This window comes from Allgaiera indica (genome assembly GCF_900106675.1).
Taxonomy (GTDB): Bacteria; Pseudomonadota; Alphaproteobacteria; order Rhodobacterales; family Rhodobacteraceae; genus Acidimangrovimonas; species Acidimangrovimonas indica.
The window spans coordinates 168,117-278,988 of sequence record NZ_FNOB01000001.1 but is presented as its reverse complement, the minus strand read 5'-3'; the positions used below and the strand labels follow the sequence as shown (position 1 = coordinate 278,988).

Sequence of the window (110,872 nt, the reverse complement as noted above, 5' to 3'; positions counted from 1 at the left end):
GAGGAATTCACCCCCTCGTTCTGGCGCCGCCCGTCATCCGCGGCCCGTGCGCTGACGCAAGGTCTTGGCGATTGGCCGATGCCCCCCGCCGGCGACCTTTACGAGCGCGACGGGGCCTATGACATCACCGCCGAACTGCCCGGCATCGCGCCCGACGCGATCGAGGTCAGGCCTCATAGCCAATTGATGACGGTTGCAGCGGGTGCGATTGCTGAGAGGAAGACCTTCGGACAGCGGTCGTATCTTGTTGCCACACGCCGCCAATCCTTGAGCCTGCCGAACATGATCTCGATCCGGTTGCGTCGTTTGTATCGGCGCCTGTCATACTTCACAGTTTTCTTGCGCTGTTTCCGACCTGGGTGCATGCGCGTATCCCTTTGTCTTTCAACGCACCTCTGAACCAGTCGGCATCGTATCCGCAGTCCCCGAGCAGCCAATCGACATCCGGCGGGCTGCGCAACAATGCCCGTGCTCCGATGTAGTCACTGACTTGGCCGGCAGTCACGAACAGGTTGAGCGGTCGGCCCTGGCTGTCGCAGATCGCATGTAGCTTGGTGTTCATGCCGCCTTTCGTCCGGCCAATCACGCGTCCACGCCCCCCTTTTTCACGCCCATGCTGGTCGCGGTCCGGTGAGCTTTTGAGGTCCTTGCGCAGGCTCACTCGAACGCACGGCGTTCGCCTGCTCACTTCAATCATGATGGTCTTCTGTTCGCCGTGCGCGGCGGCCAAACCCACCATCATCCGCGCAAGGATGCCCTTGTCGCTCCACCGCTTCCAACGGTTGTAGAATGTCTTTGGCGGGCCGTAAGCGCTTGGAGCGTCACGTCATCGTAAGCCATTGCGATTGAAGAAGATAATCCCGCTCAACACAGATCGGTCATCGACCCTTGGTTTACCGTGTGACTTTGGGAAGAAAGGCTCAAGACGCGCCATCTGCGCGTCGCTCAGCCAGAAGAGATCAGGCATGTTCACCGCTCGGTCTTCGAACCGTGAATCACGCCCCTACGCGGAGATCAATGGGTCAGGACCATAGCACCGGCAGGCGGCGGATCTTGCGCTGGTCCATCAGATGGATCGCGTCATCGACGGCTTCATCCGTGCGACAATAGACGATGCCGGCGGTCATCGTCTCTTCGGCCAGGGTGGAGGCCGGATCGCGGCCCGAGGCCACTATCCGCAGCGCGATGTCGCGGCCGGTGATCACGCCGATCAGCCGGTCGTTCTTGCCCACCGGTACCGCGCCGATATCCCCCTTGGCCATCAGACGCGCGATCTCGGTCACCGGCGTGTCGGCGCTGACCCATTGCGCCTTCTTGTGCATTGCCTCCGAAACGTTCATCGCTGCTCTCCTTGTGCTGTAGTGTTGTGCTGGTGCGGCCTTCACCCCGCCGCCGCCCGCCTGCGCAAACATTGACGCCGCGCAACGCGGCATCGCGCGCGCCGCCGGCGCCTTCGTTTTGCGGCCTGGAAACGGCGGACAGGTCATCGCCGGGTACAAGGCGCGGCCGAGGCGGGGCTTGGTGATCCGGCATCGAAACCCGCCAGGAAGCGTGGCGAAACGCCTGCGGGCCGGGCGCTGGACGCTTTCGCGCAGCTTCGGTGTTGCGCAGCGCAGGGTTTGCTCAGGATCAATGGCCGGTGCCGCGTCTTCCAATAGGCTTGCGGCAACCGTCCGGTCCCAGCCAGGAAGACGCAGCGTGGCAAGCCAGCACATTCCTGCCCTCCCGTATCACGCGTTGACGGCGCAGGAAGCCCTCGATCAGCAGAGGGTCACGGCCGCCGCGGGCCTGTCCGAGACCGAGGCCGCGCGGCGCGGTGCGATGTTCGGGCCGAATTCCGTCGAGGTCAGGCACAGGGTCGGCAGCCTTGCGCTGTTGTTGCGTCAGCTTCAGGGCCCCGTCGTATACATACTTGCCGGGGCTGCGGTCCTTGCCGCCTATTTCAAAGAGATCGAAGAGGCGATCGCCATCGCGATCGTCCTGTCCATCAACACCGTCATCGGCTTCTATACCGAGTTCAAGGCGACCCGATCCATCGAGGCATTGAGCGCCCTCGAACCCCGGACAGCGCGGGTACGCCGGGATGGCCGGGATAGGTTGGTCCGTGCCGAGAAGCTGGTGCCGGGAGATATCGTCCTGCTCGATGCAGGGGACGCGATCCCCGCGGATCTGCGCGTGCTTGAATGCTCGGGGCTTCAGGTCGACGAATCCGCGCTGACAGGCGAATCCGTCGCCGTTGCCAAGGCCGTATCGCCGGTGCCGCCAGACGCGCGGCCAAGCGACCGGCATTCCATGCTGTACAAGGGCACGGCCATCACCCGCGGCACCGCTCTTGCCGTTGTCATGGGCACCGGCCTTTCGACGCAGATCGGTCAGGTGTCGCAACTTGTCGCGCAGGCGGGCGGCGGAAGTTCTCCGATCGAAAGGAAGCTTGCACATCTCTCGGTGCAGTTGGTCTGGGCGGCGCTGATACTGGCGGGGGCGATCGCGGGGTTCGGTATCCTGACCGGAAGGGACGCGTTCCTGATGGCGGAGGCGGCGGTCGCGCTTGCCGTCGCCGCCATCCCCGAAGGGCTGCCGATCGTGGCGACGCTTGCCCTGGCCCGCGGCATGTGGCGAATGGCGCGGAAGAACGCGCTGGTCGAGCGTCTCTCGGCGGTCGAGACCCTCGGCGCGACGACCGTGATCCTGACTGACAAGACCGGCACGCTGACAGAGAACAGAATGGCCGCGCGTCGGCTTTGGCTGCCGGCGGGAATGGTGCGGATCGGCGAGGAAACGAAGACGCTTTCGCCGGAATGCGCGCGCCAACGCGCCGCGCTGATAAAGGTCGCGGTGCTTTGCAACGACGCGGCGCTTGACGAAACCGGAGAGGCGGGCGCCGGCGACCCGATGGAGCTTGCCCTGTTGCGCGCGGGCCTTGCGACCGAACAGCGGCGCGGCGATCTGCTCGAACATTTTCCCATCGTCAGAAAGGTCGCCTTCGACAGTGCCACCAAGATGATGGCGACCGTCCACCGGCGCGAAGACGGCCACTTCTATGCGGTCAAGGGCGCGCCGGAGCCGGTGCTGGCGGCAGGTGCCTATCTGTCCGTGGATGGGCAGCTTCACCCCTTCACGGCGCAAGACCGGCGCGTATGGACCCGCAGGGTCGAAGAGCTTGCGCGTCACGGTCTGCGCGTGCTGGCCTGTGCCGCCAAGACCGAGGCTGGAACCGATGCGAACCCCTACGAAGGGCTGACGTTTCTTGGGCTGATCGGGCTTGAGGATCCGGCGCGCCTTGACGTTCCGCCCGCGATAGAGGCCTGCCATCGGGCCGGCATCAAGGTTGTGATGGTCACCGGCGACCACGCCGCCACCGCGCGCAGCATCGGCCGCAAGGTCGGCCTGCGCTTCGACGCGGGCGACGTGGCCGAAGGCATCGAGATGACAAGGCCCGAGGGCGACGGCGGGAAGGATTTCACGCGGGTCGGAATCTTCGCCCGGGTCAGCCCGAAGGACAAACTCGACCTCGTCCGCGCCTATCAGGACAGGGGCGAAATCGTCGCCATGACGGGCGATGGTGTCAACGATGCCCCGGCTCTGCGCCAGGCCGATATCGGGGTGGCCATGGGGCTGCGCGGTACCGATGTGGCGCGCGAGGCGGCGGCGATGATCCTGCTCGACGACGCTTTCGCGACGATCGTCGCGGCCATCCGCGAGGGGCGGAACATCTTCGGCAACATCCGCCGCTTCGCCGCATATCTGCTGGCGTGCAACCTGTCCGAGATCCTGGTGGTCGGGGTTGCGGTCCTTGCCGGTTTGCCTCTGCCGATCCTGCCCCTGCAGATCCTTTACCTGAACCTGATCACCGACGTCTTCCCCGCCTTTGCCCTTGCCCTGGGAGAAGGCGAAAGCGACGTGCTTGATCAACCGCCGCGCCCCCCGCGTGAGCCGCTTCTGGGCCGCCCCCAATGGACACGGATCGCCGGGCAAAGCCTGTTGATGACGGCCGGAACCTTTGCCGCGATGGGCACCGGCCTGTGGCTTGGCTACAGGCCGGATACGATCGTCACCGTAACCTTCCTGACGCTTGCCTTCGCCCAGCTCTGGCAGGTGTTCAACATGCGGTCGGACCGGACACGGGCCTTGAACAACGAGATCACCAGGAACCCCTGGATATGGGCCTCGCTCGCGCTTTGCGTGACCTTGCTGGTTCTGCCGCCCCATGTCCCGGCGCTCGCGGGGTTGCTTGGCCTCGTGCCGCTCGACGCGGCGCACTGGCGGTTTGTCGTCTTCTTCAGCGCGCTTCCGATGCTTCTGTGGCAAGTGGCCACGATGCTGCTCCAATCAGTGCGTGGCGCGCAGGCTCTGCCGAAAACCGGGCCATGATCCGAAGGCAGCCGGCGTTCGGGCGCGAACATGAGGGGCTGATCGCGCGGGCGGGCAGCCCCCAACGGCCTGTCTCACCGCGCCACCGGCAAAGGCTGGCCCAGGGCTGCGAGCGCCCCGATCCCGCCCAGCACCTCGCACAGCGTCGCGCCACTATCCGCTGCGCGCTGGGCCGCAACGGTGGTATGCGCGCGCGGACCCAGGGTCGGCGGCAGGTTCAAATCCGCGCTCAACCCGTCGATGGCGGCCAGGCAGGCCTCTGGCATCGCCTCGTCCAGAATGACGGCATGTGCCAGAACCGCCCAGCCGGAATGCGGGTCCGCACGGGGTTGCCAATGCTGCGCCGTGCCGGCGATCTTGCGGCCCTCCGCAAGCAGGTTCCACCGGCCGTCGCAGAAGCTGCCGGGCAGGGGGCCGGTTTCGGTCGTGATGCCCAGCGTCGCCAGCGCCGCGCCGACCGTATTGCACAGGTCTTGATAGATGGCCTCGGCCGATCGCCCAAGTGCCGGGCCCGCGCGCGAAAGGTTGACGATGCCCGGCCCCTGCGGCGCCATCCCGCCGCCGGTCGCGCGCAGATGAACCGGCCAGCCCCGGGCCGCGCTGGCCCTTGCCGCCGCCGCAAAGCCCGGCCGTCGCGACATCGCGCGCGGCACCACCAGGCCGGGCCGTTCAGCGCCCCAGACCAAGGCGCCGTGCTGCCCGTCGCGCGCCGCCTGCAACAGCGCATGCTCAGCCGCGATCCCCTCGGATGCGGTCGCGAAACGGTGCGATCCGGTCGCGGCGTCGGGTCCGGTCACGTCACCTCGCCGATGACCGCGCCCTTGGCCACGACCGCGTCGACATCGTGCAAGATATGCAACCTGCCGCCCGCCGGGGCGTGGATCTCATACTGGGTCTTGGCTGTCATGATCTCGGCGATCAGCGCGCCTTCCGACACGGTCGCGCCCTCGCTGGCAAACCACGCGGTGATGACGGTCTCGTCATCGCCTTCCCACAGGTCGGTCGGGATCGTGATGGCGGTCATTGCGTCCTTCCTTTGAATGGCTTGGCTTATAGGTATGCCGGGGGACAATCATGCGGCCCCCGGCGGGGCGTCAGGCCGCCCTCATCCGGCCCCAGGCATCGACGATCTTGGCGGGGCTGGGCAGGAAGAATGCCTCCATCTCGCGCGCATAGGGGATTGGCGCGTCGGGCGAGGTCACCCTCTGCGGCGCCGCCTTGAGGACCGAGATGTCATGCTCGACGACCGAGGCGATCACCTCGCCGGAAACGCCGAAGCTGTGATAATCCTCGTCCACCACGATCAGGCGACCGGTCTTGGCCACCGAGGCGCGGATCGTGTCGCGGTCCAGCGGGACCAGCGAGCGCAGATCCACCACCTCGGCGCTGACGCCGGCCTTTTCCAGTTCCGCCGCCGCCTTCAGCGCGTGATGCACCCCCATCGCCAGGCTGACGATCGTGACATCGCGGCCCTCGCGCACGACCTTGGCCTTGCCGAAATCGACGATGTAATCCTCTTCCGGGGTATGGACCGAGGCGCCCTGTTCGGTGCCCAGCCATCCCATGCCCTGAAGCGACTTGTGGAACATGTAGACGACGGGGCTGTCGTCGCGGATGGCGGCGGTCATCATCCCCTTCGCGTCGTAGGAATTCGACGGCATGACCACCTTCATGCCCGGCAGATGCGCGAAGGTGCCGTAAAGGCATTGCGAATGCTGGCCGGCGTCGGAATAGCCGCCCCCGGTCGATGTCATCACCACCATGGGCACCTTGAAATTGCCGCCCGAAAAGAAGGTGTTCTTGGCCATCAGGTTGTAGATCGCGTCGAAGCAGACGCCGAAGAAATCGGCGAACATCAGTTCGACCACCGGGCGCATCCCGTCCTGCGCGGCCCCCACCGCCGCCCCGATGAAGCCGGTTTCGGAAATCGGCGTGTCGCGGATGCGGTCGCGGCCGAATTCATCGACCAGGCCACGGGTGTTGCCGAAGACGCCGCCAAGCGCGGCAATGTCTTCGCCCATCACGAAGACGCCCGGATCGGCGCGCATTTCCTGGGCGATGGCCTCGGCCATGGCGCGGGCGATGGTCAGTTTGCGTTCGTTGCTCTGGGTCATGTCATGTCCTCCTGACCGGTCCTCACGCGAAGATTTCCGTCAGCGCATCCTTCGGCGCCGGGGCGGGGCTGGAGCGGGCGAAGTCGATCGCCTCGGTCACGCGGGTCTCGGCGCGCGCTTCCAGATCCTTCAGCTGCGCCTCGTCGGCAGTGCCGTCTGCTAGAAGGCGTTTGCGCATCGCGGGGATCGGGTCGCGCGCGAACAGCGCCTCTTTCTCGCCCTTGGGGCGGTAGCCTTCGGCATCGCCCATGAAATGCCCGGCAAGGCGAAAGGTCTCAACCTCGATCAAGGTGGGGCCGTCGCCCGCGCGGGCCCGCGCCACGGCGTCGCCCGCGGCCTCGAAGATCTTCCAGGGATCGTTGTCCGCGACATAGACCCCGGGCACGCCATAGGCCGACGCGCGCACATCGTTGCGCGGCACCGAGGTCGAATCCGCCTTGGCGACCGAAATGCCCCAGCTGTTGTCCTCGATCACGCAGATAAAGGGCAGCTTCCACAGCGCGGCCAGGTTCATCGCCTCGTGAAAGGCGCCCTGGTTCGCCGCGCCTTCGCCGATGAAGGCCACCGCCACGCCGGGCTTGCCCTGCATCTTGCGCGACAGCGCGGCGCCGACGGCGGGTCCCATGCCCTGGGCGATGATCCCGGCGCAAGCAAAGTTCACCTTCGCGTCGAACAGATGCATATGGCCGCCGCGCCCGCCGCTTAGGCCGGTCGCGCGGCCGAAAATCTCGGCCGCCATGCGCTTGAGGTCGACACCCTTGGCGATGGCTTCGTGATGCGGGCGATGCGTCGCCGTGACGATGTCTTCGTCGTGAAGATGCGCGCAGACGCCCACGGCCACCGGCTCTTGCCCGTTCGACAGGTGCATTTCGCCCGGGATCGGGCCGCTGGCCATGTTGAAGACGGGCTGCTTTCCTTCCAGGTAGATCTTCTCGATCGTCTCTTCGAAACGGCGGCTGGTGACCATCGTCTCGTACATCCAGTGCAGTTGTTCCTTGGACGGTGTCATCGTGTCCTCCTCCCGTGCGGTCCTGCGTGACGGCGTTCCCCTCACCACTTTCGGCGGGCTTGGCGGTTGGTGCCAAACGCTGTCGTCGGGGGGGCGGCGGTGTCGCAGGCGGCTGCGACAGGTGTCGCGGTGGCGTCCTGTCAGGAGGGTCGGCTGCCAGGGCGTCCCAACCCCAGGCGGCGGATCTTGCGGTGCAGCGTCGCGCGGCTGATGCCCAGGCGCCGCGCCGCGGCCGAGACGTTCCATCCCGCCGCGTTCAGGGCATGAAGAATGCGGGCCTCCGGTGGGGCACAAGCCGCGGCGGAGGCGCCGCAGGCCGAAAGATACGACGGCAGATGCGCCAGGCGGATGGGCCCGCCATGCGCGCGGCTGCAGGCCAGGGCGATGACGCGGCGGGCTTCGCGCAGGTTGCCCGGCCAGGCATGGGCCATCAGGGCGGCCAGGGCGTCCTCGCGGATCGGGACGTTCCAGCCCGCTGCATCCTGCGCCAGGCGGATCAGCGTTTCCCCCAGCGCGACGGCATCCTCGCGCAAGGCGGGCAGCACCACGCGCGTGCCCTGCATCCGGTAAAGCAGATCGTCGCGCAGCACACCGGCAGCGATCAGCGCTTCGGGCGGGCGGCCGCACAGGGCGACGATCCTCGGGGCCGGGACCCCGCGCAAGGTCTCTGGCTGGTCTTCGAGCATCGCCAGGATCTCGACCAGGAACCCCTGCGGCGCGGCGCCCAGCGCTTCCAGATGGTCCAGGATCACGGTGGACGCGGCGCCGGTTTCGCGGGCGGTCTGAAGGGCATGTTCAAAGACCAGGCGAATGCGCAGCCGGCCTTCGGCACTTGGCTCGATCTGCGCGCAGTCGATCGTGACCAACTTCGCGACCGGCGCGCGGGCACGCGAATGAAGCGTCTGTGCGAAAACGCTCTTGCCGGTACCTGTCTCGCCGATCAGCAGAACGGGCAGGCCTTGCCGGAACGCCGCTTCGGTCTCGGCCATGGCCTCGGTCCAGCCGGGGCGGGGCAGCAATGGAACGGGTGGCATCCTTGCGCCGGCATCGGGTGTGGCGCGGGGCGCGAAACCGGGCGCGGCATGGATCCCGATCGGCAATGTCACATGAAGGCCGATGGCGGAGGGATGGTTGCCTTCGCTGCGCGCGAACCAGCCCGGCGCGTCCAGCAACCGGTCCAGCCCGACGCCGAACAGCGCCGCGATGTCCTGACCGACCATCGCATCGGGGCGCTGGCTTCCGGCGATCCGCGCCGCCCGCCGCGTCGCGGCAAGGATACGGCCCGTTTCATCAAGTGCGACAAGCGCGTTGACCGCGCCGTCCAGTTCCGGGCTGCCGAGCGGCGCGAGCGAGAGCATGATCCGCCCGGCATGGCGGCGCCGGAACATCGCCGCTTGCAGGCGGCGCGCGGCGATCTGCATGACCACGGCGGCCAGCGGCTGCCCGGCGCCGGCGCTTTGCTCGACTGCTGCCGATGTAAGGGTGCCGATGATCCTGTTGTCGCCATCGAGAAGCGGGACCGAACAACAGATGAACTGCCTTAGCCCGACAAAGAAATGCTCTGCCCCGCGCACCGTGAATGGGCCCTGCGACGCAAGTGCCATCTGGATGCCGTTGGTTCCGGCGATACGTTCGTCCCAGCAGCTGCCCGGCACGATACCGCGCTGCACCAGTGCCTCGTCGGCGGGCGGGGCGGACGAAAGCGGCAGCAGCACCTGTTCGACATCGGAAACCAGAAGCGCCCCGCCTCCGCCGGCGACCGCATTTCCCAGCGCGCCGAGATGGCCAGCCCCGTCGCCCAGCGTGTCGGCGAAACGTTCGGCCCGCAGGCGGATCTCGCTTTGCCGGTAGCGCAGGATCGGACGCAAGACATCCGGGACAAGGTGATACCGGTCTTCGCAACGCCGCCAGGATGCGGCGAGCAACGGATGCGGGGCGTTGCGTGCCGAAGGGCCGGTAGTGTCCTGGTGCTGACGCATTCACGCCCCCCCCCGCTGGTCGTGGACAGCTTGGAACGGATCGTTCCGGTGCCTGTCCGGCCCACGCCCCGATGCCCCGGCCCCGATTCGGTGCCGCCGGCAGGGCCATGGGTCGCGACGCCATGTCCAGCCTATCATATCCGCGGATTTCCCGCATGGCTTCCTGGCGCGCCGCGAAAAGGGCGGGTCGTGGCTTGGTCGGGCATGTCGCCTGTGCGCGGGAGAAGCGGGCGTGACGCCGTCGTCCGACATCCCAAGCACGCGCTCGGTGGCTGTTCGAGGTGCGCCGGGCCGGTCGGCCGCATTGGTGCGTCAGAAAAATCTTGCAAAAGAGGGGCTGCCCACAAATTACCGGACATATGATACAAACAAAGAAAAGCAGGCAGGGCAGGTAGACGGATGAGCACAACCGCAGAACCTTCGTATGACGCCCCCGCCCGCGTCGCCGCCAACTGGGGAATGCTGCTCGTCATCTATGTGGTTCTGTCATGTTCGGGGCTGGTTCTCAGGCCGTCCTATGCCGATGCGCTGGCACTGCCGCGCGGCGCGGCGCTCGCACTTGCGATCCTGCTGCTGTTCGGCCGCAGGCGATGGCCGATCGTCCTTCTTGGCGCGATCCTGGCCCGGCTGATCGTATCAGCCGCCTCCGGGGCCGGCCTCGACGCCGTCCCGATCGCCAGTGCGATCGCCATCGCGCTGCTGACGACCCTTCAGGCGGTGGCCGGCGAAGCCATCCTGCGGCGCTGCTTCGGTACACCGATCAATATTCAGGGGCGGGCTCATCTGCTGCGCGGTTTCCTGTTGGTGGGGCCTGCACTTGGGATCATGACCGCTTCGGCGGGTATCGCCATCTTCGGGCTCTTTGGTCAGATCACCCTGTCGGGCCTGATTGGGAACTGGCTTGCCTGGTGGGTCGGCGACTCGATCGCGATCCTGACCGTCACCACCCTCATCATGCTCTGGCCCGGCCAGGCGCCTTCCCCTATCCGATGGCAAGGCGATCCACTGCCCCGCCTGCAGCGCGCGTCGCTGGCCTATGTGCTGGGGTCCTTCGCCATCACGCTTGCCGCCTGGCAGGTGATGACCGCGCTGATGGTGCATGACCAGCGAAACCAGTTCGACACCAGGGTGCGCGACCTGCGCCATGTCGTGGAACGCCGGCTAAGCGCCTATGCGCTTGGCCTGGCCGGCGCGGCGCAGCTGTTCAAGGCACAGGGGCAGGTCTCGGCGGCGCAATGGCAGGGTTACCTGCATGCGATCGACCTGTCCAAAAGATTGCCTGGCCTGGGCGGGATCGGGTTCGCCGTTCCGGCGGGCGGCGGCGTGGGCGCCGATCGCACGACAGGGGCGACGGTGGATGCGGCCCCCGCCGCCGCCGCGAAACACCCCGGCGGCGCGACAATCGCGATCCGGCAGTTCGCGTCCGGCGCGGCCTATCCCGGCCTGCCGCGCGCCGGCATCGCCTTGGTCCCGGCCTGGCGCGCGGCGGCGGAGGCCGCACGCGACAGCGGCGAGATCCGGCTTTCCGGTCCGGGGCCGTCGTCGTCGTCATCGTCATCGGCGCAGGCGGGTGCCGGCGTGTCCCAGGCGTTGCTATTCGCCCCGGTCTATCGCCCTGCGCCGGATGCCGGCGGGCGGCCGGGGGCGGCGCGCGACCGGCGTGGAACCTTCCTTGGCTGGGTGTTCGCGCCGGTCGTCTATGCAAAGCTTTTGTCCAGCGCCGCATCGGCCGGTTCGCGTGACCTGCGCGTCGCGCTCTACGACGGCGCCGCCACCGGTCCCGACAGCCTGGTCAATGCCGAGCCCGGCGACGGCCGCCGGCCGATCTACCGGGATGTCAGCCGGATTTCGGCCTTCGGGCGGACCTGGACCCTGGCATCGCACAGCACGGCGGCGTTCGAGAACACCGCGAACCGGATCGGGCCTTCCTCGATCCTTGCCGCCGGGGTCGCGTTCACGACGATGCTGACCATTTATTTGCTGTCGCTTGGCCGCCGCGAAGACCGCATCAGCCAGGAGGTGAGGGCCCGCACCCGCGAACTTGCCGCCCGGATCGAGGAAAACCGGTCCATCATCCAGACCCCGAACGCCAATATCGCCTTGCTCGATGGGGCTGGCACGATCCTGTTTGCCAACGAATCCTTCAAGAAGCTGTTCGCCGCGCCCGGCGATATCCTTACCGGCCGGCCGTTGCCCGACCTGCTTGGCGGCGCGGTGCGAGACCATTTCGACAGTACCCGGCAGCAGCAGTCGCCGGCTGATTTTCGCGCCGAGGTGCGGGCCACCAGGACCGGCGGCATGGCGCTGGTGCTCGATGTCCAGATCAACACCTGGAATACCGCCGACGGGCTGCGGCGCCACACCTGCCTGATCACCGACGTCAGCGACAAGCGGCGGGTCGAACAAGCTTTGCTGGAGGCGCGCAATCGCCTGGATCTTGCCCTGACAGGGGCCAAGATAGGTGTGCTGGAGTTCGATCTCGCGACGGATACCGCGGTCGCCTCTCCGACCTGGATGCGGATCTGCGGCTTCGACCCCGCCGCGCAGATCGACCCGCGGGCTGAATTCATGCGCCATCTGCGTCCCGAGGACCGCGCCAAACTGGAGGCCAGCGACCGCGCCTGCATCGAAGGCCGGACCGAACGCTCGATCTGCGAGGTCCGTTTCCGCCGGGCAGAGGGGGATTGGCGCTGGATCAGGTCGGAATCGGTGGCCGGGGCCCGCGACGCCGAAGGCCGCGCCGCGAGCCTGATCAGCGCCATGACCGATGTCACCGAGCTAGAGCAACACCGCGAGGCGCTGCGTCAAAGCGAAGAGCGGTTCCGTTCGGCGTTCGAGGCCGCCCCAGTCGGCATGGCGATCATCGCGCCGGACGGGCGGTTCCTGAAGGTAAATGACGCATTGACCCGGATGGTCGGCATCCAGGCCTCGATGGCCGACAGCCAGCCTTTCCACCATTTCCTGCATCCCGACGACCGACGGCGCGTACGCGGCATGGTCGCGTCGGTGCTGGAAGGCCGGCGTGAAAGCTTCGAGACCGAGCTGCGCGCGCTCCACGCCAATGGCAGCGCGATCTGGGGCAAGCTCAGCCTTGCTGCGGTTCGCAACCACGAAGGCGCGCCCGCGACATTCGTGATCCAGGTGCATGACCTCACCGATCAGCGCCGCGCCGAGCGCATGAAGAACGAGTTCATCGCGACCGTCAGCCACGAATTGCGCACCCCCCTGACCTCGATCAGCGGTTCTCTCGATCTGGTGGCAAACGGGGCGGCCGGAACGATGCCGGAGAAGGCGCAGTCGATGCTTTCGATCGCCCGCCGGAATTGCAGGCGGTTGATCCTGCTGGTCAATGACATCCTGGATATGGAGAAGCTTGCCTCCCGCAAGATGACCTTCGATCTTGCCGAGGCCTCGATCCCGACGCTGGTTCATCAGGCGGTTGCGAACACCCGCCCCCTGGCGGCGCAGGCGCAGGTCGACTTCACCCTTGCTGCGCCGGACGAGGACCTGATCGGCCGGGTCGATGCCAACCGTTTCCAGCAGGTGCTGACCAACCTGCTTTCGAACGCGGTGAAATTCTCGGAGTCCGGTGGCTCGGTCGAGATCGCGACCCGGCGCCAGGGATCCATGGCATGCGTGTCGGTGACCGATCACGGGCCGGGCGTGCCGGATTCGTTTCGCGCCAAGATCTTCACCGCCTTCAGCCAGGCGGATTCCTCCGCGACCCGCGCCAAGGGCGGGACCGGCCTGGGCCTGTCGATTTCGCGGCAGATCGTCGAGGAAATGGGGGGAGAGATCGATTTCACCTCCGATCCCGGCACCGCCACGACCTTCTGGTTCACGGTGCCGCTGGTGGCCTCGCCGGCATCCTAGACGCCCGCGCCCCACCCCGGCAGAAGGGGCGTGCGGAGCCCGTCAAGCCGGCCCGGACCGGTCGCGCCCGCCGAAGGGGGCACGTCGCCCGATGGCGCGCGCCGGATCGCCGCGACCTCTTGTCGGGAGGGGCCCGCCGCGCGCCAGAAATCCGCCCTGGCGCCGGGTCCAGCGGCCAAGCCCCGCGGCGTAGTCCTCAAGCTGGGTGACCATGGTGCCCCAGCCTTCGAAAAAGCCCATGTCTTCGTGCGTTTCGCGTGTCTCGGGGGTGGGGAGCCGGACGATCGCGGTATAGCTTGTGACGCCGGGGCTTGCGTCCTCAAGCAGTACGATCGCCGTCATGAACGGGGTCTCGCTGGGCCTCCAGTCCTTGCTATAGCCGTCGGTGAAGACAAGCTTCTTCCCGGGGATGATCTCCAGATAGACGCCGGGGTTGTGTATCTGCTTGCCGTCGACTTCGAAGGTCGTGTTGAAGCGGTCCCCGACCCGCAGGTCGATCTCGCAGGCCGTCACCCGGTGCGGCCGGGGTACGAAGAATTGGGGGATATGTTCGGGCCGGGTCCAGCATTCCCATATAAGGGCCCGCGGCGCGTGGATGCTGCGTTCCAGTTTCAGGTCAGTCTTCGGATCCAGGTCCATCGTCGCGTCTCCTGGTGATGTCGCGGACGTAGTCGTCAAGCCGGTCGAGCCGGTCTTCCCACATCTTGCGCTGCGCGCTCAGCCAGTCCTGAACCGGCACGAACGGCTCGGGCGCCAATGCGCAGGAACGGATGCGCCCCTCCTTGACCGAGGTGATCAGCCCCGCCGCCTCCAGCTTTCGCAGATGCTTCATCAGCGACGGCAGCGCCATGTCATGCGGCGCGGCCAACTCGGTCACGCTGGCCTCTCCCCGTGCAAGCCTGGTCAGGATCGCCCGCCGCGTGGGATCGCCGAGGGCGGAAAAGACAGCGTGATTATTGCCAATTGGCAGAAATGATCTATATAATGCCATATGCAGGAGGCGCTGATGCAGCTTCACCCGATCGAGCCCACCCCTTCCCGAGACCAGATCGGCGCGATCACCGATGCCGAGGGCGGCGCGTTGGCGCGTGCCACGGTGAACCTCTTGCGGGCCTGGGGCCTGACGGATGCCGAGGCGCGGACGCTTCTGGGCGGCATGTCCGCCCGGACCTGGGCGCGCTGGAAGGATGGCACGATCGGCCGCGTGGACCGCGACCTGAAGATGCGCATGGCCCACCTGATGGGTATCCACAAGGGGCTGCGCTATCTGTTCAAGGATCCGGCCCGGGGCTATGCTTGGGTGCGCAAACCCAATGCCGCCTTCGGCGGGCAGTCGGCGCTTGACTATATGCTGCGCGGAGAGCTGGCGGATCTGGCGCGAATGCGCGATTGGCTGGATGCCGAGCGCGGCGCATGGTGACACCACAGGCGCCGCTTGTCCGCGTGTCCTGGGCGAAGACCTGGCGCATCATCCGTTCCATCTACCCGCCGGTCGATCTGTTCGAGGACATCGCCGATCCCCGCGACTGGGAGGCCCTGGCCGCCGTCGAGGCCAAGACCAACCCCCGCCTGCGTGACGAGATCGGCGATCTCGGCAAGGTGCCCCCGGCGCGGCGCGTGTCGGGCCCGGGCGCAAGCTTGGTGATGGCGCCCTTCGTGCATTGTTCGTCCGACCGGCCGGGGCGCTTCACCGACGGCTCTTACGGCCTTTACTATGCCGGCGATCGCGAAGAGGTGGCGCTGGCCGAGACCATCCACCACCATCAGAGGTTCATGGCCGCGACCAGGGAACCGCCGGGCTGGACCTCGGATTTCCGCGTGCTGATCGGCTCGGTCGACCGCGATCTGCATGATGTAAACGACATACCCGATGTGCGAAATCCCACCGATTACGCGCCCTCGCAGAAGGTCGGCGCGGCCCTGCGCGCGGGCGGCAGCGATGGGCTGCTGTGGAACAGCGTGCGCTTGCCCGAAGGCCGCTGCATCGGTGCCTTCTGGCCTGATGTCGTGTCGATCCCGGTCCAGGGCGCGCATTTCTGCTACCACTGGAACGGCGCGCGGGTCGATTATGTGAAGCGCTACGATACCGCCCAGGTCTGGAGCGTCGGCTGAATGGGGCCTCCGGGCCTTTGCAGCAGCGCGCGGCCGTGCTGGATGCGGGCCAGGATGATGCGTCGATGGCGGAACGCGCTGTGCCATGCGACGCAAGCGCCGGATCAGCCGCGCATACCCCCCGGGGGCGGGTCTTTGGCCAGCTGGCGGGCCGGTCTAAGCCGGGGCCAGGACTAACAAGGCGGCTAGCGCCGCGCCCGCGACGGCCCGGCCATGCCGCGGGTCCGCCACCCGACGCGGCAGAAAATTTCCGCAGCCCAGGGATTATTTTCGCGCCGCGCGCGTCATTCATGTCGGGCCGCACCAAACCGGCCCGCGACGGCAACCAAGGAGACCCCGCCATGACCTTCCGCCAATTGATCCTGCCGCTTGCGCTGGCAGTCGCGCTTCCCGCCGCCCTGTCCGCCGCGCCGGCGATGAACGGCAAAAGCCCGAAGGGCACGATCCTCACCGACAGCCACAGCATGAGCCTTTACACCTTCGCCAAGGACAAGCAGGCACGTTCGGCCTGCAACGGCGATTGCGCCGCCAAATGGCCGCCGCTCACTGCCAAGCCCGGCGACAAGCCCGAGGGCCGCTTCGGCATCATCGCCCGCGACGATGGCGCGCTGCAGTGGACCTACAAGGGCAAGCCGCTCTACACTTGGGTGAAGGACACGAAATCCGGTGATGTCAGCGGCGACGGCGTCAAGGGGGTCTGGCACCTCGCCCGGCCCTGAACGAAAGCCCGGAACAGATGACCATCCTGGACGAGATCGAGGCCGCGATCCCCGCCCTGCGCCGCTATGCCGGGGCGCTGGTGCGTGACCGCGACGCGGCCGACGATCTTGTCCAGGACTGCCTGGAACGCGCGGTGGCGCGACGCGATGCCTGGCGCGGCCAGGGCCCGGTGCGGGCCTGGCTGTTTCGCATCCTGCTCAACCGTCATCGCGATCTGCGCCGCGCGGCGCCGCGTCCGGGCCATCTGGTGCCGGTCGAGGGGCTTTTCCCCGAACCTTCCGCACCGCCGCCGCAGGACGGCCATCTCGCCGTCGCGGAAGTGCGCGCGGCGATGGAACGCCTGCCCGACGAGCAGCGCCAGGCGCTTCTTCTGGTGGCGCTGGAAGGCCTCAGCTTCGAGGCCGCGGCCGCGGCGCTGGACATACCCAGGGGCACGCTGATGTCGCGTCTGGCGCGGGCAAGGGCCAACCTGCGCGCGCTGACCGGTCGTGAGCCCAGTTCGAAAGGCATGAGCCGATGATTCCGCTGAGCGACGAAGAACTGCTGGCCTATCACGCGGGCGCGCTGTCCGAGGCCGAGCGCGCGCAGATCGCCGCGCGTCTGGCTGCGGACCCGGCGGCGCAGGCGCGGCTGGTCGACTGGGTGGCTCAGGACGCCGCGCTGGCCGCGGCCTATGGCGCGGTCGCCGAGGATCCGGTGCCCGCGCGGCTGACTGCGGTGGTCGCTGCCGCCCGCAACCCCGCCCATCCGGGGGCGCGCGGGTGGCGTGGTGCCCTGACCCGCTCTGCGGCCGCGCTGGTGCTGCTGGCGATGGGCGCCGGCGGCGGCTGGCTGGCCCGGGGTCCGGGGGCGCCGCCGCCCGGCCGCAGCCTGGCCCAGGCCGCGACCGAGGCCTACCGCACCTATGCCGTCGAAGTCGTCCATCCGGTCGAGGTGCCGGCCAGCGACGGGGCGCATCTGACCGGCTGGATTTCGAAGCGTCTTGGCCACAAGATCCATGCGCCGGCCTTCGGCAAGCTCGGCTACCGCTTGATGGGCGGCCGCATCCTGCCGGGCGACACCGGCACGGCGGCTTTGTTCATGTATGAAAACGATGCCGGGGGTCGGGTCACGCTCTATGTCGCGCCGCGCGGGGGCAAGACGGGCGATACCGCCTTTCGTTTCTTCAGCAAGGGCCAGGATCAGGGCTTCTGGTGGACCGATGGGCCGTTCGGCTACGCGCTGGTGGGTGAAATCGGCCGCGAGGACCTGCGCCGCATCGCCATCGCCGCCTATGACCAGTTGACCTGATCGCGCATCGGCGGTTTCGCGAGGACCCGGTCCTGGCGGCGGTTGCGGCGCGGCCGGCAGAGGCCCTGCGAAGGGCCATCCTGGGAACGAACCTGGCCGGCGCGCGTGACCAACCCCCTGTCACGACCGCCATTGGGTCCAAGGTGTCCGATGTCTTGGATCCGGCAACCCGTTGTCACAGCGAGATCTTGTAGCGGACAAAACCGTCTGGGCCCGTGCCGAAGGGGGTGATGTTCAGCGACGTCAGATCCTGCACATAGGCCTGGGCTTTGGGGCCGGTGTCGAACAGCACGGATGTTCCGGGCATCGGGCTGAAACGCCAGGTGTCGGCGGCACAGGGGCTGATCGTACGCTTTTCCATAATGTGGCGCAGCAGGACGTCGCGGTTGGTATCGGGTCCTTCGAAGATGATCGTCTCGACGCCGGTGCCCGGAAAATTTCCACCGCCGTTCGCCCGGAAATTGTTCGTGGCGATTACGAATTCCTGCGCCGGGTCGATCGGTGTGCCACGGTAGGATAGGTCCACGATGCGGCTCGCATCGGGATCGGCCAGCACGCCATCGACATCGTATCTGGATGGCTGGGACAGATCTATGCAGTAGCTAACCCCGTCAATCACATCGAAATTGTAGTTGGGGAAATCCGGGTTCAGCAGCAGCTGTTCCGGCTGGCCCGGAACGATCCGATTGAAGGCCCCCGCCGAGCGTTCAAGCCAGTTCTTGAGTGACGCCCCCGTGACCTTCACCGCCCGCACGGTGTTGGAATAAAGGTACAGATCGGCCACGTTGCGGATGGCCAGATCACCCGCCGGTACATCGCTGTAATAGCCGGGGCCGCCCCGCCCCCCCGCCTTGAAGGGGGCCGCCGCCGACAAAAGCGGCAGCTCCGCGTAGGGGCTGCCTCGCAGCATCTGGTGCATGTACCAATGCTGCGCAATCGACACGATCTGTACGGACGGATCGTTGGCGACCAGCGCGAAATAGCTGTGCAGCGGCGCCGTGGTGCGGCCAACCGGACGACGTATGTAGGTCAGCGCCGCCTCGTGATCGGCCCGGGCAGAGTCGAGCACCTGCGCCTCTGACACGACGGTTGCCCTCACCTTATGGTCCTGGCCGCGCAGGTAGATTGGGCGGGCTTCGGATTCTGCCGAGATCACCTTCCAGCAGTTTCCATCACGTTCCAGAAGCAGGTCGATCAAGCCCATATGCGACCCCCAGCACCCGCCCATGACAGCGGGCGTTCCGCCGATCGTGCCAGCCCGGACGTCGACCTCTTTCATGTTGGCGAAGCTGGCGGACGGAAAGACCAGATGCTGATGCCCGGTCATCACCGCATCGACGCCCGCTATCCGCCCGACCGGTATCGCAGCGTTCTCGGCCCCTTCAACATGGTCGGGACGGCCGATGCCGGAATGCGCCAGCGCGATGATCAGATCTGCGCCGCGCTCCTTCATTTCGGGCACATAGGCCTCGATTGCCCAGACGATATCGCGCGTGACGATGTTGCCGTGCAGGTGCTGATGATCCCATTGCGTGATCTGCGGCGCCACCGCACCGATAAAGCCGATCTTGATCGGATGCAGCTGGCCGGCTCCGTCGCAGATTTCGCGATCGAGGATCACATAGGGCGGTAGCAGCGTCTGATCCTTGCGCGGCGTGGCGCCCGGTGTCTTGATCACATTGGCCGAAACCACCGGAAAATTCGCGCCGGCCAGGGATTTTTCCAGAAAGCTCAGGCCATAGTTGAATTCGTGGTTGCCCAGGGTAGAGACCTCGACCCCCAGGGTATTCATCGCCGCGATGACCGGATGCACGTCACCGAGCTTCATGCCCTTTTCGTAGGCCATGTAATCGCCCAGCGGATTGCCTTGCAGGAAATCGCCGTTGTCGACCAGGACGGCATTCGTGGCCTCGGCCCGGATGCCGTTGATCAGCGTCGCCGTGCGTGCCAGTCCCACGGCGTCGGATGGGCGGTCGCCATAGTAATCGTAGGGGTAGACGTGGACGTGAATATCCGTCGTCTCCATGATCCGCAGATGGGCCAGTTGGCAGGCCCTAAGGGCGGAATACGGATGTAGCGCGATCAAGCCTGCTCCTGCGGTATTTCCCGCAAGGATGACAAGGCGGGTCGTTGCTATGGTGTGTCGCCATCGCGATGGCCCTGATGATCCGCCGCTGGCAGAGCGTCAGGAAGGTTGTCACGATTACGTGATATAGGTGCGAGGCGCGATCCTGCCAGACCGCAACATGCGGCTCAATGCATTTTTGCGGGTCTTGGCGCACCGCGATTCAACCGTAAAGGGAGTTTGCCGCACCCCGGCTTGGCCGGTCGGCGGGGGTTTTGCACCTACCTGCAACCTATGGCAGGAAAGGGAAAACTGAAAGGGCAGGGCATGCGGATCGCGGAAGAGGTGACGTTTGGCGGCTCGTCGATGGATCGGGCGGCGCATCTTCGGGGCGACGAAATGGCGCAGGCGCGGATCTGGGCGCAGCCAGAGGCACAAGTGCTTGCCTTTTGGCGCGGCAAGCCGCTGATCGGACCCGAAGGCCTGGTACGGCTGCCCACCGATCACCCGGCCTTGCAAGAGGCCGGGCACGGGGCCTTGAGGATCTTTCTGGGGTGCGATGGCGGGGCGCCGGTCTTCGCGCTGGATCTGTCCGCATGGCAGCCCGAGAATCTCGAGGCGGCGGCGCTGGACGGCTTCCTCGACCGAAGCGAACAGCGCCACCCGGCCTTGGCCGGCGATCAGGCCTTTGCCGAACTGCGCGCCGTGATGACGCGGCTCAGCCCCCGCGATGCCGAACTGGCCGCCACGGCGCGCGCGCTTTTCGCCTGGCACCACAGCCATGGCTTCTGTGCCCGCTGCGGCGCCGCAAGCGAGGTGTCACAGGCGGGCTGGCAGCGGCAGTGCCCGGCCTGCGGGGCGCCGCATTTCCCGCGCACCGATCCGGTGGTGATCATGCTGATCACCCGCGGCAACAAGGTGCTGATGGGCCGCTCGAACGGCTGGCCCGACAGGATGTATTCGCTGTTGGCCGGTTTCGTCGAACCGGGCGAGCCGATCGAGGCCGCCGTGCGCCGCGAGGTGGCTGAGGAAACCGGCATCCGGGTCGGGCGCGTCGATTATCTGGCAAGCCAGCCCTGGCCGTTTCCGGCGTCGCTGATGATCGGCTGCCGGGGCGAGGCATTGTCGGACGCGATCACCATAGATCCGCACGAGATCGAGGATGCGCTGTGGGTCCCGCGCGAGGAAATGCTGACGGCCATGGCGGGGTCGCATCCCCGCATCACGCCGGCGCGGAAGGGGTCGATTGCTCACTTCCTCGTGTCCAACTGGCTTGCGGACCGTCTTGATTGACCGCAGATTGAAGCGGGACGGAAAGGGATTGGCGGCCTATGCAATTCTCGACGCGGGAGGAAATCGAAGCCCCGATCGGCTTCGTGTTCGAGCAACTGACGAATTTCGACCGCCACCAGCGTGCGGCGCTGTCGCGCGGTGTCGAGGTAGAGCGCATTGACCGGCGAACCTCTCGCGGGGCGGGGATGTCCTGGCGCTGCCTGTTCATGCTGCGCGGCAAGCCCCGACGCCTGGAGATCACCTTGCAGCAGTTCGAGCCGACGACAGTGCTGGTGTTCGATGGTGAATCGCAGAATCTGTCGGGCGCTCTTACGGTCGAATTGACCGAAGTGTCGCCGCGCCGGACGCGGGTTCTGGTCAAGCTTGATGTGCGGCCGCTGACGCTGGCGGCGCGGGTGGTGCTGCAATCGCTGAAGCTGGCCAAGGCGCGTACGCGAGCAAGGTTCAGCAACCGGGTGCGCAACCAGGCGGGCGAGATCGAGCGTCGCTACCGGGACGGCCGGGCCTGACGAGACGGGGCGCTCGTGCCGTCCATGCGGGAAGCTGGCGGTCGATGCCCCCCCCCCTTGCGCGTCGCACGGGGCTGACGGACCGGCGCGCGCGGCCCTTGCGCTTCCAGCCTGGCGGGCGAAAGCGGCGGAACCGGTCCGGGCGCTCGGCTAGGCAGCCATCTCGTGGCGTTTGGGATCGGCCGGGTAGACGCCCAAAAGCTTCATCTCGCTGGTGAAATAGGTCAGCTCTTCCAGCGCAAGCCGGACGCCCGGATCGTCGGGGTGGCCCTCGATATCGGCGTAGAACTGTGTCGCGGTGAACGAGCCGTCGACCATGTAGCTTTCCAGCTTGGTCATGTTGACGCCGTTGGTCGCGAACCCTCCCATCGCCTTGTAAAGGGCGGCGGGGATGTTGCGGACACGGAACACGAAGGTGGTCATCATGCCGCTTTCGCCGCGCCGCGACAGGTCCGGCTGGCGCGACATGATCAGGAAGCGGGTGGTATTGTGGGCATGGTCCTCGATATGGCGCGCCAGGATGTCGAGGCCATAGACCTCGGCCGCCAGTTCCGAGGCCAGCGCGGCCTCGGCCGGGTCGCCGCCCTCGGCCACCTCGCGCGCGGCGCGGGCGTTGTCAGAGCTGATGCAGCCCTCGATGCCGTGTTCACGCAGGAAGCTGGCGCATTGCGGAAGCAGCACCACATGGCTGTGGGCGCGCTTCACCCCCGCCAGCGTGGCGCCGGGCGTGCCGAGCAGGTTGATATGCACGCGCACGAAGGCTTCGTCCACGATATGCAGGCCGGATTCGGGCAACAGCCGATGGATATCCGCCACCCGGCCGTAGGTGGTGTTCTCGACCGGTAGCATCGCCAGGTCGACCTGACCCGAGCGGCACATCTCGACCGCCTCCTCGAAGGTGCGGCAGGGAACGGCCTCATGATCGGGCCGGGCCTCGTGGCAGGCCTGGTGGGAATAGGCCCCCGGTTCGCCCTGGAAGGAAATCCGCCCGTTCATGGTCACCTCGTCTGATTCTGCATGGCTGCACCGGCATAGCCGAACCGGGGCCATTGGTCGCGGTAACTAAAACTTGAAAACGCGGTTTGGAAGGGCGTAGATATTCCAAACTTCGAAAAACGGGACACAAAATGTCTGACACCATGACGTTCACGAAGATTTTTGGGGCGCTCTGCGGGTCGCTTCTGGTGTTCCTGCTGATCGATTGGGCGGCGGGGGCGATCTATCTGGAGGAAGGTCAGGGTGGGGATGACGGCGAATCCCATCAGGCCTATGTGATCGACACCGGCGAGACCCAGACCGCCAGCAAGGCCGCCGGACCCACGTTCGAGGAGCTTTTCGCCAAGGCCGATGTCGCCAAGGGCGAGAAGATCTTCGGCAAGTGCAAGGCCTGCCACAAGGTCGACGGCAACAATGCCGTGGGTCCGCATCTGGATGGGGTGGTCGGGCGACCCGTGGCCTCGGTCGCGGGCTATTCCTATGACGCCGCGCTGAAGGGGCTGGGCGGAGACTGGACACCCGATCGCCTGCAGCAATTCCTGCATAGCCCGAAGAAATTCGCACCAGGCACCAAGATGGGCTTCGCCGGGTTGCCCAAGGCGCAGGACCGGGCCGACGTGATCGCCTATCTGGCGTCGCTCAAGCAATAGGGCTGGGACGACCTGCCCGGGATGCTCTGCCGTGAAGGCCGCCCCGGAGGCGGCCTTTTGCGCCCTGGGCGATTACGGATTTGCAACTTGCACATTCGGCAGGGGTCAATAGCCTGTCTGACAAGTGCGCCCGGTCGGCGGGCGCCGCCCCGCGACCGGAGGATTGGATGACAACGACCCCAGCCGCCACCCAGAATGCCGCCTTCGGGCCCGGGCCCCACCGGCGTGCAGCTTTCGGGGCGGCCGGGCTGTTGGCGGGTCTGATGCTTGCCGGCGCCGCTGTGGCCCAGTCCGCGCCAACCCCATCGGCGTCGGCCCCATCCGCGCAGCCCGCCGCACCCGCCGCGGATCAGGCGGCGGCGGAGGTGATCACCTCCTACGGGATCTCGACCTTCGGGCCATTGAAATACGCCAAGGGCTTCAAGCATCTGGATTACGTGAACCCCGACGCACCAAAGGGCGGCGAGATTTCGGAATGGGCGTTCGGCGGCTTCGACAGCATGAACCCCTATTCGGTGATGGGCCGGTCGGGGGCGTTGTCGTCGATCTTCTACGAATCGCTGATGACCAAGACCGATGACGAGGTCGGCGCCGCCTATTGCCTGCTGTGCGAAACGATCGAATATCCCAAGAATCGCGCCTGGGTGATCTTCACGCTGCGCCCCGACGTGACATTCTCGGACGGCACCAAGCTGACCGCCGAGGATGTGAAATTCTCCTACGAGGAGTTCCTGCGCCATGGGCTGCCCAGCTTCCGCGCGGTGCTTGGGTCGCAAGTCGAAAGCGCCCAGGTGCTGGGCCCGCTGAAGATCAAGTTCACCTTCAAGAAGGGCATCCCCACCCGCGATCTTCCACAGACGGTGGGCAGCCTGCCGATCTTCGAGAAGGCCGAGTTCGTGCGCGATCACCGCAGCCTGGACAAGAGCGGCCTCAAACCTTTCGTGGGCACCGGGCCCTATGTGCTGGACACGATGAAGACCGGGCAGGAACTGGTGTACAAGCGCAATCCGAAATACTGGGGCTGGAACAACCCGCTGAACGTCGGGCGCTGGAATTTCGACAAGATCCGGATCGAATATTACGCCGATTACAATGCGGCGTTCGAGGGCTTCAAAGGCGGCTCCTACACCTTCCGCAACGAGGCGTTGTCGAAGCTTTGGGCCACCGGTTACAACTTTCCGGCGGTCGAGAAGGGCTATGTGAAGAAGGTCAGCCTGCCCAACGGCAACATCGCCTCGGGGCAGAGCTTTGTCTTCAACCTGCGGCGGCCAAAGTTCGACGACATCCGCGTGCGCGAGGCGTTGGCGCTGATGTTCAATTTCGACTGGTCGAACAAGACGCTGTTCTACGGGCTTTACCACCGGATCAATTCCTTCTGGCAGAATTCGGACCTTCAGGCCAAGGGCAAGCCCAGCCCGGCCGAGCTGAAGCTGCTGGATCCGGTGGCGAAATACCTGCCCACGGGCGTGCTGACCGAGGATGCGGTGATGGCGCCTACCTCGGGGCCGCGCCAGCTTGACCGGCGCAATCTGCGCAAGGCCTCGGTGCTGCTGGACGAGGCCGGCTGGAAGGTCGGCAAGAACGGGATGCGCCAGAACGCCAAGGGCGTGCCGCTGCGGATCGAGATCCTGAACGACAGCCCCAGCTTCGACCGCATCCTGGTGCCCTATGTCGAGAACCTGCGCCGCCTGGGCGTGGAGGCGCGGCTGACGCGGATCGACAACGCCCAGATGGCCGACCGCGAGCGCACCTATGATTTCGACATCGTCACCGCGCAATTCTCGATGGGCTATACCCCGGGCGCATCGCTGCGGCAGTACTTCGGGTCGCAAAGCGCGGACAGTTCGATCTTCAACCTGATGGGGCTGAAGAACAAGGGTATCGACCAATTGATCGACGACGTGACCGAGGCCAAGTCCCAAGATCAGCTGGACACCGCCGTCCATGCGCTGGACCGCGCGCTGCGGGCGATCCGCTTCTGGATCCCGCAATGGTACAATCCGAATTACAATGTCGCTTATTACGATATCTTCGACCATCCCAAGACCCTGCCGCGCTATGCGCTGGGCGAGTTGGACCTGTGGTGGTATGACGCCAAAAAGGCCGCCGCGCTGAAGGCCGCGGGCGTGCTGAACTAGGGCAGGATCGGATGGGCGCCTATATCCTTCGCAGGCTGCTGCTGATGATCCCGACGCTGTTCGGGATCATGGTGATCAACTTCACCCTCACGCAGTTCGTCCCCGGCGGCCCGGTCGAGCAGATCATTGCCAAGGTCCAGGGTCAGGGCGACGTGTTCCAATCCATCGCCGGGTCGGGCGATGCGGGCCAGCAATCGGGCGGCGCCGGTGTCGGGGATAACAGCCAGTATCTGGGCGCGCGCGGGTTGCCGCCGGATTTCATCAAGGATCTCAAGAAGCAGTTCGGCTTCGACAAGCCGCCACTGGAACGCTTTCTCGATATGATGTGGAATTACCTGCACTTCAATTTCGGGCAAAGCTACTTTCAGTCGGTCTCGGTGGTGCAGCTGGTGATCGAACGGCTGCCGGTGTCGCTGTCGCTGGGGCTGTGGTCCACGCTGATCGCCTATCTGGTGTCGATCCCGCTGGGGATCCGCAAGGCGGTGCGCGATGGGTCGCGCTTCGACACCTGGACCTCGGGCGCGATCATCGTGGGCTATGCGATCCCGGGCTTTTTGTTCGCGATCCTTCTGTTGGTGCTGTTCGCGGGCGGCTCCTACTGGAAGATCTTTCCGCTGAAGGGGCTGGTGTCGGACGACTGGAACCAGCTCGACTGGTTCCACAAGATCACCGATTATTTCTGGCACATCACCCTCCCGGTGCTGGCCTCGACCATCGCCAGCTTTGCCACGCTGACGCTCTTGACCAAGAACTCCTTCCTAGACGAGATCAAGAAGCATTACGTCATGACCGCCCGCGCCAAGGGCCTGACCGAACGGCGCGTGCTGTACGGCCATGTCTTCCGCAACGCCATGCTGATCGTGATCGCGGGTTTCCCTGCGGTCTTCGTCAGCGTGTTCTTCGGGGGCTCCGTCATCATCGAGACGATCTTTTCGCTCAACGGTCTGGGGCGGCTGGGATATGAGGCCGCCGTGTCGCGCGATTATCCGGTGATCTTCGGCACGCTTTTCGTCTTCGGGCTGATCGGGCTGGTGATGGGGCTGCTGTCCGACCTGATGTATGTCTGGGTCGATCCCCGCATCGATTTCGAGACGCGGGAGACCTGACGCGTGGCGCTTTCCCCCCTGAACCGCCGGCGCTGGCGGAATTTCCGCGCCAACCGGCGCGCCTATTGGTCGTTGATCCTGTTCAGCGTGCTCTTCGTGCTGTCGATGTTTGCCGAATTCATCGCCAACGACCATCCGCTGCTGGTGCAGTATCGTGGCCAATATTACACGCCGGTGCTGAACTTCTACCCCGAGACCGCCTTCGGCGGAGAGTTCAAGACCGAGGCCGATTACCGCGACCCGGCGGTCGAGTGCCTGATCAGGACAGGCGGCGTGCAGGCCTGTTTCGACACGCCCGAAAAGGTGATGGAAGAGGCCGCGAAGACCGGCCAGTACGACGGCAAGAAGGTGGATGCCGGCTGGATCCTGTGGCCGGTGATCCCCTATAGCTACGACACGATCAACAACGTCAACGGCGCCGCCCCCTCGGCGCCGGACTGGAAGCACTGGCTGGGCACCGACGACACCGCCCGCGACGTGCTGGCGCGCGTCATCTACGGCTTTCGCATGTCGGTGATCTTCGCGCTGGCCACGACGCTGTTCACCTCGCTGCTGGGGATCACGGCGGGCGCGGTGCAGGGCTATTTCGGCGGCTGGGTCGACCTGATCTTCCAGCGCATCATCGAAATCTGGGGCTCTACCCCGTCGCTTTACGTCATCATCATCGTGGCCGCGATCTGGCGGATGAACTTTTGGTTGCTGGTCGGGCTGTCGGTGCTGTTTGGCTGGACCGCGCTGGTGCATGTCGTGCGCGCCGAATTCCTGCGCGCGCGCAACTTCGAATATGTCCGCGCGGCGCGCGCCCTGGGGGTGAGGAACCGCGTGATCATGTTCCGCCACGTCCTGCCCAACGCCATGGTCGCGACCGTCACCTTCCTGCCCTTCATCATCACCGGCGCAATCTCGTCGCTGGCGACGCTCGATTTCCTCGGCTTCGGCCTGCCCGCGTCCTATCCGTCGCTGGGCGAACTCACCCTACAGGCCAAGCAGAACCTGCAAGCGCCGTGGCTGGGCTTCTCGGCCTTCTTCACCTTCGCGATCATGCTGTCGCTTCTGGTGTTCATTTTCGAGGGCGTGCGCGACGCCTTCGACCCGCGAAAGACCTTCCGATGAGCGCGCCGGTGCTGGAAATCAAGAACCTGCGCGTCAGCTTCCGTCAGGACGGCGGGCTGACCCAGGCGGTCAAGGGCGTCAGCTTCTCCGTGGGCCGCGGAGAGACCGTGGCGCTGGTGGGCGAAAGCGGCTCGGGCAAGTCGGTGACGGCGCTGTCCACGGTGCAGCTTCTGGGCGACAGCGCCCAGGTCGAGGGCAGCGTCACCTACATGGGCAAAGAGATGGTCGGCGCCCCCGAGGCGCAGCTGCGCGCGGTGCGCGGCAACGACATCAGCTTCATCTTCCAGGAGCCGATGACCTCGCTCAACCCGCTGCACACGCTGGAGCGTCAGATCACCGAAAGCCTGTTGCTGCATCAGGGCCTGCGCGGCGAAAAGGCCCGCGCCCGGGTCATCGACCTGCTCACCAAGGTCGGCATCCGCGACCCGAAGGAACGCCTGGGGGCCTATCCGCACCAGCTTTCGGGCGGGCAGCGGCAGCGGGTGATGATCGCCATGGCGCTGGCCAACGGCCCGGACCTGCTGATCGCGGACGAACCCACCACGGCGCTGGACGTGACCATTCAGGCGACGATCCTGGAATTGCTGGCCGATCTGAAGCGCGAAGAGGGGATGAGCCTTCTGTTCATCACCCATGATCTGGGCATCGTGCGCCAGATCGCCGACCGGGTCTGCGTGATGAAGGACGGCGAGATCGTCGAGCACGGGACCACGCGGGAGATCTTCGCCAATCCGCAGCATCCCTACACGCAGAAGCTGCTGGCAGCCGAACCCAGGGGGCGCGCCGATCCGGTGCCGAAGGGCGCCGAGGAAATCGTGCGCACCGACAAGCTGCGCATCTGGTTCCCGATCCAGCGCGGCTTTCTGCGCCGCACGGTCGGCCATGTGAAGGCGGTGAATGCCGCCAGCCTGTCGGTCCGGGCGGGCGAGACGCTGGGGATCGTCGGTGAAAGCGGCTCTGGCAAGACCACGCTGGCGCTGGCGATCATGCGGCTGATTTCGTCGGAAGGACCGATCACCTATCTGGGGCAGGATATCCAGGGGCTGAAGACCGGCGCCATGCGGCCGCTGCGGCGCGACATGCAGATCGTGTTCCAGGATCCCTTCGGCAGCCTCAGCCCGCGCATGAACGTGGGCCAGATCATCGCCGAAGGCCTGGGGGTGCATGGGACCGCGCCGGGCAAGGACGCGCGCCAGATGGTGGCCGAGATCATGGCCGAGGTCGGCCTTGATCCCGCCGCGATGGAACGCTACCCGCATGAATTCTCGGGCGGGCAGCGCCAGCGCATCGCCATCGCCCGGGCGATGATCCTGCGGCCGCGGCTGGTGGTGCTGGACGAACCCACCTCGGCGCTGGACATGACCGTGCAGGTGCAGATCGTCGATCTGCTGCGCGACCTGCAGCGCCGCCATGGCCTGGCCTATCTGTTCATCAGCCACGATCTGCGGGTGGTGCGGGCGCTGTCGCACAAGGTGATGGTGATGCGCCAGGGCGACGTCGTGGAAACCGGCGAGGGCGAGGCGATCTTCGACAACCCGCAAGAGGAATATACCCGGGCGCTGCTTGCCGCCGCCTTCAACCTGAAGTCCGCCGGGGAAATCGGGGAAGGCGCCTGATGCACCCCAATCCCGCCTTTCGCCAGGTGCCGCCCGAACAAAGCCTGGAGTTCGCGGCGCAGCGCGGCTTTGGCACCCTGGCGCTGAACGGCCCCGAGGGGCCGCTGCTGTCGCATGTGCCCTTCGTGCTTGCGCAGGGCGGGCATCAGGCGGCCTTTCATCTGGTACGCTCGAACCCGATCGCGCGGGCGCTGGCCGAGGGTCCGCGCCCCGCGGTGCTCGCCGTCACCGGGCCGCAGGGCTATGTCTCGCCGGATTGGTACGGGATCGAGGATCAGGTGCCGACCTGGAATTATGTCGCCGTGCATCTGCGCGGCCCGCTGTCGCTGCTTCCGCCCGAGGCGCTGCGCGCCCATCTGGACGCGCTTTCGGCCCGGTTCGAATCCGATCTGGCCCCCAAGGCGCCCTGGACCGCGGCCAAGATGGATTCGGCGGCCCTGGACCGGATGATGCGCCAGATCGTGCCCGCGACGCTGGAGATTGCCCATGTCGACAGCACCTGGAAGCTAAGCCAGAACAAGCCCGACCCGGTGCGCCTGGCCGCTGCCGAAAGGCTGCAGGCGGCGGGCATCTCGCCCGAGGCGGCCGCGCTGTCCGACCTGATGCGCGCGCTCGGCCCTGCCTGAGCCGCCGGCGGGGTCTGCGCCCTCGAAAACGCCCCATTGCCCCAAAGCCCGCCCGCGTCCTATGGTCGCGGTTAGCCATCAAGGAGGAACCTATGCGGCTCTATCATTCGCCCACCTCTCCCTATGTCCGCAAGGTCATGGTGCTGCTCAAGGAGACCGGACAGGAGGGGGATGTCGACCTTGTCCCCGCCGCCGGCACGCCGGTCGATCCCGGATCGATGCCTGTCGCGCACAATCCGCTGGGCAAGATCCCGGCGCTGGAGCGCGGCGACGGCCCGACGCTCTACGACAGCCGGGTGATCTGCCGCTATCTGGACGATCGCGGCGGCAAGGGCCTGTACCCGGCGGCGCCGCGCCTGTGGGACACGCTGACGCTGGAAGCCACCGCCGACGGCATCCTCGATGCTGCGATCTTGATGGTTTACGAGGGCCGCCTGCGCCCCGAGACCCATCGTTTCGAGGCCTGGGTCGAAGGCCAATGGGCCAAGGTAGGGCGTGCGCTGGACGCTCTGGAAAGCCGCTGGATGTCGCATCTGCAGGGGCCGCTGGACATGGGGCAGATCGCGATCGCCTGTGCGCTGGGCTATCTGGATTTCCGTCATGGCGCACGCGATTGGCGCAAGGGACATGACGCGCTGGCCGCCTGGCACGAGGGCTTCGCCGCCCGCGACAGCCTGTGCAGCACGGTGCCGCCGGCGTGATCATTCGTGATCTCCGGGCCTGAGCCGGAGTGCGGCCATTAGGTCGCGCGCGGCTTCGAAGGGCGGGGTGGGACCTATTGACCGCTGGACGCAGTAATTTTCGAAGGCTAAACAGCGCAAAAAGGAAGTCTTGCATTCGTTCACGGCTTCGCGATCAATGATCCGGTAAGGATCCCGGGGAAGGAGGATGCCTGTGTCCAACACTGAAGACCAAGGCGGGAGCCGCAGGGATTTCCTGTATTACGCGACCGGCGCCGCCGGCGTCGTCGCCACCGGGGCTGCGGTCTGGCCACTGGTGAACCAGATGAATCCTTCGGCCGACGTCAAGGCGCTTGCCTCGATCTTCGTCGATATCTCGGGGGTCGAGACCGGCACCCAGCTGACGGTCAAGTGGCGCGGCAAGCCGGTGTTCATCCGCCACCGCGACCAGAAGGACATCGACCTGGCACGTTCGGTCAAGCTGAGCGAACTGGTCGATCCGCTGGCCGAGAACGAGAATATCGCCCGCGACGCGCCGGCAACCGATGAGAACCGGACCCTCGACAAGGAGGGCAAGTGGCTGGTGATGATCGGGGTCTGCACGCATCTGGGCTGCGTTCCGCTGGGCAATGCCGGCGATTTCGGCGGCTGGTTCTGCCCCTGCCATGGCTCGCATTACGACAGCGCGGGCCGCATCCGCAAAGGCCCCGCCCCTCGCAATCTCGAAATTCCGGTCGTGAAGTTCGAGGACGAAAAAACCATCAAGCTCGGCTAGGGGAGGGACGCAGGTATGTCCGGTATTCCGCACGACCATTACAAGCCCAGGGCGGGTTTTGAGAAGTGGTTGCATTCGCGCCTGCCGATCGTCGGGCTGCTGTACGACACGCTGATGATCCCCACGCCCAAGAACCTGAACTGGATGTGGATCTGGGGCATCGTGCTGACCTTCTGCCTGGCGTTGCAGATCGTCACCGGCGTGGTTCTGGCGATGCATTACACGCCCAATACCAAGCTGGCCTTCGCCTCGGTCGAGCATATCATGCGTGACGTGAACGGCGGCTACATGCTGCGCTACCTGCATGCGAACGGCGCCTCGTTGTTCTTCTTTGCGGTCTATCTGCACATCTTCCGCGGCCTCTACTACGGCAGCTACAAGGCCCCGCGCGAGGTGACCTGGATCATCGGCATGCTGATCTATCTGCTGATGATGGGCACCGCCTTCATGGGCTATGTGCTGCCCTGGGGGCAGATGTCGTTCTGGGGCGCCACGGTGATCACCGGCCTGTTCGGCGCGATCCCCGGCATCGGCCCCGATATCCAGACCTGGCTGCTGGGCGGACCGGCGGTGGAAAACGCCACGCTGAATCGCTTCTTCTCGCTGCACTACCTGCTGCCCTTCGTCATCGCGGGCCTGGTGGCGGTGCATATCTGGGCCTTCCACACCACCGGCAACAACAATCCCACCGGGGTCGAGGTGCGGCGCGGATCGAAGGAAGAGGCCGCCAAGGATACGGTGCCGTTCTGGCCCTATTACGTCATCAAGGATCTCTTCGCCCTGGCGGTGATCCTGGCGGTCTTCTTCGCGATCGTGGGCTTCATGCCGAACTTCCTGGGCGAGCCCGACAATTATATCGAGGCCAACCCGCTGATGACCCCGGCGCATATCGTGCCGGAATGGTACTTCCTGCCGTTCTACGCGATCCTGCGGGCCTTCACCTCGGATGTCTGGATCGTGCAGATCGCGCATTTCGTCAGCTTCGGCATCATCGACGCAAAGTTCTTCGGCGTGATCGCGATGTTTGGCGCGATCCTGGTGATGGCGCTGGCGCCCTGGCTGGATACCTCTTCGGTGCGCTCGGGCAAGTACCGGCCCAGCTTTCGCTGGTGGTTCTGGATCCTGGTGGTCGATTTCCTGGTGCTGATGTGGGCCGGTTCGCAAAGCCCTGACGCGCTTGGGGGGTGGATGCCGGCGATCTCGCTGCTGGCCTCGGCCTACTGGTTCTTCTACTTCCTGATCCTGCTGCCGCTCTTGGGCGTGTTCGAGCGCCCGGATCCGCTGCCGGCGACGATCGAGGCCGATTTCGACGCCCATTACCCGGCGGCCGATCTGGCCGAACCGGCAGAATGACGAAAGGACCGATGGAGATGATCCGGAAAATCGTTCTCACCACGGCCCTGTCCGTCCTGGCGCTGGCCGCGCCCTTCGCGCTGACTGCCTCGGAAACCGGCAACGTCGCGCTCAGCGCGACCGAGACCAGCCATGCCGATGCCCAGGCGGCGGCCGACCAGAACGCCGGCGGTCATGCGCAAAGCCATGTCACCGACGTGGCCTTCCCGTTCGAAGGCCCCTTCGGCGTGTACGACCGCAACCAGCTTCAGCGCGGCCTGCAGGTCTATACCGAGGTGTGTTCGGCCTGCCACGGGTTGAAATATGTGCCGATCCGCACCCTGGGCGACAAGGGCGGGCCGGAGCTTCCGGCCAAGCAGGTGCGGGCCTATGCCGCCAACCTGGCCCCGGTCGACGACCCAGAAACCGGAGAGTCGCGGGACCGAAAGGCGTCGGATTTCTTCCCGAAGTCGAGCGATCCCCAGGCGCCGGACCTCAGCCTGATGGCCAAGGCGCGCAAGGGTTTCTCGGGGCCATATGGGCTGGGGGTCAACCAGTTGATCCATGGCATCGGCGGGCCGGAATACATCTATTCGATCCTGACGGGCTATACCGGCAAGACCAAGGAGCAGGCGGGCAAGACCTTCTACCAGAACCGGACCTTCCCGGGCGGTTGGATCGCGATGCCGCCGCCGCTGCAGAAGGGCCAGGTGGAATTCGCCGACGGTTCGCCCAACGACGTGCCGCACATGGCCAAGGACGTTGCCGCCTTCCTGATGTGGACGGCAGAGCCGAAGCTGGACAGCCGCAAGAAGACCGGCTTCCTGGCGGTGATCTTCCTGGGCATTCTGGCGACGCTGCTCTACCTGACCAACAAGAAGCTCTGGGCGCCGATCAAGCGCAAGCAGACCCGGTTGTAACCGCTGATCCGGGGGGCGGCGGCGGCCCTGGTGGCCGGCTCGGCGGCGGGGGCGCTGCCCCCTGCACCCCCGGAGTATTTCTGCCAAGATGAAGGGCAGAGGTGCTGTTCGGCCTTCGCTTCCGCGCGGATGTTCTTTGCGGGCTGTGATCGGGTCGGCCGGCGATCGCGCCGTTCGTTCTGACCCTTGCCGCGCCGTGAAGGGCTGATAGGGTCCGTCACCAGGACGGACCGGGGGCAGGCTTGCGGCAGGATATTGGATCGACGGCGGCGCAGGACGGGGCGCGGGGGCTGAGCAACCGCGATATCGTCGAACTGACAGAGTTTCGCCGCGCCCTGCATCGCCGCCCCGAACTTTCGGGAGAGGAGCGCGAGACCGCCCGCGCGGTCGTCGCCGCGCTTGGCCCGACCGCCCCGGATGCACTGCTTACCGATCTGGGTGGTCACGGCGTTGCCGCCGTCTATGCGGGCGGGGCGCCCGGGCCCACGGTGCTGATCCGGGCCGAACTGGACGCGCTGCCGATCGAGGAGGTCGGCACGCTACCCTATCGTTCGGAAACCCCGGGCAAGGGCCATCTGTGCGGCCATGACGGCCATGCCACGATTCTGGTCGGCCTTGCCCGGTTGTTGGGCCGTCGGCGCCCCGCGCGGGGGCGGGCGGTGCTGCTGTTTCAGCCGGCCGAGGAAACCGGCGAGGGCGCGGCCGCGGTGCTGGAAGATCCCGCCTTCGGCCAGATCGCGCCCGATTGGGCCTTTGCGTTGCACAACATGCCGGGCTTGGCCCTGGGAAGGGTTTCGCTGGCCGAGGGGCCGGCGAATTGCGCCTCGGTCGGGTTGCGGATCGCGCTGAGCGGGCGCACCGCCCATGCCTCGATGCCCGAGGACGGGGTCTCGCCCGCCGCCGCCCTTGCCCGGTTGATCCCCGTGCTGACGGCGCTGGGCCCCGGCGGCGCGCTGGTGCCGGGCTTTCGGCTGGCGACCATTACCCATGCGCGGCTGGGCGCGCCGGCCTTCGGCGTGGCCCCGGGCGCGGGCGAATTGTGGCTGACGCTGCGGGCGCTGCTGGACGACGATCTGCAAGACCTGCTGACCCGGGCGAAGGAGATCGCCCGCGAAGAGGCCCGCGCGGATGGCCTTGAGATCGCGTTTTCCGAGCATGACCTGTTCCTGGCCTGCCGCAACGATGCCGAGGCCGTGGTCCGGCTGCGCGCGGCGCTAGGGGCCGAGGGCATCGCCCATGACGCGGAGAACCTGCCGATGCGCGCTTCGGAGGATTTCGGCCGCTTCGGGGCGGTGGCGCGGTCGGCGATGTTCCTGCTGGGGGCCGGGCGCGACCGGCCGGCGCTGCACAATCCCGACTATGATTTCCCAGACGAACTGATTGCCCTGGGCACACAGATCTTCCACCGCACCCTGCGCGATCTTCTGGGGTGACGCAGGCTCAGTTCGTGCCCAGGTAGCGCCGCAGCGCCGGCGGAGGGTCGGCGAACAGGGCCTCGGTCTTCTGCGGTGGGGCGGCGCGCCCGTCTCCGATCACGATGGTCTGGTCGGCGATGCGGCGCGCGTCGCCGGGATCGTGGCTGACCATCAAGAGCGTCGCCCCGGTCTCGGAGCAGATGCTGGCGACCAGATCCAGCATTTCGGCCCGAAGCGCGGGGCCGAGTGCCGCGAAGGGTTCATCAAGCAGCAGAAGCGGCCGCGCCCGCAGCAGCGCCCGTGCCAGCGCCACCCGGCCTTGCTGTCCGCCGGACAGCGCGGCGGGTTTGCGATCGGCGTAGTCAGCCAACCCGACGCGGCCAAGTGCCTCGGCCACGCGGGCCTTTTCGGCCGTCGACAGGCGCAGGTTGGGACGCAGTCCCAGCCCGATGTTCTGCGCCGCCGTCAGATGCGGGAAAAGATTGTTGTCCTGGAAGAGGATGCTGACCGGCCGTTCGCCCGGTGCCAGCTGCGCCAGATCCTGCGCCTGCCACAGGATGCGGCCCCGCGTGGGTGCCATGAAGCCCGCGATCGCGCCCAGAAGCGTCGATTTCCCCGCCCCAGAGGGCCCGATCAGCGCACAGCGGGCGCCCGCGGCCAGGTTCAGATCGGCCTCAAGCGTCCAGTCGCCATGGGTCAGGCGCAGGTTCTCAAGTGTCAGCATCGGCGCGGCCTCCGCGGTCGAAGACCCAAAACAACGCGAAGCTGAGGATCAGGAGCAGCAGGGCGGCGCCCGCGGCCTCGTTCATCCGGTAGGCGCCCATCAGCCGGTAAAGCTGCAGCGGCAGGGTGCCGCCTTCGGGCGGGGCGAACAGCGTCACGACCCCCAGATCCCCCATCGACAGCGCCGCCGCCAGACCCAGGGTGAAGCCCAGGGGCCGGCGCAGGCGCGGCACGATCAGCAGCCGCAGCCGGGCCAGGCCCCGCATCCCCAGCGCATCGGCCAAGCGGCCATGGCTGGCCTCGACCTCGCGCAGGGCGGGGACCAGCGCGCGCAGCCCGAAGGGCAGGGCCATCGCGGCATTCGATAGCGCGGTGACCGGCAGCGCCAGTCGCGACGGGTCGATCACCGGGTTGAGGATCAGAAACAGCCCCGTGCCCAGGACCAGCGGAGAGGTCGCCAGCGGCAGCATCCCCGCAGCCTCGTAAAGCGCGGGGCGGGGGCCGGAGATGGCCAGCGCCAGGGCAAGGGCCGCCGCCGTGGCCAGCAGCGCCGAGGCCAGCGCCACCGCCAGCGAATTCAGCGCCGCGGTCCAGACGATACCGGGCAGCGACAGAAGGGTGGGCAGCCCCTGGGTCACGATCAACGCCAGCGGCGTCAGCAGAAATAGCGCGGCAAGCGTGGTCAGCACGGCGTCCTGGGCGCGCAGCCAGGGGCTTGCCGCGTCCCAGCGCTCGACCGGGCGGTCGAGTCCTGCCGCGCTGGCCTGGGGCAGGGTCAGGCGCAGGGCCAGCAGCATCGCCGCCCCCGAGATCGCGAATTGCAGTGCCGCCAGCAGGGCGGCATGGCCCAGGTCGAAATCGAAGCGAAAGGCCTGATAGATGGCAAGTTCGATCGTGGTCGCCCGGGGGCCGCCGCCCAGGGTCAGCGCGATGGCGAAGGAGGTCAGGCAGATCAGGAAGATCGCCAGCGCCGCGCCGGGGATGACCTCTCGCAGCATCGGGCCTTCGATCTGGCGCGCGATCTGGGACGGGCCAAAGCCGAGGGCGGCGGCCAGGCGGAACCGCTCTGCCGGGATCGAAAGCCAGCCTTGCAGGATCAGCCGTACCGCCAGCGGCAGGTTGAAGAAGACATTGCCCAGGATCACGCCATGCAGCCCGTAGATCGACAGCGGCGCCAGGCCAAGGGCGGCCAGACCCGCGTTCAGGATCCCGCCACGCCCGAAGACGGAAAGCAGCCCCAGCACCGCCACGATCACCGGCAGGATGAACGGCGCCCCCATCAGCGCGATCAGCGCGCGGCGCCCGAAGAACCGCCGCCGCGCCAGCGCGCGCGCCACCGGCACCGCCAGCGCTACCGAAAGCACCGCCGAAAGCCCCGCCTGCAGCAACGTGAAGCGCAGCGCGGCCCAGTCGGCGGGCCCCAGCCCTTCGACCAGCCCCCATGTTCCGACCGCCCGCCACGCGACCGCGCCCAGCGTGCCCAGCGTCAGCGCCACCAGCCCCAGGGCCACGGCGGCGCCCGCGCGGCGGCCTACTGGCTGAGCGCGTCGCGCCATTCCGCCAGCGCCTTGTCCTTGATCTTCGGCACCTCCGCCGAGGGGTAAAGCAGCGAGATCTTCGGCCGGTATTCGGCAAAGCCCTTGGGCAGCGGCGAGGACAGCTTGATCACCGGATACATCCAGTTGGTCGTGGGGATCAGCTTTTGGAAGGCCTCGGTGGTGATGAAATGCATGAAGGCGTCGGCAAGCTTCGGATGCTTGGTGCCGGCGATCTTTCCGGCGACCTCGATTTCCATGTAATTGCCCTTGTCGAACAGCGCCGCGCCCTTGCTGTCGTCATGCTCGACGTTGATGTGATACGCGGGCGAGGTGGTGTAGCTCAGCACCATGTCGGCCTCGCCCTTCAGGAACATCCCGTAAGCCTGGTCCCAGCCCGGCGTGACCGTGACGATGTTGTGCGCAAGCCGTTTCCACATCTCGCCGGCCTTGTCGCCATAGAGCTTCTGGACCCAAAGCAGCAGCCCCAGCCCCGGCGTGGAAGAGCGCGGATCCTCGATCACGATCTTCAGGTTCGACTTGGCCAGCGCCTCGAAGCTGCGCGGCACGTCCTTGACCTTGGCCTTGTCATAAACGAAGGCGAACCAGCCCCAATCGAAGGGCACGAAGGTGGGATCGGTCCATGTCACCGGCATGTCCAGCTTGGGCAGCGGCCCGTGATCGGCAAAGAGGCCCGTCTTGCGCGCCGCGGCGGTCAGAGAGGTGTCGAGGCCGATCACCACATCGGCCTTGGTACGTTTCCCTTCCAGCCGGATGCGCGACAGAAGGGCCGCGCCGTCGCCGGCGGTGACGAATTTCAGCGTGCAGCCGCAGGTTTTCTCGAAGGCTGTCTTGACCTCTGGTCCCGGTCCCCATTTCGAGGCGAAGCTGTCATAGGTATACACGGTCAGAACGGGCTTCTCATCGGCCTGCGCCGCAGTGCCAAGCGCAAGCGCCAATAGGCCCGCGGCAAGCATCGAAAGTTTCATGCGTTCCTCCATTCGCGGCGGCCGGGGCAGTGGAGGATCATCCTGTCACCTTCCCTCCGCCGGTCTTAACCGGTTCAGGTTCAACGGGTTTGCGATCGCATCTCAGCCCGGCTTGCGGCACCCCGAGGTGGCACCAGCATAGCCCTGGCCGCGGCGCTTGCAAGCCGGCTTGCATAGGCGCTGCGGGCGTGCCGGGCCGTGCGGAACTTGCCCGCAGCCACGATTCAGGGGCATACTTGTCCCGCAGGCCGCGCTCCGGCCAGGTTTTCGAGGCAGGTCATGGACATCAACGAGTTTCTCGCAACGAACGGGGTGACGCTTTTCCTAGCCGCCTTGGTCATCCTCGCGGTCTGGAAAGCGGTGAACATCGTGCCGCAATCGGAAAAGCATGTGGTCGAGCGCTTCGGCCGGCTGCGCGCGGTGCTTGGCCCCGGCATCAACTTCATCGTGCCGTTTCTCGACCGGGTGGCGCACAGGATTTCCATCCTCGAACGCCAGCTGCCCAATGCCGAACAGGACGCGATCACCAAGGACAACGTGCTGGTGAAGGTCGAAACCAGCGTTTTCTACCGCATCCTGCAGCCGGAAAAGACGGTTTACCGCATCCGGGACGTCGACGGTGCGATCTCGACCACCGTGGCGGGCATCGTGCGCGCCGGTATCGGCGAGATGGACCTTGACGAGGTGCAGTCCAATCGCCAGCAGCTGATCGACCAGATCAAGGCCCAGGTGGCCTATGCGGTCGAAGATTGGGGAATCGAGGTGACGCGGGCCGAAATCCTGGATGTGAACCTCGACCAGCAGACCCGCGACGCCATGCTTCAGCAACTCAACGCCGAACGCGCCCGCCGCGCCCAGGTGACCGAGGCCGAGGGCCGCAAGCGCGCGATCGAGCTGAAGGCCGATGCCGACCTCTACGCCGCCCAGAAGGCCGCCGAGGCCCGCCGGATCAGTGCCGATGCCGAAGGCTACGCGACCCAGGTCGTCGCCAAGGCGATCGCCGACAACGGGCTTGAGGCCGCGCAATACCAGGTCGCCTTGAAACAGGTCGAGGCGCTGACCGCCGTGGGCCAGGGCGCGGGCAAGCAGACCATCTTCGTGCCGGCGAATGCCCTGGAAGCCTTCGGCGACGCCTTCAAGATGCTCAAGGGCAAGGGGGGCGCATGAGCTGGACGGATTGGTGGGTCTGGGTGGTCGGCGGGCTGCTGCTGGGGATCTTCGAGATCCTGATGCCCGCCTTCGTCTTTCTGGGCTTCGCGATCGGCGCGGTGCTGACCGGGCTGATCCTTTGGTCAGGGCTGCCGCCCGCGGCCTGGATGGGGGATGATCTGTTCCGCCATTTCCTGATCTTCGGGGTGCTGTCGTTGATCGCCTGGCTGGGTCTGCGCGCGGTCGTCGGACTGCGCAAGGGGCAGGTGCGGATCATCCATCACGATATCAACGACAACTAGGCCGCGGCTCAGCGGCCCCGGGGTGCGGCGGTCGCCGCAAGCGAAACGCGCACGCCTGACAGCGGGTGTTTGCCGATCCGGGGCGGCCTGTCGGGCAAGTCCCCGCCGGTGACGGCGTCGGCGGATGAACCGGGCCGGCGGGTTGCGGGTTTTCCTTCCATCGCGGGGCATAGGAACGGCGTGGCCGACCGCCCGGGACCACCCCGCGAAGGCTGCCGGTTCCGCACCCCCAGGTAGGATCGGGCAGTTGGCCTGCGCGGCAATTCTCGGCCGTCTGGCCTGGCGGGTCGGTCCTGCATTCCTAGGGCCGGCTCGCCCCCGCGGCACGGATTTCCGCCACCACGGCCTGCGCCGCGGCCCGCGGATCCGAGGCCGACCGGATCGGCCGCCCTACGACGACATGATCGGCGCCGCGCGCGATGGCCTGGGCCGGCGTCGCCACGCGTTTCTGATCCCCCGGCGCCGCGCCCACGGGGCGCACGCCCGGCGTCACGATCAGCCTGCCCGCGGCCTCGGGCAGCGCCCGGATCTGCGCGGCCTCGGCCGGAGAGGCGATCACCCCGTCGGCCCCGGCCGCCAGCGCCCGCGCCGCGCGTTCCACGGTAATTTCGGTCAGATCGCCGGGCCGGATCATGTTGGCGTCCAGGTCCTCCCGATCGAGCGAGGTCAGCACCGTCACCGCCAGGATCTTCAGATCCGAGCCGCGCTTGCCCTCCTGTGCCGCGCGCACCACCTGCGGGTCGCCATGGACGGTCAGGAAATCCAGCTCGAACTGCGCGATCCCGCGCGCCGCGGCCTCGATCGTCGCGCCGATGTCGAACAGCTTCAGATCCAGGAAGATGCGCTTGCCGTGCTCGGCCTTCAGCTCGTTCGCCAGCGCCATCCCGCCGCCCGCCAGCATGCCCAGCCCGATCTTGTAGAAGCTGACCGCATCCCCGATGCGCCCGGCCAGATCCAGCCCCTCGATCACGTTCGGCACGTCCAGCGCCACGATCAGCCGATCATCCGCCTGGGACAGCCCCGCAGGGCCCGGATTAGAGCGTGAGTTCATGATTGGGGATCCTTTCGCCGGGTTGCGCGGTTTTAGCGAAGCCCGCGAACCCCGGCAAGCGGCGGTGGCGGCGACAGGGCATACCGTTCGCGAGTGCATGTTCGCAAGTGTATCCGGACGCGCCGCCAAGCCCCGCCCAGGCTGTGAATCGCTGGCGGGCCGCTGCGTGCGGCGCAAACGCCGATAAGGTCTGCGCAGGCGCCGGGAATGCCGCCTGCGGCCACGCGCCTCTTTTCTCAGACGCCAGGCAGGTTATATTGAACCTTCGACCAGACACCCTTCGACCGGAGCCTGCCTTGTGATTTTCCCGGCGACCATTTCGCCCTTGAACCTGTCCGCCCAGAAGGGTGGCACTGGCAATCGTCAGGGCGACCGCGAGGGCGAGGGCGGGCTGCTGACCCAGACCAAGAGCAAGACCCAGCGCCCGCCGCTGTACAAGGTGCTGCTTCTGAACGACGATTACACGCCGATGGAATTCGTGGTTCATGTGCTGGAACGCTTCTTCGGCCTTTCCCATGCACAGGCTTTCGAGATCATGCTGACGGTGCACAAGAAGGGCCTGGCCGTGGTCGGCGTGTTCTCGTTCGAGGTGGCCGAGACCAAGGTCGCGCAGGTGATGGATTTCGCGCGCCGTCATCAGCACCCGCTGCAATGCACGATGGAAAAGGAGTAGCGCCGCAGCCCGCGGCCGCACCGCCATGCGTTCATCCCGCCTTTCGCTTGCGCTGGAAACCGGCGCCGTTCGCCTACCCGATTCGGGGCGCATCGCGCTGTTTCGTCCGGCGGGGGACGAGGATCTTTCCCCGCTGCCGGCGGACAGGATCGAGGTGATCCAAAGCTTTCGGCCCGATCACGATGCGCTGACCCGGCGCGGGCTAAAGGTCGTCGCCGTGCCAGAGGGCGATTACGCCGCGGCGCTGGTGTGCCTGCCCCGCGCCCGCGCCGAAGGCCGCGCGCTGATCGCCGCCGCCGCCGCGCACCTTCCCCCGGGCGCGCCGCTTCTGATCGACGGGCAAAAGACCGACGGCATAGATTCCATGCTGAAAGAACTGCGCGCCCGCACCCCGGTAGGCGTGCCGCTGTCAAAGGCGCATGGCAAGCTCTTCGCCCTGGAAAATCCCGGTGCGCGTGCCTTCGCCGACTGGCTGGCCGCGCCGCAGCCGGTGGCAGAGGGCTTCATCACCCTGCCCGGCGTCTTCTCGGCCGACGGGCCGGACAAGGCCTCGGTTCTGCTGGCCCGGTCGCTGCCGGCGAAGCTGCCTACCCGGGTGGCCGATCTTGGCGCCGGCTGGGGATACCTTGCGCGTGCGATCCTGGCCCGCGACGGCGTCGAGGAACTGCACCTGATCGAGGCCGAGAGGACCGCGCTTGATTGCGCGCGGCAAAACATCACTGATCCGCGGGCGCGGTTTCACTGGGCCGACGCGACCCAGCCCTGCCCGGGCGCGCCGTTTCAGGCCATCGTCACCAACCCGCCCTTTCATGCGGGCCGTGCCGCCGACCCGGCGCTGGGCGTGGCCTTCATTGCCTCGGCCGCGCGGATGCTGACGGGTTCGGGGCAGCTCTGGCTTGTCGCGAACCGCAACCTGCCTTATGAACGCAGCCTTGCAACGCTGTTCCGCGAGGTCGAGGAAATCGCCGGAGATTCAGCCTTCAAGGTGCTTCACGCCACGCGCCCCGCGCCCAACGCGCGCTGATACCGAACCGCCCCCAAACGCCAAAACCGATCACGAGGAAGTCATGTCCTTCGCCATCGCCGGAAAGACCGCCATCGTCACGGGTGCCGCAAAGGGCATCGGCCTGGCCATCGCCCGCCAGTTCGTCGAGAAAGGCGCGAACGTGATGTTCGCCGATATGGATGAGGCCCGCCTGGCCAACGAATTGGGCGACGCGGCGGGCGATGACGGCCCGATCCGCATGTTCGGCGGCGATCTGCGCCAGAAGTTGACCATCGCCAACCTGCTGTCGGCCACGATCGACGCCTTCGACCGGGTCGACATCCTGGTCAACGCCAGCCGCCAGATGTACGCCGCCGATCCGCTGGACGCCGACGAAGACGGCGTCGAGGCGCTGCTGGAACAGAACCTGCTGACCAGTCTTCGGGTATCGCAGCAGGTCGCCCGGCGGATGATCCAGCAGGCCGAACGCGACAGCGCCGAGGCGAACGGCGCCGCGATCGGGTCGATCATCAACATCTCGTCGATCGCCGCGCGGCGATCGCAACCCGAACTGATGGCCTATTCGATCTCTTGCGCCGCGCTTGACCAGATGACGCGTTCGCTGGCGGTGGCGCTGGCGCCCAAGCGGATCCGGGTGAACGCGATCGCCTTTGGGTCGGTGATGAGCACCTCGCTGAAGGAGGCGCTGAAGGACCACCCCGAGATGCGCCAAGAGATCCGCGCGCATACGCCGCTGGAACGCATCGCCGCGCCGGGCGAATTGGCGGACGCGGCGCAATTCCTGGCTTCGGATGGGGCGGGTTTCATGACCGGCCAGATCCTGACGCTGGACGGCGGGCGCAGCCTGCTTGATGCGGCCTCGGCGCCGGTCCACTAGACGCCCGCGCCGCCAGCCCTGCGTTCCCGCCCCCCCGTCGCTATCGGCGCGTCGCTAACCCTTGTCGGGAAACGCCGCACGGCAGGCTTCGACGGCGGGGCTGGCCGTGCGCTCCAGTTCGCGGCGCTTGACCTCCAGCTGCGCCAGCTGACGCTTGGCCTCGGCGATGTCGAAGGCGGCCGGGCGGGCCACGGTGGCCGGCGTGTCGATCAGGCACATGCCGGGGCCGTCGTCGGAATAGGGACCACCGCAGAAGACCCAGCGCGGCATCACCGTCGGGGTCGGCACCAGCGCGTAGCCGCGCGCGATATCGGTCTTCAGCCGCGCGATCAGCCCCTCAACCACCCGCAGATCGCGGGTATGCTGGTTGATGCAGCGCTGCTGCGGCGTGGCGCAGGCGGCCAGCGTCAGCACGATGGCCAGGGCGGGTAGGGTGGTGATCGGGCGCATGAGCGTCTCCATGGGCGGCGCGCCAGCATAGCGCCTGCCGCGCGATTCCCAAATCCCCCGCTATCCTCTTGCGCCGCGCGCGGGGCGGCCTATGGTCGGGGCCCGCTGCGAAGGAGATCGCGATGAGCCAGGATTTCGACGCCCGCAAGGACCGTGCCGCCGCGTGGTTCCGCGCCCTGCGCGACAAGATCGTCGCCGCCTTCGAGGCGCTCGAGGACGAACAGGCGACCGGGCCCTTCGCCGCCCTTCCCCCCGGCCGATTCGAGGTGAGCCCGACCAAGCGCGCCTCTGACGACGGCGGTGACGCGGGCGGTGGGCTGATGAGCGTGCTGCGCGGCGGGCGCCTGTTCGAGAAGGTCGGCGTGAACTGGTCGCAGGTGCATGGCACGCTGGGCGAAGCCGCGCAGCAGGCGATGGCGGCCCGCGGCGTGCCCGGCGTGGCCGAGGATCCGCGTTTCTGGGCGTCGGGGATCAGCCTGGTCGCGCATATGCAAAACCCCCATTGTCCGGCGGTGCACATGAACACGCGGATGTTCTGGACGCCGTCGGCCTGGTGGTTCGGCGGCGGGACGGATCTGAACCCCTGCCTCGAATATCCCGACGACACCGCCTTTTTCCATGGCGTGCTGAAGGAGCATTGCGACCGCCACAACCTTGACTACTACCCCGGTTTCAAGGCTTGGGCGGATGAGTATTTCTTCGTCCCCCATCGCGGCCGCGCGCGCGGCGTCGGGGGGGTCTTCTTCGACGATCTGAACACCGGCGATTGGGATGCCGATTTCGCCTTCACCCAGGAGGTGGGGCGTGCCTTCCTGCCGGCGTTCCTGGGCGTCACGCACCGCCGCCGTGACATGCCTTGGACCGAAGCCGACCGCGATACCCAGTTGATCCACCGCGGCCTTTATGCCGAATACAACCTGGTCTACGATCGGGGGACGAAATTCGGGCTGGCCACCGGCCATGACGCGAACGCGGTGCTGATGAGCCTGCCGCCGATCGCGAAATGGCCCTGAGCACAACCCCGCGGGAGGAGGCCTTGGCCCAGCTCACCACCATCGGCTTCGACGCCGACGACACGCTCTGGCAGAACGAGCAGTTCTTCCGCATGACGCAGGACCATTTCGCGGAACTGCTGAAGGACTACGCCGAACCCGCGCATCTAGAGGAGCGGCTGCTTGCCGCCGAGCGCCGGAATGTCGGCCATTATGGCTTTGGCATCAAGGGGTTCACCCTTTCGATGATCGAGACCGCGATCGAGGTGACCGAGGGCCAGGTTCCGGCCGCGGTGATCTCTGACCTGATCGCCGCGGGGCAGGAGATGCTGCGCCATCCGGTCGAGCTGCTGCCCCATGCGCGGGCCACGGTCGAGGCGCTGGCGGGCCGCTATCGGGTGGTGCTGATCACCAAGGGCGATCTGCTGGATCAGGAGCGCAAGCTGGCGCAATCGGGTCTGGGCGATCTGTTCGACGGCGTCGAGATCGTCAGCAACAAGACCGCCCCGGTCTATGCCGAGATCTTCGCCCGCCATGGCGGCGGCGCGGGGCAGGCGATGATGGTGGGCAATTCGATGCGATCGGATGTGATCCCCGTGCTCGAGGCCGGCGGCTGGGGGGTATTCGTGCCCCATGACCTGACCTGGGCGCTGGAACATGACGCCGCGCCGGTCGGGCATCCGCGGTTTTGCGAACTGCCGGACCTGGGCGCGCTGCCAGACCTGCTGGAGCGGCTCTGACGTGGTCACGATCTTGGGCGGCGTCGCGCGCGGGATCGCAACATATTTCCGGGATTTTGTGAACAGAGCCTGAAAAACCATTGAAACACGGGGGTTTTCGCAAGCGCTGACCCGTGCTATCCTGAAGCGAAGCAGTAAATCGCCCCGCGCCAAAGACGGGGTAAGAGGCAGGACAATGGGCAGTGACGTGATGACGCAAGTCGGGCGGAATCTCCGTAATTTGTGGATATGGGCCGGGGTTTCCGGTGGCCTGCTGCTCTGGGCCGCCGGGGTTCAGGCCGCGCCCTATGCGGCCTATGTCATGGATGCGCGGACCGGCCAGGTTCTTTATTCCAAGAATGCCGATGCGCGGCTGCATCCGGCCTCGCTGACGAAGATGCTGACGCTGTATATCTGTTTCGACGCGATCCAGCGCGGTGAGATCAGCCTGGATACCGTGGTGACGGTGTCGCGCGAGGCGGCGGCGCAGCCGCCTTCGCATCTGGGGCTGCGGGCGGGGCAGAAGATCAAGCTGCGCTATCTGATCCGCGCGGCTGCGGTGAAATCGGCCAATGACGCGGCCTGGGCGATTGCCGACGCGATCTCCGGCAATGTCACCGAATTCGCCAAGCGGATGAATGCAACGGCAAAGAAACTGGGGTTGCGGGATTCGCATTTCGAGAATCCAAACGGGCTGACGCTGGCCGGGCATTTGTCCTCGGCCCGCGACATGGCCATCCTGGGGCGCCACCTGTTCTACGATTTCCCGCAGTATTACAACATCTTCTCACGTCGCTCGACCTACGCGGGCGTGGCCGAGGTCTATTCGACGAACCGCAAGTTCCTGAATTCCTATGCCGGCGCGGACGGGATCAAGACCGGCTACACCTATGCGTCGGGGTTCAATCTGGTCGCCTCGGCCAGACGCGGCGGCAAGCGGATCATCGCGGCGGAGTTCGGCGGCTCCTCGGTCGCGAACCGCAACGCCAAGATGGCCCAGCTACTGGATCTGGGCTTCAAGCGGGCGCCGGCGCATGTCGCCGTGCAGCGGCCCAAGAAGCCGAACCTCGACCGGATCGCGGCGATGTATACGATCCATCCGAAGGCGACCCGGATCGCGCTTGCGCATGACAGGGCCTCTGCCGTTGCCTTGGCGTCCAGCCCGCGGCCGTCGCGCCGGCCGGTCGCCGCGCCACCGAAGGCGCTGATGGTGGCGATGAAGGACGATATTTCCAGTGCGCTAAGCAGCATGGCCGTCGCGAACGCGGCCGACGTCAAGGACAGCCCTGCCGCGCCCACGCCGGCCGAGGCCGCCGCCGTCCCGATCAAGGCCGCTTTGCCGGATGCCGACCGCACCGATATCGGCACCAGCGGCCGGCCCAACATGCCGCCGCCCCTGCGCCCGGCCGCGCTTGGGGGGGCATCGCTGGGCGCCACGGCCCAAGCCGCCAGCCCCACGCCCGCACCCGACCACCAGACACCGGCCGTCGCGGCGCAGACCGCGACCGCCGATCAGACCGAAGTGGTCAAGCCGATCGTCGCCGTCGCTTCGGCCGAGACCGGGCGGGTTCACAAGGTGCGCGCGACCGATCCGGCCGAGGCGCCTTCCGGCCCCGCCGTTGCGGATGCCGCGGCGCCGCTGCCGCGGCCGACCGATTCCGGCGGGGTGCTGTTTGCCTCGATCGCGCCGCGCGACGTGCCCCGCCCCGAGGCGCGCCCGGTCGTCGTGACCCGGATGTCAAGCACGGGCGGGCGTAACTGGGGCGTCAACGTCGGGCGTTTCGCGTCGCAGTTCCAGGCCGAGAAGGCGCTGCTGCGCACCGCGCTGGCCGAAAGCAGTGCGCTGTCCGATGGGCAGCGCAAGGTGGTGCGCCGCCCGAACGGGTTCGATGCGAACTTCATGGGGCTGACCCAGGACCAGGCCGCGCTGGCCTGCGCCCGGCTGCAGGCGCGCGATATCCAGTGCTTTGCCCTGGCCCCCTGATCGCCGCGCACCACTTCGGCCCTTCGCGGCCCACCATTGCGGCCCTCTGCGGATCGGCGCATAGAGGCGTCAGGAGGACGTCCCATGCCTGATTTCGCCATTTCTCCCCCCGCTGTTCCCAGCGTCGCGATCGCCGGATCGACGGCACGCTTTCCGGTGCGGCGGATCTTCTGCGTCGGCCGCAATTATGCCGACCACGCCCGCGAGATGGGCGCCGATCCGAACCGCGAGCCGCCGTTCTTCTTCACCAAGCCGGGCGACACCGTGATCGACGACGGCGCGGCGCTAGCCTATCCCCTGGCCACCACGAACCTGCATTACGAGGCCGAACTGGTCGCGGCGATCGGCACCGGCGGGGTTGAAATCCCGGCCGATCGGGCGCTGGCGCACGTCTGGGGCTATGCGGCGGGCAACGACCTGACCCGGCGCAACCTGCAGGCCGAGGCGAAGCAAATGCGCCGGCCTTGGGACATGGCCAAGGGTTTCGACAACTCGGCCCCCTGCGGGCCGCTGCTGCCGGTGGCCGAGCATGGGCATCCGGACCCCGGCGCGCGGCTGACCTGTAGCGTGAATGGTCAGGTGGTGCAGGACACGACCCTTGATCAGATGATCTGGCCGCTGCCCGACATCATCGCCTTCCTGTCCGCGCAGGTGGAATTGCTGCCCGGCGATCTGATCTATACCGGCACGCCGGCCGGGGTGGGCGCGCTGACGGCGGGTGATGTCTGCGTCGTCACGGTCGAGGGCGTGGGCCAGGTCACCACCACGATCACCTGAGCGCGGCGATCAGCTTGGCGCCGGGGCGAACTGGCGCTCCAGTTCGATCAGCCGCTGCTTGCGCCACAGCCCGCCGCCATAGCCGGTAAGCGCCCCGTCGGCGCCGATCACCCGGTGGCAGGGCACGATCAGCGCGATCTGGTTGGCCCCATTGGCGCGGGCCACGGCCCGCACCGCATCGGGCCGGCCGATGGTTTGTGCCACCTGGGTGTAGGATCGCGTCTCTCCAGCCGGGATCGCGCGCAGCGCCTGCCAGACGCGCCGGGTGAATGGTGTGCCATGCAGCGATAGCGGGACGGCAAAGTCGGCGGAACGGCCCTCGAAATAGGCGGCAAGCTCTTGCGCGATCAGGTCGTGCGGCGGCAGGGTGCCGACGCCAAGGCTGCCGCGCACCGCCGCGTGCAGGCGCCGCAGCTCGGTCGGCAGGGCCTTGCGTCCGACGAATTCCAGCAGATGCAGCGTCCGTGCATCCGTCACCGCGATCATCGGCCCAAGCGGCGTTTCCAGCCAATCGGCCCGCAGCAGCGCGTCGCGGGCCAGCGCGCCGGGGGCGACCCCCAGCAACCGGGCGAAGGCCGCGCGAAAGGCCGAGGGGGATTCGAAGCCGGCCTCCAGCTGCGCCTCGATCACCTTGCCCCCCGCGGCCAGCGTCTTCAGCCCCGCGCCCAGGCGCCGCTGGCGGGCAAGATCCAGGAATGTCACGCCGAAATGCCGCCGGAAGACCCGGCGCACGGTGGACAGATCGAACCCGGCCGCGGTCACGCGCGCTTCGGTCCAGCGCACCTCGGGCGCGGCGTCGAGCGCGGCCAGAAGGGCGTCGACCAGGGGATCGGCCAAGGCCTCGGGGGCCAGGGGGTGGCAGCGTCGGCAGGCACGGAACCCGGCCGCAAGCGCAGCGGCCGGCGAAGGGAAGAAGCGGCAATTTTCGGGGCGTGGCTTGCGTGCCGGGCATGTCAGGCGACAGAAGATACCTGTCGACGTAACGCCGACGAACGCCCGTCCGTCCCAAGCCGAATCACGCGCAAGCAAGGCTGCATAAAGAACCGAATCCTGCGGAAGCCCGGTGTCATATCCTTGCGCGATCATGGTCCCAGTCCCTTTTCCTACCCTTTTCTACACTGTCGAAACGGCCCCGTTCGCCCAAAATCGGGCATGAAATGGCCGAAACGTCGGCGGTTGCTGTCAAAAGGCCGCATCATTTGCTAATCTTTCCCCCGAACGGGGTCGGCGGGATGCGGTGAAAAAGGTGGGGAAGCAACGGCATGCCCGTTCTCATTGTCGAACATGACACCGAGCGCGCCCGGCGCTGGCAGACCTCTCTCCAGTGCCAGGGGTTGGAGGTCATTTCCGTTCCCGGCCAGCGCGAGGCCGTCATCGTCATGCAGACCCGAAGCGTCAGCCTGCTGGTCGTCAATCTCGACCTGACCGAGGGTAGCGCGCTGACGGTGGCCGATTTCGCCAGCTATCGCCACCCGAATGCCAAGGTGATCTTCCTGACCGACAGCAACATGTTCTCTGACGGGTCGATCTTCATGCATGCCGGCAACGCCTGCGCCTATCTGCCAGCCTCGACCCCACCCGAGGATCTGGTGGCGATGGTCGAGCATTTTCGTTCCGTGGCGTGACCCCGGCGGGTCACGGGCGTGGCACAAAGACGTGAAACCTTTACTTGATTTTCGGAGTTTGGGCGTCAGACTTTGTCTGTCTGTAGGAGGCTGCCATGCTGGAACATCTGCCCGCGGAGATCCGCGAAAGTCTGAAACTGGCGCGCAAGGAAGATCAGCGGCGCCGGTCGCGCCTGCGGGTCCATGTGGGGGATGCGGTCTATCCGGTCCTGCGCCTGTGGGACGGCGGCTTTGCCCTGGATGCCGCATGCGACCCACAGCTGCGCGGTGTGGTCGACATCTACGATGGCAGCCGACACCTGTACCGCGCGCTGATCGTCGCCTCGACCGAGGACAACGCCGAGGGCGAGGTGATTTGCGAATTCAAGCTCAATACCGCCGTGGTCGATACCCCGCCGCGCGATTTCGTCCAGGCCGAGAACGCGCCCGCGGGGCTGATCGGCAAGGCCTGACCCGCCAAGGCATGACGGGGGCCTGAAGGATGCCTAGCCGGCGGATCCGGGCGGGGAAGCCACGGAGAGACGGGTCATCAGCGCCGCGTGCAGCTTTGGTGGCGCTGCCAGCATGCCGGCGGCACGGGGCGTCGGCGCGTTGTAGGCCAGTGGCCGGCCCAGCTTGTCACTGACGGTCGCACCTGCCTGCCGCGCGATCAGATCGCCCGCCGCGATGTCCCACTCGAACGCGTCGCGCAAGGTGATCGCGGCATCATAGCGCCCCTCGGCCACCAGGCACAGCCGATAGGCTAGCGAGGTATGAAAGCTTCGGCGTACCGCGGGCACCCCACCGGGCCACAGCCCCGGCCGCAGTCCCGCCTGCGAGGTCAGCAGCGTCGCGCCATCGGCCCTCGTCGCGGGCGAGACCGCCAGCGGTGCCCCATCGCATTGCGCCGGCGTGTCCAGGCTGGCGGAATAGAACCGTCCCAGCGCCGGCAGGAACACGGCCGCCGCGACCACCCTGCCGCGCCGGGCGATGGCCAGCGAATGGGCGAAGGTGTCCTCGCCGCGCAGGAAGGCGCGGGTGCCGTCGATCGGGTCGATGATGAACACATGCTCGGCCTCCAGCCGCGCGGGGTCGTCCTCGCTTTCCTCGGAAAGCCAGCCGTAATCGGGCCGGGCGGCACGCAGTTCCTGGGCAAGCATCCGGTTCACGGCCAGGTCGGCCTCTGTCACCGGGCCGGCACCGTCGGCCTTTTCCCAGGCATCGGGGGATTTCCGCCAGTAGCGCAGCGCGATCCGCCCCGCTTCGCGCGCGGCGTCGGTCAGCAGCGCCAGATCGTCGTCAGGCGCCGGCAAGCGTCAGCCCCTCGACCAGCAGCGAGGGCACGACGGTGGACAGATGCAGCCGCGCATCGTTGGCCGGAATGATCCGGCGCAGCATGTCGCGCAGGTTGCCCGCGATGGTGCATTCGTTCACCGGATAGGCGATTTCTCCGCCCTCAACCCAGAAGCCCGCGGCGCCGCGCGAATAATCCCCGGTGGTCGGGTTCACCGACGAACCCATCATCGAGGTCACCAGAAGGCCGGTGCCCATCTCGGCGATCAGATCCGCGCGGCTTTTCTTGCCCTGGGTCAGCGCCACGTTGGTGATGCCGGGCGAAGGCGGCGACGAGGTCCCGCGCGAGGCGCTGGCGGTGCTTTCCATCCCCAGCTTGCGCGCCGTGCCCAGATCCAGCGTCCAGCCGGTCAGCACACCGCGATCGACGATCGCGCGCGCCGTCGCCGGCAGCCCCTCGGCATCGAAGGGCCGGGTCGATCCCGCGCGGGGGCGCAAGGGATCCTCGATCAGGCTCAGCCCTTCGGGCAGCAACGACTCGCCCAGCGCGTCGCGCAGCCAGCTGGCGCCGCGCGCGATGGCATTGCCGTTCACCGCGCCCAGCAGATGCCCGATCAGCGAGGCCGCGACACGTTCATCGTAAAGCACCGGATAGGCGCCGGTGCGTGGCTTGCGCGCGCCGGCCCGTTCCACCGCGCGTTCGCCGGCGGTACGGCCGATCTCTTCGGGGCGCATCAGATCGGCCTGCCAGACCCGACCGTCGCCGAACCCGTCGCGTTCCATCTTCGTGCCCTCGCCGGTGATCGCCACGCAATGGGTGGCGCGCGAGGTGCGGGCATAGCCGCCCGAAAAGCCGTTGGTCGCAGCCAGATGGATGCGGTTGCGGCCATACCCCGCACCGGCGCCCTGCACCTGGCTGACGCCCTTCACCGCCAGCGCGGCGGACTCGGCGCGGCGTGCGTCGTTCTCCAGTTCGGCGGGGTCGGGCTCATCGGTCGGGTCGGCCATTTCCAGCGCCGCCAGATCCCAAGAAGTTGCCAGTTGTGACGGATCGGCCAGCCCCACCGTAGCATCCTCGGGCGCCTCGCGGGCCATGGCGACGGCGCGTTCGGCCACCGCGCTAAGGGTTTCCGCACGCGTGTCCGAGGCCGAAACGCAGGCCTGGCGCGTCCCGATCAGAACGCGCAGCCCAAGTTCCACCGCCTCGGACCGTTCGGCCTGTTCCAATACGCTGCCCCGCACGTCGATGGACACAGAGGTGCCTTCGGCCACCAGCGCATCCGCGGCTTCGGCGCCTGCCTTGCGGGCGGCATCCAATAGGGCATGGGCGAGGGTTTCGAGACTGTCGGACATGCGGCTCTCTCTCTGCTCTGCGCGAATTCCTTCCGGCCTATCCCGGCTGCGCCCGCCGCGCAAGACGCGCACCGGCGCCGGGCCGGAAGGCGGTCGCAAACGCCGCTATTTCACCCGTCGTCCGTTCGCCAGCACATGACCGTCCCTGGTGAATGCGATCTTCGAGACCAGTGTGCCGGACGTCTTGCCCGGCTCGGTCAACGCCGCCAGCATAACCCTGGCCTCGGTCGCCCGGTCCTTGGGCACCAGCTCCATCCTGACCAGATCCTTGATCAGCGTCTCGACGCCGGCCATGCGCAGGTCGATCTCGCCCGTGGGCGCAGGCTTCGCCGCGCCCGCCGCTTGTTGGAAGGCCAACGCGCCATGCCCCGAAAGCGTCGCCCCCGCGACCGCCAGCTTCAGCGACTTGAGGTCGATCGTGTCGGGCCTGGCGGGCAAAGCCCGGGCGCCCCCCGGCGTCTGGGCCCGCCCAGCGAAATCCCCAAGGACCGTCATCTTGCCGGCCAGATCCGCCGCCATGGTCCAGGGATCATGCGGCAGCAGGTCCCCGGGGTCGATCAGCCGCCAGATCCCCTTGCCCGTCGTCAACCGCTCCAGATCCAGCTTCATCGCGTAATCCTGCGGCGCCGCGTCGGGGCGCAGCGGCATCGTCACGTCAAGAACGGCGCGCGCCAGATTCAGCGACACCTTGGGCAGCGGCCCCTTGGGCAACGAGGCCGAAACCCCTGTCCGGCCGCTGGAAAGGTCAACGCTGACCCCGGGCGAAGCCATCGCGACGCTCATCCTGGCGTTCCGCACGGCGGCACTGCCGTGGCTATGGCCGTCCTTGAAGTCCAGCGAATAGTTTGCGTCGAGCGACCGGAAGCCCAGCCCCATCGACATAAAGGCACCAGCCTTCAATACCCGCGCCAGATGCCCTGCCGCCATGGCCCGGATATCGTGACCATCCAGCGCGAATGTCAGCCCCTTGACGTCAAGATCCAGAACGCCGCCCTGCGCGGCCCCGGGCCGCCCGGCCCTGAAAGCCACGGCCAGGCCGCCGACCTTGGCCGTCAAGGCGACGTTGACCGGGCCGTACCTGGCCGTGGTTGTGTTCTCCAGCCGTTCGGTCGCGCCGGTCAGGGTGGCCGTCAGCCCGACATGAGCCGCTTGATCGCCGACCCTGGCGTCGGTTATCCGCAGCGTCGCATCGCCCACGCTGAAATCATAGATCATGTCGTCGGGCCTGCCCGAGACCACGGCCTTCATGTGCTTCTGCGTGGCCAGCAGCGTGAACGACATCGGCGGCCTGCCCGGGGCCGCGACGTCAACCGCATAGGTCATCGTGGGCGACATGCGCATCGCGACCGTCCCGTCCGGCCTCTGGGTCAGGTCGATCTCGCCGATCGCGAACCGGGTGGTCGAGCCCTGGTTGATGATCGTCGTGTGCACGTCTTTCAGCGCCAGGGTCTTGCCGGTTCGCTTGCGGCTACCGACCGTGATGCCGTCCGTGCCGGACGCGAACGTCTTGGTCCAGTTCTGCCAGACCTGATCGACCGTGACATCCGCGAAGGCCGCCGATCCGGCCAGCAGCGCCGCCAGCGCCGCCGGTCCGGCCAGAATGATGTTGCCTCGCATGGCGATCCTTTGCACGGCGTCTGGTTGTAAAAACCCTTGCGCGGCAACCGGGGGCGGTCAAGGCTTTCCGTCCCCCGGGCGCTGCGCTAAGACTTCACGGATTGGCGATGAAGGAGACCGCGATGAGCGCGACGGCAGGAATGACGGGCAAGGTGGTGGCGATCACCGGGGCAAGCCGGGGGATCGGCGCAGAGGCGGCGCGGGCCTTTGCCAAGGCGGGGGCCAAGGTTGGTCTGATCGCGCGTTCCGAGGCAGAGATTTCCGCACTGGCGGCAGATCTCGGGGCGGGGGCCATCGCGTTGCCCTGCGACATCGCCTCATCGGCGGCGGTGATGGGCGCGGTGCAGCGGCTGGAAGGCGCCTTCGGCCCGGTCGACGTGCTGATCAACAACGCCGGGGTGATCGAGCCGATCGCGCCGCTGGCCCAGGCCGATCCCGCCGCCTGGGGCAAGGCGATCGACATCAATCTGAAGGGCGTGTTCCATGGGATGCGCGCGGTGATGCCCGGGATGATCGCGCGGCGCTCGGGCACCATCATCACGGTCAGTTCCGGCGCGGCGCACAACCCGCTGGAAGGCTGGTCGGCCTATTGCTCGGCCAAGGCGGGGGCGGCGATGCTGACCCGGGTCGCGCATCATGAGGCGGGGCCCGCGGGGCTGCGGATCATGGGCCTGTCGCCCGGCACCGTGGCGACCGAGATGCAGGTGAAGATCCGCGCCTCGGGCATCAACCCGGTCAGCCAGCTGGACCCGGGCGTCCACGTCCCCGCCGATTGGCCCGCCAAGGCGCTTTTGTGGATGTGCTCGGCAGAGGCCGACGACCTGCTGGGCGAAGAGGTACAGCTGCGCGACGAGGCGATCCGCCGCCGGATCGGCCTGACCGAATGATCGAGACGCGGGCCGAGGGCGGGCTTTGGACGCTGACCATCGACCGCCCCGAAAAGGCCAATTCCATGACCCGCGAGATGCTGGCCGCGCTGGCCGACGGCGTCGAACGCGCCGGGGCCGATGGCGCCCGCGCGCTGGTGCTGACCGGCACCGGCAAGGTGTTCTCGGCTGGGGCGGATCTGGACGAGGCGCGCGCCGGCCTTGCCCGCGATCCGGTGTGGGAACGGCTGTCGGGCGCCATCGCCGCGCTGCCCTGTCTGACGATCGCCGCGCTGAACGGCACGCTGGCGGGTGGGGCGATGGGCATGGCGCTGGCCTGCGATCTGCGCATCGCGGTACCGGGCGCCAAGCTGTTCTACCCGGTGATGAAGCTGGGCTTTCTGCCGCAGCCCTCGGACCCCGCGCGCCTGGCCGCGCTGGTCGGGCCCGCCCGTGCCAAGATGATCCTGATGGCCGGCGCCCGCATCGGCGCGGAAGAGGCCGCCGCCTGGGGCCTGATCGATCGTATCGTCGCCCCCGAGGCACTGGCCGCGACGGTCGCGGACCTGACCGTCGATGCCTGCGCCGCGCGCGCCGAACATGTCGCCGCGATCAAGCGGATGATCCCTTGAGCGACGCCTACGACCCGCCGCAAGAGGCGCTGCGCGTCCTGCACCACGACCATCACCTGTTGGTGCTGGACAAGCCCCCGGGCCTTTTGACGGTGCCGGGCAAGGGCCCGGACCTGGCCGATTGCCTGATCGCCCGCGCCCAGGCGGTGTTCCCCGAGGCGCTGCTGGTGCACCGGCTGGACCGAGACACCTCGGGGGTGATCGTCTTCGCGCTGACCAAGGCCGCCCAGCGCGACCTGTCGCTGCAATTCGAGACCCGCAAGACCAGGAAGATCTATGTCGCCCGGCTCTGGGGTGAAGTGGCGCACAAGACCGGCACCGTGGATCTGCCGCTGATCGTCGATTGGCCGAACCGGCCGCTGCAACATGTCGATCACGACCGCGGCAAGCCCGCGGTGACCGATTGGCGCGTGCTGAAGCACGAAGACGGCACCACCCGCGTGCGGCTGATGCCGCAGACCGGGCGCAGCCACCAGCTGCGGGTGCATATGAAGGAGATCGGCCACCCGATCCTGGGCGATCCCTTCTATGCAGACGGTCCGGCGCGCGATTTCCCACGCCTGATGCTGCATGCCGAAAGCCTGCGCCTGAACCACCCCGACGGCGGCCACGGCGCCACCTTCAAGGCCACCTGTCCGTTCTAAGGGGCGAGGCGGCGGCGGCTAGTAGACTTTCTTGGGCTGGCCGGTCGCCGCGGGGGTCAGCTGCGGCTGCTGCGCGCTCAGCGCCTGGGTGGCAGAGGCCACAGCCACGTCGGTCGCGGTTTCGCTGTTATCGAGGATTTGGTCGGCCAGCGGTCCGGTGACCTTCTGATCGGGATCATTGACCGGGGTCACATAGCCGTCAAATCCGGGCCGCAGCGGGCCGATCATCATAGCCGATTCGTCGGGCGTGCGCACATGGACCTGGGTTCCCCGCGGCACGCGGTTGTAGAGGTCGATGATATCCTGGTCGAACAGCCGGATGCAGCCGGCCGAGGTGGCCCGGCCGATGGTCGAGGGGTTGTTGGTGCCGTGGATGCGGTAATAGGTGTCGCGCCCGTTGCGATAAAGATAGAGCGCGCGCGCGCCCAGCGGGTTTTCCGGCCCGCCCTCGACGCCATCGGCGTAATCGCCATATTTTTCGGGCTCGGTCTCGATCATGTTCTGGGTCGGGCGCCAGCTGGGCCATTGCACCTTGCGCTCGATCACCCCGTCGCCCGAGAAGGTCTTGCCCTGCTTGCCGACGGCGCAGCCGTAGCGGATCGCCATCCCGTTCTCCAGCACCAGATACAGCCGGCGCGCATAGGGGTCGATGACGATATGCCCGGGCTGCTCGGAGCCGTTGTAATAGACCAGCGCCCTTGCGTTCGATCCGGTCAGATAGCCCGGGTTGACGGCCTGGATCGTATAGCCGTGATCCTGGATCGCCTGATAGCGGGCGATAGTGGCGGGCGAGGGCGCCTCGACCGGCGCAACGGCGGGATCGGTCTCGGACTTGGCCACATCGTCTGGCCGGCCGGCGCAGGCGGCAACCGCCCCGGTCATCGCGAAAGCCCCCAGAACGCGCAGCGTCTGGCGTCGGCTGACCAGAAGGGTCGGTTTGGCAAGGGTCATCCGGGCGTCCTTTCTTCAACTCGGGTCGGAACTTGCGCATCAGCGCCATGAAGCAAGTTTGGCGTCAAGCCCGACATATTCTTTTACGGTGCGAAGCTGCCTTGCCGCAACGCAACAATCATCACGCCAGTTCCGTGACACGTCCGACGCGCCCTGTTCGCCCGTTTTCGCGCCGACCCAAGGACCGCCGGACGTGAAGAAGAAATGCGCTGCGCTTACGCCAGGACGTTGGCCTCGGGGCCGTAGGGGAAGCCGGTGATGTCCTCGGACCCGTCCTCTCCGATCACCAGGATGTCATGCTCGCGGTAGCCGCCGGCGCCGGGCCGGCCCTCGGGGATGGTCAGCATCGGCTCCATCGAGATCACCATTCCCGGCTCCAGCACCGTGTCGATATCCTCACGCAGTTCCAGCCCGGCCTCGCGGCCATAGTAATGGCTGAGCAGGCCGAAGCTGTGACCATATCCGAAAGTGCGGTATTGCAGCAGGTCGCGCTCGGCCAGGAAGGCGTTGATCTGCGCCGTCACCTCGGCGCAGGAGGCACCGGGCTTGAGCAGGCTCATCCCGTATTCATGCGCGGCCACGTTCGCCTGCCAGTAGCCCTGGCTGGCGGCGTCGACCTCGCCCACGAAAAGCGTGCGTTCCAGCGCGGTGTAATAGCCCGAGATCATCGGGAAGGCGTTGAGCGACAGGATATCGCCGCGCCTCAGCTTGCGCGCCGTCACCGGGTTGTGGGCGCCGTCGGTGTTCGGCCCCGACTGGAACCAGACCCAGGTGTCGCGGTATTCGGCATCGGGGAAGCGCTTGGCGATCTCCAGCTCCATCGCGTCGCGGCCGGCCATGGCTATGTCGATCTCGCGCGTGCCCTCGCGGATCGCGTCGCGGATCGCGTAGCCGCCGACATCCGCCACCGCGGCGCCGGCGCGGATCAGGTCGATCTCGGCGGGGCTTTTCACCATGCGCTGCTGCATCGTGGCGGGCGAGATATCCATGCCGCGCGCCGGCTTCAGGAAGGCATTGATCTTTTCCGACTGCACCAGCGTCAGATGATCGGCCTCGAACCCCAGCGCGCGGCCCTCGCCCGTCACATGGGCTACCGCGCGCCAGAAATTGTCGCGCGTCCAGTCGGTATAGGTCAGGCTTTCGCCATGGCAGCGGCGCCAGGGCTGGCCCGCGTCGATGCCCGCGCTGATCGTGACGCAGGCGTCGCGGGTAACGACGCAGGCATAAGGACGCCCGAAGCTGCAATAGAGGAAGCCCGAATAATAGGCGATGTTGTGCATCGAGGTCAGGACCGCGGCGTCGAGCGAATGCAGATCCAGGATGTCGCGCAGTCCGGCGATGCGGTCTTCGTATTCCTCGGGCGCGAAGGGCAGCGGGGCCTTGTCACCGTTGGCGAAGCGATAGAAGGCGGGGCGTTTGGTGTTCATCGTTCAGACCTTAGGTTGAGGGCCTGGCGTCCGCCCGGGCCCCGAAAGGTCCCGGCGTGCAGGACGAGGGCGGGCCGGATACCGGATGCCGCCAAGCCCGGGGCGCGACCGGCCCCCTTGGCGACGCCATCGCCACCGGCTCGGGCGCCAAGATGCGGCGCGGGGGCCGGGCTGGCAAGGGCAAAGCGCAGGCCGGCCGGCAGGCGGGGGCGCTGCCCCCTGCTCCCCCGGCGTATTTGAGGAACAATGAAAGCAAGCAATGGGCGCTTCTTGATGTTCGCCTTGGTGGAAATACTCCACGGGGGTCCGGGGGTGTGAAACCCCCGGCGCCGAGATCGGCACCCCGGCCTGCCTAGGCCGGATGCTCCGGCGGCTTGCGCGAGGCCGCCGCATAGGGCCGCGTCACGTCCTTCAGCGTCACCTCCAGCGCCTCGACCTCGATCGCCAGCGCGCCGTCGCCGGCCAGCGTCAGCACCACGCGCCCGGCGCCGTCCTCGCCCGGCTCGAAGGCGACAGACAGCAGTGACAGCACCATCTCGCGGTCGTCGCGCGCGATGCCCTGGGTGCGCACCGACAGGGCGCCCTCGACCACCAGAAGCGCGCGCACCCGCTCATATGGGCGTCGCGCCACCTGGGCGGCCTTGTGGTCCTCCCAGCGGAAGCGGTTCAGCAGCAGCGCCAGCCGGCGCCGGCCTTTCTGCCAGGATATGTCTCCGGCCGTCAGGACCGCGTCCTGTACCAACGAGGACAGCACCTGCAGATCCTCGGCATCCCGCGCCGCCAGATAGAGCGGCTTCTCTCCCCCGTCCTCGAACCGTGCGTCGCTCATTGGCCCTTCACCCGTTCCACTTGCGCCCCGCAGGCGCCCAGCTTTTCCTCGACCCGCTCATAGCCGCGGTCAAGATGATAGACCCGGCTGACCAGCGTCTCGCCCTCGGCGCCCAGCCCCGCCAAGATCAGCGAAACGCTGGCGCGCAGATCCGTCGCCATCACCGGCGCACCCTTCAGCCGCTCTACCCCGGTCACCGTGGCGTGGCCACCGTGGACGTCGATATCGGCCCCCATGCGCATCAGTTCCGGCGCATGCATGAAGCGGTTCTCGAACACCGTCTCTTCCAGCACGCTGACGCCTTCGGCTGTGCACATCAATGCCATCATCTGCGCCTGCAGGTCGGTCGGGAAGCCCGGGAAGGGGGCGGTGACCACGTCAACCGCGCGCGCGCGCCCATTCTTGCGCGCCACCTTCAGCCCGCGCTCGGTCTCCTCGATCTCGGCGCCCGCGGCCTCCAGCTTGTCGCAGAAGGCGCCAATCAGGTCGCGCCGGCCGCCGAGGCACTCGACCTCTCCGCCGGCGATTACCGGGGCCAGCATGTAGGTGCCCAGCTCGATCCGGTCGGCGACCACCGGGTGGGTGGCGCCATGCAGCCGGTCCACGCCCTGGATCTCGATGGTCGAGGTCCCCTCGCCCGAGATCTGCGCCCCCATGGCGCGCAGGCATTTCGCCAGATCGACGATCTCGGGTTCACGCGCGGCGTTTCGCAGAACCGAGCCCCCCTTGGCCAGCACCGCCGCCATCAGGAAATTCTCGGTCGCGCCGACCGAGGCAAAGCGCATTGCGTAGCTGGCCCCTTTCAGCCCGCCGGGCGCCGTCGCGTGCAGATAGCCATCGCGCAGTTCGATCCCGGCGCCCAGAGCCTCGAGCGCGTCGATATGGATATCCATCGGCCGTGCCCCGATCGCGCAGCCGCCGGGCAGCGACACCACCGCTTTGCCAAGTCGCGCCAGCAAGGGCCCCAACACCAGGTTCGAGGCCCGCATCTTGCGCACGATGTCGTAATCGGCCAGCGGCGAAATCTCGCCATGCGAGGACATCGCCTGCACCTTGCCGCCCTGCAGCCCCTGCACCTCGACGCCCAGAGATTGCAGCAACAGCGTCATCGTGCGGATATCGGACAGCCGCGGCGCGTTGGTCAGGGTCAGCGGCTCTTCCGACAGAAGGGTCGCCGGCATCAGCGCCAGGCAGGCGTTCTTCGCCCCGGCGATCTCGATCGTACCGTTCAGCGCCGAGCCGCCCCGTACCAGAATGGAATCCATCAGCCTGCCCTCATGTTGTTTTGTCGTTGCTGTCGTCGCCGCGTGCCTGCGCCTGCGCACGCGCCTGTGCCTTGCGCCGCGCGATATTGGCCTTCAGCGCTGCCTTCAGGCGCTCTTCGCGGGCCGAAGGCGCGGGCTTGTCGGTGGGGTCGGACTTGCGGGGTTTTTGCTCCATGGGCCCTTCCTACAAGAGCGGCCGAAAAGGGTCCAGATTGCCCTTGCGCCGGGGGGCATCATCGTCTAATCAGCCGCCCACCGGCGCTGCTGTAGCTCAGTGGTAGAGCACTCCCTTGGTAAGGGAGAGGTCGACAGTTCAATCCTGTCCAGCAGCACCATTTCTTCCCGAGCCCGCGAATGCAAGAAGAACCCGCCGCCCTGCGAGCGCGCAGCGGTGGCCCCGAACGGTTCAAGGGCCCCGCCATGACCGCGGCCAGGACGCCGAAACGGCAACGGGCCCGACCCTAGGGAAAGGGCCGGACCCGCGCATCAGACCGAATGGCGTCGTCCCGAGGGGACGGGACTTTCGGGGAAGTTCGAACAGACGCTCGCCCGGCCCGATTCCGGATCCGGGAGGCGCCAAGACCCGCGCCACCCGGGCGATTTTCCGCGTCCGACCGCGATCAGGTTTTCTTCTGGGTCTGTTTCATCTGCCCGACATCGACTGTGATCGTCATCGGCTTGCCGGCGCGCAGGATCTGCACCTGGGCTTGGGTGTTGGGAGCGGTCATGCCCACGGCGCGCGGCAGGTCGTGCACGGATTTGATCTCTGTCGCGCCGAATTTGGTGATGATGTCGCCGCGCTTGAAACCCGCCTTCATCGCCGGGCTGTCCGGCATCACCTCGGCGATCATTGCACCTTGGGGCTTGTCCATTCCCAGCGCGGCCGCCACGTCGGGCGAAACGCTTTGGATCTGAACGCCCAGCCAACCGCGATCGACACGGCCGCCGTGCTCTAGCTGACCGACGATCTTCTGCACGATGTCCGAAGGCACCGCGAAGCCGATCCCGACAGAGCCGCCGGTCGGAGAGATGATCGCGGTATTCATGCCGATCACCTGGCCCTGTTCATTGAACAGCGGCCCGCCCGAATTGCCCTTGTTGATCGCGGCGTCGGTCTGCAGGAAGTCGCCATAGATGCCGTCACCGATGTCGCGCGCCTTGGCCGAGATGATGCCAGACGTCACGGTGCCGCCCAGACCGAACGGATTGCCCACCGCCATCACGTCATCGCCCACGCGCATCTTGGTCGATGAGCCGAACTTGACGAAGGGCAGGTTCGTCGCGTCGATCTTGATCAATGCCACATCGGTGCCCGGATCGCGGCCGATCACCTTCGCGGTGTAGTCCTTGCCGTCGGTCAGCTTCACCTTGATGGTCTGCGCGCCCGCGACGACGTGGTTGTTGGTCACGATGTAGCCGTCGGGGCTGATGATGAAGCCCGAGCCCACGCCATGCATCCGGCCCTGCGGCGCCTGCTGCTGGGGCATGCCGGGGAAGGGAATGCCGAAGCGGCGGCTGAACTCCTGGAACGGGAAGTCCGGCATGTTCCGCTGTTCTTCCTGCTGCGATTTCGCGGCCGTTTCGGTGACCTCGATATAGACCACGGCGGGCGAGACCTTCTGCACCAGGTTGGCCCAGCCTCCGGGCGGTTCGGCGAAGCTGGCCGAGGGCACGGCGATCATCGCCGAGGACGAGGCCAACGCAGCGACCAGGGCCAATGATGCCAGGCGCCGACGAGGAGATTTCGGTGTGGGGGTATTCATAAGCATTGCTCCTGTTCCTGCCAGTCGGTCAGGCGTGCCTGCTCCGACGCGATGCATGACAGATGCCAAGGCAGCTTCGCATCCCCCTGTCGCCAAGGTTACAAATCTGCAATCAACTTTGGGGCAGCGTGTACGACGCCCGTGAGCCCCGCGCCGCGCCGGGGTGAAGCCGGCGGTCGGCGGAGGGCCCACATTTGATCGGCGGGCGCCTCACCTAGCGCGGCCAGATGGGCCGCGCTAGCCCGCGCCGTCCTGTCGCCCGCGCTGGTGGCCTTGGCTTTCGGGCGTCCTGGCGCCGGTCTTCTGCCGCCCGCCGATCCAGCCATGGCGCCAGAAGGTGAACAGCATGATCGCCGTCGAGCACAGCATCAGCCCCAGCGCATAGAGGTAGCCGTATTTCCATTTCAGCTCGGGCATGTTCCACGGGGACTCGGTCGAGAAGTTCATCCCGTAGAGACCGGCGATAAAGGTGATCGGGATGAAGATCGTGGCGATGATCGTCAGCACCTTCATGATCTCGTTCATCCGATTCGACATCATCGACAGATGCAGATCGACCAGTCCCTGTGCCACCTCTCGATAGACTTCGACCATATCCATCAGCTGAGAGGAGTGATCGGCCACGTCGCGCAAATAGGTGGCCAGTTCCTCGGTCACATAGGGCACGTCGTGGCGCATCAGCGCCGAGACCGCCTCGCGCTGTGGCCAGAGCGTGTGCCGCAAGGACAGCAATTCCCGCCGCAGGCTGTGGACTTCGCCGATCACGCCATCGCCGGCGCCGTCCAGGATCCGGTCGTCCAGTTCCTCGGTGCGTTCGCCATAGGCTTCGAGTACCGGAAAATAGGCGTCGACGAGCGCATCCATCAGCGCATAGGCCAGATAGCCGGCAGAACTGCGGATTCTCGGCCCGCCGACCGTCAGCCGCTGGCGCACCGGATCGAAACTGTCGCCGGGACGCTCCTGCACCGTCAGCACGAACCGGTCGCCCAGGATCAGGGTCAGCTGTTCGTCGACATAGGGGGTGGTGCTCAGCGGCTGGCGCAGCACGACATGGACGTAGGTCTCGTAGATCTCGGTCTTGGGACGCTGCCCGGTGCTGAAGATATCCGCGACCGACAGCGTGTGCAGGCCCAGCCGCGCGCAGACCGACTCGATCCGGGCGGTATCGGCGAGGCCGACGATATCGATCCACAACCCGCCGCCGGGGGCATCCTGCCCGGCAGAGGGCGGCGGCGCGGCCAGGATCGCCAGCGCCGCATCAAGATCCTCGGGATGGCTCAGCCCGCCCGGATGGAAGGCGGTGAAAGACAGCCGTGTCGCGTGGGCGCCGGGCTGGGCGACGATGCGCCCCGGCGGGGCACCGGCCGGGGCGCGGGCGGGTTTGCGCCGCCGCGTCTTGCCTTTCTTGCTGCCCTTGCCACCCTGCCTGGGTTTCGCGGTTTCGGTCATTCAGGCCCCTCTTGGCTGCAGGTCCCGCCGGCTGGCCGGGGCGCCGGGGCATGCGCCGCGCCCCGGCCAGCGCGCTTCGGTCTCGACCCTTCCCGATATGATCGCGCCGGTCAAGCGCGGGCACCGAACACCGGCGGGCGGCCGCATGGGCTGGCCTTGGACCCGGCGGCCGGGAGATTCCGCGCACAGATTACAGTTTTGCAATCTTTGGACAATCGCGCTGGAAGCTTGATCGCGCAGATGTAGGGCAGCAAAGATCATTCGGAGGGCTCACCGATGCAGACGATCAAAGGCTATCTAGCGAGCTTCCTCGCGGTGTTGGCGGGGGTGACGGCGCTATGGCTCGGGACGCTGGTGTTTTTCACCCTGCTCGCCTGCAGCGCGGCGGCGGCGATCGCCTATTGGCTGGGGACCGGCCCCCGCCCGATCACCCTGCGGCTGCCGCGCGACCATCGCCGCAGCGCCCGGCCCGGCCCCGGCCCCGATGCCGGCCCCGGCCCTGCCACCGACCGCAGCACCCGGTTCTGATGCCCCGCAAGGACCCGACTGCCCGCGCCGGACGCGCTCTGGCACCCGACGCGCATGCCCCGCAAGGCTGGCGCGCGGCGGCGAGTGAAGCTAGGACATCAGAACAGGCGCCCCGCGCCGCGCAAGGCAGCCGCAAGCCCAGATCCGGGGACGACATGAAGATACTGGTCGTGGAAGACGACGCGACGACGTCGGAATACATTGCCGAGGGCCTACGCCAAGAGGGCCACACCGTCGACCTGACCGCGGAAGGGCGCGACGGGCTGATCCACGCCACCTCGGGCGATTATGACGTGATGATCATCGACCGGATGCTGCCGGGGCTGGACGGCATGTCGCTGGTAAAGGCCCTGCGCGCGGCCCACAATCGCACGCCGGTGTTGTTCCTGACCTCGCTGGGCGGGGTCGATGATCGGATAGAGGGCCTGAATGCCGGCGGCGACGACTATCTGGTGAAGCCCTTCGCCTTCGGCGAGCTTTCGGCCCGGATCCAGGCCCTGGGCCGCCGCCCGCATCTGAAGGAGGAAACCACCGTCCTGAGCGCGGGCGATCTGAAGATGGATCTGCTTGCCCGGCGCGTCACCCGCGCGGGACAAGAGATCGACCTGCTGCCGCGCGAATTCGCGCTGCTGGAACATCTGCTGCGCCGCAAGGGCCGGGTGCAGACCCGTACCATGCTGCTGGAAGCGGTCTGGGACATTTCCTTCGATCCGCAGACCAACGTGGTGGAAACCCATATCAGCCGCCTGCGCGCCAAGATCGACAAGCCCTTTGACCACGAACTGATCAAGACGGTGCGCGGCTCCGGCTACCGGATCGAGGCCTGACGATGGCGCCGGCGCCAAGCCGCCACGCCTGGGGCCCCGGCGGCGGCGCCATGGCGCGGCGCTGGTCCGTCCTGCTGCTTTCGACCCCGCTGCGCCTGGCGCTGGCATTGGTGATGCTGTTCGCGCTGGTCAGCACGCTGGCCTTCGGTGCCAGCTACATGGTGGTGCGCAACAATCTGGAAGGCACGATGCGCGCCGATCTGGCGCAGGAAATGGCGGGTTTCCGCGCCGCGCCCTCGGCCGGCGCGCTGGCCGCGCTGATCGAGGCCGAGGCCCAGGTCACCGACCCTTCGCGCCGCATCCTCACCTACCTGGCCCCCGATGGGCAGGTGTTTGGCAACGTGGCGCTCAGCCGCGGGCAGAACGGCTATCTTCAGATCAATCTGCCGCCGGGGTCCAAGGGCTCGGGCGGCAACTACCTTGGCCTTGCCGGGAACTTCTTCGGTGGTCAGCTGATCGTGGCCCAAAGCCGCGACCAGATGAGCGGCCTGGGCGACATGTTCCGCAATGTACTGATCCTGACGCTTCTGCCCACCGTCGCGCTGGCCTTGGGGGGCGGCATCCTGCTGGCGCTGCGCTCCAAAGCACGTGTCGAAAGCATCACCGCGACGCTGGAACGGCTGACCACCGGCGATCTGGCCGCGCGGGTGCCCAAGATGCGCGGCCGCGGCGACGACCTGAGCCTGATCGGAGATCGCATCGACCGGATGGCCGCCCGCCAGCAGGCCGCGACCGAGGCGCTCCGCCAGGTCTCGGCCGACATCGCCCATGACCTGAAGACCCCGATTCAGCGGGTCTCGGTCATGCTCAACCAGCTTGAGGAACGCGAGAGCCTCAGCCCCGAGGATGCCGAACTTGCCGCCCGCGCCCGGGCCGAGGCCGACCGCATCGTCGCCACCTTCCAGTCGCTGCTGCAAATCGCCCAGATCGAGGGCGGCAGCCCCAAGGCCCGCTTCGCCCCGGTCGATCTGTCGGATCTGGCGCGCACCTTCGTCGAGATATTCGAGCCCAGCGCCGAGGACCGCGGCCAGCATATCTCGCTCAGCGACGATTGCCGCGACAGCGAGGGCGGGGCCAGGGTGATGGGCGAGAAAGGCCTGCTGGGCCAGGTGCTGGCCAACCTGATCGAGAACGCCCTGCGCCACACGCCGGCGGGCAGCCAAATCGCCGTGCGCCTGCGTCGCACGCTCGGCGCGGTGGTGCTCGAGGTGGCCGACACCGGCCCCGGCATCCCCGAGGAAGAGCGTGAAAATGTGCTGCGCCGCCTCTATCGGCTGGAACGTTCGCGCACCACGCCGGGCAGCGGGCTGGGGCTTGCCCTGGTCGCCGTGATCGCGGAACTGCACGAGGCCCGCCTCGAACTCGACGACGCCAGGCCCGGCCTTCTGGTCCGGCTGACCTTCAAGGCCTGACCCGCCCCCCCCTTGCGCCTGCCTTTCATTGTTCCCCAAATACGCCTGCGGCACCGGCCTTCCCCACGGATCCGCCGCAGGAGCACCGCATGACCAACCCGCAAACCGGCTGGGAAGACATCGCCGCCCCCGACGCCGAGGTGATCGAGGCGCTGGCCCGCGCCAGCCTCGCCGCGCTTCCTGAAACCTATCGCACCGCCGCGCAGAGGCTGGCGCTGCGCGTTGTCGATCTTGCCCCCGATACGATGCTCGACGAATTGGGCATCGACGATCCCTACACGCTGACCGGCCTTTACGACGGTATCCCGCTGACCGAGGCGTCGGTGGCCGATCAGCCGCAACGCCCGCAGGCGATCTGGTTGTTTCGCCGCGCGATCCTTGACGAATGGGTGGCGCGCGGGGATGTGACATTGGCCGATCTGGTCACCAATGTGATGGTCCATGAACTGGCGCATCATTTCGGCTGGTCCGACGCGCAGATCGCACAGATCGACCGCTGGTGGGAATGATCGCCGCCGCGCCCCGCCCGCGCCGCGATGCCCCGAATCGGCCCGAAGCGTGCTATTCTTTCGGATAGGATCTTCGGGGAGAAAGCCCATGACCACCAGATTGACCCGGCGCGCCGCGCTGGCCGCCACCGCCGCGCTGCCCTTTGTCGGCGCGCTTGCCCCCGCCGCTCGCGCCGCGGCACCGATGCAGGGACGGGGGCGCCCTCCCTTCAACCGCTTCAAGCTGGGCGCCTTCGAGGTGACAACCCTGCTGGCCGCCACCCGCGCGGTGCCCGAGCCGCACAAGATCTTCGGCCTCTCGACACCAAACGACGCGTTCGAGGCGGCGTCGCGCGCGGCTTTCCTGCCCACCGACGTGGCGCAGTTCTTCTTCACGCCGACGCTGGTCAACACCGGCAAGGAGCTGATCCTTTTCGACACCGGGCTGGACCCCGCCGGCATCACCACGGCGCTGGAGGCGGCGGGATATGCGCCCGATCAGGTGGATGTGGTCGTCATCACCCATATGCACGGCGACCATATCGGCGGGCTGGCCGACGGCGGCTTTGCCACCTTCGCCAATGCCCGGTATGTCACGGGGCGCCATGAATACGACCATTGGGCTGCCGCCGGAAACCCGCTGTTCGACACCAACATGAAGCCGCTGGCCGAGAAGACCGAGTTTCTGGGCGAAGGCGGAGCCGTGGTGCCGGGGATCACCGCGCTATCGGCGCCGGGCCACACCCCGGGGCATATGGGCTATCACCTGGAAAGCGGGGGCAGGCGGCTGCTGCTGATCGCTGACACGGCGAACCACTATGTCTGGTCGCTGGCCCATCCCGACTGGGAGGTGAAGTTCGACATGGACAAGCCCGCCGCCGCGGCGACCCGGCGCAAGATGCTGGGGATGCTGGCCGCCGACCGGGTGCCCTTCATCGGCTACCACATGCCCTTTCCGGCGGTGGGTTTCGTCGAGGCACGCGGGCAGGGGTTCCATTATGTTCCCGCCTCCTACCAGATGATGCTGGAGGGCTAAGACCGCCGCCGCCGGCGTATTTGGAGAACAATGAAAGGGCGGGCGTGGTCAGTCGCGGGCGCGAAGGATCCGGGCGGGGCGCGCGGCCAGCGGGCGCAGCGCGAAGAGGGCGCCGGCAAGAAGCACCGCGAGGATGCCGCCCAGAACGATCGCGATCGCGGGGCCGGGTTCCAACCGGTAGGGCGACTGCATCACGAAGCGCATCACCGCCCAGGCCCCCAGGCTGCCGGCGAACAGCGCCACCACCCCCGCCGCGGCGCCCAGGATCGCGGCGCGCAGCGCAAAGCTTGCCAGGATGCGGGCACGGCTGGCGCCCAGGGTCTTCAGCACGGCGGCCTCGTAGATCCGGGCGCGTTCTCCTGCCGCGGCGGCGCCGATCAGCACCGCGAAACCGGTCAGCAGCGTGGCCCCCGCCGCGGCCGAGGTGGCCGCCGCGATGGCCGAAAGCGCCTGGGTGACCTTGTCGATCGCCCCCTGGACCGAGATCGCGGTGATATTCGGCCAGTGTCGGGCGACCGCACCCACGATGCCCGCCGCCGCCCCCGGGTCGGCATAGACGGTCGCGATGGCGCTGTGCGGCGCGCCGGCCAGCGCCGCCGGGTCCATCGCGATGACGAAACCGATCCCGCCGCTGGCGAAATCGACGTTGCGGAAGCTGGTGATCGTGGCGGTGATGTCCCGGCCCAGGATGTTGATCGTCATCGTGTCGCCCAGGCTTAGCCCCATGTCGCGGGCCTCGTCCGCGGCGAAGCTGATCTGGGGCGGGCCGTTGTAGCCGGGCGGCCACCATTCGCCGGCGGTGATCTTGGTGCCCTTGGGCGGGCGGGCCGAGAAAGTGACGCCGCGGTCGCCCCGCAGCACCCAGGAATGGGGCGCGACCTGCCGGGCCGGCAGGCCGTTGATCTTGGTGATGATGCCGCGCAGCATCGGCGCGGTCTGTACGCCGGTCACCGCGGGATCGGCCTTCACGGTCTTCAGGAAGCCGGCCATCTGATCGGGCTGGATGTCGATGAAGAAATAGGCCGGCGCCCGTTCGGGCAGGTCCGTGGCGATGGCGCGGCGGATGTTGCCGTCGATCTGCCCCACCGCCGCCAGTACCGATAGTCCAAGGCCCAGCGACAGGATGACCGAGGCGGCCTCGCCCCCCGGGCCGCCGATCGCGCCCAGCGCAAGACGCAGCGCCGTGCGCCCGCGCAAGGCCCGCGACCGCGCCAGCCGCCGCGCCAGGCGGCGCAGCGCCCAGGCCGCCAGCCACAGAAGTTCCAGCGCCGCGATCACCCCCATCGCGACCCAGAGCGTCAGCACCACCAGCCCCGAAAACCACGCCGCCGTGGCAACCAGCGCCAGCGCCGTCAGCGCAACCGCCAGTATGGTTCGCGGCCCCGGCACATGGCCGCGCCCGTCGTCGCGGTACAGCGCCGCTGCCCGCATTCCCTGCGCCCGCGCCAGCGGCCAGAGCGTGAACAGAAGCGCCGCCAGCGCCCCGTAGAGTACCGCCTGCAGCAGCGGCACCGGATAAAGCGCGAATTCCGCCGGAAAGGGCAGCATGCGGCCCAGCAGCGGCGCCAGCAGAAGCGGCATCGCCGCGCCCAGCGCCAGACCCAGCACGATGCCCAGCCCCGCCAGCGCGCCCGCCTGCATCAGATAGACCGCGAAGATCAGTCGCCCTTCGGCGCCCAGAGTTTTCAGCGTGGCGATGGTGGCGGTCTTGCCCTCGATATAGGCGCGCACCGCCGCCGAGATGCCGATGCCGCCCACCGCCAGCCCCGCCAGCCCGACCAGCACCAGAAATGAGCCGATCCGGCGCACGAAACTTGCGATCCCCGGCGCCGCGTTGCGCCGGTCGGTCCAGCGCATTCCCTTGTCTCGGAAGGCCTTTTCCGCCTGCGATTTGAGCGCGGCCAGATCGGCGCCCGGCGCAAGCATCAGCCGGTACTTGGTGCGAAACAAAGCGCCCGGCACCAGCAGGCCAGAGGCGGCCAGTGCTGGTGTCGCCACAATGGTGCGCGGCCCCAGGGTGAAGCCCGAGGTTGCGCTGTCGGGCTCGTCCGTCAGCACCGCCATCAGGCGGAAGCTCTGCGTACCCAGGCGGAAACTGTCGCCCAGCTTCAGCCCCAGTTTCTCGATCAGCGCCTTCTGCATCACCGCGCCCGGCTCTCCGTTCGCGCCGGCCAGCGCGGTTTGCAGCGGCATTGCCGGGGAAAGTCCGACGCTGCCGGTCAAGGGATAGGCGCCGTCGACCCCTTTCACCTGGGTCAGCGCGTGACGATCGCCCACCACCGCCATGGACTGGAAATCGACCACCGCTGAAACCCGCTTGGCATGGGCCTTCATGAAGGCCTGCTCGGCCGCGTCCGCGAAGCGGTAGGTGAATTCCATCTGCGCGTCGCCGCCCAGCAACACCGCGCCCTGCTGATCAAGGCCGGCCTCGATCGCCGCGCGCACCATGCCGACGGCGGCGACCGCCGCGACGCCCAGCGCCAGGCAGGCGAGGAAGACGCGAAACCCCTTCAGCCCGCCGCGCAGTTCGCGCCGCGCCAGCCGGGCGGCAAGGGCAAGGCTCATGCCGCGCCCTCCGCGATGCGCCCGTCGGCCAGGCCCACCACCCGGTCGCAGCGCGCCGCCAGTTCCGGCGCATGGGTAACCATCACCAGCGTCGCGCCGTGGCTTTCGCGCAGATCGAAGAGCAGATCCATGATCGCGGCCCCGGTAGCGCTGTCGAGATTGCCGGTCGGTTCGTCCGCCAGCAGGATCGCGGGCCGCGTCACCACCGCCCGCGCCAGCGCCACACGCTGCTGTTCCCCGCCCGAAAGCTGGCCGGGATAGTGCCCGGCGCGGGGGCCCAGGCCCACCGCCGCCAGCTCTGCCTCGGCGCGGTCGAAGGCGTCGGCGGCGCCGGCCAGTTCCAGGGGCACGGCGACGTTTTCCAGCGCCGTCATCGTCGGGATCAGGTGGAAGGATTGGAACACAACCCCCATATTCCCCCTGCGAAAGCGCGCCAGCTGATCCTCGTTCATCGCCCCGAGGTCTTGGCCCAGCGCGCGGACATGGCCCCCGGTGGCGCGTTCGAGCCCGCCCATCAGCATGAGGAGAGACGACTTGCCAGAACCCGACGGCCCCACCAGGCCCAACGTTTCGCCCCGCGCCACCCGCAGGTCGATCCCGCGCAGGATCTCGACCGGCCCGGCATTGCCGTCGAGCGTCAGCCGCACGTCGGCCAGGGTCAGGATCGGATCGGTCATCGTGGGCCTCCGGGCGGTGTTTCCATGGGGATATGGGACAATGCGCGGAGGGCGCAAGTTTCTTGCCGCAGTTGTGCTTGCGTTTGTGGCGGCGGGTCCGGTGGCGGCGGGGCAGACGGTGATCGCCTTTGGCGACAGCCTGACCCAGGGGCACGGGCTGCCGCAGGCTGAAGGATTCGCGCCGCAGCTTCAGGACTGGCTGAAGGCGCATGGGCATGACGTGACGGTGGTGAACGCCGGGGTCTCGGGCGACACCACGGCCGGGGGGCTGGCGCGGATCGGCTGGACGCTGGGCCAGAAGGCCGATGCGGTGATCGTGGAACTGGGCGGCAACGACATGCTGCGCGGCCTGCCGGTATCCGAGGTGCGCAAGAACCTGAACGGGATCTTGCAGGCGATCCGCGCCAAGGGACTTCCCGTGCTGCTGATCGGGCTGAAGGCGCCGGCGAATTACGGGCCGGACTATGAGGCGGGCTTCGACGCGGTCTATCCGGACCTTGCGCGGAAATATCACGCGCTCCTGGTGCCGGATTTCTTTGCCGCGCTGAAGGCGAAGGGCGAAACGCCGGCCGCGATGCAGGAATACATGCAGTCCGACCATCTGCATCCCTCGGCCAAGGGGGTGAAGCTGATCGTGGCCGCGATCGGCCCCGAGGTCGAGAAGTTGCTGGCCGAGGCGAAGTAGCGCCGGGGGGCGGTTCCGCCCGCCCCCCATTGACCCGGAAGAAGCCTGGGTCCACCTTCGCCCGGGGTCGGGTCCCTCATCGGGGCACGATCGGGGGAGGGAGGACAACATGGAACTGATCGAGGCGCTGCGCGCCACCCTGGGCCGCGACCACGTGCTGACCGGCGCCGATGCCAAGCGCTATGGTCGCGAATGGACCGGGCTTTACAGCTGGACGCCCCGCGCGGTGCTGCGTCCCGCCGATACCGCCGAGGTCTCGGCCTGCATGCGTCTTGCGCATGAGGCCGGGGTGGCGGTGGTGCCGGTTTCGGGCAACACCGGCCTTGCGGGTGGCACCACGGCGGAAGGCGTGCTGATGCTTTCGCTCGAACGGATGAACAGCATCCGCGAAATCCGCCCCGCCGCCCGCATCGCCATCGTCGAGGCCGGCGTGGTGCTGTCGAAGCTGCACGAGGCCGTCGACGCCCGGAACCTTGCCTTTCCGCTGTTCTTCGGCGCCCGCGGTTCAGCGATGATCGGCGGCAACCTTTCGACCAATGCGGGCGGCTCCAACGTGCTGCGCTACGGCAATACCCGCGCGCTATGCCTGGGGCTCGAGGTGGTCCTTGCCGACGGCCGGGTGATGGATCTGATGAGCGAGCTGCACAAGGACAACTCGGGTCTCGACCTGAAGGATCTGTTCATCGGCGCCGAGGGCACATTGGGCATCATCACCGCCGCCGTGCTGAAGCTGGTGCCGAAACCCCGCGCCCATGCCACCGCCATGGTCGCCGCGCCCGCGCTGCCCGCCGCGCTGGATCTGCTGAACCGCTTGCAAGAGGCCACCGGCGGCGCGGTCGAGGCCTTCGAATTCATGCCTCGCGTCTACATGCAGCGCCTCGCCGCCGTCCACCCCGACTGGCGTCCCGCCTTCGAGGAAATCCCCGAGGTCTCGATCCTGATCGAGGTCGGCGCCACCGCGCCGCGCGACGTGACCCCGGGCCCCGACGGCACGGTTCCGGTCGTCGCCCTGCTGCAGGATACCCTGGCCGAAATGCTGGAACAGGGCCTGATTACCGATGCCGTGGTCGCCGCCTCCGAGGCCCAGCGCCAGGAGATGTGGGCGCGCCGCGAGGCCGCCGCCGAGATCACCCTCAGCCGCCATCCGCTGGTCAATTGCGACATTGCGGTGCCGCTTGATCAGGTGGCGACTTTCCTTGAGCGCATCCATGCCCGCCTGCCCGCCATAGATCCCGGCGCCGAGACGTTGACCGTGTCGCATCTGGGCGACGGCAACCTGCATTTCACCGTCTATCCGACCAGCGCGGATGCGCCGTTGGCCGACAAGATCACCGAGACGGTCGAGGACGTGGTGGCCGAGCTGCGCGGCAGCTTCTCGGCCGAACACGGCATCGGGGTGTCGAAGCTTGCCACCATGTCGCGGCGCAAGGATCCGGTGGCGCTTGACGTGATGCGGGCGGTGAAGGCGGCGCTGGACCCGAAAAATATCCTCAACCCCGGCAAGCTGATCCCGTAGCGTCACGCTTGCCGTCGCCGCGCCGCGCCCTAGCTTGCGGCGCCAAAGGAACAGGGAGACAGACATGAGCGACAAGATGCAGCGCATCGTCCTGGCCAGCCGGCCCGAGGCGAAACCCGAACCCGCCAACTTCCGCCTCGAAGATGCGCCGATGCCGACGCCCGGCAAGGGCGAGGTCCTGCTGCGCACGATCTGGCTGTCGCTTGATCCCTACATGCGTGGCCGGATGTCGGCGGCCAAGAGCTATGCCAAGCCGGTCGAGATCGGCGAGACGATGACCGCCCAGGTCGTGGCCGAGGTGATCGCGTCGCAGCACGACGGCTTTGCCGTGGGCGATCTGGTGATCGCGCCGATCGGCTGGGCCAGCCACGGCATCAGCGACGGCACCATGCTGGAAAAGATCACCCCCGGCGCCGCGCCGCTTTCGGCCTATCTTGGCGTGCTGGGGATGCCCGGCACCACGGCCTGGGTCGGCCTGAACGACGTGGGCGGCGCGCAGCCGGGCGAAACCGTGGTGGTCTCGGCCGCCACCGGCGCGGTCGGCTCGCTCGTCGGGCAGTTGGCGAAGCAGAAGGGAATGCGGGTGATCGGCGTCGCCGGAGGGGCCGACAAATGCGCCTATGCGGAAAAGGAGCTGGGCTATGATGTCTGCCTTGACCACCGCGCGCTGGACCGCAAGGCGCTGACCGCGGCGATCGCCGAGGCCGCGCCCGAGGGCGTGCATGTCTATTTCGAAAACGTCGGCGGCAAGACGCTGGAGGCGGTGCTGCCCAACATGCGCGATTTCGGCCGCATCGCCATTTGCGGCATGATCGCCTGGTATTCGGGCGCCGAAAACGCCCCGCCCGCGCCTCTGGTCTGGTCGGCGATCCTGCGCCAGCGTCTGCGGGTCGAAGGCTTCATCATCTTCGACCGGTGGAACCGCCGCCCCGATTTCCTGGCCGAGGTCGCGCCCTTGGTGAAATCGGGCAAGATCCACTACCGCGAAACCATTGCCGAGGGGCTGGAAAACGCGCCCGCGGCCTTCATGGAGTTGCTGGAGGGTGGCAATTTCGGCAAACAGCTGGTGCGTGTCGGCCCGGATCCGAAATAGCGCAGCCACGGGTTTTCCCCGGGGCCGGCCGTCGCCCGGCCCGATGGCGGCCCAGCTGGCGGCCCCGTGGGAATTCGGATCGGAACGAATGCACGAAAGTGCTTCATCGCGTTCTTTCCAGCCCGAATATCCCGGGGGTGCGGGGGTCAGCGCCCCCGCCCCGGACTTTGCAGCCTGCCTTGGGGGGAAACCTCTTGAGAGCACCCGCGCCCCCCGCTAGACCCCTAGGCCAAAGGAGCCAGCGCATGAGCCTCAACACCTTCGGTCATCTTTTTCGCGTCACCACCTGGGGCGAAAGCCATGGCCCGGCGCTGGGCGCCACGGTCGACGGCTGCCCCCCGGGCGTCGAGGTTTCGGAGGCCGCGATTCAGCGCTGGCTGGACCGACGCAAGCCCGGGCAGTCGAAATACACCACCCAGCGCCGCGAGGCCGACGCCGTACGGATCCTTTCGGGCACCTACGAGGGGCAGACCACCGGCACCCCGATCCAGTTGATGATCGAGAATACCGACCAGCGCTCGAAGGATTATTCCGAGATCGCCAAGACCTTCCGCCCGGGGCACGCGGACATCACCTATTGGCAGAAGTACGGCATCCGCGATCCGCGTGGGGGCGGCCGTTCCAGCGCCCGCGAGACGGCGGCGCGGGTGGCGGCGGGCGGCATCGCGCGGGCGGCCCTGGCGGCGCTGGCACCCGAGGTGAGGATCACCGGCTACATGGTGCAGATGGGGCCGCACCGGATCGACCGCGCGCGTTTCGACGCCGCCGAGATCGAGCGCAATCCCTTCTGGGTGCCCGATACGCAGGCCGCCGCCGACTGGGCGGTCTATCTGGACGATCTGCGCAAGTCCGGCAATTCCGTGGGCGCCGTGGTCGAGGTGGTGGCGCAGGGTGTGCCGCCGGGGCTGGGCGCGCCGATCTACGCCAAGCTCGACACCGATCTGGCCGCGGCGATGATGTCGATCAACGCAGTCAAGGGCGTCGAGATCGGCGAGGGCATGAACGCCGCCGCGCTGACCGGCGTCGAGAACGCCGACGAGATGCAGATGGGCAATGACGGGCCGCGCTATCTGTCGAACCATGCCGGCGGCATTCTGGGCGGAATTTCCACGGGGCAGGACGTGGTGGTGCGCTTCGCGGTCAAGCCGACCTCGTCGATCCTGACGCCGCGCCGCTCGGTGACGCTGAGCGGCGAGGATACCGAACTGGTCACCAAGGGCCGCCATGATCCCTGCGTCGGCATCCGCGCGGTGCCGGTGGGCGAGGCGATGATGGCCTGCGTGCTGCTTGACCATCTGCTGCTGCACCGTGGCCAGGTCGGGGCCGGCCCGCGCGGCCGGATCGGGTGAGTTTCGACAAGGACCTGACCCGCGCCCTGGCCGGGGCCAAGGTGGATACGGCGCATGATCTGGGCCATATCCGCCGTGTCTGGGCGAATGCGCGGGCGATCGCGGCCGGTGAAGGGATCGCCGTGTCGCGCGCCTTGCAGGGCGCGGTCTGGCTGCACGATCTGGTGGCGCCACCCAAGGATGACCCCGGGCGCGCGCTTGCCTCGCGCCGCTCGGCCGAGGCTGCGCGCCCTGTCCTTGCACGGCTGGGACTGAGTGACGAAGAGATCGCGACCGCCTGCCACGCGATCGCGGCACACAGCTTCTCGGCCGGGATCGCGCCACAGACGCAAGAGGCGCGGATCCTGCAAGACGCCGACCGGCTGGACGCGCTGGGCGCGGTGGGGCTGGCTCGGGTCTTCGCGGTCGCCGGAACGCTGGGCCGGCCGCTGTACGATCCGGCGGATCCCTTCGCCACGGACCGGGGGCTGGACGACGGGCGTTGGGCCCTTGATCATTTCGCGGTGAAACTGTTGCGCCTGCCCGCCGCGATGCAGACCGCCACAGGGCGGCGGATCGGCGCGCGGCGGGCACAGGTCTTGCGCGGTTATCTCGCAACGCTCGCCGAGGAGATCGGGACGGCACCGCCCGGCTGGTAAAACAGCCCTGGATGACGGCCCCGCCGCCCGGGACAGGCGCGCGCCGCCGGTGCCGTCACGCGGCCATCGCGTTTCCCGGCATCAAATTGGTACCTTCGCCCCCGCCGGGATCCGGGTCGTCTTCAATCGGTTCTGACGTGGTCATGAAGTTGGTCGCGGAATTCGCGCAGCAGGGCCACCCGGCGCGGGCGGAAGCTTTCGTCCGTTTCGGCCATCGCCCGCATCCGGTCCAGCCGGAAACGGCGGAAATCGTGGCGCAGGCAGCACCAGGCCAGAAGCATTTGCACCTGGTCGAGAAAGACCACCGAGAGCGGCCAGATCCGGCGCGTCGTGTCGTGCCCCTCGGCGTCGATGTAAGAGATGTCGAGCGCGCGTTCCTCCCAGCAGGCGGTGCGGATCAGGCCCATGTCCACGGACGGCTCGGGGCGGCGCTCGAAACGATAGCTTTGCACCACCGCGTGCATCGCCTGGCGCTGCTGGCGCTCGGGCAGGGTGGCGGTGATCTTCGCCAGCGCGGTCTCTGCCGCCGCCGCCAGCGCCCGGTCGCCGGCAAAGCGAACCTCGGCCAGGCCGAGCACCAGCGCCTCGATCTCTTCGCGGCTGAAGCTTTGTGGCGGCAGCATCGGATCCTCGACCAGCGCATAGCCGTAGCCCGCCGCCCCGTCGATCAGCGCGCCACCCGCCCGAAGCGCCGCGATGTCGCGGTACAGGGTGCGCGGGCCTACCCCGGTTTCCGCCGCCAGCCGCGCCGCCGTCACGGGCGGCGGCAGTCGGCGCAGGGTGTCAAGCAGGCGAAACAGGCGGTCGGCGCGCGCCATGAGGGCTCCTGTCGGGATCTGTCAGCAGGGGTGCAATATAGTCTTCCTGGTCGAAACCCGCAAAGTGAAAGGACCCACCATGCTGACGCTCTATCACGCGCCCAACTCGCGATCGTCCCGGATCGTCACCCTGATCGACGAGATGGGCGTACAGGACAAGGTGCAGATCCGCGATGTCGAGATCCACCGGATGTTTCCCGAAGGCGGCGGGCCAGATCCCGCCAATCCCCACCCCGAAGGCAAGGTGCCGCTGCTGGTCGACGGTGAAGAGATGATCCGTGAAAGCCCCGCGATCATCCTCTACTTGCTGGAGCGGTTCCCCGGAACCGGCCTTGGGATCGAGCCGGGCGCGGCGCGGCGCGGCGAATTCCTGAGTTGGATCGCCTATTACGGTTCGGTTTTCGAGCCGGTGGTGATGCTGACCCGGCGCGGCATAGATGACCCCTTCCTGCGGGACAACTACCGTGGTCTGCCCGAGGCCTTCGCCGCCTTCCGGCGGGCGCTTGACCAGACGCCGTGGTTGGCGGGAGATCGCTATACCGCGGCAGATCTCCTGCTGTCGTCGGCGTTCGGTTGGTGGCCCGAGGGGCGGCCCGATGATCCGGTCATCTGCGACTGGATCGACCGCTGCCTTGCCCGGCCAAGCGTGGCGCGCACCATGGCGCGTGACCAGCCGGCGTTGGCGGGCTGACGTCAGATGCTGGCGCTTAGCGCCCGGTCGAGCAGATCCTTGATCTGCGAGGTCTGGGTCACGCCGACCAGCCGGCCGATCTCGCCCTTCTTGGTCAGCGCAATCAGGGTGCCGCGCCGCTCGACCCCCAGCGCGTCGGTCATGTCGCCGATGCGGTGGCGGTCCCAATCGGCGACGATGAAGTCGATCTTGTGATCATAGGCGGGATGGCCGGCGCGCAGCGTATCCAGAATCCGGCCCTGTGCCTGGCAGGTCGCGCACCAGGAGGCGTGGAAATCGACCAGCACCGTGCGCCCCGACAGAAGCGCGCGTGAAACCATGCCGGGGCGGTATTCCAGCGTACCCGCCCGCAGCCGCGTGGCGCCCAGCGGAGCGGCCAGGGTGATCGTCGTGGTCAGGTTCAGAAAGTCTCGTCTGTTCATGTCGGTTCCTCGGCACGGGTTTGCTCCGTGCGGGGGGTATGATGGGGCATTGCGGACCCGGGGCCAAGGGAATCGCGTCCCCTCACGGGGATTTCAGCGGCAAAAACCTGCCGCCCGCCCGCGCCGGCACGGTTGGGTGCCCGCGAAATCTGCACCGCGAGGATCCCGAAGGCGACGATCGCCACCCCCAGACCGTCGGCCCAGCCAAGCCGCTCATGCAGCAGAAGCGCCGCGATGATGACCCCGAAGAACGGGTTGAGGAAATGGAAGGTCGCCGCCCGCACCGCGCCGATCCGTTTGACCAGTTCGAACCAGACCCAGGTGGCCGCCAGGCCCGGCACCAGCGTGGTGTAGAAGAAGGCGATCACCAGGCGCGGGCTCCACTGCACGGCCCAATGTTCGGTCGCGCCCGCGACGACGCCCAGGCAGGCAGAGCCGATCAGCATCTGCAGCCCGACCACCATCAGCAGGTTCCCCCCCGACGAGGCCCCTCGCACCGACAGCGTCGCCGCCGCCAGCGCCAGCACGCCCAGCCCGCACAGCGCCAGCCCCGGCAGGTTGACGCCGGCCTCCATCCGCGCACCCATGATGATCGCCACGCCGACGACGCCGGCGACCAGACCGGCGATGCCCAGGGGGCGGATCCGCTCGCCCAGAAGCGCCCAGCTGGCGAAGGCCACGATCAGCGGCATGGTCGATGCGACGATCGCCGCAAGCGATGCCTGCACCCATTGCATCGCGACGAAGTTGAGCCCGAGGTAAAGCGCGTTCTGGCTGATCCCGAAGATGATGGTCGCGCGCCATTGTCCCCGGGTCAGCCGAATCCGCTGCCCGATCGCGAAGGCGATGGCGATACCCAGAAGGCCCGAAATCAGGAAACGCAGCGACAACGCGTATAGCGGCGGCGCGTCGGCCACGATCATGCGCGCCGATGTAAAGGCCGAAGACCACATCAGTGCAAATGCCAGCCCCATTCCGATCGCGCGCAGATCCATGCCATTCCCTCTGAACCAAACGTCACGGACAGTGGCGTAAAATCCGACGTGCCGCAATGCGCGGCATGCGTGCGGGGCGCATGACGGCACACACGCGGTGCATCGGCAGGGATCGCGTGTAATCCAGCAAGCTTCACGAATGTTCACCCTCCCCGCGCGGGATCATCCGGCAGCCGCGCAGGCAAGATCCGCGGCCGCCCCTGATCCGGCCCCACACCTGCCCGGCGTCTGGGCGCGCGAGCCCCGCGGATCGGTCCTGGCGCGCCGCCTTCCGCCGCCGCCCGGGCCTGCGCCGCCTTGCCCGGCCCCTTGCGTCCGGCGCCCGCGCGCGGCATGACGAAGGGGCAGCCCGATGCCCCTCGCCCCGGTGGCGCGCGTGCGGGGCGACCGCCGCAGGAGCCAGGTCTTGAAAATCCGACATGCACAGAACCTTCCTTTCCGCTACCCCGAGCAACCGGCGCCCGAGGCATTCACCGATGCCGAGGCCGCCGTGGATCGGCTGCAACATATCTATGAAACCGCCACGGCCTTCCTGATCGCCGAATTCTCTCGTGCGACGGCAAAGGGCCGCCCCGATACCCGGATCCGTGCCTTCTACCCCGAGATCCGCATTACCACGTCGACCTTCGCCAAGGCCGACAGCCGGCTGAGCTTTGGCCATGTGCCGGAACCGGGCACCTATGCCACCACGGTCACCCGGCCCGATCTGTTTCGCAATTATCTGGTGCAGCAGATCGGCCTGCTGATGAAGACCCATGGCGTGCCGGTCAGCATCGGCCCGTCAGACACCCCGATCCCGGTGCATTTCGCGGTGGCCGGGCAGCCCGACCTGTCGGTTCCGCAAGAGGGCGCGCTGGATTTTCTGTTGCGCGACGTCTTCGATGTGCCCGACCTGAACACCACCAACGACGACATCGTCAACGGCACCCGCCTGACCAATGCCGACGGCTCGCGCCCGCTGGCGCCGTTCACGGCGCAGCGGGTGGATTATTCGCTGGCCCGGCTCAGCCACTACACCGCGACCGCGGCCGAGCATTTCCAGAACCACGTCCTGTTCACCAACTACCAGTTCTATGTCGAGGAATTCGAGGCCTTCGCCCGTGCCCAGCTGGCCGATCCGGCCTCGGGCTACACCAGCTTTGTGGCCACCGGAAATGTCGAGATCACCGATGCGCGGGCGCCGCTGCCGGCGGTCGCGAAACTGCCTCAGATGCCGACCTATCATCTGAAACGCCCGGGCGGGCAGGGGATCACGCTGGTCAACATCGGGGTGGGGCCTTCGAACGCCAAGACCGCGACCGACCATATTGCCGTGCTGCGCCCGCATGCCTGGCTGATGGTCGGCCATTGCGCGGGGCTGCGCAATTCGCAATCCCTGGGCGATTTCGTCCTGGCCCATGCCTATCTGCGCGAGGACAAGGTGCTGGATGACGACCTGCCTGTCTGGGTGCCGATCCCCGCCCTGGCCGAGATCCAGATCGCCCTGCAGGAGGCGCTGGCGCAGATCACCCAGCTGGAGGGCTACGAACTGAAGCGCATCATGCGCACCGGCACGGTGGCGACGCTGGACAACCGCAACTGGGAGCTGCGCGATCAATCCGGCCCGGTGCAGCGGCTCAGCCAGTCGCGGGCGATCGCGCTGGACATGGAAAGTGCCACGATCGCGGCCAATGGTTTCCGCTTCCGGGTGCCCTACGGCACGCTTCTGTGCGTCTCCGACAAGCCCCTGCACGGAGAGCTGAAGCTGCCCGGCATGGCGACGGAATTCTACAAGACCCAGGTCTCGCGCCACCTCAAGATCGGGGTCCGCGCGATGGAGCTTCTGCGCGACATGCCGCTGGAGCGGATCCACAGCCGCAAGTTGCGCAGTTTCGAGGAAACGGCGTTTCTTTGATGCCCCTTTGGGCCCGTGAACTTGGGTGATTGCGCGGTTTTGCGCTTCTGCCGCAGGGGAAGGTGGGTGGGATTTCCGAAAATAGTGGCAATTTGCTGGGGACAAAGGCCGAAAGCCGTCCGATAGGGCTTGATTTGTGCCCTGAAAACCTGTGTAGCCACTAGATGCGCCCGTTGGGGCGATGACAGACCCCGCACAAAGCGGGGCACGATTGAGGAGACTAGGATGTCGAAACCGATGACCAAGACGCAGCTCGTCGCGGCCCTGGCCGAAGAGATGGGTTCGGACAAGAAAGCCGCAAGCGCTGCGCTGGACGCGGTGACCGCCGTCGTGACCCGCGAGGTTGCTGCCGGTGGTGCCGTGACCCTGCCGGGCCTCGGCAAGATCGCCTGCCGCGCGCGCCCCGAGCGCCTGGTGCGCAACCCGGCCACGGGCGAGCAGATCCAGAAGCCGGCGGACAAGGTCGTGAAGATGACCATCGCCAAGGCTCTGAAGGACAGCGTCAACGGCTGATCCGACTGGCATCGCATCCCGGTTTCGGGGTGTCTAGGGGCCGCCTCCGTGCGGCCCTTTCCATTTTCTCGCTGCCCCATCTGCGCGGCAGGCGTTAGGCGGCTTCAGCGTTTGCGGAAGCGGGCAGGGCGCGGTCCCCTGCATGGTCCGCCGCGCCACTGTCCCCGTAGATCGGCACGTCCAGCAACTCAAGCCCAGCGATCATGTCGCCGAGCGTGTCGAATTTCGCGTCGAAACCTCGCGCGGCATAGACACCGGCATTGATCGACAGCGCGAAAAGCGCGCCGGGCGCGGCCACCGCGATGAGCCCGTCCAGCGCCTCGGGCCCGACATGGCCATGTGTGAACGTCCCCGAAGAGGTGATCCCCGCATAGTTTTCCCGCGCGATTGGCAGGGGCTTGGTCGGGTCGGCCGGCGATAGCGCCCGATAGGCCCCCTTGCGCCGCGCGGCCTCTAGCATTTCCTCAGAGATATCCAGCCCGTCGATGGGACCGATCCCCCGCTTTGCCGGCGCCGCGCCCAGAAGCCCCGTTCCCGCACCCACGTCCAGCACCGGCCCCGCGCCGCGCCCGTCGGCAAAGGCGTCGGCGGTGGCCTGCGGCAGGCGGTAGTCATGGGCCCGGGCGAAGTCTGCGTCGTAGCTCTCGGCCCAGTCGCGATAGAGGCGCTTGGAATCCTCGGGTGTCTTCAGGACATAGGCGGCGCCGAGGTCGGGTTTCTTGTCGGACATGGCGCCATTGGGCCAGCCGGGGCGGCGAAAATCAAGAGAGGCCGCTTCCCAGGCGCTGATAGACGGCCTGCGGGGCTGGTCTTGTCTCGCAAGCCGAAGGAGTATTTGCACCAAGATGAAGCGGATGGGTCTTCTTCCAGCCCGTTTCAGTCCATTGTGCAAACCAGCACCTGCTACGTAACGCCGAGGGGTACACTCTTTCCCGCAAAGGGCCGGGTCTTTCTGTTGCCCTTTTCCCTTCGCGAAGATGCCCCGCGGGGGGCACGCGCGCCACCTCAGGCCGCGTCGAAATCCAGCACCAGCTTGTCGCCCTTGGGCTGCGCCTGACAGCCCAGCACATAGCCGGCCTCGATTTCCCAAGGTTCGAGCGACCAGTTCTGCGCCATCTCCACTTCGCCCTCGACGCGCTTGCAGCGGCAGGTGCAGCACATGCCCCCCCGGCAGGACCAGGGCAGTTCCACCCCCGCACGATGCGCGGCGGCGATCAGGTCCTCGTCCTCGGCCTCCAGCCGGAAGCTGCGCCGCGCGCCGTCAAGGATCACCTCTACCGCGACGCCTTCGGCCGGGCGCGGGACCGGCGCGCGCGGCGGCGCGCTGCCCTCGGCGGGGGTGAAATATTCGTGGTGGATCTTGCCGGGGGCGACGCCCAGATCCAGCAGCGCGGCCTGCGCCGCCTCGATCATCGCGCCGGGCCCGCACAGGAACACCCCGTCCGCGCCGGTCGGATCGATCGCGCCCGCCCGCGCCAGCTGGGCGATCTTGGCGCCGTCGATCCGGCCCTCGAGCAGCGGCACGTCCTGGCCTTCGCGGCTGAGCACATGGATCAGGGTGAAACGGTCAAGATAGCGGTCCTTCAGCGCGTCCAGCGTGTCGCGGAACATGATCGTGCCGATCCCGCGGTTGCCATAGACCAGCGTCACCCGCCCGCCGCGCGCCAGGGCCGCCTTGGCGATCGCCATCATCGGCGTAATCCCCGAGCCCGCCGAGATCAGCAGCAGATCCCGTTCCTCGCCCAGCATGAAGCGGCCCTCGGGCGGCATCACCTCCAGGCTGTCACCCGGCCGCCAGCCCTGCGCCGGGTCCGACATCGCGCCGCCGGGCAAGCGGCGGATGCCCACGCTCAGGCCTTCGCCTGGCGCGCAGGCGATGGAATAGGAGCGCCGCAGATCCCCCTGCCGCAAGGTCAGATGCTGACCCGGGACGAAGGCGAAGGCCTCGGCCAGATCCTCGGGCAGATCAAAGCGCACGGCGACGGCACCTTCGCCCTCGGGCCGGACCTCGGCGATCGTCAGCTTGTGAAACCCGTGTGACATGGCTTCCTCCCTCAGATGCATTTGAAATGCTCGAATGGTTCCAGGCAGGCCTTGCAGCGGTAGTGCGCCTTGCAGGGGGTCGAGCCAAATTCCGAAAGCTTCTCGGTATCTTCCGATCCGCAGCGCGGGCAGGCGACGACTGTCTCGCCAAACAGCGCCCGGACCGAATTGCCGGCCGCCGCCGGCGGCGCGATGCCATAGGCGCGCAGCTTCTCGCGCCCCTCCTCGGTGATCCAGTCCGTTGTCCAGGGCGGGGAAATCACCCGCTCGATCCGTGCGTCGAACCCGGCGTCGCGCAGCGCGGCCTCGACGGCCAGTTCGATCGCCAGCACCGCCGGACAGCCAGTATAGGTGGGCGTGACCCGCGCCACGGCGACGCCATCCTTCAACGAAACGCCACGCAGGATGCCCAGATCCGCCACCGTCAGCACCGGGATCTCGGGGTCCGGCACGGCGGCCGCGGCCTCCCAGGCGCGCGTCTCGCTCAGGTCGGTGACGCTCACCACGCTGCCCCGGGATGGGCGCGGTGCAACGATTGCATCTCGGCCAGCAAATGGCCCAAAGCCTCGCCATGCGCGCCCGCGCGTCCGCCCTGTTGGGCCCAGACCTGCGCCGGCCAGCCCAGCCGCGCCTCGGCGAAGACGGTGCGGATCGTGGCCTCCCATGCACCGCGCGTCTCGGCCCGCACCGGCAACAGCCCCGCGGCTTCCGCCGCCTCCGCCGCGGGCGAAGAGAAGAACAATTCATCGGTGAAGCGGTGCAATTCCTCCACCGCCTCGGCCATGCGCCGCGCGCTTTCGCCGGTGCCGTCGCCCATCCGCACCACCCATTCGCCGGCATGGCGGATGTGATAGGCCACCTCCTTCACCGCCTTGGCGGCGATCCCGCGCAGCACCGGGTCATCCGAACTTGCCGCGGCCCGCCAATAAGGCTCCATGAACGCCGCGAAATACAGCTGGCGCAGCATGGTCTGGGCGAAATCGCCGTTCTCGCGTTCGACCAGCAGGCAGTTCAGATACGCGCGCTCGCCGCGCAGATAGGCCAGGTCATCCTCGTCGCGGCCCTTGCCCTCGATCTCGCCGGCCCGCGCGTAAAGGCCCCGCGCCGCGCCGATCAGGTCCAGCGCCATGTTGGGCAGGGCCAGATCCTCTTCCAGCATCGGCGCATGGCCGCACCATTCCGACAGCCGATGCCCCAGCACCAGATGATCGTCCGCCAGCTCCAGCAGCGCGGTGACGAAAGCCTCCGACATCACATGTGCCCCACTTCTTCCGGGATCTCGTAGAAGGTCGGATGGCGATAGATCTTGTCGGCGGTCGGCTCGAACATCTCGTCCGCATGGTCCGGATCCGAAGCCGTGATCGCCAAGGACGGCACCACCCAGATAGAGGTGCCCTCGCCCCGCCGGGTATAGACATCGCGCGCCGCCTGCAGCGCCATCACCTCATCCGCGGCATGAAGCGATCCCACATGCCGATGCGAAAGCCCGTTCCGCGGCCGGATGAACACCTCCCAAAGCGGGGTTGCCTCAACCATCTCCTCACCCTTTCATCTTGGTGAAAATACTCTCCGGGGGTCCGGGGGTGGAAAACCCCCGGCGCCGGCGTTTCAATTGGCTCACTCGGCCGCCACCTTCCGCGCCGCGCGCTTCAAAGCATGGGCCCGCGCGGCCTCGCGCACCCAGGCGCCATCCTCCCAGGCCTTCCTGCGCGCCCTGATACGGTCGCGGTTCATCACCCCGCCGCCCTTCACCACGCGCCAGAATTCGTCCCAGTCGATCGGGCCATGACGATAACCGCCCTGGCCGTCGTTCAGGCCCGCGTCCCACACCATGTCCGGGTCCGGCACCTTCAGCCCCAGGAACTCGGCCTGCGGGACGGTCGCATCAATGAACTTCTGCCGCAGCGCATCGTTGGAAAACCGCTTGATCTTCCAGGCCATGGACTGCTCGGAATGCGCGCTCTCGCTGTCATGGGGCCCGAACATCATCAGCGCCGGCCACCACCACCGATCCAGTGCGTCCTGCGCCATCGCCTTCTGTGCCTCGGTCCCGCGCATCAGCGTCATGACGATCTCGTAGCCTTGACGCTGGTGAAAGCTCTCCTCCTTGCAGACCCGGATCATCGCCCGTGCATAGGGGCCGAACGAGCATCGGCACAGCGGGATCTGGTTCATGATCGCCGCGCCATCAACCAGCCAGCCGATGATGCCGATATCGGCCCAGCTCAGCGTCGGATAGTTGAAGATAGAGGAATACTTGGCCTTGCCGGACAACAATTCCTCGGTCATCTGTTCGCGGCTGACGCCCAGTGTCTCGGCCGCGGAATAAAGATACAGGCCATGCCCGCCCTCGTCCTGCACCTTGGCCAGAAGGGCCGCCTTGCGGCGCAGGCTGGGCGCGCGGGTGATCCAGTTGCCCTCGGGCAGCATCCCGACGATTTCGGAATGGGCATGCTGACCGATCTGCCGGACCAGCGTGCGGCGATAGCCTTCGGGCATCGCGTCCTTCGGCTCGATCTTCTCTTCCGCGTCGATACGCGCCTGGAACGCGGCCAGGAATGCCGCGTCCTCCTCGGTCCGGCCATCGGCCCCGATCAATCCCTGAGAATACATCCAAGCCTCCCTGGCCCGCGAGTCGGGCCTTCCCGGATTCGATCATATGTTACGAATGATTATAATTCAACATAATTTCGTAACATGTTGTCAGGCGCTTGCGGGCGCGTCCCCCGGCCGCGATAGTCCGCGTCATGACACAGGTGCTTCTTTCCCTTGGCCACGGCTATTCGGCGCGGGCGCTGACGCGCAGCCTTCCGCCGGGCTGGCAGGTCATCGGCACCACCCGCAGCGCCGAACGCGCGACAATACTTGCCGCTGAAGGGGTCGAGGCGCTGGTCTGGCCCGGTGCCGACCTGGGCCCGGCGCTGGCGCGGGCGACGCATCTGCTGTCTTCGGTGGCCCCGGACGACGCAGGCGATCCGGTCCTGCGGGCACTTGCGCCCCAGCTAGCGGCGGCGCGTCTCGAATGGGTCGGCTACCTCTCGACCACCGGGGTCTACGGCGATCACCGCGGCGGCCGGGTGGACGAGCAGACGCCGCTGACGCCCTCGACCCGGCGCGGCCAAGCCCGGCTACGGGCCGAGGCCGCCTGGCAGGCGCTGGGTCTGCCGCTGCACATCTTCCGGCTGGCCGGCATCTACGGCCCCGGGCGCGGACCCTTTGCAAAGCTCCGCGCAGGTACGGCGCGGCGGATCGTAAAGCCGGGCCAGGTGTTCAGCCGCATCCATGTCGAAGATATCGCCCAGGTGCTGGCCGCCTCGATCGCGCATCCCCGGCCCGGCGCGATCTACAATGTCTGCGACGACGACCCGGCCCCGCCCGAGGACGTGATCGCCCATGCCGCCCGCCTGCTGGGCCTTGCCCCGCCGCCCGAAGAGGATTTCGCAACCGCCGATCTGACGCCGCTGGCGCGCAGCTTCTATGCGGAATCGAAACGCGTGCTAAACCACCGCCTCAAGGCCGAACTGGGCGTCAGCCTGCGATATCCGACCTACCGCGAAGGCTTGGCCGCGCTGCTGGCACAAGAGGACACCGCCCGCTGAACACCGATCGCATGGTCCCGTCCCACGCATGGTCCTTCATCTTGGCGAAAATACTCCACGGGGGTGCGGGGGTGTGAAACCCCCGCCAGCGGCGACGGAACGAAGAAGGCCGGGGTTGCCCCCGGCCTTACCCCCTGTCAGTGGACCACCGCATCCTGCGGCGGCTGCCGGTTCGAACGGCCGACCCGGTCGCCGATGATCAACCCGTCGGATCCGGCGGTGACCGGCACGGTAGAGCCGTCCAGAACCTCGCCGCCCAGGATCATCTCGGCCAGCGGGTCCTGCAGCGCACGCTGGATCACCCGCTTCAGGGGCCGCGCACCGAACACCGGGTCATAGCCCTCGTCGGCCAGCCATTGCCGCGCCGAGGGGCTCAGGTCGAGCGTGATCTTGCGCCCCGCCAGCCGCCTCACCAGACGGCGCAGTTGGATCTCGACGATCCCGCTCATGTCCTCGCGGCCCAGGCGGTCGAAGATGATCGTCTCGTCCAGACGGTTCAGGAACTCGGGGCGGAAATGCGCGCGCACCGCGTCCATCACGTCATGCTTGGCCTGGGCACTGTCGGCGCCCTCGGGCAGCTGGCTCAGCGCCTGACTGCCAAGGTTCGAGGTCAGCACGATCAGCGTCTGCTTGAAGTCGACCGTGCGGCCCTGGCCATCGGTCAGCACGCCATCGTCAAGCACCTGCAACAGCACGTTGAACACGTCTGGGTGGGCCTTCTCGACCTCGTCGAACAGCACCACCTGATAGGGCCGGCGCCGCACCGCCTCGGTCAGCACCCCGCCCTCGTCATAGCCGACATAGCCCGGAGGCGCGCCGATCAGGCGGGCGACAGCGTGTTTTTCCATGAATTCCGACATGTCGATGCGCACCATCGCGTTGTCGTCGTCGAACAGGTATTCGGCCACCGCCTTGGTCAGTTCGGTCTTGCCGACGCCGGTGGGCCCAAGGAACAGGAAAGACCCCAAGGGCCGGTTCTCGTCATTGAGGCCCGCGCGCGCCCGACGCACGGCATTCGCGACCGCCCGCACCGCCTGGCGCTGGCCGACGACGCGCTTGGCAAGCTCGTCTTCCATGCGCAGCAGTTTCTCGCGCTCGCCCTCCAGCATCTTCGACGTGGGGATGCCGGTCCAGCGTTCCACCACCTCGGCGATCTGTTCGGGGCGCACGGCCTCTTCGACCATCACATCGCCTTCCGACGCCTCGGCCTCGGCCAGCTGCTTTTCAAGCTGCGGAATGATTCCGTAGGACAGCTCTCCCGCGCGGGCAAGGTTGCCGGCGCGCTTGGCGCCATCCAGTTCGCTGCGCGCCGCGTCGAGCTTTTCCTTCAACTCGCGCGCGCCTTCCAGCTTGTCGCGCTCGGCCTGCCACCGAGCCGTCATCTCCGAGGATTGCTCGCTCAGTTCGGCCAGTTCCTTTTCCAGCTTTTCCAGCCGGTCCTTCGACGCCACGTCATCCTCGCGCCGCAGCGCTTCGGCCTCGATCTGCATCTGCAGGATCTGCCGGTCCAGCGCGTCCAGTTCCTCGGGCTTCGAATCCACCTCCATCCGCAGGCGGCTTGCGGCCTCGTCCACCAGGTCGATCGCCTTGTCGGGCAGGAAGCGGTCGGTGATGTAGCGATGCGACAGCGTCGCCGCCGCCACCAGCGCCGAATCCGAGATCCGCACACCGTGGTGAAGCTCGTATTTCTCCTTGATGCCGCGCAGGATGCTGATGGTGTCCTCGACCGTGGGTTCGCTGACCATCACCGGCTGGAACCGCCGCGCAAGCGCCGCGTCCTTTTCCACATGCTTGCGGTATTCATCCAGCGTGGTCGCGCCGACGCAGTGCAATTCCCCGCGTGCTAGGGCGGGTTTCAGCAGGTTCGACGCATCCATCGCGCCGTCGGCCTTGCCGGCCCCTACTAGCGTGTGCATCTCGTCGATGAACAGGATGATCTCGCCCGCCGCGGCGGTGACCTCGGACAGGATCGCCTTCAGGCGTTCTTCGAACTCGCCGCGATACTTGGCACCGGCGATCAACGAGCCCATGTCCAGCGCCAGGAGGCGTTTGTTGTGCAGGCTTTCGGGCACGTCGCCGTTGACGATGCGCAACGCCAGCCCCTCGGCGATCGCCGTTTTGCCGACGCCGGGTTCGCCGATCAGCACCGGGTTGTTCTTGGTGCGGCGCGACAGCACCTGCATGGTGCGCCGGATCTCGTCGTCGCGGCCGATGATCGGGTCGATCTTGCCTTCCTCGGCGGCCTCGGTCAGATCGCGGGCGTATTTCTTCAGCGCGTCGTAGCCTTCCTCGGCGCTCGCGCTGTCCGCCGTGCGGCCCTTGCGGATGTCATTGATCGCGGCATTAAGCGCCTGGGCATTCACCGTGCCGGCCTCCAGCGCCTGCTTGGCGGGCGACTTGACCATCGCCAGCGCCATCAGGATGCGCTCGACCGGGACAAAGCTGTCGCCGGCCTTCTTGGCGATCTTCTCGGCCTCGTCCAGGACCCGGCCAAGGGCGGGGTCCATATAGACCTGACCGGCGTCGCCGGACACCTTGGGCAGTTTGCCGATGGCAAGGTCCACCGCCTCGGCCACGCGCAACGGGTTCCCCCCCGAGCGCTTGATCAGGTTCGACGCAAGGCCCTGATCGTCATCCATGAGGGCCTTCAGCAGATGTTCGGGGGCGAGACGCTGGTTCTCTTCCCGCATGGCGATCGTTTGTGCGGCCTGAAGGAATCCGCGCGACCGCTCCGTGAACTTTTCCAGGTTCATCGGTATCTCCTTTGCTAGCACCCGTCGTTCGAAACGCCCTGTCCGCGGCACGTTCCCTTGCGGGCCTCCGTCAAGATGTGGGTGAGGGTGGGCGCGACTGCAAGAGGCGGCAAGTCGAGCAGCCCACCATGGGCGGGCCGCCCCGTCTTGACGCGCCGCGCCACGATGCCGGAAGGATCGCGACATGGCCAATCGCCCACCGCTCGCCACGCGCCACGCGTGACCCGGGCCGAGGCCGCCGCACCGCCCTTCACCCCCGAGGGCGCATCAGGCGCGGTCGTCCTTGGGCGAGGATAGAACGACATAGGAGGTGATCGAGGCGACCTGGGGCAGGGCGCCCAGGATCTCGGTGTGGAAGGATTTGTAGGCCGCAATATCGGCCACTTCGACGCGCAGCAGGAATTCGACGCCGCCGGTGACATTGTGGCATTCGGTCACCTGTGGGGCCCGGGCGATCGCGCGCTCGAACGCCTCTTGCGCGGCCTTGGTGTGCTGCGACAATCCCACCGTCACATAGGCCAGGAAACCAAGGCCGCGCGCCGCTGGGTTCAGCCGGGCGCGGTAGCCCAGGATGATGCCGCGGCGCTCCAACTCCTGCACCCGGCGCAAGCAGGCAGAGGGCGACAACCCCACCCGTGCGGCGAGGTCCAGATTCGAGATCCGGCCATCGCGGGAGAGTTCACGCAATATATGTTCGTTAATGCGATCAAGATCCGTCATTGGTTGTGAATTATCCGCGGACCTGCGGCAGATCGCAAGCAGGTTGCGTCAATGGGGCGGTAGATATTGCGGCCATGACCTATCAAATCCTCTCTGCCCTGATCCTGTTCGCCTTCGTCTCGTCGATCACGCCGGGGCCGAACAACCTGATGCTGATGGCGTCGGGGGCGAATTTCGGATTGCTGCGGACGCTGCCGCATATGCTGGGCGTGGCGCTGGGCTTCGTCTTCATGGCGGCGCTGCTGGCGCTGGGGCTGACGCAGATCTTCGCGCTGTGGCCGCCGCTGCATGTGGTGCTGAAGGCGGTCAGCGCGGTGTTCATGCTGTGGCTGGCATGGAAGATCGCCCATGCCGCGCCGCCCGGCCAGGCGGCGGCGAACGGCCGACCGCTAAGCTTTCTTCAGGCCGCGGCCTTCCAGTGGGTGAACCCCAAGGCCTGGGCGATGGCGACCACGGCGATCGCCGCCTATGCGCCGCCCGAAAGCCCCCTGGGCGGGCTTTGGGTGGCGCTGGTCTTCGGCGCGGTGAACCTGCCGTCGATCTCGACCTGGGTGATGATGGGGCGGCAGATCCGCGGGGTGTTGACCAGCCCGCGCCGGCTGGCGCTGTTCAACTGGACGATGGCCGCGCTGCTGGTTGCCTCGCTCTGGCCGATCCTGCGGGCCTAGCAGGGCCTCAATCGCCCGAGCCCGCCTTTTGGCCTAGGGCTGGGCCTTGGTTTGGGACTTGGTCTGGGCCTTGGTGCCGGCGGCGTCTGGCGCGGCCTCTGTTCCATTGGCGCTGGCGGGCGCGTCCTGTCCGGTCAGGGCACCGTTCTTCCATTCGCCCGAGGCCTCTTGCCCCGAGGCGTAATGCATCACGCCCGGCCCCTCGCGGTGGCCTTCCTTGAACATGCCGTCATAGACATCGCCATTGGCGTAGGTCGCCACGCCCTTGCCGTCGATCTGCCCGGCCTTCCATTCGCCGGTGTACTTGAAGCCGTTCTTCATGGTGATCTCGCCCTGGCCGTCGCGCTGGCCGTTGGCGAAATGGCCCGTGTAGACGGTGCCGTCGGGATAGGTCGCGGTGCCTTGGCCCTCGCGCTGGCCATCCTTCCACTGGCCGACATACTTGTAGCCGTCCGGATAGGTCATCGTTCCCTGGCCGTCGTTGCGGCCGTTCTTGAACGTGCCGTCATAGGTCAGCCCGTTGGCGTAATGGGCGACGCCCTTGCCGTCGATCACGCCCTTCTTCCACTGGCCCTCATAGGTCGAGCCGTCGGGATAGGTGATCTTGCCGCCGCCATCGGCCAGCCCGTTGACCAGATCGCCGGTATAGCTGGAGCCGTCTGGATAGGTGACACTACCCTTGCCGGTGATCTGCCCGTCCTTCCACTGGCCGGTGTAGACATAGCCGTCCTTGCCCTTGAAGGTGCCCTGGCCCTGGCGCTTGTCGGCGACGAAGGCGCCTTCGTAGATGTCGCCGTTGGCATAGGTGACCTTGCCTTGGCCCTGGCGCTTGCCGTTGACCAGATCGCCGACATAGACATCGCCGTTGGGCTGGGTCAGCTTGCCCTTGCCGTTGATCTGCCCGTCCTTCCACTGGCCGGTGTAGACCATGCCGTCCTTCATGGTCAGGGTGCCTTCGCCGTCGCGCTTGCCGTTGTTCAGGTCGCCGACATAGGTGGTGCCGTCGGGATAGGTGATCTTGCCCTTGCCCTGTTTCTGGCCGTTCGCCCAGGTACCGTCATAGACATATCCGTCCTTGCCGGTCATCCGGCCATGGCCTTCATGCACCCCGTTCTTGAAGCCGCCGACATAGGTCACGCCGTTGGCATAGGTCGCCGTGCCTTGCCCCGTCATCTGGCCGTCGACCCAGTCGCCCTCATATGTGGATCCGTCGGCGAAGGTGATCTTGCCCTTGCCGTTGGGCTTGCCCTGCAAGAAATGCCCGACATAGACCGAGCCGTTGGGGAAGCGCGCGGTGCCCTGGCCCCTGATCTCTCCATTCACCCACTGGCCGGTGTATTCATAGCCGTTGGGCAGCTTGTAGGTGCCCTGACCGTTCTGCTTGCCGTCCTTGAAGCTGCCGGTATAGACGCCGCCGTTGTCATATTGCTTGGTGACAGAGCCGCTGCCCTGGGCCACCGCCGCCCCGCCTGCCAGGGCCGCGATCACGACCAGCGTGCTCAGACGCTTCCCACCCGATTTTTTCACCACCCGGATGCTCCCTGACTTCGCTGTCTGCCGCCGGGTCCGTGCCCGGTTGCGGCGAAGCCTAAGGGACGTCCCCCGGTCTGACAAGCGCACGCGATGAAGGCCAGGTCCCGGGGCGGGTTTCCGCTATGGCGAGCCCCCGCGAACCCGATGGTGCGATCCATTGGCAGACGCGGGCGGCGACGCGAAGGCGGCCCCGGCGGCGGCCCTTACCGCCCGCGTCTGATGATCCGCCGCCACCAGCTCTTCACATCCGCCGCCGCGTTTTCAGCGCGCGCCTCGGTCCGGTCCCAGCGTTCCTGCCCGCCGGCGATGAGCGGATCGAGCGTGCGTTCGCGAAATCGCACCCACATGCGCCAGAAGAAGACGACGATCAGCGCCAGCACGACCAGGATGAAGATGTTGAGCCAGGGGAATACCTTGACATCGGGCCCCGACACCGCGCGGATGCCGATCGCGTTCGGATAGGTCGAAAGGAAGGGAATGCGCCAACCGTAATTCGTCACCATCACCCAGCGCGGCGCATCGGCGGTGGATTTCATCGCCGAGGCCTCGGCCTGCAGGTTGGAACTGTTGAATTTGAAGAACGGTGGCCAGATCCAGCCGGTATCCTCATTGCGATAGACGATCACCTTGCCGTTGGGCCGCACCGCGGCGATGAAGCGGATATCGGGCGCCGCGGTCCCCGGTTTGGTGCCGGCATCGGGCGAGGCGTAGAAAAGCCGGTTCAGCGATCCCAGCGGTGTCACCCGGTTATAGGTGTCGGTGATGCGCACCACGTCGTGCTGCGGCAGCGTGTAGTCGAGGAACAGCCCGACGATCAGCACCATCACCCCGATGAAGCCCCATTTGAAAGTGCGTCGCATTCCCGCCCCTATTGCCGGTTGATGAAATAGGCGATCGCGGCAACCGCCAGCAGTGGCACGACATATACCCCCAGGATCAGCTTGCGGCGCAAGGATCGACGGTAGGTGGCCATGCCGGCCTCGATATAGGCGTTCCGCTCTGCGCCGCCCAGCCCGGGATGTTCTGCCTGCAGCTGTTTCTCCAGCCGTTCGCGCACCAGTGAGCGCGCGTAAAGAGAGATCAGCACATAGAACACGGTCAGGATCCCGAAGCCCAGCAGAAGTGCGCGGGCGAAGCCCATCTTGTCACCTGCGCCCTTGGCCGGGCCGCAGGGTTGCGGCCAGAACCACCACCGGCGCCCAGACCAGCCCCGCCATCAGACCGAGCCAAAGGAAATGGGCCGCCGCCTGTACCGGCTGCGCGCCGATCGCGCCCGCGACGCCCGGCGCTTCCAGCAGATAGAGCACCGCGAAATAGCCGCCCGAAAGAACCAGCATGGCCAGCGACGAGACCGCGATGTTCACCGCGCGGGCGCGCAGATCGTGGCCCAGCCGCCGGGCCAGCCAGAGCGGCACCGCCGCCGCGATCAGCACCAGCACGACGACCGGTATCAGAATCGCCAGCGCGTTTCGAATCTGTTCGGAATCGCCCATGTCGTCCTCATGTCGTTCTTGCGGCAGTCTAGCGCAAGTTGCGCGCCCGCCAAAACCGCCGATCGCGCCCCAAGGGGGTCCGTCTCGGTGCGCGTGCGGCCCCTCGGGCCGGGGCCTGCGGCACGGCCGCGGAAACCGCTTGGCAGGGCGACGATCGCGTTGCGCATTCTTGCTGGCTCGGGGTTCCCGCGGGGATCCGGGGATAACAACCCCGGCGCCGAGAAACGCAACCTGCCTAGCGCCCGACGCTGATATAGGCCGCAAATCCCGCGCGCGTGGCGTCGCGCGCCGAATAGATATTGCGCAGGTCTGCCATCCGCGGCGCCGCCATCCCCGTGGCCAGGCGCTTCAGGTCCAGCGCCCGGAACTCGTTCCATTCGGTCAAGATCACCACCGCTTCCGCCCCCTGCGCCGCGGCATAGGCATCGTCGCACCAGGTCACCCCGGGCAGCAGCGCCTCGCCCTCCTTGCGGCCCTGCGGATCGACCACCTTTACCCTGGCGCCGCCGCCCACCAGCGCGGGCACTATGGTCAGCGCGGGCGCCTCGCGCATGTCGTCGGTGTTGGGCTTGAACGTCACCCCCAGCACCGCGATCGTCTTGCCGTTCACCGAGCCGTCGCAAAGATCGACGATCCGGTCGATCATCCGCCGCTTCATTTCCTCGTTCACCGCGATTACCGTCTCGACGATCTGCTGCGGCATCGAATGATCCTGCCCGATCCGCGCCAGCGCCCGCGTGTCCTTGGGAAAGCACGACCCGCCATAGCCCGGCCCGGCATGCAGGAACTTGTTGCCGATCCGCCCGTCCAGCCCCATGCCCTTCGACACCGCCTTCACGTCCGCGCCCACCCGCTCGCACAGCGCCGCGATCTCGTTGATGAAGGTGATCTTGGTCGCCAGAAAGGCGTTGGCCGCATATTTGATCATCTCGGCCGATTCCAGATCGGTATAGACGATCGGAAATTCGCGCAGGAACAGGGGGCGGTAGATCTCGCCCATCACCACTTTCGCGCGTTCGCTCTCTACGCCCACGACCACGCGGTCGGGGCGCATGAAATCGTCGATCGCGGCGCCCTCGCGCAGGAATTCCGGGTTCGAGGCCACGTCGAAACCGGCGCCGGGATTGGCCCTGGCGATCGCTTCCTTGACCTGCCTGTTGGTGCCAACCGGCACGGTCGATTTGGTCACCACCACGGCGTAGCCGGTCAGCGCGCCGGCGATCTCTTCGGCCGCGTTCATCACATAGGTCAGATCGGCATGGCCATCGCCGCGCCGCGTCGGCGTGCCGACCGCGATGAAGATCGCCTCGGCCCCGTCCACCGCCGATTTCAGATCGCGGGTGAAGCTCAGCCGTCCGGCCTCTACGTTCTTGGCCATCAGCGCCTCAAGCCCCGGCTCGTAGATCGGCACCTTGCCGGCCTCTAGCTTGGCGATCTTTGCCGGATCCTTGTCGACGCAAACCACCTCATGCCCGAAATCCGAGAAACAGACCCCGGACACCAGGCCGACATAGCCCGTGCCGATCATCGCGATTTTCATTCACCAGCCTCCGGTAACCCGCGCCCTGTCGTCATGCGCGACCGCCACGGCCCTGTCAACGCGGCGGCCTGCGCTCTAGCTGCCACGATAGGTGGAATAGCCATGCGGCGACAGCAGCAAGGGCACGTGGTAATGGCTGTCCGCGTCGCTGATGCCGAACCGGATCGGGATCACGTCCAGAAACAGCGGATCCGCCCCCGCCTGTCCGGTGCGGCGAAGATAGGCACCGGCGAAGAACACCAGCTCATAGCTGCCCGCCGCGAATTGCGCGCGGGGCAGGATCGGCGCATCGGTGCGGCCATCGGCATTGGTCACCGCCGCGGCGATCTTCTCGGGGCCGGCGCCGCCAAGGCGGAACAGGGTGATTTCCAGCCCCTGCGCAGGCCGGCCCCGCGCGGTGTCAAGCACATGGGTCGTCAGATATCCCTCGGGCATCGGGGTTCCCTTTCCGTGAACATTCCTTGCGCAATCCTGCCGCGGGCGCTTGCGCGGCGCGACCCGCCGGCGCCAAGATAGGACTTTCTGCGAGAATTTGAAAAACCGGCCCGCGGATCCACGCTAGAAACCCGCGAGGCATGGCAGGGAGACCACGATGAACCGCTATCCGCGCAACATGCTGGGATACGGCGCCAACCCGCCCGATGCCGCCTGGCCAGGCGGCGCGAAGATCGCGGTGCAGATCGTGCTGAACTACGAGGAGGGTGGCGAGAATTCCATCCTCCACGGCGACGCGGCGTCCGAGGCCTTCCTGTCCGACATCGCCGGCGCCGCGCCGTGGCCGGGCCAGCGCCACTGGAACATGGAATCGATCTACGAATACGGCGCCCGGGCCGGGTTCTGGCGCCTGCACCGTCTGTTCACCGCCCGCGACATCCCGCTGACGATCTATGGCGTCGCCACCGCACTCGCCCGCGCGCCCGAACAGGTCGCGGCGATGAAGGCGGCAGGGTGGGAGATCGCCTCTCACGGCCTGAAATGGGTCGAGCACAAGGACATGCCCGAGGCCGAGGAACGCGCCGCCATCGCGCAAGCCATCCGCCTGCATACCGAGGTGGTCGGAGAACGCCCGCTGGGCTGGTACACCGGGCGCTGCAGCGCCAATACCGTGCGCCTGGCGGCCGAGGAGGGCGGGTTCGCCTATATCTCCGACACCTATGACGACGACCTGCCCCACTGGATCGAGGTCGGGGACCGAGACCAGCTGATCATCCCCTACACGCTGGAAGCCAACGACATGCGCTTCGCCACCTCGCCCGGCTGGATCACGGGGGAACAGTTCTTCACCTATCTGCGCGACGCCTTCGACGTGCTCTATGCCGAGGGCGCGGCGGGGGCGGCGAAGATGATGTCGATCGGGCTGCACAACCGTCTGATCGGGCGCCCGGGAAAGATCGCCGGGCTGTCGCGGTTCCTCGATCATGCGATGGCGCATGAGGGCGTCTGGTTCCCGCGCCGCCTCGACATCGCGCGCCACTGGGCCCGGCACCACCCCCACCGGCGGCTCGAGCGCCCCTCGGCCATGTCGCGCGACAGCTTTGTCGCGCGCTTCGGGGGTGTGTTCGAACATTCCCCCTGGATCGCCGACCGCGCCTGGGGACTGGAACTGGGCCCGGCGCATGACACGCCGACCGGCGTACACAGCGCGCTGTGCCGCATCTTCCGCGCCGCACGCCCCGAGGAACGGCTGGGCGTGCTCAAGGCCCACCCGGACCTGGCCGGAAAGCTTGCCCAGGCCCGGCGGCTGACCGCGGATTCGACCAGAGAACAGGCCAGCGCAGGGCTTGACGCCCTGACCGATGCCGAGCGCGCTCGTTTCGAGGATCTGAACGCCAGATACATGGAAAAGCACGGATTTCCCTTCATCATCGCGGTGCGCGACCATGACAAGGCGGGCATCCTTGCGGCCTTTGAGCGCCGCCTTGCCAACGACAGCGACGCCGAATTCGCCGAGGCCTGCACCCAGGTCGAACGTATCGCGGAACTGCGCCTGAAGGACATGCTGGCATGAGCAATTACTACGCCCCGCATGGCGGCCTGCCGCCACAGACCGCGCTGATGACTGGCCGCGCGGTCTTCACCGAGGCCTATGCGGTGATCCCAAAGGGGGTGTTCTCTGACATCGTCACCTCCTTCCTGCCGGGCTGGACCGGCACCCGCGCCTGGATCATCGCGCGGCCGCTTTCGGGTTTCGCCGAAACCTTCAGCCAATATGTGATGGAGGTCGCCCCCGGCGGCGGTTCCGACGCGCCCGATTCCGAAATCGGCGCCCAGCATGTGCTGTTCGTTACCGAGGGCGCGATGACGCTGATCCTCGCAGGTCGGGCCCATGCACTGGGCCCCGGCGGCTATGCCTATCTCCCGCCCGGCAGCGATTGGCGCGTGGCGAACCCCGGCGACACCCCCCTGCGCTTCCACTGGATCCGCAAGCTCTATCAACCCGCCCCGGGCCTGCCCGCCCCCGGGGCCTTCGTCGCCAACGAGGCCGATATCGCCCCGATCCCGATGCCCGACACCGGGGGGCGCTGGGCCACCACCCGCTTCGTCGCCCCCGACGATCTGCGCCACGACATGCATGTCAACATCGTCACCTTCCAGCCCGGCGGCCTGATCCCCTTCGAGGAAACCCATGTGATGGAGCATGGTCTCTACGTGCTTGAGGGCCGCGCGGCCTATAAGCTCAACCGCGACTGGGTCGAGGTCGAGGCGGGCGATTTCATGTGGCTGCGCGCCTATTGCCCCCAAGCCTGCTACGCCGCCGGCCCCGGCCCTTTCCGCTACCTGCTCTACAAGGACGTGAATCGCCACGCCAACCTGCGCGGCCCCGGTGCCTTCGGGGCCCCAGGATGATACGCACTTTCATCTTGGCAAAAATACTCTCGGGGGGTGCGGGGGGCAGACAGCCCCCCGCCGCCGGCGCATGACCCGCACGCTCACGCCCGAACCGCTCACCGCCGCCGCCTTCGCCCCCTTTGGCGATGTGCTCGACGCGTCGGGCGCACCCGACAAGATTATCAATCAGGGACTTTGCGGGCGCTGGCACGACCGGGCGCGGCTTGATTTCGGCTCCGGCGGACGCGCCGGGATCAGCCTGTTCCGGGCCGAGCCGCGCAGCCTGCCCTACAGCCTGCAGATGGTCGAGCGCCACCCCGAGGGCAGCCAGGCCTTCCTGCCGATGCACGAACATCCCTTTCTGGTGGTCGTCGCGCCGGACGCGGACGGGGTGCCGGCGATGCCGCGCGCTTTCCTGACCGCGCCCGGACAGGCGATCAACCTGCACCGCGGCACCTGGCATGGCGTGCTGACACCGCTGCACGCCCCCGGTCTTTTCGCCGTGGTCGACCGTATCGGCGAGGGCGCGAACCTTCAGGAACATTGGTTCGACACGCCTTACATCGTGACCAAACCTTGAAACGCCCCCGCATCGCCGCGGGCGGGAAAGCGCCCTTGCCGGGCGACGACGCAGTCCACCATGACGCAACCCCCATTGCGGTGTCCCTCGGGCCGCAATAGGCTTTGCGCATGCCGCAAGATGATCGCCTCTACCGGGAACTGGAACGCCGCCGCGACGCGCTGGTCGCGCTGACGCAGGATCTCGTGCGCATCCCAACGCTCAACCCGCCGGGGCGCCACTATCATGATATCTGCGCCTATCTCGACCGCTACCTAGGCGCGCGCGGGTTCGACTGCCAGATGATCCGGGCAAAGGGCGCGCCGGCTGACAGCGACAAATACCCCCGCTGGAACCTGATCGCCCGGCGCGAGGGCACGCGCCCCGGCGATTGCGTGCATTTCAACGGCCATCACGACGTGGTCGAGGTCGGCCACGGCTGGACCCGCGATCCCTTTGGCGCGGAACTGGACGGCGACCGCATCTATGGCCGCGGCACCTGCGACATGAAGGGCGGCATCGCCGCCTCGATCATCGCGGCCGAGGCGTTCATCGCCGCCCATCCCGACCACGCCGGCGCGATCGAGATCTCGGCTACCGCGGATGAGGAATCTGGCGGTTTCGGTGGCGTCGCCTATCTGGCCGAACAGGGCTTCTTCGCGCCCGATCGCGTGCAGCACGTCATCATCCCCGAACCCCTGCACAAGGACAGCATCTGCCTGGGTCACCGTGGCGTCTGGTGGGCCGAGATCGAGACCAAGGGCCGCATCGCCCATGGCTCGATGCCCTTTCTGGGCGACAGCGCGATCCGCCACATGGGCGCGGTGCTGGAAGAGATCGAAGAGGTCCTTTACCCGCTGCTTGCCACCAAGCACACCGCGATGCCGGTAATCCCCGAGGGCGCGCGGCAATCGACCTTGAACATCAACTCGATCCACGGCGGAGAGCCCGAGCAGGAGGCCGATTACACCGGCTTCCCGTCGGCCTGCGTCGCCGACCGCTGCCGCATCGTGATCGACCGGCGCTTCCTGATCGAGGAGGATCTGGACGAGGTGAAGGCCGAGATCACCCGCCTGCTGGAACGGGTGAAGGCAAAGCGGCCGACGTTCGAATACGACCTCCGCGACCTGTTCGAGGTGGTCCCCTCGATGACCGATCGCGAGGCGCCGGTGGTGCGTTCGGTGGCGCGCGCGATCCAGACGGTGCTGGACCGCGAGGCGGGCTATGTCGTCTCGCCCGGGACCTACGATCAGAAGCATATCGACCGGATCGGCAAGCTGAAGAACTGCATCGCCTATGGGCCGGGGATCCTGGATCTGGCGCATCAGCCGGATGAATGGATCGGGGTCGAAGACATGATGGACGCGGCCCGCGTCATGGCCCTGACCCTGGGCGAATTGCTGCTGCCGCAATAGCCGCACGCCCCGACCGGGGCCGGGGCGCGGATCACGCAAGAGATGCCCGCGTCAGGCCGTAAGTCAGGCCGTCAGCTTGCCCGCCACCTCGACCAGACGCTTCGCCTGATGGCCGATCACCGTCTTCGCGGTGTCATCGAAGGCGTCGCCCTGCTTGTGGCTGTAGCCATAGGGGTTGCCGGTCACGAAGATCTTCTCATGCGTGTATCCCGGCGCCACGATCAGCGCGCCCCAATGCATGAAGCTGGTGTAAAGACCCAGCGTCGTCGCCTCCTGCCCGCCATGGGGGGTCGAGGCCGAGGTCATCGCGCTGACCGCCTTGTTCGCCAGCTTGCCCTGCTGCCAAAGCGGGCCCAGCGTATCGATGAAGGCGCGCAGCTGCGACGGCGCCGAACCGTAGCGGGTGGGGGCCGAGAACAGATAGGCATCAGCCCATACCATGTCGTCATGGCTGACAGTCGGGACATCCGAGGTCTTCTCGGCATGCGCGGCCCAGGCATCCTGGCCGGCCACGACCTCCTTCGGCGCGGTCTCGGCGACTTTCAGAAGCCGCACTTCGGCGCCGGCCGCGCGGGCCGCCTCGGCGGCGATTTCGGCCATCTGGTGGTTGGTGCCGTAGGTCGAGTAATAGATGATCGCAAGTTTCACTGCGGACATGATGCATCTCCTATGCGGGGCTGTCCCTAAGGAAACTATATCGTGCGCCTCTGTGGTAAACTGCAAAAGATCGCGCGGCTTATGTGCGCTGATGCACGGAACTTGCCCTATCCACGATCACGCCATCGGTTGACGATCGGGTAGCGCCGATCCAGCCAGAAGGCCATGGTCGACAGCCGCGTGCCGGGCGCCGACTGGAACCGCTTCCACTCGCTGATATAAAGCAGATGCTCGACGCGCTCGACGGTCGCACGATCAAATCCCGCCTCGACGATTTCGGCGATGGATTGCTGGCCCTCGATCAGCCGCTCTAGGATGGCATCCAGCACCTCGTAGGGCGGCAGACTGTCTTCGTCTTTCTGCTCGGCGCGCAGCTCGGCCGAGGGCGGCTTGTCGATGATGCGCGGCGCGATCACCTCGCCGGCCGGGCCCATCATCCAGGGGCGGTGGTTGGCGTTGCGCCAGCGGCAGGTCTGAAACACCCGGGTCTTGTAAAGGTCCTTGATCGGGTTGTAGCCGCCGGCCATGTCGCCATAGATCGTGGCATAGCCCACCGCCATTTCGGATTTGTTGCCGGTGGTCAGCAGCATCTCTCCGAACTTGTTCGACAGCGCCATCAGCATCAGTCCGCGCAGGCGTGACTGGATGTTTTCCTCGGTCACGTCGGGGCGGGTGCCCTGAAACAGATGCGCCAGCGCCTCGCCCACGGCGCCGCGCGCGGCCTCGATATGCACCGTGTCCAGCCGGCAGCCCAGCGCCCCCGCCACCGCGGCCGCATCGTCCAGCGAGCCCTGCGAGGTGAATTCAGACGGCAGCATCACGCAATGCACGTTCTTTGGCCCCACCGCATCAGCGGCGATCGTCGCCACCAGCGCGGAATCGATGCCCCCCGACAGGCCCAGCACCACAGAGGAAAAGCCAGACTTTCCCAGATAATCGCGCAAGGACAGCACCATGGCGTGGTAGTCCTGTTCCCATTCGTCGGGCAGCGCGACCTCGGGCGCCTGCGCCACGCGCCAGCCCTCCGGCCCGTGCTTCAGCGTGATCTCCTCGATCACCTCCTCGAAGGGCGCGAGTTGCATCGCCAGTTCGCCGCCCGGGTTCAGAGCGAAACTGGCACCGTCGAAGACCTGATCGTCCTGCCCGCCCACGGTGTTGAGGTAGATCAGCGGCAGCCCGGTCTCGACCACCCGTGCCACCGTCACGTTCAACCGCAAATCGCGTTTGCCGCGCCGATAGGGCGATCCGTTGGGCACGAACAGCACCTCGGCCCCGGTTTCGGCCAGGGTCTCGGCCACGTCGGGGTGCCAGGCGTCCTCGCAGACCGGGATGCCCAGCCGCAGCGGTCCTATCCGCACCGGCCCCGATATCGGGCCGGAGGTGAACAGGCGAACCTCGTCGAAGACATCGTCGTTGGGCAATTCGTGCTTGAGCATCCGCGCAATCATCTTGCCGCCCTGCAAGACGAGATAGGCATTGTAAAGCGCCGCGCCCTCGACCCAGGGGGCGCCGATGCCAAGCGGCGGGCCATCGGCGCAGCGTTCGGCCAGGGCGTCCAGGGCGCAGATCGCATCGCGTTGGAAGGCGGGGCGGCGCACCAGGTCCTGGGTCTGGTAGCCGGTCAGGAACATCTCGGGCAGCGCGACGAAATCGCTGCCGGCGTCGCGGCCCCGCGCCCAGGCCGCATAGGCCTTTTCTGCATTGGCGGCCAGCGCCCCGACCGTGGGGTTAAGCTGCGCCAGTGTGATCCGGAATGTCTCGGTCATGTCCTGCCCCTAAGTCCGGGCGATCTTTAAGCACAACGGGGGCGAAGGGAAAGCCGGTTGTACCCCGGTGCCCCAGCCGGCCGGAGGCGCGGGGGGGGGGCGGCGCCCGCAAATGGGGCAGTGGGGGCGCCCGGACGGCCGCGCGCCCCCCGTTGATCACGAATGGATCGGGCCGTCACCGCAGGCAAGCGCGGCCTCGCGCACCGCTTCCGAGAAGGTCGGATGCGCGTGGCAGGTGCGCGCCAGGTCTTCGGCGGCGGCGCCGAATTCCATCGCGACGCAGGCCTCGTGGATCAGCTCACCCGCCGAGGGGCCGATGATGTGAACCCCCAGGATGCGGTCGGTTTCCTTGTCCGACAGGATCTTCACGAAGCCTTCGCCGTGCAGCACCGCCTTGGCGCGCGCATTGCCCATGAACGAGAACTTGCCCGCCTTGAACGCCCGGCCCTCGGCCTTCAGCGCCTCTTCGGTCTGGCCGACCCAGGCGACCTCGGGGGTGGTGTAGATCACGCCTGGGATCACCGAGTAGTTCACATGCCCATGCTGGCCGGCGATCACCTCGGCCACCGCCATGCCCTCGTCCTCGGCCTTGTGGGCAAGCATCGGCCCTTCGATCACGTCGCCGATCGCGTAGATGCCCTTGACCGAGGTCTGCCACTGCTTGTCGGTCTCGATCTGGCCGCGCTTGGTCAGCGCCACGCCCAGCCCGTCAAGGCCAAGCCCCTCGGTATAGGGGCGGCGGCCGGTGGCCAGCAGCACCGCGTCGGCGTCAAGCGTTGCCTCGCTGTCGTCCTTGCGCAGCTTGTAGGTGACCTTGGCCTTGCCCTTCGCCACCGTGGCGGTCTGCACCGCTGCGCCGGTGACGATCTCGATCCCCTGCTTCTTCAGCATGCGCTGGAAGGTGCGCGCGACCTCGGCATCGGCGCCCGGCACGATCGCGTCGAGGAATTCGACCACCGTCACCTTGGCACCAAGCCGCGCGTAGACCGAGCCCAGTTCCAGCCCGATGACGCCGCCGCCGATCACCACCATGGTTTTCGGCGGCTTGGCAAGCGACAGCGCGCCGGTCGAGGTGACGATCACCTTCTCGTCGACCTCGACGCCCGGCAGCGGCGCGGGTTCGGACCCCGAGGCGATGACGATGTTCTTGGCCTCATGGGTCTCGTCGCCGACCTTGACCTTGCCCGCGGCGGGCACCGTGGCCCAGCCCTTGATCCAGTCGATCTTGTTCTTCTTGAACAGGAATTCGATGCCCTTGGTGTTCTGGGCGATGGTGTCGTCCTTGTAGGACAGCATCTGCGCCCAATCGACACTAGGCGCCTTGCCCTTCAGCCCGAGGGTGGCAAAGTTGTGCTCGGCCTCGTGCAGCATGTGGCTGGCGTGCAGCAACGCCTTCGAGGGGATGCAGCCCACGTTCAGGCAGGTGCCGCCCAGGGCGTCGCGCCCCTCGACGCAGGCGGTTTTCAGCCCCAGTTGGGCGCAGCGGATGGCACAGACATAGCCCCCCGGGCCACCGCCGATCACGATCACATCATAGCTAGCCATGAAGGCCTCCTTTGGATTTCTTCTTTGTCTGTCCGGCGCGTGGCCGGAAGGATTTCAATTTGCCGGCGGTGCGGAATCCGTCGGCGCCGGGGGTGTGGCGCAGGATCCGTTCCGCCGCGAGCACGATCAGAACACTTGGGGCGAGGCCCAGCACATGGTCCGCCCAAAGCGGCATCAACCGGTCCAACGAGACGTGGATGATGGCGAAGGTACGCATGACCCAGGACAGGTGATAGACCGCCGCGAGAAAGATCATCCCGCCGATGATCGACCGCAGCAGGGCGGCCTCGAATTCCGGCACGGCGTAGGCGCGCAATTCGGCAAGCCTGCGCAACCCCAGGCCCGCCGTCACCAGCAGCGCGATCGCCAGCAACGCCAGCAGCGTCGCCCCGGCCCTCCCTAAGGGCGGCGTGCCGAAAAGCCCCATCGCGCCGATGCTGGCAAGCAGCGCGAGCAGCGCGAGGGCCTGGATGGCACGGCAGAGGGGGCGGGCCTTGGACAGCATCATAGCGCCAGCAGGTAAAGACCGATGGTGCAGGCAAAACCCGCCAGCCACAGCAGGGTGCGCAGACCGATCAGATTGAACACATAGGCCGGAACATACAGGATGCGCGCGATCAGGAAGATCTGGGCCCCGACCAGGCTAAGGCCGTCGCCATGCTGACGCAGCGCCAGGATCAGGATCGGCGGGGCAAACAGTGCCAGCGCGACGATCGAATTGTTCAGCGCGCGCTCCATGCGGCCGACCATCCCTTCGAGGGTGCGCTTCTCATCGCGCGAGGACAGCAGATAGCCCATGTCGAACTGCGTCGCCGCGCCGGAGACCTGCAAGAACAGGACGAGGCAGACAAAAAGACCGTAGAGGGCGAGAATGCCGAGTTCGTCGGTGAACATGAAGCGTTCCTTTCAGGCTATGGCACCGGGGGCAGCATAACAGCACCAGCCCCGACGCGCACGGCGTGCGGACAGGCAAGCCTTCCTTCGGCCCGTCGGCCACGCCCCCCTTTGCCCGTTTGCGCCCGGAAGGATCATGGGATCACACCAGCGTGGCCACGACCAGAACCACTGTCGCCGCAAGTCCCAGCATCCAGACCGCCGAACGCCAGGGGGCCAGACCCAGCGCATAGGCGGGAATATAAAGCAGCCGAGCCGCCACGAACACCCAGGCCGCCGCCGCGGTGATGGGGCCGCCGTAGTGGCTGAGGCCGACCATCAACGCCGCCGGCGCGAACAGGATCAGGCTGTCGAGCGAGTTGTCCGTCGCGCGCTGGATGCGGGCGGTGGTGCTGCCCAGCGGGCGCTCGGGCAGGGTGTCGCGCGGGCCGGTGGTGTAGCGCGGGCCGAGTTCGCGATTGGCACGGACGGCAAAGAGGCCCTGAAGGGCGACGTGCAGCAAGATCGCGACGGCAAGGGCGCTGAGTTCAGGGGTCATGGCTCAACCTGAATGGCGGGCCCCGGCGCCTGGCCGGGGCCCGAATTGCTTGGGTATGGACTACAGATCCATCAGCAGGCGGCGCGGATCCTCAAGCGCTTCCTTGACCCGCACCAGGAAGGTCACCGCGCCTTTGCCGTCGACCACGCGGTGATCGTAGCTGAGCGCCAGATACATCATCGGCCGGATCACGATCTGGCCGCCGACGACCATCGGGCGTTCCTGGATCTTGTGCATCCCCAGGATCCCCGATTGCGGCGGGTTCAGGATCGGCGAGGACATCAGCGAACCATAGACGCCACCGTTCGAGATGGTGAAGGAGCCGCCCTGCATCTCGGCCATCGACAACTTGCCGTCACGGGCGCGGGCGCCCAGTTCGGCGATCTTCTTCTCGATCGCGGCGAAACCCATCTGGTCGGCGTCGCGCACCACCGGCACCACCAGGCCCTGCGGTGTACCCACGGCCACGCCCATGTGGACGTAGTTCTTGTAGACCACGTCGGTGCCGTCGATCTCGGCGTTGACTTCGGGGACTTCGGCCAGCGCGTGGCAGCAGGCCTTCACGAAGAACGACATGAAGCCCAGCTTGACCCCGTGCTTCTTCTCGAACACGCCCTTGTATTCGTTGCGCAGATCCATGATCGCCTTCATGTCGACCTCGTTATAGGTCGTCAGCATGGCGGCGGTGTTCTGCGCGTCCTTCAGGCGCCGCGCGATGGTCTGGCGCAGTCGGGTCATCTTGACCCGCTCCTCGCGCGCGGCGTCATCGGCGGGCACCGCGGCGCGCGGCGCCGGGGCCGGGGCGCTGGTCTTCGTCGTGCTCGCGGAAGCCGCGGCCACGGCGCGCGCCACGTCGTCCTTCATCACACGGCCGTCGCGGCCGGTCCCCTGCACCTGATCGCGGCCGATACCCGCATCGGCCATCGCCTTCTTGGCCGAGGGCGCGTCCTCGACATCCTTCCGGGGCGCCTCGGACTGGGCGGGGGCCGCTTCTTCCTTCGCGGCCGGTGCCGGTGCCGAGGCGGCGGCAGAGGCGCCCGCCGAGATCTCGGCCAGTTTCGAGCCTGCGGCGACGGTCTCGCCTTCGCCCACCAGGATCTTGCCCATCACGCCCGCGGCGGGCGCCGGCACCTCGACCGAGACCTTGTCGGTCTCCAGCTCGCACAGCATCTCGTCCTGTGCGACCGCCTCACCTTCCTTCTTGAACCAGGTGGCGACCGTCGCCTCGGATACGCTTTCGCCCAACGCGGGCACCATCACGTCGACCATCTTGCTCTCTTCTCCGCCGCCTGCAACAATCGTGTCCTGATCCGCCGTCTTGCGCGGCCGGGGCTCTTCCGCGCCGGCCTTGCCCTCTTCGGCGACCTGCGCGAGCAGAGCGTTCACACCGACCGTTTCGCCTTCCTTGGCGACGATTTCGTCGAGAATGCCGGAAACCGGGCTGGGCACCTCGACGGTGACCTTGTCGGTTTCCAGTTCGCACAGCATCTCGTCCACCGCGACCGCATCGCCCGGCTGCTTGAACCAGGTCGCGACCGTGGCTTCCGAGACGCTTTCACCCAGCGTGGGAACACGCACTTCCGTTGCCATATTCTTATCCTTCGATCGTCAGCGCTTCGTTCACGAGCGCTTCCTGCTGTTTCTTGTGCTGACTGGCCAGACCGGTCGCCGGCGAGGCCGAGGCCTGACGGCCGACATAGCGGGGCCGCGAATGTTTCGCCCCGATCCGGGTCAGCACCCATTCGATGTTCGGCTCGATGAAGGTCCAGCCGCCCTGGTTCTTCGGTTCTTCCTGGCACCAGACGATTTCCGCCTGCTTGAAGCGCTCCAGCTCCTTCACCAGCGCCAGCGCCGGGAAGGGATAGAATTGCTCAAGCCGCATCAGGTAAATGTCGTCGATGCCGCGCGCGTCGCGTTCGGCCAGCAGATCGAAATAGACCTTGCCCGAACACATCACCACGCGCTTGATTTTCTTGTCGGCCACCAGCTTGGTGTCGGAATGGCCCTTTTCGGCGTCGTCCCACAGCACGCGGTGGAAATGCGAACCGGTGGTGAAATCCTCGGCGTCCGAGATGCACATCGGATGGCGCAGCAGCGATTTCGGCGTCATCAGCACCAAGGGCTTGCGGAAGCTGCGGTGCAACTGCCGGCGCAGGATGTGGAAGTAGTTCGCCGGCGTGGTGCAGTTCGCGACGATCCAGTTGTCCTCGGCGCACATCTGCAGGAAGCGCTCCAGCCGGGCCGAGGAATGTTCCGGTCCCTGGCCCTCGAAGCCGTGCGGCAGCAGCATCACCAGACCCGACATCCGCAGCCATTTGCGTTCGCCCGAGCTGATGAACTGGTCGAACATGATCTGCGCGCCGTTGGCGAAGTCGCCGAACTGGGCTTCCCACAGGGTCAGCGCGTTGGGTTCGGCCAGCGAATAGCCGTATTCGAAACCCAGCACCGCGTATTCCGACAGCATCGAGTCGATCACCTCGAAGCGCGCCTGACCCTCACGGATGTGGTTGAGCGGGTAATAACGCTCTTCCGTCTGCTGATCGAAGAAGGCCGAATGCCGCTGGCTGAAGGTACCGCGGGTGCAGTCCTGGCCCGACAGACGGACCGGGAAGCCCTCGGTTGTCAGGCTGCCGAAGGCGATCGCCTCGGCGGTGGCCCAGTCAAAGCCCTGGCCGGTTTCGAACATCTTGCGCTTTGCTTCCAGCAGCCGGCCCACGGTCTTGTGCAGGTTGAAGCCTTCCGGCACCCGCACCAGGGCCTCGCCGACCTCGGCCAGCGTGTCGGGCGAAATCGCGGTCTGGCCCGGGGTGTATTCGGCACCCTCGCGGTCGATCCCGGACCAGCGGCCATCCAGCCAGTCGGCCTTGTTGGGCTTGTAATCCTTGCCGGCCTCGAATTCCTCGTTCAGATGGGCCTGGAACGAGGCCTTCATGTCCTCGATCTCGCCCTCGGGGATCAGCCCGTCCTTCACCAGACGCTCGGTATAAAGCTGAAGCGTGGTCTTCTGCTTCTTGATCTTGGTGTACATGATCGGGTTGGTGAACATCGGCTCGTCGCCTTCGTTGTGACCGAAGCGGCGGTAGCAGAAGATGTCGATCACCACGTCCTTGTGGAACTTCTGGCGGAACTCGGTGGCCACCTTGGCGGCATGAACCACGGCCTCGGGATCGTCGCCGTTGACGTGGAAGATCGGCGCCTCGACCATCAGCGCGATATCGGTCGGGTAGGGCGACGAGCGCGAGAAATGCGGCGCGGTGGTGAAGCCGATCTGGTTGTTCACCACCAGATGGATCGTGCCGCCCGCGCGGTGGCCCACCAGCCCCGACATGCCGAAGCATTCCGCCACCACACCCTGGCCGGCGAAGGCCGCGTCGCCATGCAGCAGCACCGGCAGCACTTGGCTGCGCTCGGCATCGTTGAGCTGCGATTGCTTGGCGCGTGCCTTGCCCAGAACGACGGGGTTCACCGCCTCCAGGTGGCTGGGGTTGGCGGTCAGCGACAGGTGCACGGTGTTGTCGTCGAAGGTGCGATCCGACGAGGCGCCGAGGTGATATTTCACGTCGCCCGACCCGTCCACGTCCTCGGGCTTGAAGCTGCCGCCCTGGAATTCGTTGAAGATCGCGCGGTAGGGCTTGGCCAGTACGTTGGCCAGCACCGACAGACGGCCCCGGTGGGGCATGCCGATGACGATCTCCTTCACCCCCAGCGCGCCGCCGCGCTTGATGATCTGCTCCATCGCCGGGATCAGGCTTTCACCGCCGTCCAGGCCGAAGCGCTTGGTGCCCATGTACTTGACATGCAGGAACTTCTCGAAGCCCTCGGCCTCGACCAGCTTGTTCAGGATCGCCCGGCGTCCCTCGCGGGTAAAGCTGATCTCCTTGCCGTAGCCCTCGATCCGCTCCTTCAGCCAGCTCGATTGCTCGGGGTCCGAGATGTGCATGTATTGCAGCGCGAAGGTGCCGCAATAGGTGCGCTTCACGATCTCCAGGATCTGCCGCATCGAGGCCAGCTGCATGCCCAGCACGTTGTCGATGAAGATCGGCCGGTCCATGTCGGCCTCGGCGAAACCATAGGATTTCGGGTCCAGCTCGGGGTAGTGGGTGGTTTCGCTGCGCGCCAGCGGGTCCAGGTCGGCGGCCAGGTGGCCGCGGATGCGATAGGCGCGGATCAGCATCAGCGCGCGGATCGAATCCAGCACCGCGCGCTGGACCTGATCGTCGGTCAGGCTGACGCCGGATTTCTCGGCCTGCTTGGCGATCTTCTTGCCCGCGTCCTTCATCTCGGCCGCCGCGGCGGGCCATTCGCCCGTCAGCGCCGAGGTAAGATCGTCCGTCGGAACCGGCGGCCAGTCGGCGCGCGCCCAGCTGGGGCCCGCGGCCTGCTTGCGCGCGGCGGGGGCCTCATCGCCGACGGCGGCGAAGAATTCGGCCCAGGCGGCATCGACGCTGGCCGGATCGGCGGCATAGCGGGCCTCGAGCTGGGCGATGTAATCGGCATTCGCCCCGTCGAGGAACGACGAGGCGCGGAATTGGTCGTTGGGGGATTGGTCGG

The 110,872-nt window shown here is 67.2% G+C and carries 106 protein-coding genes, 1 tRNA gene, 1 pseudogene and 1 riboswitch (1 of these 109 running past the window's edge); of the genes and pseudogenes, 54 read left to right on the top strand and 54 right to left on the bottom strand.

What is annotated here, in order from left to right:
• Positions 1–173 precede the first annotated feature (173 nt).
• Positions 174–967: pseudogene (locus BLV97_RS01300) on the bottom strand (IS5 family transposase).
• Between the two features lie 55 nt (positions 968–1,022).
• Positions 1,023–1,340: a CBS domain-containing protein gene (locus BLV97_RS01295; RefSeq protein WP_081825105.1), complete on the bottom strand. Its 318-nt coding sequence runs from the start codon at positions 1,338–1,340 to the stop codon at positions 1,023–1,025.
• A 358-nt stretch (positions 1,341–1,698) separates the two neighbouring features.
• On the opposite strand from BLV97_RS01295, the gene BLV97_RS01290 reads away from it, so the two are divergent.
• Positions 1,699–4,371 (top strand): cation-translocating P-type ATPase, encoded by a 2,673-nt coding sequence (locus tag BLV97_RS01290; RefSeq protein ID WP_035844012.1) that lies wholly within the window; start codon positions 1,699–1,701, stop codon positions 4,369–4,371.
• A 74-nt stretch (positions 4,372–4,445) separates the two neighbouring features.
• Here BLV97_RS01290 and BLV97_RS01285 read toward each other — a convergent pair whose 3' ends face one another.
• From BLV97_RS01285 to BLV97_RS01265, 5 genes are all read right to left on the bottom strand, one after another.
• Positions 4,446–5,168 (bottom strand): lipoyl protein ligase domain-containing protein, encoded by a 723-nt coding sequence (locus tag BLV97_RS01285; protein ID WP_051646147.1) that lies wholly within the window; start codon positions 5,166–5,168, stop codon positions 4,446–4,448.
• On the bottom strand, positions 5,165–5,395 hold the full coding sequence (locus tag BLV97_RS01280; RefSeq protein WP_035844013.1) for a biotin/lipoyl-containing protein: 231 nt from the start codon (positions 5,393–5,395) through the stop codon (positions 5,165–5,167). The genes BLV97_RS01285 and BLV97_RS01280 overlap by 4 nt, the downstream gene beginning before the upstream one ends.
• 70 nt (positions 5,396–5,465) lie before the next feature.
• A complete protein-coding gene (locus BLV97_RS01275; protein ID WP_035844014.1) occupies positions 5,466–6,485 on the bottom strand; it encodes an alpha-ketoacid dehydrogenase subunit beta in 1,020 nt (339 codons plus the stop codon).
• 22 nt (positions 6,486–6,507) lie between these two features.
• A complete protein-coding gene (locus BLV97_RS01270) occupies positions 6,508–7,494 on the bottom strand; it encodes a thiamine pyrophosphate-dependent dehydrogenase E1 component subunit alpha (RefSeq protein WP_035844015.1) in 987 nt (328 codons plus the stop codon).
• Between the two features lie 140 nt (positions 7,495–7,634).
• Complete coding sequence (locus tag BLV97_RS01265; RefSeq protein ID WP_081825107.1) at positions 7,635–9,473, bottom strand: sigma-54-dependent Fis family transcriptional regulator; 1,839 nt, start codon at positions 9,471–9,473, stop codon at positions 7,635–7,637.
• Between the two features lie 399 nt (positions 9,474–9,872).
• Between BLV97_RS01265 and BLV97_RS01260 the strand changes: the two genes are divergently transcribed.
• Positions 9,873–13,346: a PAS domain S-box protein gene (locus BLV97_RS01260; protein WP_051646148.1), complete on the top strand. Its 3,474-nt coding sequence runs from the start codon at positions 9,873–9,875 to the stop codon at positions 13,344–13,346.
• 42 nt (positions 13,347–13,388) lie between these two features.
• On the opposite strand, the gene BLV97_RS01255 is transcribed toward BLV97_RS01260, so the two are convergent.
• Entirely contained in the window at positions 13,389–13,985 is a 597-nt protein-coding gene (locus BLV97_RS01255) for an SRPBCC family protein (protein WP_081825108.1), read from the bottom strand.
• Positions 13,963–14,337 carry an ArsR/SmtB family transcription factor gene (locus BLV97_RS01250; RefSeq protein WP_035844017.1) on the bottom strand — a complete coding sequence of 125 codons (375 nt, stop codon included), beginning with the start codon at positions 14,335–14,337 and terminating at the stop codon, positions 13,963–13,965. Before BLV97_RS01250 ends, BLV97_RS01255 begins: the two co-directional genes overlap by 23 nt.
• A gap of 15 nt (positions 14,338–14,352) precedes the next feature.
• Here BLV97_RS01250 and BLV97_RS01245 point away from each other — a divergent pair, with 15 nt between their 5' ends.
• The 5 genes from BLV97_RS01245 (at position 14,353) to BLV97_RS01225 (ending at position 17,468) form a co-directional block, all read left to right on the top strand.
• The gene (locus tag BLV97_RS01245; protein ID WP_035844048.1) at positions 14,353–14,766 is read left to right on the top strand and encodes an MbcA/ParS/Xre antitoxin family protein; all 414 of its coding nucleotides are present in this window, start codon (positions 14,353–14,355) and stop codon (positions 14,764–14,766) included.
• On the top strand, positions 14,760–15,458 hold the full coding sequence (locus BLV97_RS01240) for an RES family NAD+ phosphorylase (RefSeq protein WP_035844018.1): 699 nt from the start codon (positions 14,760–14,762) through the stop codon (positions 15,456–15,458). The genes BLV97_RS01245 and BLV97_RS01240 overlap by 7 nt, the downstream gene beginning before the upstream one ends.
• A 341-nt stretch (positions 15,459–15,799) precedes the next feature.
• A complete protein-coding gene (locus tag BLV97_RS01235) occupies positions 15,800–16,177 on the top strand; it encodes a COG4315 family predicted lipoprotein (protein ID WP_035844019.1) in 378 nt (125 codons plus the stop codon).
• 17 nt (positions 16,178–16,194) lie between these two features.
• On the top strand, positions 16,195–16,698 hold the full coding sequence (locus BLV97_RS01230) for a sigma-70 family RNA polymerase sigma factor (protein ID WP_092163908.1): 504 nt from the start codon (positions 16,195–16,197) through the stop codon (positions 16,696–16,698).
• Positions 16,695–17,468: an anti-sigma factor family protein gene (locus BLV97_RS01225; protein WP_035844020.1), complete on the top strand. Its 774-nt coding sequence runs from the start codon at positions 16,695–16,697 to the stop codon at positions 17,466–17,468. The genes BLV97_RS01230 and BLV97_RS01225 overlap by 4 nt, the downstream gene beginning before the upstream one ends.
• A gap of 175 nt (positions 17,469–17,643) precedes the next feature.
• Here the strand turns inward: BLV97_RS01225 and BLV97_RS01220 are convergent, their stop codons facing one another.
• Positions 17,644–19,605: a bifunctional 2',3'-cyclic-nucleotide 2'-phosphodiesterase/3'-nucleotidase gene (locus tag BLV97_RS01220; protein WP_035844021.1), complete on the bottom strand. Its 1,962-nt coding sequence runs from the start codon at positions 19,603–19,605 to the stop codon at positions 17,644–17,646.
• Between the two features lie 255 nt (positions 19,606–19,860).
• Here BLV97_RS01220 and nudC point away from each other — a divergent pair, with 255 nt between their 5' ends.
• On the top strand, positions 19,861–20,826 hold the full coding sequence (gene nudC, locus BLV97_RS01215) for an NAD(+) diphosphatase (protein ID WP_035844022.1): 966 nt from the start codon (positions 19,861–19,863) through the stop codon (positions 20,824–20,826).
• A gap of 38 nt (positions 20,827–20,864) precedes the next feature.
• On the top strand, positions 20,865–21,335 hold the full coding sequence (locus BLV97_RS01210; RefSeq protein WP_035844023.1) for an SRPBCC family protein: 471 nt from the start codon (positions 20,865–20,867) through the stop codon (positions 21,333–21,335).
• A gap of 150 nt (positions 21,336–21,485) precedes the next feature.
• Here the strand turns inward: BLV97_RS01210 and BLV97_RS01205 are convergent, their stop codons facing one another.
• On the bottom strand, positions 21,486–22,331 hold the full coding sequence (locus BLV97_RS01205; RefSeq protein ID WP_035844024.1) for a prephenate dehydratase: 846 nt from the start codon (positions 22,329–22,331) through the stop codon (positions 21,486–21,488).
• 131 nt (positions 22,332–22,462) lie between these two features.
• On the opposite strand from BLV97_RS01205, the gene BLV97_RS01200 reads away from it, so the two are divergent.
• The 11 genes from BLV97_RS01200 (at position 22,463) to BLV97_RS01150 (ending at position 34,720) form a co-directional block, all read left to right on the top strand.
• Positions 22,463–22,981 (top strand): c-type cytochrome, encoded by a 519-nt coding sequence (locus BLV97_RS01200; protein ID WP_035844025.1) that lies wholly within the window; start codon positions 22,463–22,465, stop codon positions 22,979–22,981.
• A 263-nt stretch (positions 22,982–23,244) separates the two neighbouring features.
• A complete protein-coding gene (locus tag BLV97_RS01195; protein WP_373296438.1) occupies positions 23,245–25,119 on the top strand; it encodes an extracellular solute-binding protein in 1,875 nt (624 codons plus the stop codon).
• An 11-nt stretch (positions 25,120–25,130) separates the two neighbouring features.
• Positions 25,131–26,225 (top strand): microcin C ABC transporter permease YejB, encoded by a 1,095-nt coding sequence (locus BLV97_RS01190; RefSeq protein WP_035844026.1) that lies wholly within the window; start codon positions 25,131–25,133, stop codon positions 26,223–26,225.
• A 3-nt stretch (positions 26,226–26,228) separates the two neighbouring features.
• Positions 26,229–27,338: an ABC transporter permease gene (locus BLV97_RS01185; RefSeq protein ID WP_035844027.1), complete on the top strand. Its 1,110-nt coding sequence runs from the start codon at positions 26,229–26,231 to the stop codon at positions 27,336–27,338.
• Positions 27,335–28,954 carry an ABC transporter ATP-binding protein gene (locus BLV97_RS01180; RefSeq protein ID WP_092163907.1) on the top strand — a complete coding sequence of 540 codons (1,620 nt, stop codon included), beginning with the start codon at positions 27,335–27,337 and terminating at the stop codon, positions 28,952–28,954. Before BLV97_RS01185 ends, BLV97_RS01180 begins: the two co-directional genes overlap by 4 nt.
• The gene (locus BLV97_RS01175; protein WP_035844029.1) at positions 28,954–29,580 is read left to right on the top strand and encodes an FMN-binding negative transcriptional regulator; all 627 of its coding nucleotides are present in this window, start codon (positions 28,954–28,956) and stop codon (positions 29,578–29,580) included. Before BLV97_RS01180 ends, BLV97_RS01175 begins: the two co-directional genes overlap by 1 nt.
• Positions 29,581–29,672: 92 nt before the next feature.
• Complete coding sequence (locus BLV97_RS01170; RefSeq protein WP_035844030.1) at positions 29,673–30,281, top strand: glutathione S-transferase; 609 nt, start codon at positions 29,673–29,675, stop codon at positions 30,279–30,281.
• Positions 30,282–30,474: 193 nt separating this feature from the next.
• Entirely contained in the window at positions 30,475–31,035 is a 561-nt protein-coding gene (gene petA, locus BLV97_RS01165) for a ubiquinol-cytochrome c reductase iron-sulfur subunit (protein ID WP_035844031.1), read from the top strand.
• 15 nt (positions 31,036–31,050) lie between these two features.
• Positions 31,051–32,388, top strand: coding sequence for a cytochrome b (petB, locus tag BLV97_RS01160; RefSeq protein ID WP_035844032.1), 1,338 nt, complete (start codon positions 31,051–31,053; stop codon positions 32,386–32,388).
• A gap of 17 nt (positions 32,389–32,405) precedes the next feature.
• Positions 32,406–33,287 (top strand): cytochrome c1, encoded by an 882-nt coding sequence (locus BLV97_RS01155; protein WP_081825109.1) that lies wholly within the window; start codon positions 32,406–32,408, stop codon positions 33,285–33,287.
• 242 nt (positions 33,288–33,529) lie between these two features.
• Entirely contained in the window at positions 33,530–34,720 is a 1,191-nt protein-coding gene (locus BLV97_RS01150) for an amidohydrolase (protein ID WP_244520927.1), read from the top strand.
• A 7-nt stretch (positions 34,721–34,727) separates the two neighbouring features.
• Here BLV97_RS01150 and thiQ read toward each other — a convergent pair whose 3' ends face one another.
• From thiQ to thiB, 3 genes are read right to left on the bottom strand one after another with little or no spacing between them, the layout of a single operon-like run.
• Complete coding sequence (thiQ, locus tag BLV97_RS01145) at positions 34,728–35,426, bottom strand: thiamine ABC transporter ATP-binding protein (RefSeq protein WP_092163924.1); 699 nt, start codon at positions 35,424–35,426, stop codon at positions 34,728–34,730.
• Positions 35,413–36,981 carry an ABC transporter permease family protein gene (locus BLV97_RS01140; RefSeq protein WP_035844034.1) on the bottom strand — a complete coding sequence of 523 codons (1,569 nt, stop codon included), beginning with the start codon at positions 36,979–36,981 and terminating at the stop codon, positions 35,413–35,415. Before BLV97_RS01140 ends, thiQ begins: the two co-directional genes overlap by 14 nt.
• Positions 36,957–37,949 (bottom strand): thiamine ABC transporter substrate binding subunit, encoded by a 993-nt coding sequence (thiB, locus tag BLV97_RS01135; protein ID WP_035844054.1) that lies wholly within the window; start codon positions 37,947–37,949, stop codon positions 36,957–36,959. The genes BLV97_RS01140 and thiB overlap by 25 nt, the downstream gene beginning before the upstream one ends.
• 34 nt (positions 37,950–37,983) lie before the next feature.
• Positions 37,984–38,084, bottom strand: a riboswitch (TPP riboswitch).
• Between the two features lie 144 nt (positions 38,085–38,228).
• Here thiB and BLV97_RS01130 point away from each other — a divergent pair.
• A complete protein-coding gene (locus BLV97_RS01130; RefSeq protein WP_035844035.1) occupies positions 38,229–39,116 on the top strand; it encodes an SPFH domain-containing protein in 888 nt (295 codons plus the stop codon).
• A complete protein-coding gene (locus BLV97_RS01125; RefSeq protein WP_035844036.1) occupies positions 39,113–39,400 on the top strand; it encodes an NfeD family protein in 288 nt (95 codons plus the stop codon). The genes BLV97_RS01130 and BLV97_RS01125 overlap by 4 nt, the downstream gene beginning before the upstream one ends.
• A 301-nt stretch (positions 39,401–39,701) precedes the next feature.
• Here BLV97_RS01125 and pyrF read toward each other — a convergent pair whose 3' ends face one another.
• A complete protein-coding gene (pyrF, locus tag BLV97_RS01120; protein WP_051646150.1) occupies positions 39,702–40,451 on the bottom strand; it encodes an orotidine-5'-phosphate decarboxylase in 750 nt (249 codons plus the stop codon).
• Positions 40,452–40,782: 331 nt separating this feature from the next.
• Here pyrF and clpS point away from each other — a divergent pair, with 331 nt between their 5' ends.
• Genes clpS through BLV97_RS01105 form a run of 3 tightly spaced genes read left to right on the top strand, consistent with a single transcriptional unit; the run spans position 40,783 to position 43,007 of the window.
• Positions 40,783–41,124, top strand: a complete 342-nt coding sequence (clpS, locus tag BLV97_RS01115; RefSeq protein ID WP_035844057.1) for an ATP-dependent Clp protease adapter ClpS — start codon at positions 40,783–40,785, stop codon at positions 41,122–41,124.
• 25 nt (positions 41,125–41,149) lie between these two features.
• Complete coding sequence (locus BLV97_RS01110; protein WP_092163906.1) at positions 41,150–42,148, top strand: class I SAM-dependent methyltransferase; 999 nt, start codon at positions 41,150–41,152, stop codon at positions 42,146–42,148.
• A 43-nt stretch (positions 42,149–42,191) separates the two neighbouring features.
• Positions 42,192–43,007 (top strand): SDR family NAD(P)-dependent oxidoreductase, encoded by an 816-nt coding sequence (locus tag BLV97_RS01105; RefSeq protein ID WP_035844609.1) that lies wholly within the window; start codon positions 42,192–42,194, stop codon positions 43,005–43,007.
• A gap of 54 nt (positions 43,008–43,061) precedes the next feature.
• Here BLV97_RS01105 and BLV97_RS01100 read toward each other — a convergent pair whose 3' ends face one another.
• Positions 43,062–43,457: a hypothetical protein gene (locus tag BLV97_RS01100; protein WP_035844611.1), complete on the bottom strand. Its 396-nt coding sequence runs from the start codon at positions 43,455–43,457 to the stop codon at positions 43,062–43,064.
• A 122-nt stretch (positions 43,458–43,579) separates the two neighbouring features.
• On the opposite strand from BLV97_RS01100, the gene hemF reads away from it, so the two are divergent.
• From hemF to BLV97_RS01080, 4 genes are all read left to right on the top strand, one after another.
• Complete coding sequence (gene hemF, locus BLV97_RS01095) at positions 43,580–44,470, top strand: oxygen-dependent coproporphyrinogen oxidase (RefSeq protein ID WP_035844613.1); 891 nt, start codon at positions 43,580–43,582, stop codon at positions 44,468–44,470.
• On the top strand, positions 44,461–45,189 hold the full coding sequence (locus BLV97_RS01090; RefSeq protein WP_051646182.1) for an HAD family hydrolase: 729 nt from the start codon (positions 44,461–44,463) through the stop codon (positions 45,187–45,189). Before hemF ends, BLV97_RS01090 begins: the two co-directional genes overlap by 10 nt.
• Before the next feature lie 175 nt (positions 45,190–45,364).
• Positions 45,365–47,152, top strand: coding sequence for a D-alanyl-D-alanine carboxypeptidase family protein (locus tag BLV97_RS21475; protein WP_244520926.1), 1,788 nt, complete (start codon positions 45,365–45,367; stop codon positions 47,150–47,152).
• Positions 47,153–47,236: 84 nt separating this feature from the next.
• Positions 47,237–47,929: a fumarylacetoacetate hydrolase family protein gene (locus BLV97_RS01080; protein WP_035844615.1), complete on the top strand. Its 693-nt coding sequence runs from the start codon at positions 47,237–47,239 to the stop codon at positions 47,927–47,929.
• A gap of 9 nt (positions 47,930–47,938) precedes the next feature.
• On the opposite strand, the gene BLV97_RS01075 is transcribed toward BLV97_RS01080, so the two are convergent.
• On the bottom strand, positions 47,939–49,015 hold the full coding sequence (locus tag BLV97_RS01075; protein WP_035844617.1) for a bifunctional transcriptional activator/DNA repair enzyme AdaA: 1,077 nt from the start codon (positions 49,013–49,015) through the stop codon (positions 47,939–47,941).
• Positions 49,016–49,191: 176 nt separating this feature from the next.
• Between BLV97_RS01075 and BLV97_RS01070 the strand changes: the two genes are divergently transcribed.
• Positions 49,192–49,554, top strand: a complete 363-nt coding sequence (locus BLV97_RS01070; protein WP_035844619.1) for a response regulator — start codon at positions 49,192–49,194, stop codon at positions 49,552–49,554.
• A 95-nt stretch (positions 49,555–49,649) separates the two neighbouring features.
• Positions 49,650–50,006 (top strand): hypothetical protein, encoded by a 357-nt coding sequence (locus BLV97_RS01065; RefSeq protein ID WP_035844621.1) that lies wholly within the window; start codon positions 49,650–49,652, stop codon positions 50,004–50,006.
• Between the two features lie 33 nt (positions 50,007–50,039).
• Here BLV97_RS01065 and BLV97_RS01060 read toward each other — a convergent pair whose 3' ends face one another.
• From BLV97_RS01060 to BLV97_RS01050, 3 genes are all read right to left on the bottom strand, one after another.
• Positions 50,040–50,846: a 3'(2'),5'-bisphosphate nucleotidase CysQ gene (locus BLV97_RS01060; protein WP_035844623.1), complete on the bottom strand. Its 807-nt coding sequence runs from the start codon at positions 50,844–50,846 to the stop codon at positions 50,040–50,042.
• Positions 50,833–52,179: a TldD/PmbA family protein gene (locus BLV97_RS01055; protein WP_035844625.1), complete on the bottom strand. Its 1,347-nt coding sequence runs from the start codon at positions 52,177–52,179 to the stop codon at positions 50,833–50,835. Before BLV97_RS01055 ends, BLV97_RS01060 begins: the two co-directional genes overlap by 14 nt.
• A 105-nt stretch (positions 52,180–52,284) precedes the next feature.
• On the bottom strand, positions 52,285–53,796 hold the full coding sequence (locus BLV97_RS01050) for a DUF2125 domain-containing protein (protein WP_035844627.1): 1,512 nt from the start codon (positions 53,794–53,796) through the stop codon (positions 52,285–52,287).
• Between the two features lie 122 nt (positions 53,797–53,918).
• Between BLV97_RS01050 and BLV97_RS01045 the strand changes: the two genes are divergently transcribed.
• Genes BLV97_RS01045 through BLV97_RS01035 form a run of 3 tightly spaced genes read left to right on the top strand, consistent with a single transcriptional unit; the run spans position 53,919 to position 55,938 of the window.
• Positions 53,919–54,683, top strand: coding sequence for an SDR family oxidoreductase (locus BLV97_RS01045; RefSeq protein ID WP_244520925.1), 765 nt, complete (start codon positions 53,919–53,921; stop codon positions 54,681–54,683).
• On the top strand, positions 54,680–55,294 hold the full coding sequence (locus BLV97_RS01040; RefSeq protein ID WP_035844629.1) for an enoyl-CoA hydratase/isomerase family protein: 615 nt from the start codon (positions 54,680–54,682) through the stop codon (positions 55,292–55,294). Before BLV97_RS01045 ends, BLV97_RS01040 begins: the two co-directional genes overlap by 4 nt.
• The gene (locus BLV97_RS01035; RefSeq protein WP_035844631.1) at positions 55,291–55,938 is read left to right on the top strand and encodes a pseudouridine synthase; all 648 of its coding nucleotides are present in this window, start codon (positions 55,291–55,293) and stop codon (positions 55,936–55,938) included. The genes BLV97_RS01040 and BLV97_RS01035 overlap by 4 nt, the downstream gene beginning before the upstream one ends.
• An 18-nt stretch (positions 55,939–55,956) precedes the next feature.
• Here the strand turns inward: BLV97_RS01035 and BLV97_RS01030 are convergent, their stop codons facing one another.
• From BLV97_RS01030 to BLV97_RS21090, 5 genes are all read right to left on the bottom strand, one after another.
• Positions 55,957–56,889: a L,D-transpeptidase gene (locus tag BLV97_RS01030; protein ID WP_051646184.1), complete on the bottom strand. Its 933-nt coding sequence runs from the start codon at positions 56,887–56,889 to the stop codon at positions 55,957–55,959.
• A 215-nt stretch (positions 56,890–57,104) separates the two neighbouring features.
• Positions 57,105–58,316 (bottom strand): aminopeptidase P family protein, encoded by a 1,212-nt coding sequence (locus BLV97_RS01025; RefSeq protein WP_035844633.1) that lies wholly within the window; start codon positions 58,314–58,316, stop codon positions 57,105–57,107.
• Positions 58,317–58,668: 352 nt separating this feature from the next.
• On the bottom strand, positions 58,669–59,145 hold the full coding sequence (locus BLV97_RS01020; protein ID WP_035844635.1) for a DUF2948 family protein: 477 nt from the start codon (positions 59,143–59,145) through the stop codon (positions 58,669–58,671).
• The gene (gene murA / locus BLV97_RS01015) at positions 59,142–60,410 is read right to left on the bottom strand and encodes a UDP-N-acetylglucosamine 1-carboxyvinyltransferase (protein WP_092163905.1); all 1,269 of its coding nucleotides are present in this window, start codon (positions 60,408–60,410) and stop codon (positions 59,142–59,144) included. The genes BLV97_RS01020 and murA overlap by 4 nt, the downstream gene beginning before the upstream one ends.
• Positions 60,411–60,420: 10 nt before the next feature.
• Complete coding sequence (locus BLV97_RS21090; RefSeq protein WP_176992622.1) at positions 60,421–60,585, bottom strand: hypothetical protein; 165 nt, start codon at positions 60,583–60,585, stop codon at positions 60,421–60,423.
• 85 nt (positions 60,586–60,670) lie between these two features.
• Here BLV97_RS21090 and BLV97_RS01010 point away from each other — a divergent pair.
• Positions 60,671–60,745 (top strand) — tRNA-Thr (locus BLV97_RS01010).
• Positions 60,746–61,030: 285 nt separating this feature from the next.
• Here the strand turns inward: BLV97_RS01010 and BLV97_RS01005 are convergent.
• Both BLV97_RS01005 and corA read right to left on the bottom strand, forming a co-directional pair.
• On the bottom strand, positions 61,031–62,173 hold the full coding sequence (locus BLV97_RS01005) for a Do family serine endopeptidase (protein ID WP_035845217.1): 1,143 nt from the start codon (positions 62,171–62,173) through the stop codon (positions 61,031–61,033).
• 237 nt (positions 62,174–62,410) lie between these two features.
• Positions 62,411–63,622, bottom strand: coding sequence for a magnesium/cobalt transporter CorA (gene corA / locus BLV97_RS01000; protein ID WP_051646221.1), 1,212 nt, complete (start codon positions 63,620–63,622; stop codon positions 62,411–62,413).
• 276 nt (positions 63,623–63,898) lie between these two features.
• Here corA and BLV97_RS00995 point away from each other — a divergent pair, with 276 nt between their 5' ends.
• The 5 genes from BLV97_RS00995 to BLV97_RS00975 all read left to right on the top strand — a co-directional run bounded on the left by BLV97_RS00995 (position 63,899) and on the right by BLV97_RS00975 (position 67,913).
• Positions 63,899–64,150, top strand: a complete 252-nt coding sequence (locus tag BLV97_RS00995) for a hypothetical protein (protein WP_035845172.1) — start codon at positions 63,899–63,901, stop codon at positions 64,148–64,150.
• 155 nt (positions 64,151–64,305) lie between these two features.
• On the top strand, positions 64,306–64,977 hold the full coding sequence (locus BLV97_RS00990) for a winged helix-turn-helix domain-containing protein (protein WP_035845174.1): 672 nt from the start codon (positions 64,306–64,308) through the stop codon (positions 64,975–64,977).
• A gap of 2 nt (positions 64,978–64,979) precedes the next feature.
• Positions 64,980–66,389: a sensor histidine kinase gene (locus BLV97_RS00985; RefSeq protein ID WP_244520924.1), complete on the top strand. Its 1,410-nt coding sequence runs from the start codon at positions 64,980–64,982 to the stop codon at positions 66,387–66,389.
• Between the two features lie 89 nt (positions 66,390–66,478).
• On the top strand, positions 66,479–66,898 hold the full coding sequence (locus BLV97_RS00980; RefSeq protein ID WP_092163904.1) for a metallopeptidase family protein: 420 nt from the start codon (positions 66,479–66,481) through the stop codon (positions 66,896–66,898).
• Positions 66,899–66,986: 88 nt separating this feature from the next.
• Positions 66,987–67,913, top strand: a complete 927-nt coding sequence (locus BLV97_RS00975; protein ID WP_035845187.1) for an MBL fold metallo-hydrolase — start codon at positions 66,987–66,989, stop codon at positions 67,911–67,913.
• A gap of 48 nt (positions 67,914–67,961) precedes the next feature.
• Here BLV97_RS00975 and BLV97_RS00970 read toward each other — a convergent pair whose 3' ends face one another.
• Together BLV97_RS00970 and BLV97_RS00965 are read right to left on the bottom strand one after the other, a co-directional pair.
• Entirely contained in the window at positions 67,962–70,478 is a 2,517-nt protein-coding gene (locus BLV97_RS00970; protein WP_035845193.1) for an ABC transporter permease, read from the bottom strand.
• Positions 70,475–71,155, bottom strand: a complete 681-nt coding sequence (locus BLV97_RS00965; RefSeq protein WP_035845195.1) for an ABC transporter ATP-binding protein — start codon at positions 71,153–71,155, stop codon at positions 70,475–70,477. Before BLV97_RS00965 ends, BLV97_RS00970 begins: the two co-directional genes overlap by 4 nt.
• Positions 71,156–71,195: 40 nt before the next feature.
• On the opposite strand from BLV97_RS00965, the gene BLV97_RS00960 reads away from it, so the two are divergent.
• From BLV97_RS00960 to BLV97_RS00940, 5 genes are all read left to right on the top strand, one after another.
• Positions 71,196–71,840 carry an arylesterase gene (locus BLV97_RS00960; RefSeq protein WP_035845197.1) on the top strand — a complete coding sequence of 215 codons (645 nt, stop codon included), beginning with the start codon at positions 71,196–71,198 and terminating at the stop codon, positions 71,838–71,840.
• Between the two features lie 109 nt (positions 71,841–71,949).
• Positions 71,950–73,356, top strand: coding sequence for an FAD-binding oxidoreductase (locus BLV97_RS00955; protein WP_035845200.1), 1,407 nt, complete (start codon positions 71,950–71,952; stop codon positions 73,354–73,356).
• Between the two features lie 64 nt (positions 73,357–73,420).
• Positions 73,421–74,449, top strand: a complete 1,029-nt coding sequence (locus BLV97_RS00950; protein WP_035845204.1) for an NADP-dependent oxidoreductase — start codon at positions 73,421–73,423, stop codon at positions 74,447–74,449.
• Positions 74,450–74,694: 245 nt separating this feature from the next.
• The gene (gene aroC / locus BLV97_RS00945; RefSeq protein ID WP_035845205.1) at positions 74,695–75,798 is read left to right on the top strand and encodes a chorismate synthase; all 1,104 of its coding nucleotides are present in this window, start codon (positions 74,695–74,697) and stop codon (positions 75,796–75,798) included.
• Complete coding sequence (locus BLV97_RS00940) at positions 75,795–76,436, top strand: HD domain-containing protein (RefSeq protein ID WP_051646222.1); 642 nt, start codon at positions 75,795–75,797, stop codon at positions 76,434–76,436. Before aroC ends, BLV97_RS00940 begins: the two co-directional genes overlap by 4 nt.
• 122 nt (positions 76,437–76,558) lie before the next feature.
• Here the strand turns inward: BLV97_RS00940 and BLV97_RS00935 are convergent, their stop codons facing one another.
• The gene (locus tag BLV97_RS00935) at positions 76,559–77,254 is read right to left on the bottom strand and encodes a helix-turn-helix transcriptional regulator (protein ID WP_035845207.1); all 696 of its coding nucleotides are present in this window, start codon (positions 77,252–77,254) and stop codon (positions 76,559–76,561) included.
• Between the two features lie 79 nt (positions 77,255–77,333).
• Between BLV97_RS00935 and BLV97_RS00930 the strand changes: the two genes are divergently transcribed.
• The gene (locus BLV97_RS00930; protein ID WP_035845209.1) at positions 77,334–77,945 is read left to right on the top strand and encodes a glutathione S-transferase family protein; all 612 of its coding nucleotides are present in this window, start codon (positions 77,334–77,336) and stop codon (positions 77,943–77,945) included.
• A 2-nt stretch (positions 77,946–77,947) separates the two neighbouring features.
• Here the strand turns inward: BLV97_RS00930 and BLV97_RS00925 are convergent, their stop codons facing one another.
• Entirely contained in the window at positions 77,948–78,367 is a 420-nt protein-coding gene (locus BLV97_RS00925) for a thioredoxin family protein (RefSeq protein WP_035845211.1), read from the bottom strand.
• On the bottom strand, positions 78,364–79,362 hold the full coding sequence (locus BLV97_RS00920; protein ID WP_081825151.1) for a DMT family transporter: 999 nt from the start codon (positions 79,360–79,362) through the stop codon (positions 78,364–78,366). Before BLV97_RS00920 ends, BLV97_RS00925 begins: the two co-directional genes overlap by 4 nt.
• 412 nt (positions 79,363–79,774) lie before the next feature.
• Between BLV97_RS00920 and BLV97_RS00915 the strand changes: the two genes are divergently transcribed.
• Positions 79,775–81,256: an AMP nucleosidase gene (locus BLV97_RS00915; RefSeq protein ID WP_035845228.1), complete on the top strand. Its 1,482-nt coding sequence runs from the start codon at positions 79,775–79,777 to the stop codon at positions 81,254–81,256.
• 225 nt (positions 81,257–81,481) lie between these two features.
• On the top strand, positions 81,482–81,769 hold the full coding sequence (locus BLV97_RS00910; protein WP_035845213.1) for an HU family DNA-binding protein: 288 nt from the start codon (positions 81,482–81,484) through the stop codon (positions 81,767–81,769).
• A 94-nt stretch (positions 81,770–81,863) separates the two neighbouring features.
• On the opposite strand, the gene BLV97_RS00905 is transcribed toward BLV97_RS00910, so the two are convergent.
• From BLV97_RS00905 to paaA, 6 genes are all read right to left on the bottom strand, one after another.
• Entirely contained in the window at positions 81,864–82,499 is a 636-nt protein-coding gene (locus tag BLV97_RS00905; protein WP_035845215.1) for a class I SAM-dependent DNA methyltransferase, read from the bottom strand.
• A gap of 275 nt (positions 82,500–82,774) precedes the next feature.
• The gene (locus tag BLV97_RS00900; RefSeq protein ID WP_035845881.1) at positions 82,775–83,812 is read right to left on the bottom strand and encodes a 2Fe-2S iron-sulfur cluster-binding protein; all 1,038 of its coding nucleotides are present in this window, start codon (positions 83,810–83,812) and stop codon (positions 82,775–82,777) included.
• Between the two features lie 11 nt (positions 83,813–83,823).
• On the bottom strand, positions 83,824–84,318 hold the full coding sequence (paaD, locus tag BLV97_RS00895) for a 1,2-phenylacetyl-CoA epoxidase subunit PaaD (protein ID WP_143037467.1): 495 nt from the start codon (positions 84,316–84,318) through the stop codon (positions 83,824–83,826).
• Positions 84,312–85,064: a 1,2-phenylacetyl-CoA epoxidase subunit PaaC gene (gene paaC, locus BLV97_RS21385; RefSeq protein WP_035845883.1), complete on the bottom strand. Its 753-nt coding sequence runs from the start codon at positions 85,062–85,064 to the stop codon at positions 84,312–84,314. Before paaC ends, paaD begins: the two co-directional genes overlap by 7 nt.
• Positions 85,064–85,348 carry a 1,2-phenylacetyl-CoA epoxidase subunit PaaB gene (gene paaB / locus BLV97_RS00885; RefSeq protein WP_035845889.1) on the bottom strand — a complete coding sequence of 95 codons (285 nt, stop codon included), beginning with the start codon at positions 85,346–85,348 and terminating at the stop codon, positions 85,064–85,066. Before paaB ends, paaC begins: the two co-directional genes overlap by 1 nt.
• 81 nt (positions 85,349–85,429) lie before the next feature.
• Positions 85,430–86,425: a 1,2-phenylacetyl-CoA epoxidase subunit PaaA gene (gene paaA, locus BLV97_RS00880; RefSeq protein ID WP_035845893.1), complete on the bottom strand. Its 996-nt coding sequence runs from the start codon at positions 86,423–86,425 to the stop codon at positions 85,430–85,432.
• Between the two features lie 134 nt (positions 86,426–86,559).
• On the opposite strand from paaA, the gene BLV97_RS00875 reads away from it, so the two are divergent.
• Positions 86,560–87,411: an SDR family oxidoreductase gene (locus tag BLV97_RS00875; protein ID WP_035845895.1), complete on the top strand. Its 852-nt coding sequence runs from the start codon at positions 86,560–86,562 to the stop codon at positions 87,409–87,411.
• Positions 87,412–87,548: 137 nt separating this feature from the next.
• On the opposite strand, the gene clpB is transcribed toward BLV97_RS00875, so the two are convergent.
• Together clpB and BLV97_RS00865 are read right to left on the bottom strand one after the other, a co-directional pair.
• Positions 87,549–90,164, bottom strand: coding sequence for an ATP-dependent chaperone ClpB (clpB, locus tag BLV97_RS00870; RefSeq protein WP_035845897.1), 2,616 nt, complete (start codon positions 90,162–90,164; stop codon positions 87,549–87,551).
• Positions 90,165–90,431: 267 nt separating this feature from the next.
• On the bottom strand, positions 90,432–90,884 hold the full coding sequence (locus BLV97_RS00865; RefSeq protein WP_035845899.1) for an Lrp/AsnC family transcriptional regulator: 453 nt from the start codon (positions 90,882–90,884) through the stop codon (positions 90,432–90,434).
• A 74-nt stretch (positions 90,885–90,958) separates the two neighbouring features.
• Here BLV97_RS00865 and BLV97_RS00860 point away from each other — a divergent pair, with 74 nt between their 5' ends.
• A complete protein-coding gene (locus BLV97_RS00860) occupies positions 90,959–91,552 on the top strand; it encodes a LysE family translocator (protein WP_035845901.1) in 594 nt (197 codons plus the stop codon).
• A 33-nt stretch (positions 91,553–91,585) separates the two neighbouring features.
• Here BLV97_RS00860 and BLV97_RS00855 read toward each other — a convergent pair whose 3' ends face one another.
• The 6 genes from BLV97_RS00855 to uraH all read right to left on the bottom strand — a co-directional run bounded on the left by BLV97_RS00855 (position 91,586) and on the right by uraH (position 96,553).
• Complete coding sequence (locus BLV97_RS00855) at positions 91,586–93,079, bottom strand: MORN repeat-containing protein (RefSeq protein ID WP_373296439.1); 1,494 nt, start codon at positions 93,077–93,079, stop codon at positions 91,586–91,588.
• Positions 93,080–93,288: 209 nt separating this feature from the next.
• Positions 93,289–93,945: a DUF1523 family protein gene (locus BLV97_RS00850; RefSeq protein WP_051646271.1), complete on the bottom strand. Its 657-nt coding sequence runs from the start codon at positions 93,943–93,945 to the stop codon at positions 93,289–93,291.
• Positions 93,946–93,953: 8 nt separating this feature from the next.
• Positions 93,954–94,226 (bottom strand): hypothetical protein, encoded by a 273-nt coding sequence (locus BLV97_RS00845; protein ID WP_035845903.1) that lies wholly within the window; start codon positions 94,224–94,226, stop codon positions 93,954–93,956.
• Positions 94,227–94,230: 4 nt separating this feature from the next.
• Positions 94,231–94,578 carry a hypothetical protein gene (locus BLV97_RS00840; RefSeq protein ID WP_035845905.1) on the bottom strand — a complete coding sequence of 116 codons (348 nt, stop codon included), beginning with the start codon at positions 94,576–94,578 and terminating at the stop codon, positions 94,231–94,233.
• Positions 94,579–94,813: 235 nt separating this feature from the next.
• On the bottom strand, positions 94,814–96,118 hold the full coding sequence (locus tag BLV97_RS00835) for a UDP-glucose dehydrogenase family protein (protein WP_035845907.1): 1,305 nt from the start codon (positions 96,116–96,118) through the stop codon (positions 94,814–94,816).
• A 75-nt stretch (positions 96,119–96,193) separates the two neighbouring features.
• Entirely contained in the window at positions 96,194–96,553 is a 360-nt protein-coding gene (gene uraH, locus BLV97_RS00830) for a hydroxyisourate hydrolase (RefSeq protein ID WP_035845909.1), read from the bottom strand.
• A gap of 157 nt (positions 96,554–96,710) precedes the next feature.
• Between uraH and puuE the strand changes: the two genes are divergently transcribed.
• The 4 genes from puuE to BLV97_RS00810 all read left to right on the top strand — a co-directional run bounded on the left by puuE (position 96,711) and on the right by BLV97_RS00810 (position 100,921).
• Positions 96,711–98,126 (top strand): allantoinase PuuE, encoded by a 1,416-nt coding sequence (gene puuE / locus BLV97_RS00825; RefSeq protein WP_035845911.1) that lies wholly within the window; start codon positions 96,711–96,713, stop codon positions 98,124–98,126.
• The gene (locus BLV97_RS00820; RefSeq protein WP_035845913.1) at positions 98,123–98,965 is read left to right on the top strand and encodes a bifunctional allantoicase/(S)-ureidoglycine aminohydrolase; all 843 of its coding nucleotides are present in this window, start codon (positions 98,123–98,125) and stop codon (positions 98,963–98,965) included. Before puuE ends, BLV97_RS00820 begins: the two co-directional genes overlap by 4 nt.
• Before the next feature lie 70 nt (positions 98,966–99,035).
• Complete coding sequence (locus BLV97_RS00815) at positions 99,036–99,527, top strand: ureidoglycolate lyase (protein ID WP_035845915.1); 492 nt, start codon at positions 99,036–99,038, stop codon at positions 99,525–99,527.
• Positions 99,528–99,637: 110 nt separating this feature from the next.
• On the top strand, positions 99,638–100,921 hold the full coding sequence (locus tag BLV97_RS00810) for an acetylornithine deacetylase/succinyl-diaminopimelate desuccinylase family protein (protein WP_035845917.1): 1,284 nt from the start codon (positions 99,638–99,640) through the stop codon (positions 100,919–100,921).
• Between the two features lie 63 nt (positions 100,922–100,984).
• On the opposite strand, the gene wrbA is transcribed toward BLV97_RS00810, so the two are convergent.
• From wrbA to BLV97_RS00770, 8 genes are all read right to left on the bottom strand, one after another.
• A complete protein-coding gene (wrbA, locus tag BLV97_RS00805) occupies positions 100,985–101,578 on the bottom strand; it encodes an NAD(P)H:quinone oxidoreductase type IV (RefSeq protein WP_035845919.1) in 594 nt (197 codons plus the stop codon).
• 107 nt (positions 101,579–101,685) lie between these two features.
• Positions 101,686–103,344: an NAD+ synthase gene (locus BLV97_RS00800; RefSeq protein WP_035845921.1), complete on the bottom strand. Its 1,659-nt coding sequence runs from the start codon at positions 103,342–103,344 to the stop codon at positions 101,686–101,688.
• Between the two features lie 156 nt (positions 103,345–103,500).
• Positions 103,501–104,889 carry a dihydrolipoyl dehydrogenase gene (gene lpdA, locus BLV97_RS00795; RefSeq protein WP_035845923.1) on the bottom strand — a complete coding sequence of 463 codons (1,389 nt, stop codon included), beginning with the start codon at positions 104,887–104,889 and terminating at the stop codon, positions 103,501–103,503.
• The gene (locus tag BLV97_RS00790; protein ID WP_035845926.1) at positions 104,882–105,397 is read right to left on the bottom strand and encodes a hypothetical protein; all 516 of its coding nucleotides are present in this window, start codon (positions 105,395–105,397) and stop codon (positions 104,882–104,884) included. The genes lpdA and BLV97_RS00790 overlap by 8 nt, the downstream gene beginning before the upstream one ends.
• Positions 105,394–105,783 carry an MAPEG family protein gene (locus tag BLV97_RS00785; protein ID WP_035845928.1) on the bottom strand — a complete coding sequence of 130 codons (390 nt, stop codon included), beginning with the start codon at positions 105,781–105,783 and terminating at the stop codon, positions 105,394–105,396. Before BLV97_RS00785 ends, BLV97_RS00790 begins: the two co-directional genes overlap by 4 nt.
• 142 nt (positions 105,784–105,925) lie before the next feature.
• Positions 105,926–106,321, bottom strand: a complete 396-nt coding sequence (locus BLV97_RS00780) for an MAPEG family protein (RefSeq protein ID WP_035845930.1) — start codon at positions 106,319–106,321, stop codon at positions 105,926–105,928.
• A 60-nt stretch (positions 106,322–106,381) separates the two neighbouring features.
• Entirely contained in the window at positions 106,382–107,911 is a 1,530-nt protein-coding gene (gene odhB, locus BLV97_RS00775; protein ID WP_035845932.1) for a 2-oxoglutarate dehydrogenase complex dihydrolipoyllysine-residue succinyltransferase, read from the bottom strand.
• A 4-nt stretch (positions 107,912–107,915) separates the two neighbouring features.
• On the bottom strand, positions 107,916–110,872 hold the 3' portion of the coding sequence (locus BLV97_RS00770; RefSeq protein ID WP_092163902.1) for a 2-oxoglutarate dehydrogenase E1 component. 4 nt of this gene lie beyond the right edge of the window; 2,957 of the gene's 2,961 nt are visible here — the last part of the coding sequence; its start codon lies off the right edge, out of view — the gene reads right to left on this strand; the stop codon is at positions 107,916–107,918.

Excerpts from the sequence above, each read along its gene's own strand:
- BLV97_RS01295 (WP_081825105.1), bottom strand. The coding sequence starts at position 1,340 with ATGAACGTTTCGGAGGCAATGCACAAGAAGGCGCAATGGGTCAGCGCC.
- BLV97_RS01280 (WP_035844013.1), bottom strand. The coding sequence starts at position 5,395 with ATGACCGCCATCACGATCCCGACCGACCTGTGGGAAGGCGATGACGAG.
- BLV97_RS01275 (WP_035844014.1), bottom strand. The coding sequence starts at position 6,485 with ATGACCCAGAGCAACGAACGCAAACTGACCATCGCCCGCGCCATGGCC.
- BLV97_RS01270 (WP_035844015.1), bottom strand. The coding sequence starts at position 7,494 with ATGACACCGTCCAAGGAACAACTGCACTGGATGTACGAGACGATGGTC.
- BLV97_RS01265 (WP_081825107.1), bottom strand. The coding sequence starts at position 9,473 with ATGCGTCAGCACCAGGACACTACCGGCCCTTCGGCACGCAACGCCCCG.
- BLV97_RS01260 (WP_051646148.1), top strand. The coding sequence starts at position 9,873 with ATGAGCACAACCGCAGAACCTTCGTATGACGCCCCCGCCCGCGTCGCC.
- BLV97_RS01255 (WP_081825108.1), bottom strand. The coding sequence starts at position 13,985 with ATGGACCTGGATCCGAAGACTGACCTGAAACTGGAACGCAGCATCCAC.
- BLV97_RS01250 (WP_035844017.1), bottom strand. The coding sequence starts at position 14,337 with ATGGCATTATATAGATCATTTCTGCCAATTGGCAATAATCACGCTGTC.
- BLV97_RS01245 (WP_035844048.1), top strand. The coding sequence starts at position 14,353 with ATGCAGCTTCACCCGATCGAGCCCACCCCTTCCCGAGACCAGATCGGC.
- BLV97_RS01240 (WP_035844018.1), top strand. The coding sequence starts at position 14,760 with ATGGTGACACCACAGGCGCCGCTTGTCCGCGTGTCCTGGGCGAAGACC.
- BLV97_RS01235 (WP_035844019.1), top strand. The coding sequence starts at position 15,800 with ATGACCTTCCGCCAATTGATCCTGCCGCTTGCGCTGGCAGTCGCGCTT.
- BLV97_RS01230 (WP_092163908.1), top strand. The coding sequence starts at position 16,195 with ATGACCATCCTGGACGAGATCGAGGCCGCGATCCCCGCCCTGCGCCGC.
- BLV97_RS01225 (WP_035844020.1), top strand. The coding sequence starts at position 16,695 with ATGATTCCGCTGAGCGACGAAGAACTGCTGGCCTATCACGCGGGCGCG.
- nudC (WP_035844022.1), top strand. The coding sequence starts at position 19,861 with ATGCGGATCGCGGAAGAGGTGACGTTTGGCGGCTCGTCGATGGATCGG.
- BLV97_RS01210 (WP_035844023.1), top strand. The coding sequence starts at position 20,865 with ATGCAATTCTCGACGCGGGAGGAAATCGAAGCCCCGATCGGCTTCGTG.
- BLV97_RS01205 (WP_035844024.1), bottom strand. The coding sequence starts at position 22,331 with ATGAACGGGCGGATTTCCTTCCAGGGCGAACCGGGGGCCTATTCCCAC.
- BLV97_RS01200 (WP_035844025.1), top strand. The coding sequence starts at position 22,463 with ATGTCTGACACCATGACGTTCACGAAGATTTTTGGGGCGCTCTGCGGG.
- BLV97_RS01195 (WP_373296438.1), top strand. The coding sequence starts at position 23,245 with ATGCTTGCCGGCGCCGCTGTGGCCCAGTCCGCGCCAACCCCATCGGCG.
- BLV97_RS01190 (WP_035844026.1), top strand. The coding sequence starts at position 25,131 with ATGGGCGCCTATATCCTTCGCAGGCTGCTGCTGATGATCCCGACGCTG.
- BLV97_RS01180 (WP_092163907.1), top strand. The coding sequence starts at position 27,335 with ATGAGCGCGCCGGTGCTGGAAATCAAGAACCTGCGCGTCAGCTTCCGT.
- BLV97_RS01175 (WP_035844029.1), top strand. The coding sequence starts at position 28,954 with ATGCACCCCAATCCCGCCTTTCGCCAGGTGCCGCCCGAACAAAGCCTG.
- BLV97_RS01170 (WP_035844030.1), top strand. The coding sequence starts at position 29,673 with ATGCGGCTCTATCATTCGCCCACCTCTCCCTATGTCCGCAAGGTCATG.
- petB (WP_035844032.1), top strand. The coding sequence starts at position 31,051 with ATGTCCGGTATTCCGCACGACCATTACAAGCCCAGGGCGGGTTTTGAG.
- BLV97_RS01155 (WP_081825109.1), top strand. The coding sequence starts at position 32,406 with ATGATCCGGAAAATCGTTCTCACCACGGCCCTGTCCGTCCTGGCGCTG.
- thiQ (WP_092163924.1), bottom strand. The coding sequence starts at position 35,426 with ATGCTGACACTTGAGAACCTGCGCCTGACCCATGGCGACTGGACGCTT.
- BLV97_RS01140 (WP_035844034.1), bottom strand. The coding sequence starts at position 36,981 with ATGGCGCGACGCGCTCAGCCAGTAGGCCGCCGCGCGGGCGCCGCCGTG.
- thiB (WP_035844054.1), bottom strand. The coding sequence starts at position 37,949 with ATGAAACTTTCGATGCTTGCCGCGGGCCTATTGGCGCTTGCGCTTGGC.
- BLV97_RS01130 (WP_035844035.1), top strand. The coding sequence starts at position 38,229 with ATGGACATCAACGAGTTTCTCGCAACGAACGGGGTGACGCTTTTCCTA.
- BLV97_RS01125 (WP_035844036.1), top strand. The coding sequence starts at position 39,113 with ATGAGCTGGACGGATTGGTGGGTCTGGGTGGTCGGCGGGCTGCTGCTG.
- pyrF (WP_051646150.1), bottom strand. The coding sequence starts at position 40,451 with ATGAACTCACGCTCTAATCCGGGCCCTGCGGGGCTGTCCCAGGCGGAT.
- BLV97_RS01110 (WP_092163906.1), top strand. The coding sequence starts at position 41,150 with ATGCGTTCATCCCGCCTTTCGCTTGCGCTGGAAACCGGCGCCGTTCGC.
- BLV97_RS01105 (WP_035844609.1), top strand. The coding sequence starts at position 42,192 with ATGTCCTTCGCCATCGCCGGAAAGACCGCCATCGTCACGGGTGCCGCA.
- BLV97_RS01100 (WP_035844611.1), bottom strand. The coding sequence starts at position 43,457 with ATGCGCCCGATCACCACCCTACCCGCCCTGGCCATCGTGCTGACGCTG.
- hemF (WP_035844613.1), top strand. The coding sequence starts at position 43,580 with ATGAGCCAGGATTTCGACGCCCGCAAGGACCGTGCCGCCGCGTGGTTC.
- BLV97_RS01090 (WP_051646182.1), top strand. The coding sequence starts at position 44,461 with ATGGCCCTGAGCACAACCCCGCGGGAGGAGGCCTTGGCCCAGCTCACC.
- BLV97_RS21475 (WP_244520926.1), top strand. The coding sequence starts at position 45,365 with ATGGGCAGTGACGTGATGACGCAAGTCGGGCGGAATCTCCGTAATTTG.
- BLV97_RS01080 (WP_035844615.1), top strand. The coding sequence starts at position 47,237 with ATGCCTGATTTCGCCATTTCTCCCCCCGCTGTTCCCAGCGTCGCGATC.
- BLV97_RS01075 (WP_035844617.1), bottom strand. The coding sequence starts at position 49,015 with ATGATCGCGCAAGGATATGACACCGGGCTTCCGCAGGATTCGGTTCTT.
- BLV97_RS01070 (WP_035844619.1), top strand. The coding sequence starts at position 49,192 with ATGCCCGTTCTCATTGTCGAACATGACACCGAGCGCGCCCGGCGCTGG.
- BLV97_RS01065 (WP_035844621.1), top strand. The coding sequence starts at position 49,650 with ATGCTGGAACATCTGCCCGCGGAGATCCGCGAAAGTCTGAAACTGGCG.
- BLV97_RS01055 (WP_035844625.1), bottom strand. The coding sequence starts at position 52,179 with ATGTCCGACAGTCTCGAAACCCTCGCCCATGCCCTATTGGATGCCGCC.
- BLV97_RS01050 (WP_035844627.1), bottom strand. The coding sequence starts at position 53,796 with ATGCGAGGCAACATCATTCTGGCCGGACCGGCGGCGCTGGCGGCGCTG.
- BLV97_RS01045 (WP_244520925.1), top strand. The coding sequence starts at position 53,919 with ATGAGCGCGACGGCAGGAATGACGGGCAAGGTGGTGGCGATCACCGGG.
- BLV97_RS01040 (WP_035844629.1), top strand. The coding sequence starts at position 54,680 with ATGATCGAGACGCGGGCCGAGGGCGGGCTTTGGACGCTGACCATCGAC.
- BLV97_RS01030 (WP_051646184.1), bottom strand. The coding sequence starts at position 56,889 with ATGACCCTTGCCAAACCGACCCTTCTGGTCAGCCGACGCCAGACGCTG.
- BLV97_RS01025 (WP_035844633.1), bottom strand. The coding sequence starts at position 58,316 with ATGAACACCAAACGCCCCGCCTTCTATCGCTTCGCCAACGGTGACAAG.
- BLV97_RS01020 (WP_035844635.1), bottom strand. The coding sequence starts at position 59,145 with ATGAGCGACGCACGGTTCGAGGACGGGGGAGAGAAGCCGCTCTATCTG.
- murA (WP_092163905.1), bottom strand. The coding sequence starts at position 60,410 with ATGGATTCCATTCTGGTACGGGGCGGCTCGGCGCTGAACGGTACGATC.
- BLV97_RS21090 (WP_176992622.1), bottom strand. The coding sequence starts at position 60,585 with ATGGAGCAAAAACCCCGCAAGTCCGACCCCACCGACAAGCCCGCGCCT.
- BLV97_RS01005 (WP_035845217.1), bottom strand. The coding sequence starts at position 62,173 with ATGAATACCCCCACACCGAAATCTCCTCGTCGGCGCCTGGCATCATTG.
- corA (WP_051646221.1), bottom strand. The coding sequence starts at position 63,622 with ATGACCGAAACCGCGAAACCCAGGCAGGGTGGCAAGGGCAGCAAGAAA.
- BLV97_RS00995 (WP_035845172.1), top strand. The coding sequence starts at position 63,899 with ATGCAGACGATCAAAGGCTATCTAGCGAGCTTCCTCGCGGTGTTGGCG.
- BLV97_RS00990 (WP_035845174.1), top strand. The coding sequence starts at position 64,306 with ATGAAGATACTGGTCGTGGAAGACGACGCGACGACGTCGGAATACATT.
- BLV97_RS00985 (WP_244520924.1), top strand. The coding sequence starts at position 64,980 with ATGGCGCCGGCGCCAAGCCGCCACGCCTGGGGCCCCGGCGGCGGCGCC.
- BLV97_RS00980 (WP_092163904.1), top strand. The coding sequence starts at position 66,479 with ATGACCAACCCGCAAACCGGCTGGGAAGACATCGCCGCCCCCGACGCC.
- BLV97_RS00975 (WP_035845187.1), top strand. The coding sequence starts at position 66,987 with ATGACCACCAGATTGACCCGGCGCGCCGCGCTGGCCGCCACCGCCGCG.
- BLV97_RS00970 (WP_035845193.1), bottom strand. The coding sequence starts at position 70,478 with ATGAGCCTTGCCCTTGCCGCCCGGCTGGCGCGGCGCGAACTGCGCGGC.
- BLV97_RS00965 (WP_035845195.1), bottom strand. The coding sequence starts at position 71,155 with ATGACCGATCCGATCCTGACCCTGGCCGACGTGCGGCTGACGCTCGAC.
- BLV97_RS00960 (WP_035845197.1), top strand. The coding sequence starts at position 71,196 with ATGCGCGGAGGGCGCAAGTTTCTTGCCGCAGTTGTGCTTGCGTTTGTG.
- BLV97_RS00955 (WP_035845200.1), top strand. The coding sequence starts at position 71,950 with ATGGAACTGATCGAGGCGCTGCGCGCCACCCTGGGCCGCGACCACGTG.
- BLV97_RS00950 (WP_035845204.1), top strand. The coding sequence starts at position 73,421 with ATGAGCGACAAGATGCAGCGCATCGTCCTGGCCAGCCGGCCCGAGGCG.
- aroC (WP_035845205.1), top strand. The coding sequence starts at position 74,695 with ATGAGCCTCAACACCTTCGGTCATCTTTTTCGCGTCACCACCTGGGGC.
- BLV97_RS00935 (WP_035845207.1), bottom strand. The coding sequence starts at position 77,254 with ATGGCGCGCGCCGACCGCCTGTTTCGCCTGCTTGACACCCTGCGCCGA.
- BLV97_RS00930 (WP_035845209.1), top strand. The coding sequence starts at position 77,334 with ATGCTGACGCTCTATCACGCGCCCAACTCGCGATCGTCCCGGATCGTC.
- BLV97_RS00925 (WP_035845211.1), bottom strand. The coding sequence starts at position 78,367 with ATGAACAGACGAGACTTTCTGAACCTGACCACGACGATCACCCTGGCC.
- BLV97_RS00920 (WP_081825151.1), bottom strand. The coding sequence starts at position 79,362 with ATGGATCTGCGCGCGATCGGAATGGGGCTGGCATTTGCACTGATGTGG.
- BLV97_RS00910 (WP_035845213.1), top strand. The coding sequence starts at position 81,482 with ATGTCGAAACCGATGACCAAGACGCAGCTCGTCGCGGCCCTGGCCGAA.
- BLV97_RS00905 (WP_035845215.1), bottom strand. The coding sequence starts at position 82,499 with ATGTCCGACAAGAAACCCGACCTCGGCGCCGCCTATGTCCTGAAGACA.
- BLV97_RS00900 (WP_035845881.1), bottom strand. The coding sequence starts at position 83,812 with ATGTCACACGGGTTTCACAAGCTGACGATCGCCGAGGTCCGGCCCGAG.
- paaC (WP_035845883.1), bottom strand. The coding sequence starts at position 85,064 with ATGTCGGAGGCTTTCGTCACCGCGCTGCTGGAGCTGGCGGACGATCAT.
- paaB (WP_035845889.1), bottom strand. The coding sequence starts at position 85,348 with ATGGTTGAGGCAACCCCGCTTTGGGAGGTGTTCATCCGGCCGCGGAAC.
- paaA (WP_035845893.1), bottom strand. The coding sequence starts at position 86,425 with ATGTATTCTCAGGGATTGATCGGGGCCGATGGCCGGACCGAGGAGGAC.
- BLV97_RS00875 (WP_035845895.1), top strand. The coding sequence starts at position 86,560 with ATGACACAGGTGCTTCTTTCCCTTGGCCACGGCTATTCGGCGCGGGCG.
- clpB (WP_035845897.1), bottom strand. The coding sequence starts at position 90,164 with ATGAACCTGGAAAAGTTCACGGAGCGGTCGCGCGGATTCCTTCAGGCC.
- BLV97_RS00865 (WP_035845899.1), bottom strand. The coding sequence starts at position 90,884 with ATGACGGATCTTGATCGCATTAACGAACATATATTGCGTGAACTCTCC.
- BLV97_RS00860 (WP_035845901.1), top strand. The coding sequence starts at position 90,959 with ATGACCTATCAAATCCTCTCTGCCCTGATCCTGTTCGCCTTCGTCTCG.
- BLV97_RS00850 (WP_051646271.1), bottom strand. The coding sequence starts at position 93,945 with ATGCGACGCACTTTCAAATGGGGCTTCATCGGGGTGATGGTGCTGATC.
- BLV97_RS00845 (WP_035845903.1), bottom strand. The coding sequence starts at position 94,226 with ATGGGCTTCGCCCGCGCACTTCTGCTGGGCTTCGGGATCCTGACCGTG.
- BLV97_RS00840 (WP_035845905.1), bottom strand. The coding sequence starts at position 94,578 with ATGGGCGATTCCGAACAGATTCGAAACGCGCTGGCGATTCTGATACCG.
- BLV97_RS00835 (WP_035845907.1), bottom strand. The coding sequence starts at position 96,118 with ATGAAAATCGCGATGATCGGCACGGGCTATGTCGGCCTGGTGTCCGGG.
- uraH (WP_035845909.1), bottom strand. The coding sequence starts at position 96,553 with ATGCCCGAGGGATATCTGACGACCCATGTGCTTGACACCGCGCGGGGC.
- puuE (WP_035845911.1), top strand. The coding sequence starts at position 96,711 with ATGAACCGCTATCCGCGCAACATGCTGGGATACGGCGCCAACCCGCCC.
- BLV97_RS00820 (WP_035845913.1), top strand. The coding sequence starts at position 98,123 with ATGAGCAATTACTACGCCCCGCATGGCGGCCTGCCGCCACAGACCGCG.
- BLV97_RS00815 (WP_035845915.1), top strand. The coding sequence starts at position 99,036 with ATGACCCGCACGCTCACGCCCGAACCGCTCACCGCCGCCGCCTTCGCC.
- BLV97_RS00810 (WP_035845917.1), top strand. The coding sequence starts at position 99,638 with ATGCCGCAAGATGATCGCCTCTACCGGGAACTGGAACGCCGCCGCGAC.
- wrbA (WP_035845919.1), bottom strand. The coding sequence starts at position 101,578 with ATGTCCGCAGTGAAACTTGCGATCATCTATTACTCGACCTACGGCACC.
- BLV97_RS00800 (WP_035845921.1), bottom strand. The coding sequence starts at position 103,344 with ATGACCGAGACATTCCGGATCACACTGGCGCAGCTTAACCCCACGGTC.
- lpdA (WP_035845923.1), bottom strand. The coding sequence starts at position 104,889 with ATGGCTAGCTATGATGTGATCGTGATCGGCGGTGGCCCGGGGGGCTAT.
- BLV97_RS00790 (WP_035845926.1), bottom strand. The coding sequence starts at position 105,397 with ATGATGCTGTCCAAGGCCCGCCCCCTCTGCCGTGCCATCCAGGCCCTC.
- BLV97_RS00785 (WP_035845928.1), bottom strand. The coding sequence starts at position 105,783 with ATGTTCACCGACGAACTCGGCATTCTCGCCCTCTACGGTCTTTTTGTC.
- BLV97_RS00780 (WP_035845930.1), bottom strand. The coding sequence starts at position 106,321 with ATGACCCCTGAACTCAGCGCCCTTGCCGTCGCGATCTTGCTGCACGTC.
- odhB (WP_035845932.1), bottom strand. The coding sequence starts at position 107,911 with ATGGCAACGGAAGTGCGTGTTCCCACGCTGGGTGAAAGCGTCTCGGAA.